The following is a 110,985-nucleotide window of genomic DNA, read 5'->3' on the forward strand; positions in this document are numbered from 1 at the left end:
AGCAACGCCTGATCGACCCTGACACCTAAATCCTCCCCGGAGCCCCTCGTCGCACGCGGCGGGGGGCTTTCTCATGTCGCGGTCGTCTGGGCGAGCGCAACTGCGGTTTTTCGCAAATAGGCTTGTAGCAACTCCGCTCTCCCGAAATACAAACGCCGGCACGAGTGCGGGCGTGCCCATGCGCATCTTGCACAGATTTGCAGTTTTGGCTTGGAATATAATTTGACGCCTGATCGAGCCCAATACTCCCGCGTCGTCTTCGAGGCCGCCGAGTCGCCCTCGATTTGAAGCCGGCTTTCGCTCATTTCTCGCTGGGCCAGCTCAACACGCGCAGCTTCGCCCCCGATCCCGAACAGGCCATCCTGCATTGCAATGAGGCGATCCGTCTCGATCCGAACTACCTCGACGCCTTCCCCTATCGCTTCCTGATTACGACCTACGGGCAGATGGCAATCTCGATGAGGCCGAGTGGATGGCGGTGGAATACGAGTCTCTAGGGCGTTCGACGACCGTCTCGGCCCTTCTCGAGAGCGCATCCGTTCAAGACGCGGCTTATCGTGCGCGGTTTGCCGAAGGGCTTCGCAAGGCGGGTCTGGCCGAAGAGTGAGCGTTGAAAACCCGCGCGATAAGGGGGGGCAGGCGCTTAGCCGCCGAACTCCTTGCGCGCCGTCGTCGCGGCTGCGTGCAGGTGGGTCCGCATCGCTGTCTCCGCCCAATCCGGGTCGCCCGAGCAGATCGCGTCGGCGATTTCCTGATGATGCGCGGCGGAGCGCTGGATCGCCGCCTCGTCATAGCTGTGGAATGTCCGCGCGACGAGGGCGAGGTTTACTACGAGAGACAGCATCGCCTCCAGCCGCGGCGAGCGCGAGGTCGCGAGGATCAGTTGGTGGAACTCCCGGTTCGCCTCGGTGATCTCCTGGAAATCCGCATCGCCGCGCGGCGGCACATGGTCGGCCATGCGCTTGGCCAGGCGCTGCAACTCGGCGCATTCGGCTGCGTCGGCAAAGCCTGCGGCGCGTTTCGCGGCATAGGATTCCAGCAGCAGGCGGATCTGGAAGATTTGCTCGATCTCGTCGGGGCCGAGGCCCACGACGCGCAGGCCGGGGCCTGCCTCGCGGGTCAGCAACCCTTCGAGCAAGAGCCGCTTTACCGCCTCGCGGATCGGCGTGCGAGACATCTTCAGGCTCTGCGCGATTTCGGCCTCGGTGACACGCTCGTTCTCGGCGTAATGGCCCGAAAATATTCGTTTCCGAATGGCAAGATAGGCCTGCTCGGCGGCGCCGATTTTTTCGCCGCTTTCCTCCTTGTGTCCCATTCCCCCCTCCTTCGCCGGATCAGGCCGTCTGAGGCTTCGGGAAGCCGCCTGCTTTCATGAGCATCCCCGGCACCGTGTGCCCCACGGCCTCTTCGAGGGCCTTCGCTGTCTCGATCGCCTTGTCCAGATCGTATCCGGTTGTAATACCGGAGCGTTCGAACATGTAAACAAGATCCTCACTCGGGACATTGCCGGTCGCGCGCGGTGCGAAAGGGCAGCCGCCGACACCGCCGAGCGCCGCATCGAAGGAGCGCACGCCCGCCTCAAAGCCCGCCCATGCATTCGCCAGCCCGGTATTGCGGGTGTTGTGGAGATGCAGGCGGATCGGCAGGTCGGGGTAGCGCTCGCGCAGAGCCGCTACGCGCTCTGTGACGTCGCGGGGCGAGGCTACGCCGATCGTGTCAGCTAAGGTCAATTCGTCGGGCGCGGTCTCCATAACCTTATCGAGCACCCAAGTGAGCCGCGATACCGGAACCTCGCCCTCGAAAGGACAGCCGAAGCCCGCGGCGAAGGTCACGTTGGTCTTCTGCCGTCCCTTCGCGCCAGCGGCGATGTCGCGCCATTGCGCGATGCCCTCCTCGGTCGTCATGCCCTGATTGCGCTGGCTGAACGTGTCGCTGAGAACGATCGCGTAGTTCATCTCGTCGACGCCAGCGACCTGCGCGCGCAGGAAGCCGCGATGATTTAGCACCAGCCCTATATAGCGCATCCCGTCTCGGGGAAGTCGTGCGCAGATTTCCTCGGCATCGGCCATCTGCGGCACCTTCTTGGGATTAACGAAGCTGGTGATCTCCACCCGGCGCGCGCCGGCGCCGATAATGCCCTTCAAAAGCTCCAATTTTGTATCCACGGAGAGGGTCCGCTTCTCGTTTTGGATACCGTCTCTCAAGGAAACATCCACGATTTCAACGCTATTACTCAAGATTTCGCCCTCCCGAAGAAAAATTGTTGCCACGCAACTCCAAAAATGTATGCATTATTTCTGAGGAGAGTCGAGTCCGCTTCGGTGGGCCGATGTGAGGAAGAGGAAGATATACCCTATGGCCACGAAGGCAGAAACCGCGCGCAGCGGGCCGCTCAATGATGTTCGCGTGCTCGAGATGGGGCAATTGCTTGCAGGGCCATTCTGCGGGCAGCTGCTTGCCGATTTCGGCGCCGAGGTCATCAAGTGCGAGCAACCCGGCTCCGGCGATCCGCTACGGGTCTGGGGGCAGGAAAAGCCCTATGGGAAATCGCTCTGGTGGCCGGTCGTCGCGCGCAACAAGAAGTCGCTGACGCTGAACCTGCGCACCGAGGAGGGGCAGGAGATCGTGCGCGAGCTGATCCGCTCAACCGACATCCTGATCGAGAACTTCCGCCCCGGCACGATGGAGCGCTGGAACCTCGGCTATGAAGATCTGAAGAAGATCAATCCGCGCCTGATCATGGTGCGCGTCACCGGCTTCGGCCAGAGCGGACCATATTCCAAGCGCGCAGGCTATGGCGCGATTGGCGAAGCGATGGGCGGGTTGCGCTACGTCGTCGGCGATCCCTCGACGCCGCCGAGCCGCATGGGCATCTCGATCGGCGACGAACTCGCGGCGGTCTATGCCTGCATGGGCGCACTGATGGCTCTGCACGCGCGTGAGCGGACCGGGCAGGGCCAGGTCGTCGATAGCGCGATCTACGAGGCGGTTCTGGCGATGATGGAAAGCACGGTCAGCGAATATGATGTCGCAGGCTACGTGCGTCAGCGCACGGGCGCGACCCTGCCGAATGTCTCGCCTTCGAACGTCTTCGAGACCCGCGACGACAAGTTGCTGCTGATCGCGGCCAACCAGGACACGGTGTTCCGCAGATTGGCGGCCGCGATGGGACAGCCCGAGCTCGCCGAGGACGAGCGCTACGCGACCCACTCGGCGCGCGGCAAGAACATGCGTGCGCTCGACGGCAAGATCAACGAATGGACCAAGACACTCGATCTCAAGCCGCTTGAGGAGTTGCTGCACGAACATGGTGTGCCCTGCGGTCTGATCTACAGCGCGGCCGAAATGATCGACGATCCGCATTTTCAGGCGCGCGAGGCGATCGTGGAGCTGCCGCATCGCGATTTCGGCTCGATCAAGATGCAAAACGTCGCGCCACGCCTGTCCGACACCCCCGGCGAGATCCGCCATGTCGGGCCGGAACTGGGCGAGCACACGGAGGAAATTCTGGGAGGTGAGCTTGGCATGAGCTCCGACCGTATCGCGGAGCTGCGCGAGGCGGGGATCGTCTGAGCTTTTAGTTCGGCGCGTGCCGTGGAGGAACAGCGCGCGTCGGGCATTGATGGCATTTCGCCAGACAAAAGGCCGGCAAAGAGGTCGGCACTCATTGGGAGGACTATCATGAAATCATACGCAATTGCTGCGATGCTCGTCGGCAGCGCGCTGATCGGCACCACTGGACAGGCGATGGCCGAAAAGACCCTGCGCGCGACCGTTCAGGTGTCGGTCGATCATCCGATCGGAGCGAACCTCGTGACCTTCAAGGACGAGGTTGAGAAGCTCTCTGGCGGCGATATCAAGGTCGAGATCTATGATAGCGCGCAGCTCTTCAAAGGGAGCGAGGTCCCGAAAGCAGTGGCGAGCGGCGCGATCGGCATGGGCGTCGTGCTGGCGGACGAGTATTCCGGCACCGTCCCCGCCGCCGGCATCTTCAGCGAGCCCTTCCTGTTCCCGAGCTATGATGTGCTCGCCAAGGCGGCCGAGCCCGACAGCCCGGTGCGCAAGACCTTCGACGAGCTGATCGGCAAGACCGGGACGAAGGTTCTCTGGTGGCAGGATTACGGCCCGGTCCAGATCCTCTCGAAGGACGAGCCGATCCGCACCCCCGCCGACATGAAGGGCAAACTGGTGCGCGCTCTGGGCAAGCCCTCGGGTGACTTCATCGAGGCTGTGGGTGGCACACCGGTTGTGATGGGCGGCTCCGAGCAGTTCATGGCCTATCAGCGCGGCACCGTCGATATCGGCATGAGCGGCACGACCGCCACAAAATCGCGCAAGCTCTATGAAGTGATGAACAACGTTACAATGACGAACCACGCGCTGGCCGAGTTCATCGTTGTCATCAATCCCGATGTCTACGCTTCGCTGAGCGACGAGGAGAAGGGCTGGGTCGATCAAGCCGCGCATGATGCCGAGATGTCGATGCGGGCCAATACCCGGCAGGAGAACGAGGATGCCGCGAAATGGCTGCAAGAAAGCGGCAACGCGACGGTGACCGACCTGACCGACGATGAGATGGAGCAGTGGCGCAAGGCTTCGGCCCCGGCGATCGATATCTATATCAAAGATGCGGGCGATGTCGGCCAGAAGTTGGTTGACGAAGTTCGCGCGCTCTACTGATCGCGGCTCCGCGCCATTATGGATGAGCATATTCCTCAGCGGTCGGAGGCCCCTTCGGGGGGCTCCGGTTCCCCGGGCGGTCCGCGCGCGCTGCGGGCCGTCGACTCTGTTTCCTCCATCGCGGCATGGGGGGCGGATATCGCCATCGTCGCGATCTGCTGCATGGTCAGCTACGAGGCGCTCGCGCGCTATGTTCTACACGCGCCGACGCGCTGGACGGCGGATGTCGCGACGACACTGATGCTGTGGCTGACCTTCATCGCGATGGCGCAAAGCCTGCGCCATCGGCGGATGATCCGGATCACCGCGCTGATCGCAAATCGCAGCCCCAATGTCGCTCGACTGGTGGAGCTGTTCTCGCTGGTCGTAATTGGCGGCTTCTCCGTCATGGCGGTCTGGCTCTGCTGGGGCGAGTTGATTGAAAGCTTCGAGATGGGGCGACGAACGGCGAGCATGCTGCAGATGCCGCAATGGATCGTGGAGGCGCCCGTCGTCGTGGGCTACGCATTGCTCGCGCTGCAGGCCTTCGCGGATGCAGCCCGGCTCTGGATGCGGCCGCCGCCCGAGTTCAGCCATGCTGAAGATCCGGAATTTCACGAAGACGAGGGGCAGGGCGCATGATCCCGGTTATGATTATCCTCGGCCTGATCGCGTTGCTGCTGACAGGGCTGCCGGTGGCTTTCGGCCTCGCCACCTTCGGCACGCTTCTGATCGTGCTCAAGGGGCTGCCGCTTGCGCTGATCCCCGCGAACCTTTTCGGCGGAGTAAATGACTTTGTCCTGCTCGCGGTGCCGCTGTTCCTGCTGATGTCCAACATCTTGCTGCGCGGCGGGGTCGGGCGCGATCTGTTCGTGGCGCTGCAAAGCTGGGTGGGCCATCTGCCCGGAGGGCTCGGCATCGCGGCGCTTCTATCCTGCGGTGTCTTCGCGGCGATCTCGGGCAGTTCGGTGACCACCGCCGCGACCGTCGGCACCGTCGCGATCCCGGAGATGACCAATCGCGGCTACGGCAAATCCTTCACGCTGGGGCTGCTTGCGGCGGGCGGCACACTGGGCATCCTGATCCCTCCCTCGATCCCGCTGATCGTCTACGGGGTGATCGCCGAGGAAAGCATCGGCAAACTTTTTCTCGCCGGGATCGGTCCGGGCCTCGCCCTGATCGTCGTCTTTGGTATCTACGCGGTGTTCGCCTCCACCATCGGTTCGCGCGCGAGCGCCACGCCGAAAGCTACCTGGCCCGAGCGCTTCCGGGCGAGCCGCCGGGCCATGCCGACCGCGATCCTTGCGGTGATCATGCTGGGCGGCATCTACTCCGGCGCTTTCACGCCCACCGAAGCCTCGGGCATCGGCGCCTCGGTCGCGCTGCTAATCACGGTGCTGCAACGCTCGCTTAGCTGGAAGGGCTTCCTTGCCGCGGTGCGGGATTCCGTCATGACGACCTCGGTGATCTTCCTTATCGTCATCGGCGCGAAGATCTTCGGTCGCGCGATCACCCTCTACCAGATCCCCGCGCAGGTCGCGCATATGTTCGAGATCGCCGGAGACAACCGTTGGGTCTTTCTGCTGATCGTGTCTATCATCCTGCTCTTTGTCGGGCTGTTCCTCGAGAGCATGTCGATGCTGCTGATCATGGTGCCGGTGTTCCTGCCGACCGTGATCGGGCTGGGGATCGATCCGGTCTGGTTCGGCGTCTATTTCGTCCTGCTGATCGAAATCGCGCTGATCACGCCGCCGGTCGGGCTCAATCTCTTCGTCATACAGGCGATCGCAAAAACCGGGATCGGCACGGTGATCAAGGGGGTGACGCCCTTCGTGCTGCTCATGCTGCTCGTCGCGGTGACGATGTGCCTGCTGCCCGGCCTCGCGCTTTTCATACCGTTTCGCTTGTGACCGGGTCGGGCGGTGCGACATATTGCGGGGCCGCGACCGAAGCGTGGCCCGGACGCCCCGCCCGCGCGGGCGTGGCGCGGGATTTGTCGGGGTCGGGGAGGGCTGCGACAGTCTCGCGAAGACAGATGGTCAGGGAGAGACCAGAGGGAGGAGAATATGCGTCTTGGATTTTCACAGGATAGGCCCGCCGGATGATTGAACCTGTCATCGTGGTGATCGCCTTGATCGGCCTGATCGGCATCGGCGCGCCGATCTTTCTCGCATTGGGCGCAAGCGGGCTGCTCGGGCTTTGGATGGCGCGTGGATCGCTCGCCTTCTTCTTCGCGCCGACCTCGTTTTTCGGCCAGCTCAATTCATTCGAACTGATCGCGCTGCCGTTGTTTATCCTCATGGGCAACTTGCTGGGTGCGACGCCTGTGGGCAAGAACCTGTTCAAGGCGGCGGCGCTGTGGCTGCAATGGCTACGCGGCGGGCTGGCGATCGCGACCGTGGGTGCGTCTGCGATCTTCGGCGCGGTGTCCGGGGTTTCCGTCGCGGGTGTCGCGGCAGTGGGCTCCATCGCAGTGCCGCAGATGCTGGAGCGCGGCTATTCTCGCGGTCTCGCGGCTGGTTCGGTCGCCTCGTCGGGTGCGCTCGCGATGCTGATCCCGCCCTCGGTGCCCTTCATCATCTACGGCGCGGTGTCGGGCGTCTCGGTCGGCTCGCTCTTCATCGGGGGTATCCTGCCCGGGATCGCGTTGGCGGCGGCATTATCGCTCTACATCTATATCCGCGTGCGCCTGAAGCCCGAACAAGCCCCGCGCGAGGAAGGTCCCGCGCCGTCGATGGGCGAGAAATTTCGCTCGCTCGCCGGTATCTGGCACGCATTGCTGCTCGTCGCGATCGTCCTGGGCTCGATCTATTCCGGCATCGCAACCCCATCCGAGGCCGCGGCCTTCGGGGCGTTGGGAGCGTTTCTCATCGCGGTTCTGGTGTTCCGAGCGCTGACATGGCGCAGCTTCGCGCTGATCCTGTCCTCCTCGGTCAAGGTTTCCTGCACGATCCTGCTGATCATCGGCTGCGCGAAGATTTTTGGCGATTACCTCAATCTCGTGCGGGTGCCCGAGATCGTGGCGAAGAGCCTGACCTCGACCAGCCTGCCGAACTGGGGGATCCTCGTGATCCTGATGCTGGCGCTGATCCTGTTGGGGATGTTGGTCGACGCGGTGTCGCTGATCGTGGTGACGACGCCGATCCTGCTGCCGCTGATCCAGACCTTGGGATACGACCCGCTCTGGTTCGGGATCATTCTGGTGATGAACCTCGAGATCGCGGTGGTCACGCCGCCGGTCGGACTGAACCTCTACGCGCTGCGCGGCGTCTGCCCGATGCTCAGTGTCGAAGAAATCGTCCGCTCCATCGTGCCCTTCGTCGCGGTGCAATTCGTGATGCTGATGATCTTCGTGCTGTTTCCCGGGATCAGCCTCTGGCTGCCAAGCCTGCTGTGACCGGATCGTTGCTGCAAATTCAAAGGGAGGAGAACCTAAAATGACGCAGACAAGACGCAATTTCCTGAAAAGCGGGGCCGCACTCATGGGAGGGAGCGCGGTTCTGGGGATGGCTGGCAGTCCGGCCTTCGCGAGCACTACGCTGACGGGCGTGAGCTACCTTCCGCCAAGCTACAAGGCGCTGGCCTACGGCTCGGCGGGTTTCGTCGAGCGGCTCAACAAGAGCGATGCCGTCACGGTCGATTACTACGACAGCGCGAAGCTGCTGAAGGCCGACGAGCAGCTGCCTGCCCTGCGCGCCGGCACGATCGACTTCATGTTCCATACCACGAGCTACATCACACGTTCGGTGCCGATCCTCGGTGTGACCGGTCTGCCTGGCGTGGTAGAAGAGCTTTATGAGAATCCCGACCGGCTGAAGAAAGGCAGTCCGCTGTTCGACCTGATCAACGAGCAGCTGGCGAAGGAAGACCTCTACATGGTCTCGATGATGGGCAACATCCTGCAGCCGGAATACATCTGGTCGAGCGCGGACGCCCCAGTCCGCGCGATCGCCGACGTGAAAGGCAAGAAAGTCCGCGTCGTCAGTTTCGAGGGCACCAAGGTCATCGAAAACTTCGGTGGCGCGGCGGTGCGCATTCCGTCCTCGGAACTCTATCTGGGTCTGCAGCGCGGCACGGTCGACGCGGCGGTGGCGAATATCTCGACGATCATCGGGCGCTCGCTGCAAGAGCAGCTGCACCAAGTCTACAAGCTGCCGATTACCGGCTTTGGGATCGGTCTCTTCGTCACGCCGAAGCGCTGGGAGGCGATGGATGCCGACGCCAAGGCCGCGTTCGAAGCCGCCGCAGACTGGTTCGACGAGAACGGCGCGAAGGAGGCCAATGACGTCATCTACAAGGATGAATACTGGCCGATGATCGAGAAGGCTGGGATTGAGGTGATCGAGCCGTCGGAGGAAGATCTGCAAGCTCTGAACAAGGCGGCCGAAGAGGTGCGCGCGGCTTGGATCGACGAGGTCGGCAAGGACCTTGGCGAGCGCGCCATCGCGCTTGCGACCGGTCGGGCGAGCTAAAGGGAGGGCGCCGTGAGGACGATTTTCAACCGTATCGTGCGGGGCACGCGGTTCCTCGGCCAGCTGGTTCTGGTCTTCATGGTTCTGACGATCTGCTACGATGCGATGATGCGATACATCTTCGCGGCGCCGACGTCCTGGTCTCTCGAGATCAACACGTTCCTGATCGTCTATGTCGCCGTGCTGGTGGCTGCGGACGTTCAGCGAACGGATAGCCATATCCGGATCACCTTCTTCGTCGAGACTGCGCGCCCCCTGGTGAAACGAGGGTCGCAGGCGATCATCGCGCTGGCGGGAATGGCGTTTGCGGGGATCATGACATGGCGGGGCTTCCTGATGGCCTTTCAGGCTTGGGATTACGGCGAGCGGGTCTCGTCGAGCTTCGGCACGCCGATGGTGATCCCCTACGCGCTGCTGCCGCTCGGTTTCGGGACGCTGACTTTGCAGTTCCTTTTCGACTTGCTCGACGCGACAATCTCGCCGGATAGGGATATCGGCACCGGTCAGCAAGACCTCCAATAGCGCGTGACCATCAAGCGCCAAGACGACCCTCGCTTCGGTATCTGAAAGACCCTTGGTTGACCTCTGGGTAAAGCCCCTCTTTTCGTGACGGTTGGTGAACCGACTTCGAACTCAACGCTCATCCTCGTTGATCGCGCGATCTGAAGGCAGTTCATACCATCAGCTCATCTTTCGCTGCGCTGTCGATCTGCGAGGCGATGAACGATCGTGGTTTGCTGTCTGAGGCCGAGGTCGTCGGCGTGCTCGAAGATGCGGCCACAAGTCGTGAACACGCGGCTGCCGCATCTCTCGCAGGGGAGGTGTATCTGGCCACGGCAGAGCTGATCCGCGCAATCGTCGGAGGCGGAAATCCCGTGCGCAGGCTTTGATCGGGATTTAGGGTTCTTTCGAGAGCCGGAGTTGGCGCAACATCGCGAATAGATCTGCCCTTTAGATATTCCTGATACCGGTTCTTCTCAGGAGGTGAGGCTCCGCAAATGTGGGGGGCGTTCGAGCGAGGATATCTAGGGCAAGCTTTGCCTAGTCGAAACCCGTGGTCTTTCGCCATTGACTGGGCCGCGAGAATGAATCGGATATCGGATCGAGAGGCGCGTCAGGAGTTCGGGGTCCGGACCGGAGATTGCACCAGGTCTCAGATTCCTCGGCGCCTGACCATCGTAAAGCAGATCCCTGGTCCCCATATAGATCACACCGGCGACAAGCATCCCGGTCCGACATGGACCAAGAATTGACGTCGGTCGATAAAAGGATCGATGACATGTCCTTCAAGGACCTGACTACTCGGGCCGCAGCGGCGCTGAAGCCTGCGCCCGAGAAGACTGCCAAGCCTTCTGCCGAGAAGAGCGAGCCTAAGGCCGCCAGCAAGGAAGCGCCGGCGAAATCCAAGACTTCTTAAGACCTGCGCAGACCCGCGCCCCGGCCCTGGCAAGGGCGCGGGTCATTCGCTCATGATGTGAGAGGATTAGGCCAGTGGAAGAACTTACACGCAAGACCGTCGCGGTTTTTTCCCGCCCGTTCAACATTCCGGGGTTTGCCGAGACACTCCCGGCGGGAGAGTATGAGATCGAGACGGAGCTAGTCTCGCCTCCGGATCGGAAGAACCCCGAAACCTGGAAAGCTTCCGTCATGGTGAAGCTTCATCCCAGAGCCACACATCCCGGATTGGTAAGGACGCTGACCGTTTCCCTGGCCGATCTCGATCACGCGCGTGCCAGAGACAAGCTTACGGGCCGTGCCCTGTCGGACTTTTTCGTGGAAGAGATGCTTTCGGATCCGATGGTGCGCCTCGTGATGGAAGCCGATGGTTTCTCGGAGGCGCATCTGCGCCATCTCTACTCGGTATTCCGGTCGCCTGATCCTGATCTATCCAGACTGGAGCCCCTGCCGGCTCCCGAAAGACGGCGCTACGAAGCCTCCATTCTGGCCGCCGAAAACGAAGGGATGCCGACGAGTCCGGAAACACGACCGAGAAATTAGCGGCTTAGCGAGGCGTCTGGCTGCCCCATTGCTAGCCGACATGGCTGTGGGCGTGGCTGCCACTCTTATCTGACCGTATTGGAGCGTCATTTGGCCTGCCTCGACATTCTTCACACAACGACCTACCGATACCGGGGAGACGTCTCTCTCGGTCCGCACAGGTTGATGCTGCGCCCGCGCGAGACGCGAGAATTGCGGCTGCTCTCGCACGCGCTCTCCATTACGCCGGCGGCGCACATAACATGGGCGCATGATGTGGCGGGCAACGCCATCGCCACTGCCGTGTTCGACGACCAGACTGATCATCTGGCAATCGAAAGTCGTGCGACCGTGGAATTGACGGCGTCGGCCTGGCCGGTCTTCGCCATCGCTGCATCGGCAGCCCAATATCCTTTTCTCTACGCTGCGGACGACTGGACGGATTTGGGGGCGCTGACCAAGCCGCAATATCAAGACATCCAAGGCCGCCTTTCTCGCTGGGTCGAGAACTTCGTCATGGGGCGCCCGACTGACACATTGTCTCTGCTGAAGGACATCAGCACCGGGGTGTTCACGCAGATTTCCTACCAGAGCCGGGAGGATGAGGGCACCCAATCGCCGGCCGAAACACTCGACCGGTGCTGGGGTTCGTGCCGCGACTTCGCAGTCCTGCTTGCCGAGGCCGTCCGCCATCTCGGTTTCGGAGCCCGCATCGTCTCGGGGTATCTCTTCAATCCCGAAATGAACCTTGTGGGATCGGCTGGCTCAGGGGCGACCCACGCATGGGCCGAGATATTCGTCCCCGGCGCCGGATGGATCGCATTCGACCCGACAAATCGCAGCGTCGGGTCGCAGAACCTGATACCGGTCGCGGTCGGTCGAGGCATCCATCAGGTCTCACCGATTTCGGGCAGCTTCTCAGGATTTGGCAACGCGCTCTATGATCTCTCTGTTGAGGTCTCCGTTCAAAACGGGCGCGCCGCCGTGTCCGTGGCGGAGGAGGCAAGTTTCGACAACCTGCCAAGGCGGTAATCAGGTGATGGGTGCTTTGCGCGTTCAGTCGCGATGAAAGTCGATATTTCCGAATTCCTTCCGGGTGCGCTTTTTGACCGCTTGAATACAATCCTCTGGCACGTCGCAGGTGAAGCCGCCTGATCCGCTAATAGTCACGAAGCCATCCCGTGCGCGTCCTTCAAACCGGAAGATCGTTTTTTCTGCGCCAGTCACAAAAACGCCTTGGCCGGGCTGAATTGCATCTTCCATTTTCAATCTCCCTCTCGTTTCCGCCCTCAGGCAGCTAATGAAACGAACCGCCATACTCCTGCAAAGAGCCTCAACCTTTGCGGTGCGGATTGACATGGCCGCACCGGGGAGGCTCGCGGGTCAAGAAAGCAGCAATAACTCAATAACCCCTGACATGCTCTCCTGAAACGTCCCCGTTTTGAAGCTAGCTTGTTTCCCAAACGAGGAGAGGCGAGTTGGGCTTACGGCTGCTTCATTGCCGCAATGACACGCGTATGCAATTCTGAGGGCAGGGTGTCTATCGCGCGTGCAATGGCAATGAGGTCCTGTCGTGCGGCATGCAGCTGGTCAAGGAGCGACATCACGATCGCCAACGCCGTTTCGTCGAGGTCAAGATCATGGGAAAGATCGCACAGTAACTCCAATCGCGCGATGTCGACGCGGCGAAAAATAAAACCAGTTTCGCCCTTTGCCGGCCGAACGAGTTCGCCTTCGATAAAGCTCAAAAGCTGGCTTCTTGTGAGCCGGGTGACGTTGGAAATCACGTCCTCTTCGGAAAACCTGTCCGTCATGCGCTGGCCCTCTTCATCAAATCAACACGCGGATCGAAGCGATGTGTCTTGCGCCACTCGGTGAGGAAATTGCGCAGATCCTCGTCAATGCTGGGTGGTGTCACGATCTTCAGCTCAACCCGCTGATCACCCTTGGTTTTGCGCTTCGCGTTGGCGATGCCACGTCCACGCAAACGTAAGACCTGGCCCGAATTCGCGCCTGCTGGGATCGTGAGCCCGACGGGGCCGTCAATGGTCGGCGTGGTGACTTTGCCGCCGAGAACGGCCTCTTCGATGGTGATGGGGAGCGTTACCAGGATATCATCGCCGTCTCGGTCGAAAACCGGATGAGCCCCCACCAGAACGGTGATCAACGCATCTCCCGCAGGAGCACCGCCATAGCCAGGCGCCCCCTTGCCGCGCAACCGAAGTGTCTGGCCGTCTTCAGTGCCCCGTGGGATCTTGACTGTCAGGCTTTGTCCATCGGGCAGCGTGATGTGGGTTTCCGCTCCGCGCGCAGCATCCAGAAACGGCACGTTGAGCGAATAGCGCGCGTCGGCGCCGCGCGCGGAAAAACCACGGTCGCCGAAGTCGCCAGCGCCAGACCGTCCGCGATTGCGCAATATGTCAGCGAAGATATCTGCCGGATCGACATCCGGTCCAAACCCGCGCTGTCGATGATAGCCGTTGTCGGATGAGCCCGAGAAATCACGGTAATACTGGCGCTGCGGACGTTCTGCACCGAGGCCATCGATTTCTCCGGCGTCATAGCGCGCACGGGTTTCGGGATCTTTCAGGATGTCGTAAGCGGCTGATATCGCCTTGAACCGCGCTTCGGCGCCTGCGTCATCCGGGTGCAAATCAGGATGGCTTGTCCGCACAAGTTTGCGATACGCCTTCTTGATTTCGTCAGCTGTGGCGGCCTTGGTCAGGCCAAGGACTTTGTATGGATCATCGGGCATCCAGGTTTCCTGTTCGGCGAGCGATGCATCGTAAGTACAGAGCGCGTGCGGAAATGGGTTCACTTGTCGTTGGATGCCACGAGAAGAGGTCTTAGGTCCGTGATCCACGTCAATGTGGAAATGCCGTGTGCTGAGCGATGTGGGGTCAAACGGCGGCGAGCCCACGGCAAACGCGGCGAGCGAGGAGGCTGCCACCCATGAGGGAGTATTGACCCAAAGCCGGGATCAAGACGTCTCAGTAAGCATTCAGGAAAGTGGATCGCGCTGAACGCCGACTGATCAGCCCCGTCTCTCGGGGAGCGGGGAAATCAGTTAACTCGGCGCAGCCGTTTATTTCGTCACAGCCTGTTTTGCGCCGGCTTTGACAGGGGTCGGATTTGTCGGCGCACGACGAAAACCGACGCCTTTCCGGAAGCCTTTCTTGGCGGGCTGGCTCAGGAAATCCTTGAGGTCGAGTTGTTTCTTTTGAGGGGAATAGCCCATGATCGTTCTCCGCGTAGACAGGTGAATTTTGAACCCGCCCGCACATCCTGATCCGCAATGCCGGATGGGTGGTTCTACAGATGTTTCGAACCTGGACTGCGCAAAGGTATTCGAGCAGAGAAGACTCTCGCCCCATGGGCGCGTTCGCGGACCGGAAGACACCGGTCCGCGAACGGTTTTATCAGGCGAGTTCGAGATCCTTGGCGGATTCCCGACCATCGCGGCCGGTTTCGATCTCGAAGGTCACTTTCTGACCGTCGTCGATCTGGGAAAGGCCCGCCCGTTCGAGCGCGCTGATGTGCAGGAACACGTCCTTGCGACCGTTCTCGGGTTGGATAAAGCCGAAGCCTTTGCCGGGGTTGAACCATTTCACGGTGCCATTGGCCATCGTATCGTCTCCTTGTTTGGAAATCTGCCCGCAGGATGCGGCAGGTCGGCCGGTCAGATCGAAAAGCAAACTGAGGCCGATGAAGGAGACAGGGTGCGGTCGGAATAACGAAGCTCCCTATAGATGGGGCGGGCGGGCGGCGATACAAGGTGCAACCGAGAAATGAGATGAGAAATGCGACTCTCAACCCAGATGCGCGTTCCGGGGTGAGGGCGGGCGGCCTTTCTCGGTATCGAGAAAGGCCTCGACCTGCGCGCTTACTTCGGCGGCCGGAGGCCCGGACGGTATCACCAGGGAGCAGGCGCCCGTGCCCTTGCGCCAGCCCCATTCTCCACGATCGGCAGGATCAGCTTGCGGTGAAGCGAAAGGGCCGTAAAAAAGCTTCGATCACATAGCCTGCAGCCTTGGCGCTTCGCGCGGCGGGCCCCGTTACGGACGGGGTGCCACAGGGGCGAACCGGTCAGGCCGCAAGGGCACGAGCCGCTGGTTCACATGGCACGAAACCGGCGGTGCCTGCGGCACCGAGGAAGGCGCTGCGGGCATCGCCCACGGAACCCAGGCAGTCCATCGCGGCCTCGATGCATTCGATCGCATGGTCTTGCGCGGTGTCGGCGACGGGCCACTTCTTGCGAAGCCAGTAATGCACCTGTTCGATGGTGCTGAAGTTCTTGACGTCGCCTTCGGGCGACACGACGAGAGAGATGGGTTTGCCCCAGTAAATTTCGATCATGTTTCGTATCTTTCCAAGAGTGCGTGAAGGGACCAGTCTGACTGGTCGCGCGATCACGGAGGCACGGTGCGGGCGAGGCCTGCGCCATGCGGTGAATTGGGTCGACGCGCGGTATTGCGCGCCAGATGTCTTTCCGTTCGGATCGTGACGCTTCAGCGTCAACGCGCGCGGATCACGATCCGGCACTTTCGATGTGCGAAGCTCGCGGCGAACCCGCAAGGGGTGGAATATGTGCTATCGACCAGAGCCCGCGAGGCATGGTTGCTGAGAGGCTGGTCTGCTCGAACGGCGTCACGGCGCTATGGGCCGGGTGAGGCTCCTTTTCCTTATGCCGCCTTCGAAAACGCGCGGCCCGACAAAGCTCAAGATCGTCGCTGAGCCGGAAGGAACAGGGTCCGAGAATTAAGATATGCAAGTTCACAGATAAGCGATCGGCGCCGCGATTGCGAGGAAATTGCAGTGCGCGCCCGCGTTTTCGCACAACAGATTGATTGTGCCCGATATTAATCGGCTTTCGTCAGGGCGAGGCCGGGTAGCGCGATGGAGTGCCGCGCATTTCCTTTGCTTAATGGGTCAAACTGGCGTAGACAGATCGAGCTACGTTATTCCCTTCTGCAACCTGTCTCCCTACTTGGCTTCAGTCTGCCTTTTTGAATTGACTGAGCCGGGCTGTCGCATTCCGCGGACCGCAATATTTGAGGAGACATCACGATGGCCAATGGCACCGTGAAGTGGTTCAACCAGACCAAAGGCTTCGGCTTTATCGAAGCGAAGACCGGTGGACGTGACATTTTCGTCCACGTTTCGGCCCTCGAGCGCGCGGGCCTCTCGCAGCTCGATGACGGACAGGCCGTCACCTACGAGATCGAAACCGGACGCGACGGGCGTGAGTCCGCCTGCGATCTGGCGCTCGGCTGAACGCAAAGGTTCCATATCCGGCCCGGTGGGCCGGATTTCGCAACCAAGGAGGGCATATGCCCCGCAATTACAATGTGGACGGCTTTTTCCGTGATCTGCCCAAGAAAGCCACGACGGCTCAGGACAAGACGGATGCTGCAGTGCGCCTCATCCGTGACGATGACGCCGAGAAAAGAGCGGAGCTGACCGCGACCTTGCGCGCGGCGCGCATGGAGCGGGATGCAGACGAAAGTGCCGCGGCAGAGGCTCCGCGCGGGAAGAAGCCACGACGCTGACCGGATATTTCGGTCATCCACAGGAATTTCCCGAGTATCTCTCGGGGATTAAAGGGAGGGCCGAAATATGGCTGTCGAAAAAATGCCTGCGGGCAAGAAGTCCCAGACGAAGGACCACGCGCATTCCAAGGGCCATGCAGCCCTTGCTTGGCACCACTTCTTCCGGAGTTTGTCCGAAGAAAAGATATCGGACGAGCGCAGCGCCCTGTCGGGCGGTGTTCAGGAATAGTCTTCCCTGAAAATAGGGACCGGAGTTCCTGGCAAGAGGGCTGAGCGATGTGAGGTTTCACAAGAACTTAACGATGCTCGCCACACGACTTGTCGGGAGGCAAAGCGGCGGGAGGAAACTCCTGCCGCTTCGCTTTCTTAGCGATAGGTTTTCTACCGTCAGAATTCTAATAAGAGAACCGGATAGAGCGATCCGACGAGCAGAGCGGCCATCGTGAAATTGAAGACCCGCAAGCGGAACGGGTTCGACAACCAACGCCGAACGACCGTTCCGCTCAAGAGCGATATCGACCTGCCAAATCCGATCGTCGCGGATCCGCAGTGCCTCGGGCAATTGCTGTCGAACCTGTTGGGCAATGCAGTGACGCATGGCGACCGAAGCCAGCCGATCCAGGTGCGGGGCTTTGAAAGAAGCGGCGAATTGTTCCTCTCGGTCAATAACCGAGGCGCGCCGATCCCAGATGCGGTTCGGGCTTCGCTGTTCCAGCCCTTTTCGCGACCCGGAAAGCAGAGCAGCCTGCAGGGATTGGGGCTCGGTCTTTACATCGCGGCCGAAATCGCGCGGGCCCACGATGGAGAGTTGACCGTCGAGTCCACCGCTTCAGCCGGCACGACCTTCACGCTGCGGATGCCGTCTCAGGCGCAATAGAGGATATTGAGAGTTTTTCGTCAGGTGACGGCCGCGGCGAGTTCGCCGGGGCTGATCGGTTTTGACACAAAAGCACTGCGCTTGGGCAGGTCTAATGTTTCGGGCGCTGAATGCCCCGACATGATGATGATCTGGCACGCGGAAAACCTGCGCCGCACCTCATGCGCGAGTCCCACTCCGTCCATTTTGCCTGGCATATCGATATCGGTAATTAGCAGGTCAATTTCATGCCGTGCTTCTAGCAGGTTGAGTGCAGCATCAGCGGAGTTCGCCTCGATCACATCGTAGCCCAGTTCTTCGAGCCCGAGAACGAGATCCATCCTTATGATGGCCTCGTCCTCGACGACGAGCACCTTGATTGCGTCATTGCGCATCGCTTCACCTTGGTGCCTGAGGAAGAGGTGCGCTTTGCCAAGACACAAGGACAACACGCCATAGCGGAAGAGCATCTGGCATACAGAATACGTTAGCCAACGCTGTCGCACATGAGAGGTTCCCTTGCGAATTTAATATTTATCTATTCTCGGTGCGTGTCGCGTCAGTCACGGTCAAAACGGCGGGGTCGGTATGGGACGTCACGGGGCGCTCGGCAACAAATGCGGCAGTCGTGTCGAGATCGGCGCTAATCCGCGAGATGATCCGCGATCAGAGCCCGGTCCGTGTGGCTTGGAACTTGGCTGCGGCCATTGGGGATGGCTTTGAAGACTTGCCGCGAAGTAGGGGCTCGCTTTCTAGTATCCAATAAACGGCAGCTGGTCAGCAGGTGCCCTCGCGAGCGTCTAAAGTGGCCAGACGATCAGTAGCAGCGGCAAGCTTACGGCCACGACGATCATCTCGAGCGGCAGTCCAAGCTTCCAGTAGTCGCCGAAGCGAAAGCCGCCCGACCCGAGGATGAGAGTGTTGTTCTGATGCCCGATCGGCGTGAGGAAAGCACAAGATGCCCCGATCGCCACCGCCATCAGGAAACTGTCGGGGTTCACGTCGAGCGAAGCGGCGATGCCCAGGGCAACTGGGCTCAGCACCGCTGCTGTGGCCGCATTGTTCATCAAATCCGATAGGAACATCGTGGTGACCAGAATTGCCGCCAGAGCCGCGATGGAGTTCCCGCGCGCGATCGTCTCGACCAGAAAACGCGCCAGAACATCTGCCGCGCCAGTGGTCTGCATCGCGCCGGCCACCGGGATAAGCGATCCCAGCAGGACGATGACTGGCCAGTCGATGGCTTTGTAGACCTGCCCGGGCGGCACGGTTCGCAGGAGCATCGAGCCCAGAACCCCCAACGTAAAGGCCACGGATGCCGGCAGCAGGCCGAAGGTGGCAATGCCGATAGAGCCAAGCAAGAGCGCGCTGGCGATGATCGCCATTCGCGCGTTGGGAAGATGCAATTCCCGCTCTCCCAGAGGCGCGCAGCCGGTCTCGTTCATGAAGTCGGCCATGATCTCGGCGGGCCCCTGCATCATCAGCAGGTCGCCGGGCTTCAGCTTAAGCGTCCGCAGCCGCGTCCGCGGGGGGCGTCCTTCCCGTGAGACGGCCAGAAGATTGAGGCCGTAGCGCGTCCGCAGCCGCAGGTCTGTCGCGGACTGCCCGACGATCGTAGAGCCCGGAAGCACCGCGAATTCGCGCAACACGATATCCTCGTCGCGGTCCGAAGGCTTCGTCGCTGCAGCGGTGTCCTCGGCGGACGTGTTGCTCTCGGCTTCATCGTTTTCGGTCTGTGACGTCGTCTCTCCGGCTTTCCTTTCCGCTCGCGCCGACCCGCTCTCCTCCTCTTCAAGCGTGATGCCGAAGGCCGACAATACTTCGCCCAGCTCTTGAGCTTCGGCCTCCAGGATCAGAACGTCGTCCGCCTGTATGCGCCGTCCGCCATGTGGCGCGGTCATCCGCACGTCGTTGCGGATTAGCCCGATGATCTGCGCGCCGCTTTTTTCAATCCCGCGTTCGAACTTGCGCAGGGTCAGTCCCACGGCCTTACTTTTTTCGGGCACCCGAACCTCGGTGAGATAGCTGCCGGTATCGAAACCTGCCGTGCTCATCGGTTTGCGGGCAGGCACGATGCGCCATCCCAGAAGCGCGATGAACGCCACGCCGACAACGGCGACCGCCACACCTACGGGGGCATAGTCGAACATACCGAACTGCCCCAATCCGGCTTCGGCGCGAAAACCCGAGACGATCAGGTTGGGCGGTGTGCCGACCAGCGTGGTCATGCCGCCGAGGATCGTGCCAAAGGCCAGGGGCATCAGCATCTGCCCAGGTGTCAGGTCCAGCCGCCCGGCGAGCCGGATCGCGACCGGCATGAGAAGCGCCAGCGCTCCGACGTTGTTCATGAAGCCAGAAAGAACAGCCGAAAGGGCTATGAGCGCCGTCATGCTGGTCAGACGCTTTGCCTCGGAAGGTAGAATTGCCCCCGCCAGCCAGTCTACCGCCCCGGTATTTTGTAACCCCTGACTTAGTATCAGAACGCAGGCCACCGTGATCACGGCAGGATGGCCAAATCCCGCAAACGCCGCATCGGCCGGAACCAACCCGGTCAAGATGCAGGCCATCAGCGAAGCCAAGGCAACCAGGTCGTGGCGAAGCCTCCCCCAAAGAAACAGCGAGAGGGTTCCGGCCAGAATCGCAAACAAGGTGATTTGTGGCGCTGTCATCCTGCGGTCCTTGGTCGTGAGGTCCGCTGCTATGATGGCAGGAACCACATGCCTTCGATACGCACCAGATGGAATTTCGCACGCATTTATCTTGCCTTGCCAGCGCGAAGGTCGGAATTCTTCGCTCTGTTTTTCGCTGATCGCCAGACGACCTGGTCCCGGTCCATCCGATCTGACCAAAAGACCTCACCACAAGCCCCTTCCAACCTGCGGGATTGGTGGGGGAGCCCTTCGGGGTGGTGAGGTCAGTCATCTCGCTCCTGCGAGCGGACATATCCCTTGATCGTTTCCAGCGGGGCGCTGCCACAGCTGCTCACGAAGTAGCTTGGAGACCAGAGAGCGCCGCCAAGGCGTTTCAGGCTCGGGAAGTCCCTCCGGAGACGCCGCGAGGTGGTGGTCTTCACCGCATTCGCAAAATCGGCAACCGCCTCGGCGGGCGGCAACGAGAACAGGATGTGGATGTAGTCGGCCTCCGCGCAAAACTCCTCCAGCGCGCCGCCGCGAACATCGCAGCGCTCCCGGATCGCGACCTCTGCCGCCTTCAGCATTTCGGATGTCAGCACTGCGCGGCGCTGCTGCGTCACCAGAACCATATGGTAGTGGAGACTGAAAACGCAATTGTTTGTGCGACTATAGGATTGATCCGACATGTCGGAACCAATATAATAAATGGGCCATGACCGCAACTCGATCCCTCTCCTTCAAGCTCTACCCCTCGCCCGCCCAGGCGGCGGCGCTGGCGCGCAAGCACCTGATGCTGAAAGACCTGTGGAACGCTGCGCTCGAGGAGCGGATCGGCGCCTGGCGGCATAGCCAGACCCGGGTCTCGCGCTCCGACCAGGAAAAGGCGCTGAAGGAGATCCGCTTCAGCCTCGAGGGCTGGCGCGGGCTCGTCCACACCCACGAGGCTCAGGTCGTTCTGAAGCGCCTGGATCTCGCCTTCCAGGCTTTCTTTCGCCGCTTGCGCGCGGGGGAAACACCGGGCTTCCCGCGCTTCAAGAGCGCCGAGCGTTTCCGTGGCTGGGGCTACAAGGAACACGGCAACGGCTTCAGGGTCGAGATGCGCGACGGCGGGCGGCATGGCCATGCCACGCTGTTTGGCATCGGGCGCATGCGGATGCGGGGCGTCGCGCGCACGCCGGGCCGTGTGATCAAGGCCGATGTGACCCGGACAGTCCATGGCTGGATGCTCAACGTGGTCGTCGAGACCGGCTGCGCCGAGCGCGCGCCGGCCGAGGGGCAGGCGGTGGGGCTCGACTGGGGTGTCTCGACTTTTGCCACGCTCGCGCATGAAGACGGCGCCTTCGAGGAACTGCCGAACCCGCGCCACTGGGATCTCGAGGCCGATGACCTCAAGGCTGAGCAGCGCCGGCTCTCGTCCGCGGCCCGGGCGCGAAAGATCTCCCGACGGGCGCTGCGGAAGCATCGCCGCGCTCTGGCGCGTCGTCATGCAAAAATCGCCGCGCGACGGAAGGACTTCCTGCACAAGACGAGCGCGCGGATCGTCGGGCGGCACCGCCTGATCGCGACCGAGGCGCTGGCTGTGCGCAACATGACCGGCTCGGCCCGCGGAACCGCGGAGGCGCCGGGGCGGAATGTGGCCCAGAAGGCGGGCCTGAACCGATCGATCCTGGACACGGCTCCGGCCGGTTTTTTGAACATGCTCCGATACAAAGCGGAAGAAGCTGGTGCGGAGTTCTTCGAGGCGAAGACGCGAGAGCTGAAGCCGTCACAGCGCTGCCCGGACTGCGGCGCGGTGCGCAAGAAGACGCTCGCGCAGCGCCACCATGATTGCAATTGTGGCTGTCGTCTCGGGCGAGACGAAGCCGCAGCCCTCGTTTTGCTGCGGTGGGGGCTCGCGGAGAGCCGACGTCGCCAGAACGCGGAAACGATCAACCCGGCCGGGACGGTCGGGGATCAGGCAGCTGCCTGATCCGAAACCCCTTCCAACCTACGAGATTGGTAGCGGCAGGTTCATAGAAGAGAAACTCAGCGTCGGCTTCATCGGACTCAGTATCATGGGCCAGCACATGGCGGGGCATATCTTCGCCGCCGGGCATCCGCTCAACATCTACAACCGCACCCGCGCCAAGGGCGATGCCCTCGTCGCGAAGGGGGCGACATGGTGTGACAGTCCCGGCGCCGTGGCCGAGGCCAGCGACATCAAGATCACCATCGTGGGCTACCCCGCCGATGTCGAACAGGCCTACCTCGGTGAGGGCGGGATCATCGCCAAGGCGCGCTCTCGCCCGCAGTTAGGCCTTCCGACTTTTCAAGAAGCGCCGGACGTAGAAGCCGAGGCCTACCAGGATCGCAACCAGCACCACACCGTTGAGGGCGTGCATCGTGTTGCGCAGGGCCGGGCTTTTGTCCCACTCTTCGCCGAGCTTGAGGCCGACATAGGCAAGGACGAGGCACCAGGGCCACGAGCCCATGAATGTGTAGATTTGGAACTTCCAGAACGGCATCCGTGCGATGCCGGCCGGGAGGGAGATGAAGGTTCGCACCAGCGGCAAGAGCCTCGAGATAAAGACGGCGGCGCTGCCGAAACGGGAGAACCATCGATCGGCCCGGTCCAGATCCGAGGGGCTGAGCAAGATGTAGCGCCCCCAGCGTTCCACGGCCTTGCGACCGCCATAGGCACCGGCGAGATAGGCGATCGTCGAGCCGATATTGCAGCCGAGCGCACCAACGGTGGCGACAAGGAGCAGCGAGAACTGACCGGTGGACGCGAGATAGCCCGAGAAGGGCATGATCACTTCAGAAGGGAGTGGGATGCAGGCAGATTCAATCGCCATCAAAGCAGCAATCCCGGCATAGCCCATGGAGCTGATTGCATGGGTTATGAAGCCCGCGATGGCTGCCATCAGTCCTGAAAACATGTCCTGTTCTTTCCACTGCTAAACGAGGTCGGATCGCCGAGCTGCGCGTTATCGAAGCGACTTTCCAAGGCGCTCGGCACGGAGCCTGTCCTGCGGCTAGGCGCGTTAGAGGAAGGTGTAGCGGCGACGAGGACGGGAAAGAAATCTCGCGAAAGCGTGTCCAAGCCGCGCCCCTTCGGCTTCCTTTTTTCCGATGAGCTGCGAGGGCGGGCTTTGTCGCAGGGCGCGGATGCTTAGTCCATTTAAGATGCTTGGTCCAATTAAACTGGCGAACAGCTCGTCGTGCCTCATTTCCGTTAGGTGACCTCAAACAGGTCGTTGATCTGACGGCAATTGTCTGCGCCAGTCACAAGTCAGTGCAAGGCGCGACCCGCGCCGCGATCGGGAGCCATTATCAAGAAGACGGACATGCCGCGGCCTCTCACAGTGCTCGGCGAGCGCACGGAAGACCGGAAGATACAGACAATCCCTATTGACGAACCCGGTCCACTTACAGGGTTCTCTGCGATTCAGGGTAATAGGTCCAGGCAACAAACCGGCTTATCTTCTGCCCCTGTCCCATTTCGACGACCTTGAATTCGGCAACCTTCGCATTCCTCAGCAGTCTGGAGAGTGGCCGCAGGTTATCTTTCTTGGAGACCAGGGAGGTAAACCATAGGCATTGATCGGCGAAATCGATGCTCTGCTCGATCATTCTGGCGATGAAGCCGATCTCGCCACCGGGGCACCAAAGTTCTGCGTTCTGGCCACCGAAATTGAGTTTTTTCGAGTGCCCTTTGCCAAGGTTCCGCCACTTCCGCCGGCTGCCCTTGTCTGCCTGTTCAAGTGACGCGTGAAACGGCGGATTGCACAGGGTGACGTGGAAGATGTCATCGGGCTCTATGACCCCTTTGAAGATATCTTCCGAATCGTTCTGGCGCCTGAGCCTTATGTTCAGGCCGTTTCGCTTGCAGATCTGGTGCGCCGATTTGATTGAGACAGGATCGATGTCGACCCCGGTGAAATCCCAGCCATATTCATGTTGACCAATCAGCGGATATACGATGCTGGCACCTGTCCCTATGTCCAGAGCCTTGATGTCAGGCCCGTGCGGGATCTTTCGGCCATTACTCTCAGCAAGAAGATCCGCCAGGTAATGGATGTAATCGACCCGCCCGGGGATCGGGGGGCAGAGGTAAGTGGCGGGGATCTCCCAGAACTCAATATCGTAATGCGTTAGCAAAAGCGCCTGGTTGAGCATGCGGACCGCGTCCACGTCCGAAAAATCGATCGTCATCCGGCCGCGGGGATTTCTTGTCGTGAAGGCCTCCAGTCCGGGTGACTGCGCGATCAGCCGTTCGAAGTCATACCCCTCCCGGTGTTGATTGCGTGGGTGCAACATCGGTTTGATGGCCATCGAAAAACCTTCATGCATATTGGTGGGGAAAACGCGTCCAACTGTATGCGATCATAGGTTTTCATGGCGGCGTGAGGAATGCCCGAACGGCCATACCAGAACTTTACAAAGGCACCAACCACTGCGGCGCAGCTCCTCGGGGCCTGCTACAGGACATCAACCGACCCGAAAGACGTCGTCCTTGGTAAAGTTCGGGTCGCAAACTGGACTGACAATTGGCCAAGATCTTCTAGAAATTTTTTGCCGAGGGAGACGGATGCCGAATTTCCCTTTCGACCCCCGAGAAGGAAAGTGACGACACGGTGAAGAAGCTGGGCCTCGACGCCACCGATATCCGTATCCTGAGTGCCGTTCAGCGCCATGGGCAGTTGAGCAAGACGCGCCTGTCCGAAATCGTGAACATCTCGGCGACGCCTTGCTGGGCACGGCTCGATCGGCTGAAGGCGGCGGGGTATATCAGGGGCTATCACGCCGATATCGCGCTTGAGCGGGTCGCCGACTTTACGCAAGTGGTCGTTACGGTCTCCCTGACCCATCATCGCAAGGCCGATTTCGAAAGGTTCGAAGCGTGGTTGTATCGCCACGACGAGATTACCGAATGCATCGCGACGGGCGGCGGAATGGACTACGTGATGAAAGCTGTTTGCAGGAGCCTCACGGCATTCCAGGTGCTGATGCAGGACATGATGGATGCCGAACTCGGAGTCGATCGTTACATGACCTACATCGCCACTCGCGTGGTCAAAGCGTCCCACCCGAACATAGCAAAAATGGCGGGGCCGGTTCCGGCCGACCGAACGGCCTGAAACGGGCTGCGATTTCAGTCCGAACGGTCCTGAAAACGCCCGTCATTTGGACCGCTGCGCGCCGATTTCGTCGCTTAAATCCGAGTCATCTACCACCGCATCCCGGATCGACAGATCGGGCTTCAGCAAAGGCGCAAAACGATGAAGGCAGACGAGTTCGGCTTCGGCACCCAGATCCGCAAATCCCCCTATTTCGATGCCACCGTCCGGTGGGGCGCGACGGGGTTTTCCGTCTACAATCATATGTATATCCCGCGCGACTTCGGCGACCCCGAGCAGAACTTCTGGAACCTGGTCAACGATGCCATCCTATGCGACGTGGCCGTCGAGCGTCAGGTCGAGATCACGGGTGCCGATGCGGCGCGCTTCGTTCAGATGCTCACGCCGCGCGACCTGTCCAAGATGGCTGTCGGCCAGTGCAAATACATCCTGATTACCAATGCACAGGGCGGTATCCTGAACGACCCGATCTTGTTGCGGCTGGCCGAAAACCACTTCTGGATCTCGCTTGCCGATAGCGACATCCTGCTCTGGGCGCAGGGCGTCGCCGTGCATTCCGGCCTCGACGTGCAGATCTGCGAACCCGACGTGTCGCCGCTGCAGCTTCAGGGACCGAAGTCCGGCCAGATCATGCAGGCGCTCTTCGGCGACGAAATCCTGAGCCTCAAATACTACTGGCTGCGTGAGCTGGAGCTCGATGGAATCCCGTTGGTGGTCTCCCGGACCGGATGGTCTAGCGAGCTGGGCTATGAGCTTTATCTCCGCGACGGTTCCAAGGGGGATGCTCTTTGGGAACGGATCATGGCGACGGGCGTGAAGTTCGGGCTGAAGCCGGGTCACACCTCGTCCATTCGGCGCATCGAGGGAGGCATGCTCTCCTACCATGCTGATGCTGACATCAACACCAATCCTTACGAGCTCGGTCTCGACCGACTTGTGAATCTCGATATGGAGGCCGAATTCATCGGCAAGGCAGCGTTGCGAGCCATCCGCGACGAGGGTGTGACGCGGATGCAAGTGGGCCTTGTCATCGACGCGGAGCCTCTGGCGGGGCCGAACACGACCTTCTGGCAGATCAACCAGAATGGCGAGGAGATCGGCAAGGTGACGTCCGCCATCTACTCGCCCCGGTTGGAGCGCAATATCGCGCTGGCGATGGTCGGTGTGAGCCACGCGCAGATCGGCACGAAGGTCGAAGTGGTTCTGCCATCCGGTCCGACCCTCGCCACCGTGGTTGAGCGACCCTTCTTCGACCCGAAAAAAGCGCTCGCGGCAGCATGACCCCAAAGCCATCGCCACAAGCCCCTTCCAACCTACGGGATTGGTGGGGGCGTTTCATAAATGTGCGCCGGGCCATCAGGCCCAGGTCGTGGGGTCAAGATGAAAGTATGTCGTCAGCTGGTCGTAGAGCGCGGGTTCGGCGTGTTTGAGCTCCACCGGTCGCTCGAAGAATGCCTCGACCAGAACGGCGAAAAACTCTTCCGGTCCCTCGGCGCCATAAGTGTCGATCACGGTCCGGCGCCCATGGCTCACTTGCTGAACATGGTGCTTGTATGCCTCTGCGAATACCGTCACCCAGCCAGAAAAGCTTTGGTCTTTTTCGAGCGCCGGAATTCCATCAGTGCGTCCCGAAAGATCGTCGAGCTGGTGGGCAAATTCATGAAACACGACGTTATGGCCATCGTGATCGTTGAAGGCCCCCCTCTGGGCGTGCGTCCAAGACAGAACGACCGGACCGCGCGCCCAGCTCTCCCCGGTTCGGATCGTCTCGCGTTCCGTCAAAACATAACCGTTGCGCTGAGCCTGCCGGGACTTGAAGGCTCCGGGATAGATCAGAATAGTGCGAAGGTGGTCATACCAGCTCGGTGAATTGACGATGAGCAGACAGGCCTGGGCGGCGATGGAAAGCCGCATTTCATCGGTCACGTCCAAGCCATCGCAGCCGATGAAGTCGACTTGGTCCAACAACAGACTGATCTTGCCTTCGAGGCGATCTCGCAGGTCGGGCGGTAGTTTCCGGATCAAAGGGACCTGCTGCTGCACGATGACACGCTGAGGCTCCGGAAGCGCGGTATTCAGTAGATGGGCGCGCTTCTGTCGCTTGAACCAGAGGAGATATCCAATGCAGCCTGTGGCAATGATCACGAGGATAAGCAAAGCTGTCATTACCGCGGTCCAATCTCGGCTGGTCTATTTGATGGCGTAGATATCTGCAGAGAATAATGCAAATGGCGCATCCAAACAGACGCGCCGGACCGGTTAGTCTAACAGCCCGAAAGCTCCGATATCCTGCCTCCCCAATGCGAATCCGAAAAACCGCGTAGGTTGCCAAGCTGGTCCCGATCCCCGAAGATTCCGGCCGAATGCGAAGCGGCTCGAAGCAGGGCCCACGCGGCAGCGAAAAGAGGATGCGATGAAACTGAATGTCTATCTGGCGGGCGAAATTCATACCGATTGGCGCGAAGCGGTGAAGTCGGCCTGCAAGGGGTTGGATATCGACTGGTCGGGGCCTGTCACCGATCACGGCGCTTCGGATGATTGCGGGGTCGAGATCTTCGGCGCCGAAGAGGACAAGTTCTGGCATGACCGCAAGGGCGCGTCGCTCAACGCGATCCGGATTCGCACCGGGATAGAGCGCTGCGACGTGCTCGTCGTCTGTTTCGGCGAGAAATACAAGCAGTGGAATGCGGCTTTCGACGCGGGCTATGCGGCGGCGCTCGGCAAACCGATCATCGTGCTTCAGCCACCCGAGCATGACCATGCGCTCAAGGAGGTCGATGCTGCGGCCAATGCGGTCGCGCGCACGCCCGAACAGGTGGCCCGCGCCCTGCGCTATGTGACGACGGCGGCGCTGTAAGGCGCAACGGTGCCCCGCCCGGATCAGCCGCGTGAGCGGCCCGGGCAGCGCGAGCGAATTTGTGATGAGGGCGGCGCCCGACCTCGGGTGGGCGCTAGCACTAGATGGGTGGTCTGCGCTTTATTGGGCCACATCCGACCAACTGTTGAGCGCGCGGTGCCGCTGCAGAAGCGCCCTCCCGAGGTCGGGCGCTGCCCGGGGCTGGTCGCCCCCGGCGTCGGTCTGAGCTGGGACCGGAGTCTCGCTGATCGTCCAAACAAAAACGCCCCCCGCAGGCAGTGCTGCGAGGGGCGCGACTTTTTCAAGCCAGACGATCAGGCGAGATCGAAGCGATCGGCGTTCATCACCTTCGTCCAGGCGGCTACGAAGTCTTCCACGAACTTTTCGCTCGCGTCGTCCTGAGCGTAGACCTCGGCATAGGCGCGCAGGATCGCGTTCGAGCCGAAGACCAGATCGACGCGGCTCGCGGTCCATTTCACCGCGCCGGTCTTGCGGTCGCGGATCTCGTAGGACCCGTCGCCCACCGGATGCCAGCTATAGCCCATATCGGTCAGGTTGACGAAGAAGTCGGTCGTCAGCTGGCCTTCGCGGTCGGTGAAGACACCGTGCTTGGTGCCGCCATGGTTGGCGCCGATCGCCCGCATGCCGCCGATCAGGACGGTCATTTCAGGCGCGGTCAGCCCCATCAGCTGGGCACGATCCAGAAGCATCTCCTCGGGCGAGACGACGTAGTCCTGCTTGAGCCAGTTGCGGAAGCCGTCGGCGAGCGGTTCGAGCACGTCGAAGCTGTCGGCATCGGTCATCTCGTCGGTCGCGTCGCCGCGACCCGGTGCGAAGGGCACCGCGATGTCGTGACCAGCCGCCTTGATCGCCTTCTCGACGCCGACATTGCCCGCGAGCACGATCACGTCCGCCACCGAGGCACCTGCTTCCGCCGCGATCGGTTCGAGCACCGAGAGCACCTTCTGCAGACGCGCAGGCTCGTTGCCTTCCCAGTCTTTCTGCGGAGCCAGACGGATGCGCGCGCCATTGGCGCCGCCCCTCATGTCCGAGCCGCGATAGGTGCGTGCGCTGTCCCATGCGGTCGAGACCAGTTCGGCCACAGACAGATCCGACGCCGCGATCTTCTCCTTCACAGCCTCGACGTCCCAATCGGTCGAACCGGCGGGGACCGGGTCCTGCCAGACCAGATCTTCCGACGGCACCCACGGACCCTTGTAGCGAACCTTCGGGCCCATGTCGCGGTGGGTCAGCTTGAACCAGGCGCGGGCGAAGGTGTCCTTGAAATACTCGGGGTCGGCCATGAATTTCTGGCAGATCTCGTTGTAGATCGGGTCGACCTTCATCGCCATGTCGGCGTCGGTCATCATCGGCATCCGGCGCTTGGTCGGGTCCGACGGATCCCGCGGCATGTCTTCTTCGGCGATGTCCACCGGCTTCCACTGTTTCGCACCAGCGGGGCTCTGGGTGACTTCCCATTCGTGACCGAAGAGCATCTCGAAATAGCCCATGTCGAATTCGAGCGGGTTCGTCGTCCACGCGCCTTCCGGCCCGCCGGTGATCGCGTTGCTCGCTTGCCCTTTGAGGTTCGGGTTGAACCAGCCGAGGCCCTGCTGATCGACATCGGCCGCCTCCGGCTCCGCGCCGAGGGCCGACGCGTCACCATTGCCGTGGCATTTGCCGACGGTGTGGCCGCCCGCCGTCAGCGCGGCGGTTTCCTCGTCATTCATCGCCATGCGCGCGAAGGTCTCACGGACTTGCGCCGCGGTCTTCATCGGGTCGGGCTGGCCGTTGACGCCCTCGGGATTCACGTAGATCAGGCCCATTTGCACGGCGGCGAGCGGGTTTTCCATCGTGTCGGGCTTGTCGACATTGGCGTAGCGTTCGTCCGACGGCGCGAGCCATTCCTTCTCGGCGCCCCAGTAGGTGTCCTTCTCGGGATGCCAGATGTCCTCGCGACCAAAGCCGAAGCCGAAAGTCTTGAGCCCCATGCTTTCATAAGCGACGGTGCCAGCGAGGATGATCAGGTCCGCCCAGCTGAGCCGGTTGCCGTATTTCTTCTTGAGCGGCCAGAGCAGGCGACGGGCCTTGTCGAGGCTCGCATTGTCGGGCCAGGAGTTGAGCGGTGCGAAGCGGATATTGCCGGTGCCCGCGCCGCCGCGGCCATCGGCGAGACGATAGGAGCCCGCCGAGTGCCAGGCGAGACGGATCATCAGCCCGCCGTAATGGCCCCAGTCAGCCGGCCACCACTCCTGGCTTTCGGTCAGCAGCGCATGCAGATCGGCTTTCAGCGCCTCATAGTCGAGCTTCTCGACCTCTTCGGCATAGTCGAAGCTGCGCCCAAGCGGGTCCGTCTTGGTGTCATGCTGGTGCAGGATGTCGAGGTTGAGCGCCTGCGGCCACCAATTCATCACGTTCGAGCCAAGCTCGGTATTTCCGCCATGCATCACCGGGCACTTGCCGCCGGTGTTCACTTCGTTTCCGTCCATCTGTGCTTCCTCCTGCTGAGCACGGGGTTGATCGAACAGACCGGTCGAGGTCTGACGTGCCGCAGCTTACTCGAATGGAGCCCGGGCACGTGAATTCACATCTTAGATGATGGTGATAGCAGGCGTTGTGATAAATAAAAATTTGTAAATTATAATTATAGGCATAAGCTAAAGTTATGGTTTCGTGGTGTAGTGGCGAAACCGAAGTTCTCAGGGCGTTTTTCGCTCGTCGCCGTAAGGCTCTCGGTCTTTCTTGGTTTGGAGAGGGTTGCCAAGGACGGCTGCCCTGCGGAACGCTTCTATGCGAGAGAACGGCCTCGGTGATCTCTCGCGACGAACCTGTGGACTAATTTTATTCGGGTGACGGCCCGGGCTAACGAGCAACTCGGACATGCTGATGAGAGTCCGCCCCCTGGACGGGCAGATGTTACGTGAAAAAAGCCGGGAAGCTTTCGTCGATTTTGTCTTGGCGGATCGCGGGTCGGCGTGGTTGGCGCGCCGGAAAAGGTTGACCGGGCGAGGCCCCGGCAATACCAACGATCGAAGGGCGAGATGGCGTCTCGCCCCGATCCCGTTTTTGTCCTGAACGCCCGGACCTGTCGCGCGCGCCTACCGATACCTCGGACGGCGCCGAGGAGGCATCATGGCATTATCCGCAACTCCCAGCACCGCCACCTTCGAGCAAAAGCGTATCGGAATGGCGTCTATGGCGCTCGCAATGGCGCTCCTGCCGGTGGGGGACGCGATCTCGAAATCGCTCACCACGGTCATTGCGCCTTTCGAGGTCACCTTGCTGCGCTCATTGGCACAGGCCGCGTTCTTCCTGCCGGTTGCGTGGGTCATGCGTCGTCACCTCGCGGGTCCGATCCTCTCGGGGGCGTCCCTCATCTCGGCCGGGCTGATCGTGACCGTGCTCTATTCGCTCATCACCGCTTTCGAGGTCATGCCCATCGCCACGGCGATCGCGATCTTCTTCGTCGAGCCGCTGCTTCTCACCTTGCTTGCCGGGCCGTTCCTTGGGGAGGTTCCGGGCCCGCGTCGCTTCGCTGCCGTCGGGGTCGGGCTCGTCGGCGCGCTGATCGTGATCCGGCCGAACTTTGCCGTGTTCGGTCCGGTCGCGTTGCTGCCGCTGCTGGCCGCCCTGTGCTATGCGCTCAACATGATCGTCCTGCGCAAGGCGCGTGGCGGGCAATCCCCCCTGAGCTTCCAATTGGGCGCCTCGCTCTGCGCCGCGGGCCTCCTGCTGTTTATCGAGATACTCCGCCATCTCAGCGGGCTCGCTCCGGACCTGCCTCTCTTGCCCGGTTGGACGGGCTATGCGGTGCTCGCCGCCGGGGCGCTGTCGACAGTGACGTTCCTGATGATCACTTTTGCGTTCTCTCGCGTCGAGGCGAGCCTACTGGCCCCGTTCCAGTATCTCGAGATCGTTGGTGCGACAGTCCTCGGGTTTCTGGTCTTCGGCGACATTCCCGACGGGCTCACGTTCCTCGGCACCGGGATCATCCTGGCATCCGGAATCTATGTCTTCCATCGCGAAAGGGTGCAGGACGGGCCTGACGAAAAGGAGTTTCGTGCGCGCTCCTGAGGCGGCGGCGTCGTTCTCCGTCGTAATGCCAATCTGTCGCGTTGCGGCGGATAGAGCGTGTCATACCAGCAAGTGCGCCAAGAATTGGGAGACGGCTATCTCCTCCTTGCTGGCGCATCACGTTCGTCAAGTGGCTCGCCATTATCTCACGGAAGTGGCTTCCATCAGGGGGAGATGGTCTTGCCCGAAGGCTTGCATTCGGGGGTGGTATGGCGTTTTGCTGCCGTTATCCGCAACAGCCGAAAGGCAGAACCGTTGAAAACCCGTAGCTTCGCCGTAATCGGCCTTGGGACGTTTGGAAGCACTGTGGCGAGCGAACTCGCCCGCTTCGGCAACCCTGTCCTGGGGATCGACATCGAAGGGCGAAATGTTACGAGGCTCGCAGAAACCCTGACAGAGGCCATAATCGCCGATGGCAAGGACGAGGCGGCGTTGCGTGAGGCGGGAGTCGGCAATTACGACGTCGCTGTCGTTGCGATTGGTGAAGACCTCGAGGCCAATGTGCTTTGCACGATGAACGTCAAAATGCTCGGTGTCGAGACGATCTGGGTCAAGGCACTCAATCGCACGCATCACCGCATTCTTACCAAGTTGGGTGCGGATCGTGTAATCCTGCCAGAGCAGGAAGTCGGTCAGCACATCGCGCAGATGCTCCACAATCCCTTGGTGCGGGACTATGTGAGCCTCGGGAACGGTTATCACGTGGTCGACCTGAACGTTCCGGCGAAGCTCGATGGCAAAGTCGTCGGCAGCGCCGCAATTCTCGAGAAATACAACCTCAGGGCCCTCGGTGCCATGCGCGAGAACCAGTATCTGTCTTGCGATAGTGACGAGCTCACGCTGCGTGAAGGTGACAAGCTTCTGCTGCTCGGCAAGCGGTCCGATCTGCGGCATTTCGGAGACGACTTGCGTGACGGTAAATGACCGATGGCGCGCATTTATTCCAAGCGTCAGGCTCCGCATCTCGCACCACCTCTTGTCCTGATCCTCATTTATGCTGGACTCATCGTGCTTGGCTGCGCTGCGCTGAAGCTGCCCTTTGCGACGACCACCCCGATCACGTGGTCTGATGCGGCCTTCACTGCCACGTCCGCGGTAACCGTGACCGGTCTGGCGGTTGTCGATACTGGAAGCGCCTTCACTCTGTTTGGTCAGGCCGTGGTGATGCTGCTGATCCAGCTCGGCGGTCTCGGGCTGATGACTTTTGCCGTGCTGATCCTGTCGATGTTCGGGCTGCCAGTGGGGTTCACCCATCGGCTCTATCTGAGAGAGGATCTGAATCAGACGTCCGCGACGGATTTGCTGGCACTGACCCGGATGATCCTCAAGGTCGTTTTCATTTGCGAATTCGTTGGCGCCGCGCTCCTCGCATCGGTTTTCGTGCCTGAGGCAGGGTGGGGCGAGGGTCTCTGGCAAGCGCTCTTCCACTCGGTCTCCGCTTTTAACAACGCTGGATTCGCGCTTTTCCCGGACAGTTTGAGCAAATGGGTTGGAGACCCGATCATCAATCTTACCATTCCAGCGCTCTACATACTTGGCGGCCTCGGCTTCACGGTCGCCTCCGATATCTGGCGGGTAAGACGTTGGCATCGCTTTTCGTTGCACACCAAGCTGATGCTTGTCGGCACGATAGCGTTGCTCATTTGGTCCGCACTGGCATTCGGGATTATGGAATGGACAAATCCGGGCACGCTGGGGAGCCTCTCGTGGTCCGATCGGCTCTGGGCCAGTTGGTTCCAGGGAGCCACAACGAGAACGGCGGGCTTCAACACTGTCGAGATCGGCAATCTCACAGACGGCACTTCGCTCATGTTCATGACGCTGATGGTCATCGGCGCGGGAAGCACGTCGACCGGCGGCGGCATAAAAGTCACGACCTTCATCGTCCTGCTGCTCGCCACGGTCGCCTTCTTCAGGCAGCGTTCCAGTATCCAGGTCTTCGGGCGCGAGCTCGGTCTCGATCAGGTCATGAAAGTTCTCGCCCTCGCGATCATCAGCGTTCTGCTGATCCTTTGCGCGCTCTTCGCACTGCTGCTCTGCCATGAAGGCGATTTTCTCGATCTTGCCTTCGAGACCACCTCTGCCTTCGGCACCGTCGGCTTGTCGCGCGGCATCACTGGCGATTTTGATGGCGCCGGACGCGCTATCATCATGGCGGTGATGTTCGTGGGCCGCGTAGGTCCTCTCACCCTCGGTTTCCTGCTTGCCACACGGCGGCCCCGACGGATCGGCTATCCGGCCGGAACGGTGTATCTCGGCTAGGACCAATCATGAATTTCGTATCTTTCATCAACGGTCTTACACTGGTTTTCTTCGCCGCCTTGATGGGCATCGATGCGCTTCTTTTTTCGGATACAGCCAAGGTTTTTGCGCTCTCCGGCGCACTGGTGGGCGCTTTGGGTGCGACGATCAGCGTCGCCTCCCGCTCGTCCTTTCTCGGTTTGGGGCGGCTTCACGCTTTCCTGCTCACGTCGTCGGTTTGGCTTACCGCCGCAATTGCCGGCGCCGTTCCGCTCGCAATGTGGTCGCTCACTCCCGTGGATGCTCTGTTCGAGGCGATGTCGGGGATTACGACGACGGGCTCTACGGTGATGAGCGGTCTCGATACCACACCGCGCGGCATCATCATGTGGCGAGCGCTGCTTCAGGCTGTCGGTGGCGTCGGGTTCATCGTCACCGGCATCGCCTTGTTGCCGATCCTGAAGGTCGGCGGCATGCAGCTCTTCCGCACCGAGAGCTCGGACAAAGGGGACAAAGAACTGAGCAACACTGCGAAGTTCGCCTCGGTGACGCTGCAGATTTATGTAGCCCTCATCGGGCTTTGTACGCTTGCCTACCTTGCTGGTGGCATGAACTTCTTCGACGCGGTGACCCACGCCATGACCACGTTGTCGACCGGTGGATATTCGGGCTATGACGCGTCCTTCGGCCATTTCGACAGCCCATTCCTGCAATGGACGGCGACGCTCTTCATGCTGCTTGGGGCCTTTCCGTTCGCATGGTATATCCGCGGCATCTATCGGCGGACGGTTCGAAGCGAGCAGGTCGAAGCCATGCTGCTCACCTTGGGGGTCGTCATCATCGGGCTGACGGTTTGGCTCGTCTGGACAAGTGGAACGCCGCCGCTGACCGCTCTTCGCATGGTCGCCTTCAACGTCGTCTCTGTCGTGACGACCACAGGCTACGCCACGACCGACTACACTGTCTGGGGGCCGTTCGCGGTTGTTGCCTTTTTCATTCTCTCTGCAGTAGGGGGCTGCACCGGGTCGACCGCGGGTGGCGCCAAGGCGATGCGTTGGATCGTATTTTCCAAGGCGGCGCGCGCACAGATGAAAGTGATTAGATTACCGCGTCGGGTTGTTTCCATAAAATACGAAGGGCGCGTGATCGAGAATGACGTCCTCGCGGGCGTTATCGCCTTTTTCGTTATCTATATGGCGACGTTCCTAGGGCTCACCACGCTTCTGGGCTTTTTCGGTCTCGACTTTGCGACGGCGACCAGCGGAGCTTTGACGGCTTTGGCAAATGTCGGACCAGGGGTCGGACCAATCATCGGTCCGGCTGGGAATTTCTCCTCCCTCAGCGATCCCGTGAAGATAATTTTGACCTTCGGGATGTATCTCGGACGTCTGGAAATTCTCACGGTATTGGTGCTCTTCAAGCCCGAATTTTGGCGTGAGATCGCGGTTTTGGGGGAACGGGCGTGATCTCCAAGGGGGGGCAGTCCGTCACTCTGAACAAAGCTGAGAAGCTCGATCCACGGGCCCTGGAAGTCTCGGGATCGGGTCACAGATCATCGCCGACGCAGCTTCGCGTCATCTTGTGCTGCGTCTCGATTTCCTCGTCCGTCACGTAGGCGCTGAAACCGGACACCGCCTCTCCCGAAGCATCAGCCCGTGGGGGGCGCCGGTCGCGCGGCGGCGAAGGCCGGAAGTGTCTCGAGATGCGCGGCGATCCGCGAGATATTCGGCATCGGCGCAAGGTCGATCCCCCAGCGCCGCGCATTGTAGATCTGTGGCACGAGGCACAGATCCGCGAGCGTCAGCTGGTCGCGCCAGCAGAATCGCTCGCCCGATATCATTTCCTCGACCGCGGCGAGGCCGGGGGCGATGAAAGTCTGCATCCAGCTTTCCATCGTGATCGCACCGTTCGAGGCCGCGACGGCGTGTTTCGCGACGCGCAGATTGCAGACAGGATGGATATCGACCGCGATAGCCTGGGCAAGGGCGCGGACATGGGCGCGGTCGGCCGGAGCTTCGGGCAGCAGGCCGAGCGCGCGGGTCTCGTTGAGATATTCGACGATCGCAAGGGATTGGGTAAACCGGTCGCCATCGATCTCAAGCGTCGGCACGAGCCCCTGCGGATTGACGGCGAGATAGTCGGGATCGCGCTGTGCGCCGGTCGTCAGATCGACCGGAGCGGCCTGCCATTCAATCCCGGCGAGTGCGAGGGCGATACGGACACGGTAGCTTGCCGAAGACCGCCAGTAATCATGAAGTCGTGTCATTCGATCGGCGTCCCCAGCAGTTTGTCCATTGCGCGCTGCAAGCCGGCGAGATCGGATCCGAGCACCGCCTCCAGCTGCCGCTGATAGGCGATCGCGCGCGGCAACAGCTCCGCCATGAGACGTCGCCCCTCGCGGGTCAGACTCAGCGCGACTAGCCGGGCGTCCACGTCGTCGGCCCGTTTCTCGACCAGACCTTTCGCCTCGAGGTGGCTCGCCGCGCGGCTGACCTTTGGGCGCTCCAGCGAGGTGCGTCGTTCTATATCGCGCACCGAGACCCGGCCCGCATGGGAAAGATGCACCATCACCCGCCATTGCGGCATCGTCAGCCCGGCGTCGCGATAGCCCGCCGCCAGTTCCTGGCTCAGCTTCACCGAGAGCTCCGCGACCAAATAGGGCAGGAAACGCTCGAGATCGAACCCCGGGAGGGGGATCTCTTCATCAGCGGTTTCACGAACTTTTTGTTCAACGGTCATGGGATTCGATGCGGCTTCAAGTTGTTGCGACTGCAACGAATGAGCACGAAATACGTTGCGATTGCAACGAAAATCGTGCGCCGTCCGGAAATCTGGATGTGTAACCATCAGTAAATAATTGATTTTTTACCAAGTCTCCCTCGCTCTTCGTTGCGAATGCAATAAAATCCTTGACTTCGTTGCGAATGAAACGAAACTTGGGCGGAGTTCGACGCCGGCATTTTTGCAAGAGGCCGGCGAACAGGGAGTGGAGGATCTCATGACCGAGCAAGCTCTGCCGAGCGGCATGGTGCGGGCAACCGGCACGTCGGGGCCGCATGAAGGCTACATGCCGGGTTTCGGCAATGATTTCGAAACCGAGGCGCTGCCGGGTGCGCTGCCGCAGGGCCAGAACAGCCCGCAGAAATGCGAATACGGCCTTTATGCCGAGCAGCTTTCCGGCACCGCCTTCACCGCGCCGCGCGGCCAGAACGAGCGGACCTGGTGCTATCGGATCCGGCCCTCGGTCAAGCATGTCGGTCGCTTCACCAAGATCGACGTGCCCTATTGGAAATCCGCGCCGAATGTCGATCCTGACGTGATCTCGCTCGGCCAGTATCGTTGGAACCCGGTGCCCCATTCCGATGAGCCGCTGACCTGGGTCACCGGCATGCGCACGATGACCACGGCGGGCGACGTGAACACGCAGGTCGGCATGGCGAGCCATATCTATCTCGTGACGCAGTCGATGGAGGACGAGTATTTCTTCTCGGCCGACAGCGAGTTGCTCGTCGTGCCGCAAGAGGGGCGTCTGCGCTTCTGCACGGAGCTCGGGATTATCGATCTCGAGCCCAAGGAGATCGCCATCCTGCCGCGCGGTCTGGTCTATCGGGTCGAAGTGCTCGAAGGGCCGGCGCGGGGCTTCGTCTGCGAAAATTACGGCCAGAAGTTCGATCTTCCGGGCCGTGGCCCGATCGGTGCGAACTGCCTCGCCAATCCGCGCGACTTCAAATGCCCCGTCGCGGCTTTCGAGGATCGCGACGCGAAAAGCCGGGTCGTCATCAAGTGGTGCGGCCAGTTCCACGAGACGTTCATCGACCACAGCCCGCTCGACGTGGTGGCATGGCACGGCAATTATTGCGCCTACAAATACGATCTGCGCACCTACAGCCCGGTCGGCGCGATCCTGTTCGATCACCCCGATCCGTCGATCTTCACCGTGCTCACCGCGCCTTCGGGTCAGGAAGGCACCGCGAATATCGATTTCGTGCTGTTCCGCGAGCGCTGGATGGTGGCCGAGCATACGTTCCGCCCGCCGTGGTATCACAAGAACATCATGTCCGAACTGATGGGCAACATCTACGGCATCTACGACGCCAAGCCGCAGGGCTTCATGCCGGGCGGGACCAGCCTGCACAACATGATGCTGCCGCACGGCCCTGACCGTAACGCCTTCGAACATGCCTCTAACGAACCGATGGAGCCCGCGTTCCAAGGCAACACGATGCAGTTCATGTTCGAGACGCGCTTCCCGCAGCACCTCACCGAATTCGCCGCCAAGGAGGCGCCGTTGCAGGACGATTACATCGATTGCTGGGACAGCATCGAGAAGAAATTCGACGGAAAACCGGGGACCAAATGACCGACCAGACCAGCTGGGTGGCGTCCGCTCAGGGCGACACCGACTTTCCGATCCAGAACCTGCCCTACGGCGTCTTCGACGACGGCAATGGGGCGCGGATGGGCGTCGCCATCGGGGATATGATCCTCGACGTCGCCAAGGTGGATCACGGGCTTCCGGCAGATCTGTTCGCCGAGCCCGCGTGGAACCGCATCATGGAGGCGGGCCCGGAGATCTGGGCCAAGCTGCGCGCGCGTCTGACCGAGCTTCTCTCCGACGAAGGGCACAAGTCCGCGGTCGAGCCGCATCTGGTGTCGCAAGCCGGGGCGAAAATGCTGATGCCGTTCCGCGTGACCGAATACACCGATTTCTACGCCGGCAAGAACCACGCGACCAATGTCGGCACGATCTTCCGTGGCCCCGAAAACGCGCTGCCCGCGAACTGGCTGTCGATCCCGATCGGCTATAACGGCCGCGCCTCGTCGGTGGTCGTTTCCGGCACGCCGGTCATCCGTCCCAACGGGCAGGTCAAAGGCCCGAACGAGGAGCTGCCGCGTTTCGCCCCTTCGGCGCGTTTCGACATCGAACTGGAATTCGGCGCCATCGTCGGCCAGCCCTCCGAGGGTATGATCTCGGTCAGTCAGGCCGATGAGATGATCTTCGGCTACGTGCTGCTCAATGACTGGTCGGCGCGCGACATCCAGGCTTGGGAATACGTGCCGCTCGGTCCGTTCCAGGCCAAGGCGACCGCGACCACGATCAGCCCGTGGATCGTGACGAAAGCGGCGCTGGAGCCGTTCCGCGTCAACACGCCCGAGCGTGAGCGCGAATTGCTGCCCTATCTGCGCGAGCCGGGGCCGATGAATTACGATATCAAGCTGGAAGTCGCGCTCCGCCCGGAGGGCGGCGAGGAGGCGGTGATTTCGCGCACCAATACCTCGATGCTCTACTACTCCGCCGCGCAGCAGCTGGCCCATCACACGACCTCGGGCTGTCCGATGCGCGCGGGCGATCTGTTGGGCTCGGGCACGATCTCGGGCACCGAAAAAGACAGCCGGGGCTCGCTGCTCGAACTGAGCTGGTCGGGCAAGGAGCCGCTGGAGCTTCCCGATGGCACGACCCGCAGCTTCATCGAGGATGGCGACACGCTGACCCTGCGCGGTGCTGCGCAGGGCAAAGGATACCGCATCGGGTTCGGAGATTGCACGGGGCAGGTGCTCCCTGCGCGCGCTCTGCCCGACTGGGCTAAGGAATAAGGAGGCATCTGATGGCCAAGGCATTCGCGTCGCAAGGCGACATGGAAGAGAAGAAGATCAGCTTCACGGAAGTGGGTGAGGGCCTCTACGCCTTCACCGCCGAGGGCGACCCGAACACCGGCGTCATCATCGGCGACGACAGCGTGATGATCGTCGAGGCGCAGGCCACCCCGCGTCTTGCGCGCAAGGTGATCGAATGCGTCCGCTCGGTGACCGACAAGCCGATCAGCCACCTCGTGCTGACGCACTACCACGCGGTTCGCGTGCTGGGCGCCAGCGCCTATGGCGCGCGCGAGGTCATCATGTCCGACACCACCCGCGCGCAGGTCGCAGAACGTGGGCAGGAGGACTGGGACAGCGAATTCGGCCGCTTCCCGCGCCTGTTCCAGGGCCATGAGGAAATCCCCGGTCTGACCTGGCCGACCACGACCTTCAGCGACCAGATGACGGTTTACCTCGGCAATCGCCGCGTCGACATCATGCATCTGGGCCGCGCCCATACCGCAGGCGATGCAGTGATCTGGGTGCCCGATCAGGAGGTGATGTTCACCGGCGATATCGTGGAATACCACTCGGCCTGCTATTGCGGTGATGGTCATTTCGGCGACTGGCCCGAGACGCTGGCCAATATCGCAGCCTTCGAGCCGCGCGCGATCGCGCCGGGTCGTGGCGATGCGCTGGTGGGCGAAAAGATGGTCACCGAAGCGCTGGAGAACACCGCCGATTTCGTCCGCTCCACCTTCAAGCCGGTGGAACGCGTCGTTGCCCGCGGCGGCACCCTGAAAGAGGCATGGGACGCGGTGCGCGAAGCCTGTGATCCGAAATTCGCCGATTACGCGATCTACGAACATTGCCTGCCGTTCAACGTGGCGCGCGCCTATGACGAGGCCCGCGGCATCGACACCCCGCGTGTCTGGACGGCAGAGCGCGACCGCGAGATGTGGGACGCGCTTCAGGGCTGAGGCGCGCCGGCAGGGGAGGAGGAACCGATGCCATATGATTACAAGCCGTTCGACTATGTTGCGCCGAAGGGGCTGAGCGCCCCGGAGCCGCGTCACAAGGTCATCGTCGTTGGGGCCGGGCCGATCGGTCTCGCCGCCGCGCTGGAGCTTGCGAATTACGGCGTGGCGTCGGTCGTGCTCGACGACAACAACGTTGTGTCGGTGGGCAGCCGCGCGATCTGCTGGTCGAAACGCTCGCTCGAGATACTCGATCGGCTGGGCGTGGGCGATGCCTGCGTGCAGAAGGGTGTGACCTGGAAGGTCGGGCGCACCCACCATGGCGCGCGCGAAGTGTTCAACTTCGATCTGCTGCCCGAGGACGGCCACAAGATGCCCGCCTTCGTGAACCTGCAGCAATATTACGTCGAGGAGTATCTCGTCGCCGCTGCGCAGGCGAACCCGCTTGTCGACCTGCGCTTCAAGAACAAGGTCACCTCGCTCGAGCAGGCGGCGGATCACGCGACGGTCTCGATCGAGACGCCGGATGGGGAATATACGCTCGAAGGTGAGTATGTACTGGCCTGCGACGGGGCGCGCTCGCCGATCCGGCAGATGATGGGGCTCGAATTCGAGGGCGTTCTGTTCGAGGAACGCTTCCTGATCGCCGATATCGAGATGCAGGCCGATTTCCCGTCGGAGCGCTGGTTCTGGTTCGAGCCGGATTTCCACGAGGGCCAGTCGGCACTGCTGCACAAACAGCCTGACAATATCTACCGCATCGATCTGCAACTGGGCTGGGACACCGATCCGGAGGAAGAGCGCAAACCCGAGCGCATCATCCCGCGGATCGAGAAGGCGGTGGGCCATTCGAATTTCAAGCTCGACTGGACCTCGATCTACACGTTCCAGTGCCGTCGGCTGAAGAACTTCGTCCATGACCGGGTGATCTTCGTGGGCGATAGCGCGCATGTGGTCTCGCCCTTCGGCGCGCGTGGCGGCAATGGCGGGCTGCAAGATGTGGACGCGTTGGGCTGGCGTCTGGCGCGGGTCGTGAAGGGAGAGAGCACGCCCGCGCTGCTCGCCCGCTACGACGCCGAGCGGACCTTCGGCTCTGACGAGAATATTGCCAATTCCAGCCGCACCACGCGGTTCATGTCGCCGCGCCCGGGGGCGGAGCGGTGGTTCCGCGATGCGGTTCTGGCGCTGTCTGAGCATGCGAATTTCGCGCGCCCGATGGTGAACTCGGGGCGCTTGAGCCTGCCGTGCCGCTACCCGCTGGACCAGGCGCCCGATGATGCGGCCTTGCCGAGTGGCACCCGTCCCGGCGCGGTCGCCCCCGATGCTCCGCTTGGCAACGAATGGCTGCTCGACCGGCTTGCGGGCGGCTTCACGCTTCTGGGCCTCGGTGCCGAGGCGCCCGAGGTCGCGGGGCTGCGCAGAATGACGCTCGATCCGACGCCGGAGCTGCGCGCCCGCTATCTCGGCGATGCGCCCTCGGCGCTCTACCTGATCCGGCCCGATCAAGTCGTCGCGGCGCGTTGGCAAAAAGCGGGGGCCGAGCAGATCGACGCGCAACTGGCTGCAATCGAGGAGGGCAGCGCATGAGCCTGATCACCGACCTGAACCTTGCCGATCACGACGCGCTCTACGAGCGGCTTATCGCCGCCCATGAGGGGCTGAACGAGGCGGAAAGCGCCGCGTTCAACGCGCGGCTGATCCTGATCCTGATGAACCATATCGGCGACCGCCGCGTGCTCGAGGAGGCGTTCGAGCTCGCCGCGCGTGCCGGGCGTCCCGATGCCAGCCCGAAAACCGGGCAGATGCGCGCCGATAGCTGATGCCTTTACCGAACGCGGGAGCTCCGCGTTCGTCGTCATTCTTGGGAGGAAACAATGACGCATAAACTGACGAAACGTGCTTTCCTGGGCTCCGCCGCCGCAGTGGGGGCGACCCTTGCGATGCCTGCGATCCCGGCACGGGCCGAGGGCGTGGACCTCGTCCTGTCGAGCTGGTTGCCGCCGCGCCACCCGATCGTGGTGGACGCGATCAAGCCCTGGGCGAAGGACATCGAGAAAGCGACCGAGGGCCGCGTGCGCATCCGCGTGCTCGCCAAGCCGCTGGGCTCGCCGCCAGCGCATTTCGACATGGCGCGCGATGGCGTGGCCGACATCACCTACGGTCTGCACAGCTTCACGCAGGATGACCGCTTCAAGAATTCGCGCGTTGGCCAGTTCAGCTTCCTCGGCAATGACGCCGTGTCGATGTCGGAAGCCTTCTGGACCGTCTATACCGAGAAGCTCGGCGCCGAGAAGGAACATGCCGGCACCCATCTGCTGGGCCTGTTCAACCATGGCCCCGGGATGGTCCACAACAACAAGCGTCCGATCAACAAGATCGAAGACCTGCAGGGTCTGAAGATGCGTGTGCCGGGCGGCTACATCGCCGATCTGATGAGCCATTTCGGCGTCGAGACGATCTTCACCCCGTCGGGCGAAGTCTATGAAAAGCTCTCGCGCGGCGTCGTCGATGGCGTGACCTTCCCCTATGACGCGATCGCCTCGTTCAACCTCGCGGATTACCTGAAATACACCACCACGATCCCGGGCGGCATCTACAACACCACCTGGTTCCTGGTGATGAATTCCGGCAAGTGGGACGCGATTTCCCCGGCCGATCAGGAGGCGATCAACAAGCTCTCCGGGCTCGCCTTCGCAACCCGCGTCGGCAAGGCGTGGAACGGCGCGGACGAGCGCGGCAAGAAGGCAGCGAAAGAGGGTGGCATGGTCGCCGAGACCGCGCCGCAAGGCGTGCTCGACGCGATCAAGCAAGAGGCCAGCGTGCTCGAAGGGCAGTGGGCCGACAGCCTGGGCGGCGACTATGACGGTCGCGCCGCGCTTGCCGAGTTCCGCAAGATGACGGGCGTGGACGTATGATCGCACGCGGCCGCTTCGTTCTCGAGGCAATCGCCGCGGGCCTGGTGACGGGGTTGATCCTCGTCACCTGTTTCGACGTGGTCGGCAGGTATCTGTTCAACAACCCGCTGACCGGCGCCTACGAGATCACCCAGGTGCTTCTCGGCGCGCTCGTCTTCGTCGCGATGCCTCTCACCACGGGCAAGGGAGGCCATGTCGAGGTCGACCTGCTGATGCCGATCCTGCCGCCGGCGCTGCGGCGTATGCTCGGGCGGATCGGGAGCGCGATCGCGGCGCTCGTCATGCTCTATTTCGCATGGCGGCTGGTGATCCTGACACAGGATCAGTTCCACACGCAGCTCGCGACCTCGGGTCTCGGGATCAAACTCTGGTATTTCGGTGTGATCGGCGTACTCAGCTTCGCCGTCTCCGCCCTTGTCGCGGTGCTTCGGAGGCCGGAATGACGATATCTCTCGTGGCATTCGCCATACTTCTGGCGCTGGTCTTCCTGCGCGTGCCGATCGCCTTCGCGATGGCGCTTGTCGGCGGGGCCGGGTTCGCATGGATGCGCGGCGCCGAGGCGGCCGGCTCGATGGTCGGCAGCGCCGTCTTCGAGACCGGGATGAACTATTCGCTTTCGGTCGTGCCGCTCTTCATCTTCATGGGCAATGTGCTGGCCGGATCGGGGATCGCCAGCGGTCTCTTCACGGGCGCCGACCGGGTCTTCGGGCGGATGCGTGGCGGGCTCGCGATGGCCACGATCCTCAGCTGCGGCGGCTTCTCCGCGGTCTGCGGTTCGTCGCTCGCGACCGCGGCCACGATGTCGAAGGTCGCGATGCCCTCGATGCGCCGCTTCGGCTATCACGACTCGCTCGCCACCGGCGCCATCGCCGCGGGCGGCACGCTGGGTATTCTGATCCCGCCCTCGGTCATCATGATCATCTTCGGTCTTCTGACCGAGAGCGACATCGGCAAGCTGTTCATCGCGGGGATCGTTCCCGGTGTTCTCGGCATAGGTCTGTATCTCGTGTCGGTCATGGTCGCAGTGCGGCTGAACCCGAAACTCGCCCCGGAAGTGCGCGAGCCCCTTGCCATGAAGCGGCAGGACATCGTCGGCGTGCTCGCGACGCTCGGGCTGTTTGTCTTCATCATGGTGGGCATCTATGGCGGGTTCTTCACCCCGATCGAGGCCGCCGGCATGGGCGCCGCTGCGGCCGTCTTGATCGCGGCTGCGGTCGGCGGTCTGAGGCTCGGCGCGCTCTGGCGGGCGCTCACCGATGCGGCAATCGCCTCCGCGATGATCTTCGCTATCGTCATCGGAGCCGAGATCTTCGGCAATTTCGTTACCTTCGCGGGCCTGCCCGACGCGCTGGCCGAACTGGTCTACAATCTCGGGCTGGGCGGCTACGAGGTGATTATCATCATCGTACTGATCTACATGCTGCTGGGCATGGTGCTCGAGAGCCTGTCGATGATCCTGCTGACGGTGCCGATCTTCTACCCGGTGATCTACCAGCTCGATTTCGGTTCAGGGCTCTTGGCCGATCCCGACAATGCGTTGATCTGGTTCGCCGTGATCGTCGTGGTCGCGACGGAGATCTCGCTGATCACGCCGCCTGTTGGCATGAATGTCTTCGTGCTGCGCTCGGTTCTGCCGGACGTGACGCTGGGCACGATGTTTCGTGGCATCCTGTGGTTCTGGGTGGCAGATGTCGTGCGGATCTCGCTGATCGTGGCCTTCCCGGTGATCTCTCTCTGGCTGGTCGGCTAGTCCCGCTCGGGCTCGGTACGGATATCGAGCTCGAGCGTGTCGATCAGCGCATTCACCCCGGCTTCGAGCCCGGCGCGCGCTTCCTCGGGCAGGGCGGAGAGCATCGTCTGGGCACGGGCGTTCACCTTGGGCCGGGCCTCGCCATAAAGCGCACGGCCCGCCTCGGTGCATTCATACTCACGCAGCCGCCGATCGCTGTCGGGCACGAAGCGCCGGATCAGCCCGCGCGCTTCGAGACGCGCCGCTGCCCGGCTTACCTGAACCTTGTCGAGCGTGGTGCGGCGCGCGATGTCGAGCGATGAAATCCGGCCGACCCCGTCGAGGATCGACATCAGCCTCCATTCCTCTCGCGTAAGCCCGTATTCGCGCGCATAGACATCCTGGAGATTGCGCGAGAAGGCCTCGGCGGCGATCGCGAGACGGTAGGGAAAGAATTCCTCGAGCTTCATGCGGTGCAAATCCTCCTCGGGGCAGGATGGCAGTGTTTCATGTGCAATGAAATGACTTTCGTTAGGCCGCTCCCGACGCGCTCTGCGCTCAGATCGGCAGCGGCGCGTCCTGCTTGAACTGGTGCATGACGATCTGGCTCTGCACCCGGGCGACGGTGGGATGGGCAAGCAGCACGTCGTGGATCAGCCGATGCAGCGCTGCCAGATCCGCGCAGTAGACGCGCAGCAGATAATCCGCCTCCCCCGTCAGGGTCCAAGCGGAGGTGATCTCGGGCTGCAAGGAGACGAGGCGCGAGAATTGCTGCGCCGGTTCCGCCCCGTGTCGCTGCATCTGCACCTGCACGAAGGCTTGCACGGCAAGCCCAAGCCGCGCCGCATCGAGCCGCGCGCCGTAGCCGCGGATCAGCCCCTCGGCCTCGAGCCGCTGCCGCCTGCGCCCCACTTGGCTTGGCGAAAGGTTCAGCCGCTCGCTCAAGTCCTGCGAGGTTAGCTGGGCATTCTGCTGCAGTTCCGCGAGCAGACGTTTGTCGATATGGTCGATCATGCGGAGATTTAGCGCCGAATTCCACCTGAATGCAATATTTCCGCAAAAATTGGCGCCCCTGTGCGCTACTTCGCGCGGAACGAGCATTCGTCCCAGGCTACCCTCTTCTTAGCGCAAACAGGAGGAGAAACCCATGGGACCGTTCCCCCACGACGCCCCGCAATCCACCATCACCGAGGAGAATCCCGCTGGCACGGACGGGTTCGAATTCGTCGAATTCGCACATCCCGATCCGCAGGAACTGCGCGACCTCTTCGCGAAGATGGGCTATGAGCATGTAGCGAACCACAAATCGAAGCCGGTCGAGCTTTGGCAGCAGGGCGACATCACCTATGTCATCAACGCTGACCCCGACAGCTTCGCGGCCCGTTTCGTGGAAGAGCACGGGCCCTGCGCCCCCTCGATGGCATGGCGCGTCGTCGATGCGCAGCACGCCTTCGATCACGCGGTGAAGAACGGCGCGGAGCCCTACGAGGGCACGGACAAGACCGTCGACTGGCCCGCGATCAAGGGAATCGGCGGCAGCCTGATCTATTTCACCGACCAATATTACGACACCTCGCCCTATAACGCGGAATTCGACTGGCTGAAGACGTCGAAGCCGAAGGGCGTGGGCTTCTATTATCTCGACCACCTGACCCACAATGTCTTCAAGGGCAACATGGACAAGTGGTTCAACTTCTACGGCGATCTCTTCAATTTCCGCGAGATCCGGTTCTTCGACATCGAGGGAAAATATACCGGCCTCTATTCCCGGGCGCTGACCTCGCCCTGCGGGCGCATCCGCATCCCGATCAACGAGGATCGCGGCGAAACCGGCCAGATCGTCTCCTATCTCAAGAAATACAAGGGCGAGGGCATCCAGCACATCGCCGTGGGCGCGCGCGACATCTACGAGGCGACCGACGCGATCGCCGATCGCGGGATCCGCTTCATGCCTGCCCCTCCCGAAACCTATTACGAGCTCAGCCATGACCGCGTGACCGGGCATGAGGAGCCGGTCGATCGGATGAAGAAGCACGGCATCCTGATCGACGGCGAGGGCGTCCTCGGCGGCGGCGAGACCAAGATTCTGTTGCAGATATTCTCGAAGACGGTAATCGGGCCGATTTTCTTCGAATTCATCCAGCGCAAGGGCGACGATGGGTTCGGCGAAGGCAACTTCAAGGCGCTCTTCGAGTCGATCGAGCGCGAGCAGATCGAAAGCGGCGAACTCGTCGCCGAATGATCGCGCCACAAATCCAAGTTGCGACGGGGCAGGCTGGAGCCTGCCCCGTATGCATTTCGGCGGCGCTGCGGACGGAACCTTGCCGCTCAGCGAAATCCAAAAGCACGCACCACGCCGAGCAGAGCCTGGCGAGCTCGACGATCGGTCGGAGCCGGTTGGGTTGTTTGGGCCCGGGAACCGGCGGCGCCATGCAGAAAGTTCGATCAACTCTCCGTTATCGAAGCTGAAGGTCCGGAATTCCTCAGGTGAATGCTGCCGTCTTCCTTTGATAGCAAATAGGTATTCGAGAGAATTTATTTTTCAAAAAGACTTTCCTGTGCGCCCGGGGCCGGATCGCAAGCCCTCCGGCCCCAATTACAAACAGGCGGAGATTTTCATGACGGAGCCTTCTATCGAAATCGAATACTTGGATGACGGGGCGATCCGACTGCGCAAAGGCGCGTGGTCGGACAAGGTGCCGCGATCGCAGATTGAGCGCTGGGCGGACCATTATGAGTTGATGCATCGAAATAACAGCAATGCCGGGTATCTCGAAATGGCCCGCGCGCTGCGGGAAGCCAGGGCGAAGTTTCTGCTTTGATTGGCTGAGCGGACAGAGAAAAATCCGCTGAGAAAAACCTGAAAGAGTGCGCCGAGGCAGATCAGTTGGGCCTTGTCGGCGTCCGCTCTTTCATTCCGAATCCACAAATCGTAAGCTTCGGCAAAACGGCTCAGAATACGCCATCGGGATCGGCGCAAAATAAACTGAACTTGTCAGGAGGCGAAGATTGGATCAGCTGCGTGTAATCGAAGACCGCTTGCAGCGCCTTAATCGGATCACCGATTGGAAATTCGCCTTGGGTTTGCACATTCGCTTTGCCAATCCGACCCTGAGCTATGTGACCTACCCGAAAGAATGGGTGGATTACTACACCGAAAAACAGCTCGTTTTCGTGGACCCGACCGTCCGATGGGCGATTTCCAATCAGGGTATTTGCGATTGGGCGGACCTCTCCGACGGCGATGAGAGTGACGTGTTCGGCGCCGCTTCGCGTTTTGGATTGCGTTACGGGAAGGTCATTGCACTTGGGGAATTGGACCGTTCCATTGGCTTCTTTGCCCATCCTTCTCGTCCGATCACGCAGGAGGAGATCGAGCAGGCTCAATCGCTAATGCAGGAGCTTCACGACGTCACCCGCGATGCGTTGGACATGTCCGAGAAGGAACTCGAGGAGCTTCGCCAGATCCCGGTGTTGCCCTAAGCCGGGGTTCTTGGGCCAGACCCCAGAGACCCCAACACCAATGCCAATCTAGCAGAGCCGCAGAGTCTAATGGGCTGCCCGCGCCCCAGCAGTTGCGGTGCGGGCAGCCCCCGATGTTGCGAGCGGCGTTTACCGTCAGGCGGCGCGGATCTGGGACGGTTGGTCCCGCTCCACCCACGAACCGTTTTCATAGCGCGCCGTGATCCGGCCCGCATCGTCCATCGCCTGCAGCGACAACCAGCCATTGTCGAACAGCGCCTTGAGTTGCGGATGCCGCTCCAGCACGTCGGTGATCGCCTCGGTCGGGGCCGCGACGACCACCGAGAGCCGCAGCGGATCATGCCGCAGCCGCTCGCCGTCATGCATCGATTGCATCGGCAACCCGACCCGCAGATCGCCGCCATTGCCCTCGAACACACCGATGCCGCCGACCACGTTGTGCAACAGCTTGTTGCCCGCCCCGAACACCTCGGGCGCGGTGGCGGAGCTGTTATATTGCAGCGCGATCCAGCTGGTGACGACGGCAGGGGCGGTCAGGATCAGCTCGAGCGTGGAAAAGCCCGCATCCTGCCGCCAGTCGTAATCGTGCAGGAAAGCTCGCCCACCCAGATCGCAGCCCCTGCTCCGCGCCCTGGGGGCCACGATGAAGGCGCGGCAACCGGCCAGCCCCCATTCGGGCCGCAACTCGGACCAGTCCTTGCCCCGCCGGGGCAGATCGGCCTCCGACCCGGCGCGGGGGAGGGTCTGCGCCCGCGCCGTCCGGGCGATCTGGCCCGCCTTCGCGAGCGCTGTTTGCAACTGCGCCAGATGCGCCCGTGGCACCGCAGCCGTCCCGTCCTCGAACAGCCGTAGCTCGTCGCTGACTGTATCATGCAGCCCGGCAAGGAACCGCGTCTCCGGCGGGATCGCGATGCCGTTCCGGGACAGTCCCTTGCGCACCACCGGATCGTTGAGCAGTTCCGCGAGCAACCGCGCGTTCACATCGCCCGCATGGCCGCCACAGGCCCCGCATTGCAGCGCGCTCGCATGCGGTGCGTTGGTGACATGCGCGCCGTGACCCGCGATCAGGACCAGCGGCGCGAAATCGGAGGTGAGCGACATCGCCTGCAGCACCCGGCCCGCCAGCGCGATCCGCTCATCGGAGGGCAGGTCAAGCGCGGGCACGGGCTCGGGGATCGGTGCCGTTTCCTGCGCCATCGCCGACCCGAAAAGCTTGCCCAGATACAGCGGCCCGGCCGCTTCCACGAAGGCGAAGGACGACACCGCGGCCAGCTTGAACCGGCCCCAAGCGCGGGTGGCGCGCCGGGCGATCCGCGCGGCCTGATCGGCCTTGTCGCTCACCGCGACTTGCGACTCGACCCCTGTTTCCAGCAGCACTGGCGCCCGCGCGTCGCGCTGGTCCGAGGCCAGCCCGCGATGGGCGATCGGCAGACCGAAGAAGCCCGCGAAGCCGCGCGTCTGAACGCCGGGATCGGCGGCTTCCAAGGCCCGCCGGAAGGGTTCGGACCGCACGTCGATGCAAAAGACCGCCTGGATGTCGGGTGCCTGTGCGCCGGGCCGTTCGTCCGCCGCTGCGAGCGTTTCCGCCAAGGCCCGTTCTTCGGCCCGGTCCGCGGCCTCTTGCAGTGCAAGATCGATGCGCAGATCGAGGCTTGGATCCAGCGGCGCGGCATGGTCTTTCAGCGCCCGCGTCCACGGGGCGGAGAGCCGGTCGCGGAAACACTCCAGCAGCGCCACCTCCCACGCGAGCCGGATCACCAGCATCTCGAACGCCAGCGCATTGCGCTCTCCCTTCAGCCCGTCCGCCCAGCCAAGCCCGCGCGCATATTGCGCCCAGCCGCCAAGGCTCATCGCGAGCCGATGCAGGTATAGTGGCGCGGCCTCGGTGCTCAGACCAAGCCGGCCCGTCAGTTCCGCGAAGGCGGCGCGCGCATCCGTGGGCAGGCTCGCCGCGAAGGCGCAGAAGCCGCGCAGCCCGTGCAGACCCGGCGTCAGGTCGCGCAGCGCGAACGCTCGCCACGCCTTGAAGGCCGCGCCTTCGGGCGCAGGCCAGAGCGCTTGCCCCTTGTCGAAATGCCCGCCGGCCCAGAGACCGACCCGGTCCGCGATCAGCGCAGGCCAGTCCTGTCCGGTCTCCTTCGCGGCCAGATCGGCCAGCGTCGGATCGGGTCGATACGCGGGCGAGGGGGCGTGAAGCGCCTTTCGCACCTGATCGGGGTCGAGCCCGGCCTCGATCGCGGCGGTCGAAATATCCTGCTGCGTGAGCCGCCCGGCCTCTAGCCACTGGGCTATTGCCTCGCGCGGGGCGGTCGTCCGGGCGCCCGCCACCCGCGCCAGCCGGGTCGCGGCCTGAAGACGGCTCTCTCCGGCCTGACCGAGATAGGGGTTCACCGCCACCGTCGCCTCCAGCCCGAAGGCGGGCGGGATCTGAGCCAGCGTCTTTTCGGCTGCGGCAAAGAGTTGCAAGGTCGCGCCGGGGAATTGATAGCTGTGGAAACTCATAGCCTTAACCTTTCTTGAGGGACGTCTGCCCGATCAGCCGATCGGTGAGCGCATTAAGATAGAGACCGTTCATGAGGTGGACCCGCAGCCCCGCCGCAGCCGGATGGCTGCCCCAGAGCGGGAAGGTCGCCTGCGCCCAGGCCGCGAGGCCGAAGCCTGCGATCGTCAGGAGCATCACCAGCCAGATCAGCGGGTCGGCCGGGGGCGGGGGCGGCAGGGTGCCCGCCGAGAGCGCATTTGCCCCCCAATGCAGCGCGAAATAACCAAGGGTCGCGCCCAGAGACATCAGCGTCGTGCGCCAGAACAGCGGCCACGGCGCGGCCTCCGCCAGCCCCTGAGCGATCAGGTAGGCGACGCCGAAGACGAGGATCGCCCCCAACGCGATCGCCTGTGGCGGCTCGTGCCAGAGCCCGGAGAGCGCGAGCGCCCCGCCGTAGATTGCGAGCGAAAGAAGGAAGGCGCGCAGCACCGCTCCGGCGCCCGGCACCGCGACCGGGCCGGGTCGGCGCTGCTGCGCCACCGCGGCGACCGCGCTGCCCGAGGACAGGAAGGCATGCGCCTTGTAAAGCGAATGCGCCACGATATGAAGCAGCGCCAGCGGAAACAGCGCCAGTCCGCATTGCAGCACCATGAAGCTCATCTGCGCGCAGGTGGACCACGCAAGCGAGGTCTTCACTGCCGATTGCGTCGTCGCCACTGCCGCCGCGATGAGTGCGCTGAGCCCGCCGACCAGCGCCAGCACCGCGAGGACGCCGGGCGCGGCGAGCATCACGTCGGCAAAGCGGATCAGCAGGAAGCCCCCTGCATTGACCACGCCCGCATGCATCAGTGCCGAGACCGGGGTTGGGGCCTCCATCACCTCGGTCAGCCAGCCATGGGTGGGGATCAGCGCCGATTTGAACACCGCAGCGACGCCCAGAAGCCCCGCCACGACCCAAAGCGTCTGCGGCCCTTGCCCGTCGCGCGCGGCCTCGAGGATGCGCGCGATGTCGGTGGTCCCGAAGCCATAGGCGAGAAGGCTCACCGCGACCAGCAGGGCACCGCTCGCGACCAACCCGCTGAGCGATTTCTTCCGCGCGGCGCGTTGCGCGCCGGGGCGCTCTGGATAGAACAGCAGCAACCGGTGCAGACCGGTGCCGACCGCGATCCATGCGATCACCAGCTGGAACAGGTTGCCCGCCACCACGAGCGCAAGCACACAGGCGAGTGTCAGGCTCATCCAGCCCATGAACCAGCTTTGCCGCGCTTCGCCATCGAGCGCGACCCGCGAAAAGCGCAGCACCACCCAGCCGACGAAGCCGACGGTCAGTGCCAGCGAGATGCTGACGATGTCGATGCGCGCAGAGAGACCGATGCCCGCCATGCCTATGAGCGGGCTCGTCGTCGGCCCCGACAGCGCAAGCATCACCGCCGCGCTCACCGTCGCGAGCAGCCCCAGAAGTGAGGCCAACTCCGGCCCACGCAGTCGCGCTCCGGCCCGCTCCGCAGGCCTCAGAAGCAAATCAGTGCCGACCGCGATCAAAAGCGCAGCGGGCAGCAGCAAGAGATAAGACATGGCAACCTCCAGTTCGTTCCCGGGAGAGGTAGCGGCGGCTTAGTGTGAATAAAAATTCATTGTTTGTGGGTTTTCGTTCTGTTTAATAGAACGATGTCAGAGTTGAACTACCATCATCTGCGCTATTTCCACGAAGTCGCGAAGGACGGGAACCTGACGCGCACGGCGGAGCGTCTGAACGTTTCGCAATCGGCACTCTCGACGCAGATCCGCACATTTGAGGCACGGATCGGTCACCAATTGTTCGAGCGGCGCGGGCGGCAGTTGGTGCTGACCGAGGTCGGGCATATCGCGCTCGACTATTCGGAGCGGATTTTCGAGGCGGGCGAAGAGCTTGCGGCCACGTTGCGACAGGCCTCGGCGGGACGTCAGGCGGTGAGGATCGGCGCGCTCTCCACGCTTTCGCGCAATTTCCAGATCGGATTTCTCGCGCCGCTCATCGGGCGCACGGATGTGGAGATCGTGCTGCGTTCGGGCAACGGGAGCGTCCTGTTCGAGGCGCTGCAGGCGATGGCGCTCGACGTGGTGCTGACGACAGAGCCGCCGGCGCGCGACGTGTTCTCGAGCTTCGTCGCGCATCGCGTCGCCGAACAGAAAGTCTTGCTGCACGGCACGCCGCACCGGCTGCGGCATGCCACGCTCGAGGAGATGCTGAGCGAGGAGCCCGTGATCCTGCCGACCGACAGTTCGATCCGGACCGGCTTCGACAGCCTGATCACCCGGCTCGGGCTGCGTCCGCAAGTGGCGGCGGAGGTTGATGACATGGCGATGATCCGCCTTCTGGCCCGCGAGGATGCGGGGCTTGCGATCACGCCCGCCGTCGTTCTGGCCGACGAGCTTCGCGACGGGTTGCTGGTGACCGCACCGTTCGATCTCGATATCGGCGAGGATTTCTACGCGGTGACGCTGCAGCGCCGCTTTCCGAACCCGGTGGTCACGGACCTGATCGAGAAGGCGCGGGAGGCAGAGGCGTCCGGTCGCGGTTGATCCAGGGAAACGCGGGACAATGGCGCGCGCGACCTTGCTGGACAAGAACGCGAAAAGGCGGCTCGAAAGCCGCCTTTTCTTTTGGTCTCGAGCCCAGTCGGTCTCAGTAGACGCCGTAGGTCGTCTCGTCGAGCTTGTCGTAGATCTCTGAGCGCGCAAGCGCGGCCAGCGCGTCCACATCGGTCGTGTCCACCTTGGCGAGCAGCCCGTCCCACTTGTCGACGAGCGCCTTGAACTCGGTGAGGATCGCTTCGGGATCCTTCACGCCGCGATCCTTGGCATTGGCGATCAGCGTGGCTTCATCGGCGACCACGAATTCGGCCAGCGCATCTTTCAGGGCCTGATCCGGCTCGGCCACGGCCATGCCGTTCTCTTTCGCCGAGTTCACGGCCTTCTCGACATCCTTGTCGAAGGCGATGCGGTGCTCTGCGAGGTAATAGGCCATCTCATTGAACAGCACGCGGCGGTTCTCGGGCGAGAGCGACTGCCAGAAGGCGACGTTGTAGCCCCATTCGAACCCGGCGTAGTAGTTGCCGATCGCGAGCGTGTTCATGTCGGTGACGACATCCTTCAGGCTGAAGCTGTCGAGCGCATCCGCCGCCGCGACCGCACAATCGAGCGAGCCGGCGTCAAGCCCGGTATACATCTCGCTCGACGGCATCGAGACCGGTACGGCGCCTACGAATTCCGCGAAGCGCGACCACGCGCCGCCCGCCATGCGCAGGCGCTTGCCCTTGATATCGGCCAGCGTGCGGACCGGGGTGTTGCACTGCATGAAGTACTGCGAGGTCGAATAGCCCCCGCCATAGACCACACCATTGGCTTTCCACTCCGCCAGCTGGGCGGGGTTCGTCAGGCCGAACTCGGTCGAGGCGAAAGCCATGACCAGCGGGTCGGTGTTGTAGAAAGCCATGTTGCCGATGAGATTGTCGATCGGCAGCTCGGAGGGGGTGTAGGTCCCGGCGTGATAGGTGACCTGCGCGATCCCGTCGCGCACGCCCTGCAGCGAGGAGGCCGGCGGCAGCAGCGAGCCTGCGGAGAACACGGTGAAATTGATCTCGCCATCGGTCTCTTCCGCGACCTTCTTGGCGAATTCCACGTAGGGGCCGCGCACCATCGAGTGGCGCTCGGCGAAGAAATGGTTGGCGTTGTAGTCTGCCGCGCTCGCCACGGTCGCGGTGGTCATCATCGCGAAGGCGATCGCCGCGGTCTTCATCGTCGACGTCATGTTCACAGGTTTCCTCCCTTTGGAACGGTAAATGAGTTGTCGTTTCACCCGGCCATCAGCGCGGGCAGGTAGAGGCTGAGCGCCGGAAACGCGATCAGCAGGATGAGCGTCAGCAGGTCCATCGCGATGAACCAGGTCGTGCCGGAGATGATGTTGCCGAGCTTCACCTTCCCCGACAGCGCGCTGTGCAGGACATAGAGGTTGAGCCCCACAGGCGGCGTCACGAGGCCGATCTCCAGGAGTTTGATCGTGATGATGCCGAACCAGATCAGGTTGATGTCGGCGGCTTCCAGCACCGGCAGCAGGATCGGCAGAGTCAGCAGCATCAGGCCGATCGAGTCGATCACCATGCCGAGGATCACGAACAGCCCCGCCACCATCAGGATGATCACCACCTTGTCGTCGGAGACGGCGAGCATCGCGTTGGTCAGCGAGCGCGGCACGCCGGACAGCCCCATGAAGCGGGTGAACATGATCGCCCCGATCGACAGGAAAAAGATCGAGGAGGTGGCGACGACCGTCTGGCGGATCGCGGCGCGCATCGCCTCCCATGTCAGGCTCCGGCGCAGCAGCGCGATCAGAACGGCGAGAGTCGCTCCCATTCCGCCCGCCTCGGTCGGTGTGAAGAAGCCCCCGAATATGCCGCCAAGGACGCCCATGATCAGGACCGGGAACGGCCAGACCGACCACAGCAGGCTCAGGAAGCGGCGCATGTCGAACGGCTCGGCGGTGCGCGGGGCGAGTTTCGGGTTTACCGCGCAGCGCACGGTGATCATTCCCATGTAGATCAGCGCGGATATCAGGCCCGGCACGACGCCCGCGATGAACAGCTGGCCGATCGACTGCTCGGTGAAGATCCCGTAGAGCACCATCAGGATCGACGGCGGGATCAGCGAGCCGAGCGTGCCCGAAGCGGCCACGACGCCGGTCGCGAGCGACGGGTGATACTTCGCGCGCAGCATTTCGGGCACGGCGATGCGCGACATCGCGGCGGTGGTCGCGATGCTCGAGCCCGACGCCGCCGCGAACAGTCCGCAGGCGCCGACGCTGGCCGAGGCGAGACCGCCCGGCACCCGCGCCAGCAGCATCTTAAGCAGGTCGAAGGCGCCACTCGTCAGCCCGGTATTGGCGGCGACGAAGCCCATCAGCAGGAACATCGGGATCGCGGTCAGCGACCAATCCCCGATGAAGCTGAAGGGCAGGGCGCTCACGATGCCGAAAGCGGCGGTCAGGTTCAGCATCGATGCGATGCCGATGAAGGAGACGATCATCAAGGCGATGCCGATCGACATCCGCAGCGCGAGAAGTCCGAACAGGCTTGCGACGCCGATCCACCCAATGGTCAACATGCTCATGCCGCGGACTCCGTATCATGCAGTTTGGTGACGGGTTTGCCTTGCACAAGCAGCACGGCGCGCAAGAGTGCCGCCACGGCCGCAAGCCCGAAACCCAACGGCAACATGCAACGGGCGGGCCAGACGATGATCTCGCGGCTGCCCATCACGACTTCGCCGACCTTGAAGGCGCGGACCGCGTCGAGACCCGTGCGCCACGTCATCACCGACAGGATCGCCGCGGTCGCGAAGAAGGTGATCAGCAGGCTGATCCGCTGGAGCCAGTCGGGAAAATGGTTGAACAGCAGATCGACGCTGATCTGCTCGTCGTCATATTCGACCAGCGCCATCGGCAGCATGACGATCGCGACCATGTAATAATAGGACGAGATCTCGACCGTTCCCTGGATCGGGGCGTTACAGAACACCTTCAGCACCACGTCGAGCGTGATGTTGCCCATCATCACGATGATGCCCAGCCCGCCTACGAGCATCAGCCCGTGAGTCAGTCGCCGAAACGCTCGATCAATGAATCCTCTCTGCACCGGTCACCTCCCCGCGATCTTGTGCGCCGGCCAGAGCATTCCTGACGGGGACTACCTATTCAAATAGCAAAGCTTGATCGGGTGATCGCGGTTCGTTATCGCTCCGGGGAGGACGACAGGGAGAGATACTCATGGGCCCAACGCGCATCGGCATTCGCCACTTGCGCTACACGATCGCGGTCGCGGATGCGGGTGGTTTCCGCGCCGCCGCCGAGGCGCTCAACATCGCGCAGCCGGCGATCAGCAAGACGATTCAGGACACCGAGACCGATCTTGGTTTTGCGATCTTCCGGCGCAGCGCGACCGTGTTCGAGATCACCGAGGCAGGACGGATCTTTCTGGAGGATGCGCGCCTGACCCTTGCGACGTTCGAGCGCACGATCCGCGCCTCGCGGCAGAACGTGCTCGGCGCGCGCGGGCATATCATCGTGGGCTATTCCGCACTGGCCTCGTCGTCGCAGATTTCCGCCGGGCTGGATCGGTTCCACCAGAGCTATCCGGGCTGTCAGGTGGAGATGCACGTGATGTCGACGGACACGATGATGCGGAACCTGAAATCGGGCGAGATCGATATCGGCTTCCTGCTGGCGCATGACAGCGTGCAAGACCCGGCCGTCGCGCAGGAGCCTATCTGGTCCACCCGGATCGGCGTCGTCGTGCCGCGCGATGTCGAGGCGCTGTCGCTCGAGGCGCTGCGCGAGCGGTCCTTCGTGATGGGCCTGCGGGAGAACTGGCGCTCGTTCCGGGCCCTGCTCGACACGGCCTTCGCACAGGGCGGTCTCGATCCGGTGGTCGTCGACGAAGCGTGGGACGTGCAGGTGATCTTCCAGCGCGTCGCGGAGGGGCGGGGCCTGACCTTCTACCCGATCAGCGCCGCCGACAGTCTGCCGGCCGCGCTGAAAATTCTCCCGGTGCCGGGCTGGAGCCCGGAGCTGACGATCGCGATGGCCTGGAGCAAGGTGGTCGACACGAAATTGCTGCAGGATTTCCGTACGATCTTCCTAGGCTGACACCGCGGCGGGGGTGATCCAATTTCGCGATCACCCGATCACACAAGCCTATTTGAACCTCGCGGAACACCTGACGTCTTATGGCGCCGCAAATGCCGACTGCCAGTGTGAGACCCGATGGATTACGATACCGACCCTGCGCCCTTTGACCTCAAGGGTTCCCGCACGGGTGTGCTGTTGCTGCACGGGTTCACGAGCACGCCCCAAAGCGTGGCCCATGTCGCGCATGGCCTGCATCGGCTCAGCGGGGCGAGCGTCCGCGTGCCGCTGCTGGCCGGTCACGGCACGACACCGGAGGAACTGGCGCAGACCGGATATCGGGACTGGCTGGCCTCGGCGGAGGCGGCGCTCGCGACGCTGCGGCAGGAGTGCGACCGGATCGTTGTGGCGGGGCTGTCTCTCGGCGGGACCATCGCCCTCAACCTCGCGATCCGCTTTCCTGATCGGGTCGATCGCGTCGTGACGATCAACGGCTCGACCGGGCTCTATCGCCCCGATCAGGTTGCGAGCCTCTTCGGCGATCGACCCGAGCCGTTCCAGCGCGGCATCGGTTCGGATATCCGCCATCCCGACCGGCGCGAAATCTGTTACGACCGGATTCCGTCCACCACGATGCGCGAACGCTTCGTGCTGACCTGTGCCACGGGCGCGATGCTGCCGGAGTTGCGCCAGCCGATCCTGGTCTTCCAGTCCCGCATCGATCATGTCGTCGCCCCCGAGAATGGGCTGCGGATCCTGCGCGATGTCGGATCTTCGGATGTCGGACTGGTCTGGCTGGAGAACTCGTTCCACGTCGCGACCCTCGACCACGACCGCGATTTGCTGGTCGAGAAGATCGGGGAATTCATCCTCGCGAACAGGCGATAAAGCGCGCGCAGCAGGGAAGTATCTGGCAGGAGTGTTTCTCCATCGACCTGAAGTCGCCCCAGCGTTGTGCAATGGGCAAGGGCTTCAGCTCGGCCCTGAGCCGCCACCGTTGGAATTTTAGGGATATTTCACGAACGCACGCAAATTCGTGAATACTTGCGAAAAAACAAAACCCGTGCAAACCTCGCCTATACAGGGGGAGGAGAGTGGGTTTCCGCTTTTGAGGAGAAGCTGGAAGCCTTGGCTATCACGCCGTCTCACGAAGTCGCGATGTTCTTGGAGGAGTGCCATCGCGTGTTTTCGACCTCCCTCTCATTCGGCCCCGCGTCCGTCGGGGTCGCAACCAAAACGGGGAGGAACCATGAAACATCTGACCACTCGCAGACATGCGTTGCGCACTCTTGCGGCGGCGGGCGCTGCCAGCCTTGCCGCGCCGCATATCGCCTCGGCCCAAGCCAACGGCACGACCTGGAAGATCCAGACCTCGTGGCCGGGTGGTGTCGGCCTTCAGACCTTCAAGGACTGGTGCGCCACCATTCAGGAAAAGACCGGCGGCGAACTGGCCTTCCAGCCTTTCGGCGCCAATGACGTCGTGGGCGACTTCCAGCTTTACGACGCGGTGAAGAACGGCGTGCTCGACGCGGTCAACCCGTTCACCATCTACGTGCAGGGCATCATCCCGGCGGGCGTGTTCCTGACGTCCTATCCGCTCGGCCTGCGCAATCCGCACGAATTCGACGTGTTCTATTACGGCCTCGGCGGGCTGGAAATGGCGCGCGAGCTTTATGCGGCGCAAGGCATGTATTTCGTGGGCCCCGTCCACCACGGCCCGAACATCATCCACTCGAAGGTGCCGATCCGGTCGATCGACGACTTCCGCGGTCGCAAGATGCGCCTTCCCGGCGGCATGGTCGCCGACGTCTTCGGCGAAATCGGGGCGGAGACCACCGTGCTTCCGGGCTCGGAAATCTTCCCCGCGCTGGAGAAGGGCACGATCGACGTGGCTGACTATGTGGGCCCTGCGGTGAACTACGCGCTCGGCTTCAGTCAGGTGACCAGCTATATCTCGATGGGCCCGCCCGGCATGATGTCGCTCTACCAGCCGGTCGACATCATGGACATCACCGTGGGCATGGATGCGTGGAACAAGCTCAGCCCGCAGATGAAGCAGTTCGTCGAAATGGAAACCCACGTCTATTCCGACATGCATCACGCGGCGATCCAGAAGGCCGACCAGGAAGCCTGGGCAAAGTTCGAGGCCGACGGGACCGAGGTCACGCGCCTCAGCCAGGACGATGTGGAGCTGATGACCGAAGTCGCCGTCCCGATCTGGTTCAAGTACGCGAACCGCGACAAGGACAGCGCGCGGATATTCAAGACGCAGCTCGATTACATGATGTCCGGCTCGCTCGGCTATGTGACGCCCGATCTGGTCGACGGGCTGGAACTGAAGCTCTGATTTGATCTCGAAGACAGTCTGACGGGCCCGCCCTCTGGCGCGGGCCCGGTTCAACTGATGGCCGGGCATGTCCCGACAACAGGGGGTGGGCAATGCCCAATATCGACTTCACTCTACCGCATTGGGCCTATTGGGCAGGGTTGATCCTGTTTCCGATCATTGCGGCGTCTCTGGCCAACAGGCCACGCAAGACGGAGCGGCGCTATTCGCTCTCCTTGGGCTATTTCATTCTCGTGACCGGGGGGATGCTGGGACTGCATCGGTTCTATGTGAAAAGCCTGCTGGGCTTTCTCTTCATTCCTGTCTTCATCGCCATTCTTTACGCGAATGCACAGGGCCATAACGCGCGCGGCACGGTTTCGGACATGTCGAACGTGGTGCGCATGGCCGAGCGTTCTCTGAGCCGCGAGCAGGAGCGGGTCGACACCGCGCACGCCGATCTTCCGAAGCTGCGCGAGGAGCTGGCCGCCGCCGAAGAGGGCAGCTTTGCGCAGAAGCGCGCGCAGCGAAATGTCGATCGCGCCGAGAAGCGGGTCGCGGATGGCGAGTCGCTGATCGAACAGGCTCAGGCCGATCTCACAGAGGCGCGCCCGAAGAGGGACGCCGCCGCCGCCGTGCTCGCAAAATGGCGCAGCATCTCGAAATACGCTTTCTGGGTGCTGCTTGCGGGGATCGTCATTGACGCGCTCCTGCTTCCGATGCTGGTGCGGCGCGCCAACGCCTCGCTGCCCGAGCATGACGAGGAAAGCGAGGTCGAGCGGCGTCTCGAAGCGCTCGAGGAAGAGGAGATGAAAGACGATTCCCGCCATGTCTCGAAAGGATGGACAGGCTGGATCGATCGGATTTCGCTCAAGGCGGGCGAGTTCGTCAGCTATTGGGCGATCATCGCGGTCTTCGTCTATTACTTCGAGGTCATCAGCCGCTACGTCTTCAACAGCCCGACGAACTGGGCGCATGAGGCGATGTATCTGATGTTCGGGATGCAGTACCTGATCTCGGGTGCCTACGCGATGCTGACCGAGAGCCATGTGCGCGTCGACATCTTCTACGCGCCGCTGTCGAAACCCCGCAAGGCGTGGGTCGATCTGCTGACCTCGGTCTTCTTCTTCATCTTCGCGGGCACGCTTCTGGTGACGTCGTGGATCTTTGCGATGGATGCGATCGCCGTGCCCACGGGCAACGGGCTCATCTCGCAATGGGCGCGCGGCGAAATTCCGACCGGCGAGATGCTGGCGAACTGGAATCTCGGACAATGGACCGATGCGAATGTCCGCTGGGGCGAGATCAGCTTCAACGAATGGGAGGTGCCTCTGTGGCCGATGAAATGGGTCATGGTGATCGGCGCTCTGCTGCTTGTTCTGCAGGGCATTTCAAAATTCGCGCAGGATCTGCGGGTCGTGATGGGCAGGGGCTGATACATGGGACTTGAGATTGGAATTGAGTGGCTGACACTCATCATGTTCGGCTCGCTGGTCGTCCTGCTGATGGCAGGGCTTCCACTGGCCTTCGTCACGGGCGGTCTGGCCTGTGTCTTCCTGTTCGTGCTGGGCGACGAACGCGCGCTCAACATCGTGCCGAGCCGCATCTTCCCGCTGATGACGAACTACCAGCTCTCGGCGATCCCCTTGTTCATCTTCATGGCGTCAATGCTGGAGAGGGCAGGGATCATCAACGAGATGTTCGACGTCATCTACAAGGTGCTGGGCGGTGTGCGCGGCGGTCTGGCCGCGGCCACCATCATTGCCTCGACGGTGCTTGCCGCGATGGTGGGCGTGATCGGGGCTGCGGTGGTGACGATGGGGATCATCGCGCTGCCGGCGATGCTCGATCGCGGATACAATGCCAAGATCGCGATGGGGTCTATCATGGCGGGCGGCACGCTCGGGATCCTGATCCCGCCGTCGATCCTTGCGATCATCTACGCGGTCGTGGCCGAGCAATCGGTGGGCGAACTGTTCATCGGTGCGGTAATCCCCGGCCTTCTCCTGTCGGGCATGTATGTGGCTTACGTGCTGATCCGCTGTGCGATCAACCCCGAGATGGGCCCGCCGATCCCGCCGGAAGAACGTATCACGGGCCGCGAGAAGATCCGCCTGATGAGCAACATGTCGGCGCCGATCTCGCTGATCGTGATCGTGCTGGGCGTGATCTTCACCGGCGTCGCGACCCCGGTGGAAGCTGCGGGCATCGGCACTTTCGGTGCGATCATCGTGGCCGCCATCCACCGCAAGCTCGACTGGCAGACGATCCGCGAGGCCGCGATCACGACGCTCAAGGCCTCGGCGATGGTCATCTGGATCATGTTCGGGGCGACGATCTTCGTCGGGCTCTATGTGCTCGAGGGAGGACAGCAATTCGTGCAGAACGCGCTGGAGGCGACCGGGCTCGGGCCGTGGGGCATCCTGATCATCATGCAGCTCGTGCTGATCATCCTCGGGATGTTCCTCGACTGGGTCGGCATCCTGCTGCTCTGCGTGCCGATCTTCGTGCCGATCGTGAAGGCGCTTGGGGCCGAGGCCTTCGGGCTGAGCGATCCCGACGATCTCGTGCTGTGGTTCGGGGTGCTCTACCTCGTGAACATGCAGATGAGCTTCCTCTCGCCGCCCTTCGGCTACGCGCTGTTCTATCTGCGCGGGGTGGCGCCGCCGGAAATTCCGATGGGCGACATCTTCCGCTCGGCGCTGCCGTTTCTCGCGCTTCAGGTGGTGGGGCTGCTGCTGTGCATGTTCTTCCCGGAGATCATCATCTGGCTGCCGAAACTGGTCTACGGTTGATCACTCGCATCTAGTCTGGGGCACACGAGAAGCCCCGCGCCGTGTCGCGGGGCTTTTCATTCTGGCTGATCTGCCGCGATTTCCGGATCGCATGAGCCCTCACGGCTCTGCCAGCTCGGCGCGACGGGCCTCGAGGGCTTCGATGAGCGTATCGGCCACCGCCCGAACCCTGCGCGATGCCGCGAGATCCGCGTGGATTGCCATGTAGATCGGACGCTCCATCGCAGACCCGTTGGGGAGCCGATCCGCCAGGAGCCTGAGCCCCGCCTCGCGGGCCAGAAGGTGCGGCAGCACGCCCACGCCCACGCCGCGCGCCACCGCCTCGACCTGTCCCGCCAAGGTGTTGACCGCCAGGCGCGGCGCTTGGTCCGCCCCGAAGGCGCGGGCCCACTCGACCTGCAGCTTCACCCCGCTCTCCTCGGGAAAGGGGAAGGTCACGAAGCGCTCGGGTCGGGCCCCGCTCGGCGGTCCGTAAAGGCCTACCCCCAGAACGCCCACTTGACGCACCAGAAGGTGACCATGTTCTGGGCGCAACAACCGCAGCGCCAGGTCGGCGTCGCGACGATGGAGATTGACGACTGCGGCACTGAAAAGGATTTCCACATCGAGCCCGGAATGTCTTGCCAGCAACGGCGCGAGCGCCGGCACGATAATGGGCGCGACGATGGTCTCGAAGCTTGCCAGACGCACGAGGCCCGCCACTTCGGCCTCCGCCCCCGCGCCTTGAGAAAAGCCCTGTATCGCCTGCTCCGCTTCTTCTGCACGCGGCAAGAGCGCCTCGCCCTGATCGGTCAGACGGTAGCCGCTCTGGTGGCGCAGAAAGAGAGGCACGCCGAGCGCTTGCTCTAGCCGATCGACGCGGCGCGATACCGTCGCGACCCCAAGGCCAAGGGTCTGGGCGACCCCGGAGAGGGTACCCGTCCGCGCCAGAGCGAGGAAAATCCGCGTGTCATCCCAATTCAGCCGCAAAGCTTTCTTCCAATTTTGGAAAACTGGTTGTCAAGATTATCTCTACGCCTCCCAAAATGAAAAGCGTAAACAGCCGGCGTCTTCCCATCGGATGAGGCCATCATGTCCGCAATCGACTTCCCTCCAGCGAAACGCTCCATCTCAGACGGCAGTGCGCTCTCCCTAAGCGCGCTGGCGGCAATCTTCTGGGGCACCAATTTCGAGGCGACCCGCGTCGCCCTCGAACATCTCTCTCCCTGGACCGCTGCCGCGAGCCGCTTCGCGATCGCAGCGGTTGCGATCGTGATCTGGCTCGGGGTTTCGCGCGGGGTTGATTTTCAAGTGCTCAAGCGTAACTGGCCCGCCTTCGCGGTTCTCGGCGTCGCCGGGGTCACGGGCTTCAACGCCGCCCTGTTTCTGGGGATGCAAAGTTCGAGCCCGGTCACCGCTGCACTGATCATGGGCACGACGCCGCTGACGACCAATCTGCTCGATGCGCTGGCTCAAAGACGCCTGCCGAAAGGGACCGCGATCGTCGGAATGATCGTGAGCTTGGTCGGCGTCGCTATGACGGTCGGAGCGTTCTCGGGAACGCGGTTCTCCGGCGGCGACATTCTCATCCTGATCGGAAGCATCGGCTGGTCGCTCTACTCCATCGGATGCCGCAGTTGGGTTCGCGAGGCATCTGCGGTGGAAACCGCGACCTGGACAATGGTCTTCGGAGCGTTCGGGCTCGTGGCGATCTCTCTGTTCGTCGGAAATCCTGTGCACGAACTGGTGCAGTCGGGGGCGGTCACCCAGCTGCTGGTTCTCTACATGGCACTGGGCGGCTCGGTCCTGGCCTATCTGTTCTGGCAGGTCGGCATTTCGGTGCGGGGGCCGGCCGCGACCTCGGTCCTCTTCAACCTCGTCCCTGTCGCCGCGCTTCTCGTCGCGATCGCCTTCGGGCGGATGCCCGGCTGGCAACAGATTCTGGGTGTGTTCGTCGCCATCCTCGGCGTGTTGCTCGCAAGCGGCCGGCTTCGTCTGCCCGGTCGCAACTGAGGATGCCCTCAGGCGAACTTGAAGCTTACGTGATGCCTTCGGCCGGAATATGGCTCTGGCTGAGGGGCGTCAGATCGCCCCGAAGAGAGCATCTGTCCCATGAAGAACCTGCTCTGGCGTCTCGCGTGTCGTCTCCGAAAACGACGCCGCTTCACTGACCCGCGAGACCTCCCGCCTGCACTCCTGCGCGACATCGGTCTCGAGGCGCATCTTTCTCGGTCGGATATTCGAATGAGCGGGCCGAGGCCCAACCGATCAATGCCGCCGGAAGCCGATCGCTGCAGATGAAGCTCGATTATCCCGGTTGATCGTCCCGATGAGCTGGCTCAGCCCGACCATATCCGGCCGGGCTGAGCCGTCGCTTCCGGGAGGTGCGTGGGCTCAGTCGAGCCCGTTCGCGCGTGCAACGAAATCCGCGAGATGCGGCACGTAATCTTCAGGGCCGTCGCCGCCGGTGGCCATTGCCATCGCGAAGGCGTTCTTGGCCGTGCTGGCGAGCGGGGTTGCGACAGTGGCGGCATTCGCCATCGACTCGACGTAGCGCAAATCCTTGTAGGCGTTGGCGAGGGTGAACTTGTGCGCCTCGCGGTTGCCCTCGAGCGCGTAGCCCATGAAGGTCTGGTAGAAGCCGCAATCCATCCGGCCGCCCCGGATCACCTTGTCGAACTGCTCGATCGGAATGCCCACCTTGCGCGACAGTGCGAGGGCTTCGGAATAAAGCGCGGCATAGCCCAGCGAGATGAAGTTGTTGAGCAGCTTCATGCGGTGGCCGTCGCCAAGGCTGCCGACGCGTACGATCTTGCCCGCCCAGGTGTCGATCACGGGCTCGATGCGCGCGAACAGCTCTTCATCCGCGCCGACCATGCAATCGAGCGTGCCTTCCCAGGCCTCTTTCGGGGTGCGGCTGAGCGGCGCATCCGCATAGGCGACGCCGATCTCTTCCATGTCCTTTGCGAGCTTCATCGTCACGGTCGGCTCGCCGGTCGAGCAGTCCACGATGACGCTGCCCTCTTTCAGGCCCGGAGTCAGCTTTGCGACTGCCTCGGCGGCTTCCGGCGCGCCGGTGAGGCACAGGAAGATGATCGAGGAGCGCGACGCGAGGTCTTCATAGGAGGTCGCCTCGGTCGCCCCGCGCGAGACCAGGTCCTCGATCGGCTTGCGGTTGCGGTGGGCGATCACGGTCAGCGGATAGCCTTTCTCGACGATGTTCTTGGCCATGCCGTGGCCCATCAGGCCGGTGCCGATGAAGCCGATGGTTTCCTGGGTCTTAGTCATTGGATACTCCGCTTGGGTCGATACGTCGTGAAATTCGGATCAGAGATTGAAGCGCTCCCGCAGGTCGGCGACCTGCGCCGGGGTCAGCGGGCGGATCGCGTGGCCCTGCAGGGCGAGGAACAGTTTGGAGGTCTCCTCCAGCTCTTCGGCGGCGTATTGCGCGTTCGACAGGCTGGTGCCCGCGACGACAGGGCCGTGATTGGCGAGCAGCACCGAATGATGCGCGCTGGCGAGCGAGCGTACGGCCTCGGCCAGTTCGGGATCGCCCGGCGCGTAGTAGGGCACGAGCGGCAGCTTGCCCACGCGCATCACGTGATAGGCCGTGAGCGGCGGCAGCACGTCCTCGGTATCAATGTCGCGCAGGATCGAGACGGCCGTCGAGTGGGTCGAGTGCAGATGGATCACCGCGCCCGCTTCCTGACGCTCGTCATACATCGCGAAATGCAGGAAGGACTCTTTGGTTGGCTTGTCGCCCGAGACGAAGTTGCCGTCCCGGTCGAAAAGGGAGATCCGGGCCGGATCGAGTGTGCCGAGCGAGGCATTGGTGGGCGTCATCAACCAACCGCCATCGGGCAGCCGCGCCGAGATATTGCCGGAAGACCCGGCGGTAAGGCCGCGATCGAAGAGCGAGCGCCCGATGGTGCAGATCTGGTCGCGCAGGCGCGTTTCGTCAGACATGTTCGGCCTCCGGCTCCAGCAGGTCCCACGCCTTGAGGAAGAAATCCTCGGCGCCGAAATTGCCTGATTTGAGCGCGAGCGCGAGGCGCGGGCCGGAGAGGCTCATCGTCCACGGCACGCCGGGGTCGATCTCGGGGCCGATGTCGAGCAGGCGCACACCGAGCGCCGTCGTCACCGCGCCCGACGTTTCGCCGCCCGCGATCAGCATGCGGGTAAACCCGGCATCGCGCAGACGTTCGGCGATTGCGGCCAGCGTGTCTTCGACCAGTGCGCCGGAGGCGTCTCGGCCCAGACGGGACTGGATCTTGCCGAGCTGCGCCGGATCTGCGCTGGAATAGATCAGGGGGGTGCTGTCGGCGGGTTGTGCGATGGCCCAGTCGGCGATCTCATCCGCGCTCTGTCGGCCTTCGGTCAGCGCCTCCACGTCGAGCGCGAGACTCGGCAGCCCTGCAGCCTGAGCGGCCGCGATCTGGCCGCGGGTCGCGACCGAGCAGGAGCCCGCGAGGATCGCGCTGCGGCCCTCCGGAGCTGGCATCCGATCCGGGGCGCTATGCGCGTCGCTCCGGTCGCGAAGCGCTGCGGCGAGGCCCAGACCGATGCCCGAGCCGCCGGTGACCAGCGGCATCTCCGCGCAGGCCGCGCCGAGCGTCATCAAGTCCGATTCGTCGATCGTGTCGGTGACGACGACGCGGGTGCCAGCCGCGCGGGCGGCCTCAAAGGCCTTGCGCAGCGCGGCCTCTCCCTGCCTGATCGTCGTGACGTCGATCAGGCCGACTTTCAGCGTCGTCTGCCGCCCCAGAACCCGCACCAGATCGGGGTCGCGCATCGGGGTGAGCGGGTGGTCCTTGAGCGGGCTTTCCGACAGCAGACGGTCGCCCACGAAAAGGTGGCCCTTGTAGACTGTGCGCCCGGTCGCCGGGAAGGCGGGGCAGGCGATGGTGAGGGTCGTGCCGGTGAACTCCATCAGGGCCTCGGTGACCGGCCCGATATTGCCGTGGTCGGTGGAGTCGAAGGTCGAGCAATATTTGAACATCAGGCGTTGCGCCCCGGCCGCGCGCAGGGCTTTCGCCGCTTTCAGCGACAGTTCTACCGCGTCGCCTGCCGGAATGGTGCGCGACTTCAGCGCGACCACCACCGCATCGGCGCCCGACAGGTCCATTTGCGGCCCCGGCAGGCCGATGACCTGCCGCGTCTTCAACCCGCTGCGTGACAGCATCAGGCACAGGTCAGTGGCGCCGGTAATATCGTCGGCGACCGCTCCGATCAGCATGGAAATTCCTCCCTCGGTCCACAGATCGCCGATCGCCCCGACGGCGCGGGGCGGCGATTTCACATAGCCCTTGCAAAGCCGTTGCGGCTCGGGCTAACGATGTAATGACAACGCTATCATTCCAGCAATGCAAGCGCAAGACGGACGCTGGAAGGGGGCAGGTTGAGACTAGAAATCGGCGATTGAGAGGTATTCCGCATGAAGTCACCCCAAGAGACGAAGGTCTGTGTCATCGGTCTGGGATCGATGGGCTTCGGCATGGCCGAGAGCTTGCTGCGAGACGGGTTCGCGGTGACGGGCGTCGATGTGAATGCCGATGCGATGGAGCGCTTTGCGGCGCTTGGCGGCGCGGTTGCAGCCGACCCTGCGACGGGGGCGCAAGATGCGGAACTGGTGATCGCCGTGGTCGTCAATGCCGACCAGACAGAGCAGGTGCTTTTCGGACCGGGCGGCGCCGTCGCGACCATGTCCGAGGGCGGCGTGGTGATGTCCTGCGCCACGATGGCCCCCGATTTGGCGCGTGTCTTCGCCAAGCGCTGCGCCGCGGCGGGCGTGACCTATCTCGATACACCGATCAGCGGTGGTGCTCAGCGTGCCGCCAGCGGTGAGTTGACGATCATGGGCTCGGGTCCGGCGGCGGCTTTTGCGCGCATTCGCCCGGCGCTCGATAGTGTCGCCGCCAAGGTCTACGAGCTTGGCGAGGAGGCAGGCACGGGCGCGGCCTTCAAGGTGGTCAATCAACTTCTCGCCGGTGTGCATATCGCGGCGGCCTGTGAGGCGATCACCTTCGCCAAGGCGATGGATCTGGACCTGGAGAAGGTCTACGAGGTGATCACCGCGTCAGCGGGCAATTCGTGGATGTTCGAGAACCGCGTGCCGCATGTCCTCGAGGGCGATTACAGCCCGCGCAGCGCGGTGGATATCTTCACCAAGGATCTCGGGATCGTGGCGGATATCGGGAGGGACCTGAAATTCCCGACGCCGATCGCCGGGACGGCTCTGCAGATGTTCGTGATGACGGCGGCGGCCGGGATGGGGCGCGACGACGATGCCTCTGTCGCGCGGATGCTGGCGAATATCGCGGGGCTCGAGCTGCCTGATGCAGCGCCCGCAAGCGAGGGCTGAGCGATGCCCAGATTTGCCGCCAACCTGACGATGATGTTCACCGAGCACGAGTTTCTCGACCGCTTCGCCGCGGCGAAAAAGGCCGGTTTCGATGCGGTCGAATATCTCTTTCCCTACGACCACCCGCCCGAGGCGATCGCGGAGCGACTGCGGGCGCACGGCCTGACGCAGGCGCTCTTCAATCTGCCGCCCGGCAACTGGGAGGCGGGTGATCGCGGGCTGGCCGCATTGCCGGATCGCGCCGAGGAATTCCGCGCCTCGATCGACACTGCTTTGCGCTATGCCGAGGCGACCGGGGTCGGGCGCGTGCATGTGATGAGTGGGCTCGCCTCGCGCCAAGATGTGACCGCGCTGACCGCCTATCGCGACTCGTTGCGGAGGGTCTGTGATGCGGCCGGGGCACAGGGGCTCGATGTAGTGATCGAGCCGATCAACACGCGCGACATGCCGGGCTATTTTCTGGATGATTTCAGCTTCGCTGCCGATCTGATCGCGGAGCTTGGGCTGCCCAATCTCAAGCTGCAATTCGACATCTATCACCGCCAGATTCTGCACGGGGACGTGCTGATGGGGCTGCGGGAGATGGCGCCGATCATCGGGCATGTTCAGATCGCCGCGGTGCCGGATCGGCACGAGCCAGGAACCGGCGAGCTCGACGACGCGCGCATTCTGCGCGAACTGGACGCACTGGGCTATGAAGGGTTCGTGGGCTGCGAATACCGCCCGGCAGGCCGGACAGAGGATGGTCTGGACTGGATGCGCGCCTTCGCCTGAGACGAAGGCGCACACCTTATCAGCTTTCGATATAATCGCGATGAAGGGCCCAGTCGCCCGGGCTGAACCGGTCCGAGGCGAATTGCTGCTGGTGCCAATAGGGATAGATCACAGGCAGCTTGCTGACCTCGTGCAGGCGCTTCAGCTCGTCTTCGCTCAACTCCAGATCCACTGCGCGGAAATTGTCGCGGAACTGCTGTTCATTGCGTCCGCCGATGACGAGCGAGCTGATCGCGGGACGCGTCAGCAGCCACGCCAGCGCGACCTGCGCCGCCGAGACCCCATGCGCGTCACCGATCTCGACCAGCGCATCGACGATGTTCCACAGCTTCTCCTCGTCGCGGATCGGCGGCTCGGTCCAGCCCGCGAATTGCCGCGAGCCTTCCGGCGTGTCCTTGCCTCGGCGATGCTTGCCCGACAGCAGACCGGCGGCGAGCGGGCTCCAGACCAGTACGCCCAGCCCCTGATCGACCGAGATCGGCAGCAATTCGTATTCCGCCTCGCGGGCCTCGAGCGTGTAGTGGATCTGCTGCGCCACGAAGCGCTCGCGCAGGCTCCGGTCGCTGACGCCGAGGGCCTTCATGATGTGCCAGCCCGAGAAGTTCGAGCAGGCGATGTAGCGGACCTTGCCCTGTTGCACGAGCGTGTCGAGCGCCGAGACCATCTCCTCCATCGGGGTCACGCCGTCCCATTCGTGCATGTGGTAGATGTCGATGTGGTCGGTCCGCAGACGCTTGAGCGAGCGTTCGCATTCGCGGATCAGGTGATAGCGCGAAAAGCCCTCGTCATTCGGTCCATCGGCGATCCGCATCCGCGCCTTGGAGGAGATCAGCACGTCATCGCGCCGACCGTCGAGCACTTCGCCAAGGATCTCTTCCGAGAGGCCGGTCGAGTACATGTTCGCGGTGTCATAGAGGTTGATGCCGGAGTCGATGCAGGTGTCGACCAGCTTGCGCGCTTCGCTGACGCCTTGGGCGCCGACGGCCTTGAAAGCGCCTGCGCCCCCGAACGTGAACGTGCCCATCGTGAGCACCGAAACCTTGAGTCCAGATCGTCCTAAGGTTCTGTATTTCATTTATATCTCCTCCTCTTGAGTATCGTTTGTCCAGGCGCGATCAGCGCGCCAGAAGTCTTGCGACATGCGCGATGCCCAAGGTCGGGCTGGTCAGAACCGGCGGATCATCCGCACTCGTTTCGAGCCGTTGGAGCGCGCGCGCCATCGAGGCCTGTGCCAGAACCACCACGTCGTTTTCGCGGGCGAGCCGGGCGATGCCTTCGGCAACCCGCGCATCGTGCCCCTCGCGGTCGCCCGATTGCAGCGTCTCGAAGGCGCCCTCGACGACCTGGCTCGTGATGGCGCTGTCCGCCCCGGCCTTGCGGCTGACGCGCTCGATCAGCTCGGCGGTGGGCGTCAATGTCGATTGCAGCGTCGCGAGCACGCCGATGCGGCGGCCTTTTGCGACCGCTTCCTGTGCCATCCCCTCGTCGATGCGCATCAGCGGCACGGGGCAGAGCGGTGCGATGCGTTCGACCGCGCCGCCGAGGCTGGAGCAGGTCACGAGAACCGCCTCGGCCCCTGCATCGACCGCCGACCAGATCATGCCCGTCAGGCGGCGCGCCGTCATCGGACTGACCGATCCGTCGCGGATCGTCAGGCGCAGAAGGCTCTCGTCGAGCATGTTGAAAACTTTCCAGCCGGGCAGGTGGGCCTGCGCCAGGCCTTCAAGCTCCGGGATCAACCCGGCAACGGTATGGATCATCGCAAGGGAACGAGGTGATTCGTGTCTTTCGTGATGCATTCGCGGGCTCCTATGTTGCGGTTGACGCGCTCTGGTCTCGCTAGTCATGACAGCGCTGTCATGTTCGTGAGTATCATCATGGACCTGCTTCGATGACAAGCCGGAATGTCCCAAGCGCCTTGTTTGAAACGCTTTGACCGGGTTCGGAACTACGTTCCGCGGGGGAGGGCGCGTCCTTCCGACACCTGTCCTGACACAAGTTTTTGTTATTTGCTGATTGACAAGACGGCTTTGCGGTTCGCAATATGACAGCGCTGTCACAGGAGGAATGGCAGCGCTAGCATTTCGGGCGACCCCCCGTCCGACCCGCCAGCCCCCGCCGAAGCGTTCGGCGCCGGATGTGCGTGCGGAAGGTCGGGGACGCGGAGAAGGGAGGGGCGTTTTGGCACTGTCGGAAAATTCGGTCACGCCATCGGAAAGGAAATCCATGCGAGTCCTGCATCAATTGCTTCAACTGCGTCACATGCGTGAATTCAACGTTCTGATCGCGTTGATCCTGATGGGGCTGCTGATCAGCTTGTTCACACCGTATTTCCTGACCGTGTCGAACCTGATGGGGGTGTCGCGGGCGTTCTCGCTGACCGCCATCATGAGCATCGGTATGGTGATGGTCATCATCACCGGCGGGATCGACCTGTCGGTGGGCTCCGCGATGGGGCTCGCCGGTCTGATTACGGCGCTCTGCTTCGATGCGGGCTACTCGCAATATGCGGCGGTGGCCGCGGGGCTCGGTGTCGGGCTTGCCTTCGGGTTGACCAACGGGCTGCTGATCACCGCGATCGGCCTGCCGCCCTTCATCGCCACGCTCGGCACGCTGAGCATCGGGCGCGGCTTGATGTATATGATTACCCACGGCGTCCCGTTGACCCCAGAGACACCCGAGAGCTTCAGCTTTCTGGGACAGGGCTATGTCGGCCCGGTGCCGGTGCCGGTTGTGATCCTGCTCGTGCTGACGCTCGTCTTTACGGTCATCATGACCCGGACCCGCTTCGGTCGGCACGTCTATGCCACGGGCGGCAACGAGAACGCGGCACGTCTGAGCGGGGTGAAGGTCCAGCGCGTCAAGCTCGCGGTCTACGTCCTGTCCTCGACAATCTCTGCGCTGGCCGGCGTTATCGCCTTTTCGCGCTACCTGTCGGCAGAACCGGCGTCCGGCTTCGGTTCGGAGCTTGAGGTGATCGCCGCCGCCGCAATCGGCGGAGCCAGCCTTGCGGGCGGTATCGGCTCGGTGCTGGGCGCGGTCATCGGGGCCGCCCTGATCGGCGAGATCGCCAACGGCGTCGTGCTGCTCAACATCAATACCTATGCCCAGCAGGCCATTACTGGCGGCGTGATCCTGATCGCGGTCAGTCTGGACGTGCTGCGCAATCGGATGGGCGGCCGCGGCTGAGCCGCGTCGTCCGGAAAGCAACAAGATCAAGAAGCCGGACCGCGTCTCGAAGAGGAGAGAGCGGCGTGAGATCCGGACGAAGAAGGCCCCGGTGCGGGTCGCAAAACCGAAACTGCATCAACAATAGAGGCCTGCCGCGCGTGGTCGGGTCTGGAGGAGGAGAGAAGATGCGTATTGCAATGAAAGCCGCCGCGGCGGTTCTGGTCCTGGCAACCGGTATGGGGGCGGCTGCGTCCTATGCTCAGGACATCACCGTGGCGCTCGTGCCGAAGGTGGCGGTTCCGTTCTTCGACGACTGCAACACCGGCGGGGCCGAGGCAGCGAAAGAGCTGGGCGTGAACTACCAGTGGGTGGTGCCGGCGAACACGCAGGGTTCGACGCAGGTCAAGATCATCGAGGATCTGATGGCGCGTCACGTCGACGGGATCGGGATCTCGGTCAACGAGCCGAAATCGGTCGAGGGCATCATCAAGCAGGCCACCGATGCGGGTATCAAGGTCGTCACCTTCGACAGCGACAGCGCCAATAGCGCGCGCAGCATGTATATCGGCACGATCAACAAGCAGGCGGGCGTCACCATGGGCAAGTCCATGGCCGAAGCGCTCGGCGGCAAGGGTGAGGTGGCGATCGTCACCGGTCAGCTTGGTGCGTCCAACCTGAACGAGCGGATCGACGGCGTGAAGGAAGCGCTGGCCGACTATCCCGACATCAAGCTGGTCGCGACCGAAGGCACCGAGGACGACCTCGCCCGCGCCGTTTCGGTGACCGAGGCGCTCCTGCGCGCAAACCCGAACCTCGCCGGTATCTTCGGCATCAGCCAGGTCGGCGGCCCGGCCGTCGCGAAGGTTCTCGCGCAGCAGGAATTCGCGGACAAGAAAGGCAAGCTGAAGGTCTTTGCGTTCGACGATCTGCCCGACACGATCAAGGGCGTGAAGGAAGGCTTCATCGACGGCATCATGGTCCAGCGCCCGATCACGATGGGCAAGCTGGCGGTCGAGCATCTCGTGGCCCAGATCAAGGGTGAAGAGACCGATCCGCAGAACATCGACACCGGTGTGACCGTCGTGACTGCCGACAACCTCGACAGCTACACCAAGTAATCTCCGACGACACCTGGGCGGGGCCAAGCGTGGCCCCGCCCGACATTCTTCAGCTTGAGGCCGCGATGAAACCGTTTCTCGAAATGATCAGCATTTCCAAGACCTTTCCCGGGGTGAAGGCGCTGGACCACGTCGACCTGCATCTCAACTCCGGCGAGGTGCATGTGCTGGCAGGGGAAAACGGCGCCGGCAAGAGCACCCTGATGAAGATCATGACAGGCGTGCTGCGCGCCGATCCGGGAGGGGAGATCCGCGTCGAGGGCGAACCCGTCGTGATCAAGAACCCGGTCCATGCGCGGTCGCTCGGCATCTCGATCATTTACCAGGAACTCGCAGTGGTGAATAACCTCACCGTCGCCGAGAACGTCTTTCTCGCGCGTGAGCCGCTATTGCCGACCGGCCTGATCGACCGCACCAAGATGAATGCGGACACCCGCGCAGTGCTGCACGAGCTTGGCGTGGAAATCGACCCGGAAGCTATGGTCGGCACGCTTTCGATCGGCCAGAGACAGCTGATCGAGATCGCCCGCGCCATCTCCTACAATTCCAAACTCATCATCATGGACGAGCCGACCGCGTCGCTCAGCCACCACGAGGCCTCGACGCTGTTGCGCATGTCGCGCAAACTGGCCGAGCAGGGTGTCGGTATCGTCTTCATCTCGCACAAGCTCGAGGAAATCTTCGAAATCGCGGACCGCGTCACCGTGCTGCGCGACGGTCGCACCGTCGATACACGGCCCGTCTCAGAGATGACGAGCGACCTGCTGGTGCGCCTGATGGTGGATCGCGAGCTCGACCAGCTTTTCGGCCATCACACCTCCCACGCGACCGACGAGGTTCTGATGTCGGTGCGCAATCTCACCGAAAAGCGCGTGAAGGACGAAGGTGTGTTCGTGCGCGATGTCGATTTCGACCTGCATCGCGGCGAAGTTCTGGGCTTCTTCGGTCTGGTCGGTGCCGGACGGACCGAAGTGATGGAGATGATTTTCGGCAGCCGCCCCCATAGCGGCGAGATTTCGATCAACGGCAAACCGGCGCGGATTTCCTCGCCCTCGGACGCGATAGAGCATGGGCTCGGATTTGTGACCGAAGATCGGCAATCGCGAGGGCTTGTCCTCGGCATGTCGGTGCGCGAGAACTTTTCCCTCACGCATCTGAGCGACTATTGCAGCTTCGACTTCGTGAACCGTCGCAAGGAAACGGCGGCCTGTGCGGATTATATCCGCGCGCTGGGCATCAAGACGCCGTCGCCCGAGCAGAAGGTGCTCAACCTGTCGGGCGGCAACCAGCAGAAGGTCGTCTTGGCGAAATGGGCCGCGCGCCGTCCGCAGATCCTGATCGTCGACGAGCCGACGCGCGGGATCGACATCGGCGCCAAGGCCGAGGTGCACACGTTGTTGGGCAAGATGGCCGAGGAGGGCATGTCGATCATCGTCGTCTCGTCGGACCTGCCGGAGATTCTGGCGATCAGCGACCGTGTGATCGTGCTGAAGGAGGGGAAGATCAGCGGCGAACTGACCCGAGAGAACGCCACGCAGGAAAGCGTGATGCTGGCGGCGACCGGCTGAGGCCGTCCCGCCGAACCAAAAAGCGAATGAACGAAACGGAGATTGAAATGACCAAGCGCGTAGTATTCACAGGCGGCACCGGCAAGGCAGGGCGTCATGCGGTGCCGCATCTGCTGAGCAAGGGCTACGATGTGCTCAACGTCGACCTCAAGCCGCTCGACGTCCCGGGCGTGAACACGCTGATCACCGACGTGACCGACAGCGGCGCCGTGTTCAACGCGCTGACCACCCACCACGACTTCGGCGGGTTCGAGAAGGGCGCGCCGCCGTCGCCGCCCGATGCGGTCGTGCATTTCGCCGCGATCCCGCGCGTGCTGATCGAGCCCGACAACGTGACCTATCAGGCCAACGTCATGAGCACCTACAACGTGATCGAGGCGGCGATGAAGCTCGGCGTGCGCAAGGTGATCATCGCCTCGTCCGAGACGACCTATGGCGTGTGCTTCGCCGAGGGCGACAAGGATTTTCACTCCTTCCCGCTCGAGGAAGATTACGACAGCGATCCGATGGACAGCTACGGGCTCTCCAAGGTCTGCAACGAGAAGACCGCCCGCGCCTTCGCCGCCCGCTACGGCGCCGATATTTACGCGCTGCGCATCGGCAACGTGATCGAGCCCCATGAATACGGCATGTTCAAGGGGTTCCTCGAGAACCCGATGAGCCGCAAACGCAACGCCTGGAGCTATATCGACGCGCGCGATCTGGGTGAGATCGTGCATCTGTGCATCGAGAAGGACGGTCTGGGCTATCAGGTGTTCAACGCGGTCAACGACACGATCACCGCCGACATGCCGACCACCGAGTTCTTGAAGAAATACTGCCCGAACACGCCGATCACCCGTGAGATGGGTGCCGACGAGGCACCGATCTCGAACCGCAAGGCGCGCGAGGTTCTGGGCTTCAAGGAAGCGCATCCGTGGCGCAAATACGTGGAGGTATGATCGCCACGGTCCTCGCGATGTTTTCGCGCCATGCATGTATGGCCTTTGAAAACGCTGCCGCTAGGTGCATTTCTGGGTAATTGACTCGGGCTTGCCCGAAAGGAATTGGAGGAAAGCGTCATGGGGACCAAGCAGCGATTGCCCGACCGCAAAAGCAAGATCACGGTGCGCGAGGTCGCGCGCCGTGCCAATGTCAGCGAGTCGACGGTCTCTCGCATCATGCGCAACAAGGGACTCGTCGCCGAAGCTACCCGCGAGAAGGTCATGGAGACGGTCCGCGCGATGGGCTACGTCCCCAACCGCATCGCTGGCTCGCTGGCCTCGCTCGACTCCTTCCTCGTCGGCGTCGTCATCCCGTCGCTCTCCAACATCGTCTTCCCGGAAGTCCTGCAGGGCGTCCATGCCGGGCTCGAGGGAAGTGACCTGCAGCCGGTGATCTCGACCACGGATTATAATGTGGACCGCGAAGAGGCCGTGGTGCGCGGCATCCTCAGCTGGAAGCCGGCCGCGATCCTGCTTGCCGGGTTCGACCACACCGACGCGACCCGCAAGATGCTAGAACAGAGTGATATCCGCGTCGTCGAGATGATGGATATCGACAGCACGCCGATCGACATCGCTGTGGGCACCTCGCATCGCCGTGCAGGCCACGCCATCGGTCGCCACCTGATTTCACGCGGCTACCGCCATTTCGGCTATGTCGGCCATGACTGGGAGGCCGACCGCCGCGCGCGGCTGCGCTATGACGGGCTGTGCGAGGCGCTGTCCGAAGCGGGGCTCTCCATCGAGGCGCATGCGATCGATGACGGGCCCAGCTCGGTCGGTACGGGTCGAGAACAGACAGCGCGCCTGCGTGCTTCGGCCCCGCAGGTCGACGTCGCGGTCTATTCCAACGACGACATGGCGGTGGGCGGCGTCTTCCACTGCCTTGCCGAAGGCATCAGCCTGCCCGACCAATTCGCCATATTCGGCTTCAACGGTCTCGATATCGGCAAGGAACTGCCCCAGCCGCTCTCGACCGTCCGCTCGAACCGTTTCCTGATCGGCAAGAAGGCGATCGAGGAAGTTCTGGCCTCGCCAGAACGCCCGTCTGCGCCGACCATCATCGACACTGATTTCGAGGTCTTCGCCGGTGCGACTGCCTGAAGCGCGCGCCGATCTCGGACACCGAACTGAAAGGAGAAATGCCATGCATCCCGCTCTCGCCAAAGGCAATGTCGCAGTCGTCACCGGAGGGGCCTCGGGTATCGGTCTCGCTGCCGCCCGCCACCTCGCCGGGCTTGGGATGCGCGTCTGCATCGCCGATCTGGCGGGGGCTGCGCTCGACGCCGCCTCCGACGCTCTGATCGCCGCGGGTGCCGCGGAGGCGGACGTGATGACGCTGGCGACCGATGTCTCGGACCGCGCGCAGCTCATGGCGCTCGCCGACGAGGTCTGGGCGCGCTTCGGTCCGGTCAACCTGCTGATGAACAACGCGGGGATGCAGCCCGGCAGTTCGATCTTCGATGAGGAAGGCAACTGGGACCGCATCCTCGAGGTGAACCTGGGCGGGATCATTCGTGGCAGCCAGATTTTCGCGCCGCGCATGATCGCGTCGGGCACGCCTGGCCTGATCGTCAATACCGGCTCCAAGCAGGGGATCACCACGCCCCCGGGCGATCCGGCCTATAACGTGTCGAAAGCCGGCGTGAAGGCCTTCACCGAGGCGCTGCAGCACGAGTTGCGCAACCGCGAGGACTGCAAGGTCGAGGCAGGGCTGTTCATTCCGGGCTTCGTCTACACGCCGCTGACCGCGGGCGGGCGCACCGAAAAACCCGCTGGCGCCTGGACGCCCGAACAGGTCGTGGAATTCCTCTTCGACTCGATCGAGCGCGGCGATTTCTACATCCTGTGCCCGGACAACGACGTGGACCGCGCGACCGATGTGAAGCGCATCCTCTGGGCGGCGGGCGACATCACCGAGAACCGCCCGCCGCTGTCGCGCTGGCATCCCGACTACGATGACGCCTTCAAGGCGTGGCTGAAGGCGTGATGCGGCCATGACGACCCGGGTGCATCGTATCGCGGCCATCCCCGGCGACGGGATCGGGCCGGAGGTGGTCGACGCCGCGCTAACGGCGCTCGATCACCTGAGCCGCCAGACCAACGCCTTCCGGCTGGAGATCGACCGCTTCGACTGGGGCTCGAAACGCTATCAGCGCGAAGGCACGTTCATGCCCGCGGACGGGGTCGACGCGCTGCGGGCCTATGACGCGATCCTCTTCGGCGCGGTCGGCGCGCCGGACGTGCCCGATCACCTGACGCTCTGGGGGCTGCGCCTCGCGATCTGTCAGGGGCTCGATCAATACGCGAACCTGCGGCCCACCCGGATCCTGCCCGGCCTGTCGAGCCCGCTTGCGGGTGTCGGCCCGGACGACCTGGACTGGCTCATCGTGCGCGAGAATTCCGAGGGCGAATATGCGGGGCAGGGCGGGCGCAGCCATCGCGGCCAGCCGCATGAGGTCGCCACCGAGACCGCCATCTTCACCCGCACGGGCGTCGAACGCATCATGCGCGTGGCTTTCTCGCAGGCCCAGGCACGTCCGCGCAAACGGCTGACGGTCGTCACGAAATCCAACGCGCAGCGCTACGGGCTCGTGCTCTGGGACGAAATCGCCGCCGAGATCGCGGCCGAGTTTCCCGACGTGACGTGGGACCGGATGCTGGTCGACGCGATGACCGTGCGCATGACGCTCGATCCGCATTCGCTCGACACGATCGTCGCCACGAACCTGCACGCCGACATCCTCTCGGATCTGGCTGCGGCGCTGGCCGGCTCTATCGGCATCGCGCCCACGGCCAACCTCAACCCCGAGCGCGCTGCGCCTTCGATGTTCGAGCCGATCCACGGCTCCGCCTTCGACATCACCGGCAAGGGCGTCGCAAATCCCATCGGCACCTTCTGGAGCGCGGCGATGATGTTGGAGCACCTCGGAGAGACCGAGGCAGGGGCGCAAATGATGCGCGCGATCGAACTCGTGACGGCGGATCCCGAAAGCCGCCCCCGCGACCTCGGCGGCACGTCCGGCACTGCACAGGTGACGGAACGGCTCTGCCGTGCGCTCGACGAGATAGTGGGGGGCAGCTGAAAGTTACGTCGCAGCTTCAGAAGCTCTCGCGTTTCAGCGCCGTGGTTTGAAATCCGCCACGCTATCGCGCACAACCAGTTCGCCCGTCATCAGGACCTTCACCGGAGATTGATCTCGCTCGTCCGTCGCGATGAGGTCATCGAGCAGGCGGATCGCCATCGCGCCGATGCGCGCTTTCGGAACGTCGACCGAAGTCAGGGGCGGATCGAAGACGCTCGAGGTCGGAAGGTTGTCGAAGCCCACGACCGAAACATCTTCCGGCACTCTGTGGCCCAATTCGCGCAAGGCCCTTACGAAGCCGAAGGCGATGATGTCATTCGCACAGAAATAAGCATCCGCGAGAGGCCGGTCGCCCAACTGGGTCAAGGCTTCTTCATAGGCGCCGTCCAGCGTCGACTTCACCGAAAGTTCCTGCGCGTCCTCGCTCTGCAATCCGAACGCTGCGGCCGCGTTCCGGAACGCCGTTTGACGCAGCCGGAAGTTCATCACCTCGCTGTAACTTCCGACATAGCCGATCTTGCGAAAGCCGCGCGAAACCAGATGCGAGAGCGCATCGTAGACGAGTTGATCGTTGTCCATATCGACGAAATTCGCCTTCAGGAACGGGTGATAGGTGTCGATGAGCACGGTCGGCAGCGGCGCGCGCTCGATGATCGTCTCGATATCTTCGCGTGAAAGTTCGGTGCCGAGCACGACGATGCCGCGCGGTTCCGAGCCGTCCAGGCTCGACAACAGTTGATGCAGCGATTGCTGTTCGTAGCTCACGACCTGCAGCGCGTAGTCGCGGCGAAGCGCCTCGAAAGACATCCCGTCGATATAGTCCGAGATGAAGTGGTTGTGGTCGCGATTCACCGTCTGGCCGTGGCGCGCGATCTTGAGAAAGCGGATCGTGTTGGTGACTTCGGTCCGCGCCCGATTCGAGCGCGGGGTGTAGTTCAACGCCTCCACCGCTTCCAAAACGCGGGCGCGGGTGGCCTCCGAGATGTCGCCCTTGTCGTTCAGGACCAGCGAAACGGTGGCAGCGGAAACCCCCGCGTGCCCGGCAACTTCGCGCAGGGTGACCGGCTTTTTTGGCTCAATTTCCATCGTGTCGCTCATGTGGCCTTCAATCTATGGGCGAACCTCCCGCACTGCACAACGGGCCTTCGGAAAGTTCGGTCTTTTTATTCGCTCGCGCTCGAAGCAGCTAGTGAACAAACGGGGTTGACTTTAGTAAACATAATAGTACGAATTTAGTAAATAAGATAATTCTTCAGTAAACGGCGCGGGGGGAGGAGATGTCGAAACTGGATGGGAACCTGTTTGTGTTGTCCGTGCTCATCGTGCTGCTTCTAGCAGTCGGCGGGGCGGCATCCGGCGGCAATTACCTTTCGATCTACAATCTGCAATCGATGGCGAACCAGGTGCCCGAGATCGGGCTGCTCGCGATCGGCGTGATGCTGGCGATGTGCTCCGGCAACGGTGGGATCGACCTGTCGGGGATCGCGCTTGCGAACCTCTCGGGCGTGGCCTCGGGGCTTGTTGCGCTGTCGATCTTCCCGGTCGACGAAGCGCCCGTGCTGTTCACTATCACCTTCGCCGGGGGATGTCTGATCATCGGCGTGCTGGGCGGTGCGCTGAACGGATTTCTGATCTCGCGTTTCGAGATCACGCCGATCCTGTGCACCTTGGGCACGCAGATGGCCTTCACCGGCGCGGCGGTCGTGTTCTCGGAAGGGCGCTCGGTAACGATCGGATCGCCGCCCGCGCTCTACGATCTGGGCAATGGCCTGATCTTCGGAGTGCCGGCGAGCTTCCTGATCTTCCTCGGCGCTGCTTTGATCCTGGGCGGGGTGCTGCGCTTCACGCCCTACGGGATGAAGCTGATGCTGACCGGTGCCAACCCGAAGGCGGCGCTGTTCAGCGGCTTCAATCGCGACCGCATCCTGATCACGACCTACGCGCTCTCGGGGCTGATGGCCGGTCTGGCCGGGGTCATCATCGCGGCGCGGAACATCAACGTGAAATGGGACTACGGCACCTCTTATCTGCTGATCGCGATCCTTGTCGCGGTGATGGCGGGGGTGCGGCCCGAGGGCGGCTATGGGCGCATCGTGAATGTCGTGCTTTCGGCGATCACGCTGCAGCTTCTGTCGAGCCTGCTGAACTTCGTCGGGTTCTCGAATTTCGTGCGGGATTTCGCCTGGGGCGCGCTGCTGCTGTGCTTCCTCGCGGTCAACCGCTTCGAGCTGGTCGACCAGGTCATCACACGCTTTTCGCTGGGGCGCGCGGCGCGCGCTCCGAAACACTGAGCCGAAGAATGTAATCCAGGGAGGAGATCATCATGGCATTCAAAGGACTGAAAATCGGCCTGTTGGCCGCGACCACGGCGGCAATGCTGGCTGGCGCACAAGGGGTCGCAGCGCAGGAAGGCAAGTCGATCACCACGGTCGTCAAGATCAGCGGTATCCCGTGGTTCGACCGGATGAAAACCGGTGTCGAGAAATACGCGCAGGAACATCCCGACATGAAGATCGAGCAGGTCGGCCCCGCCACGGCGGATTCCGCCCAGCAGCTGCAGATCGTGCAGGATCTCGTCGCGCGCGGCGTCGATGCGCTGGCCGTCGTGCCGATGGATCCGGCGATCCTCGAAGGCGTGCTCAAGCGCGCGATGGATCGCGGCATCGTCGTCGTGACCCACGAGGCCGACAACCAGAAGAACACCATGGCCGATGTCGAAGCCTTCGATAACGCGGAATATGGTGCGGCGCTGAACGAGCGTCTGGCCAAGTGCATGGGCGGCAAGGGCAAGTGGACGACCTTCGTCGGCTCGCTGGGCAGCCGCACCCACATGCAATGGGTCGGCGCGGGCGAGGAGAACGCGAAGAAATACCCGGATATGGAACTCGTCGATCCGAACAACGAAAGCTTCGACGACGCCCAGGGCACCTACGAGAAAGCCAAGGAAATCCTGCGCAAGCACCCGGATATCAAGGGCTTCCAGACTTCGGCGGGCAATGATGTGCTCGGCGTCGGTCGCGCGATCGAAGAAGCCGGTCTGGCCGGCAAGGTCTGCCTTGTGGGCACCGGTCTGCCGAACCCCTCGGCGGCCTATCTCGACAGCGGGGCGATCACCGCGATCGGTTTCTGGGATCCGCAGAAGGCCGGTATGGCGATGAACTCGCTGGCCACCAAGATCCTCGCGGGTGAAGAGATCACCGACGGCATGGATCTGGGTGTCGACGGCTACCACAGTGTCAGCGTGCGCCCCGGTGCCGGTGACGGCGTGCTCGTCGTGGGTAACGGCATGGTTCTCGTCGACAAGGATACCTACAAAGAGACCCTTTTCTAAGACGTGAAAAAATCGGTCGGCCGGGGGCAGCCCCGGCCGGCTTTCGAACCGCCCGTGCCTAGGCTGGAGGAGCTGCGGCGCATGGGACGGAAAAGACCGGTGTTCAGGGGGAGCAATCAGATGTCAGACGGACATTTTCTGGAGCTGCGCGGCATCCACAAACGCTTTGGCGGTGTTCACGCGCTGCGCGGCGTCGACGTAACGATCGACACTGGTGTCGCCTATCACCTGCTGGGCGAGAATGGCTGCGGCAAGAGCACCTTCATCAAGATTATTTCGGGCGCCCATGCGCCCAGCGAGGGAGAGATCGTGCTCGATGGGCAGGCGCATAGCGAGCTGTCGCCGATCCAGTCGCTCGAAGCGGGGATCGAGACGGTCTATCAGGACCTCTCCCTGCTGCCGAACCTCTCCGTCGTGGAAAATGTCGCGCTTGGCGACCAACTGGTGAGCGGCAACGGGCGCCTGATGCGGCTCCTGAACCGCCGCCGTCTGCGCGAAACGGCCCGCGAGGCAATCCGCAATGTCGGGCTGGAGCCGACGGCGAAACTCCTTAACACAATGGTCGGGGATCTGCCGCTTGCGATCCGGCAGCGCGTCGCCATCGCGCGGGCCATCGCCGCTGACGCGCGGCTGGTGATCATGGACGAGCCGACCACATCGCTCACCCGGCACGAGGTCGACGCGCTGATCGAACTGGTCGGCAAATTGCTCGAACGCGACGTGGCGGTGCTGTTCGTGACCCACAAACTGGAGGAGTGCTACCGCATCGGCGGGCAAGCGATCATCTTCCGCGATGGCGAGTGTATCTCGCAGGGCCCGATCGCGGACTATTCCCGCGCCGAGCTTTCGCATCTGATGACCGGGCGCGAACTGGACACGATGCGCTACCGCAATGGCACGCCGCGGGCCGAAGAGGTGCTGCGCGTCGAGGGGGCGAGCTCCGGCGCGGACTTCGAGGATGTCGCCTTCTCGCTGAAGGCGGGCGAGGTGCTTGGCATCACCGGTCTCTCGGATTCCGGTCGCAACGAGGTCGCGCTCGCGCTGGCCGGCCATCAATCGCTGAGCTCCGGTCATATCGAGATTTCCGGCGCGCAGGTGCATCTCGACTCCCCCGCGGACGCGATTGCACGCGGCATCGGCTATGTCCCCGAGGACCGCCTCTCCGAAGGGCTGTTCCTGCAGAAGTCGATCTACCAGAACGAGGTGACGCTGATCCTCGACCGGCTCCGTGGGCGCGGGGGCGTCGTCGACAAGCGCAAGGGGCGCGAGGCGGCGAGCAAGATTTCCGAGGCGATGAACCTCAATACCGGCAATATCGACCTGCCGGTCTCGGCGCTCTCGGGCGGCAACCAGCAGCGCGTGCTGATCGGCCGGTGGCTCAGCATCGAGCCGAAATTGCTGGTGCTTCATGGCCCGACCGTCGGCGTCGATGTCGGGTCGAAGGACACGATCTACCGCGCGATCCAGGCGATGGCGGAGCGCGGGATCGGGCTGATCATCGTCTCCGACGACCTGCCGGAACTGCTGCAGAACTGCGACCGGATCCTCGTGATGAATCGCGGTCGCCTCGTCGATGAACTCGACGCCGCGACCACCAACGAGAACCGTATTTACCAATCGATGCTTGGCTCGGCGAACGAGGCTGCCTGATGACCATGGTGCAAGAGATGAATGACCGATCAACGCCCAAACGTCCCGAGGACAAACTGACGATTTGGGAGACCCTGCGACGTCGCCCCGAGATGGTGACGCTGACCATCCTCGTCGTGATCTGCGTGGCGGTGTCGATCATCAACCCCAACTTTCTGCAGCCGGGCTCGCTCATCGATATGGGCCGCGCGAGCGTGGTGACCGGGCTCTTCGCGCTCGGTGTCTTCGCCATTCTCGCGGCAGGGGGCATCGACGTCTCCTTCACCGCGATCGCGGCGCTGACAATGTATTCGCTTACGAAATTCGTGATCACCGTGGCGCCCGATCTGCCGATGGCGGCGATCATCGCGATTGCAGTTGTGGCCGGTGCGCTTCTGGGCGCGGTGAACGGCCTTCTGGTTCACGGGCTGCGCGTGCCCTCGCTGATCGTCACGATCGGCACGCAATACCTGTTCCGCGGCATCCTGCTGGCCTTCGTGGGCACGGTTTGGCTGATGGAGCTTCCGCCGCAGATGACCGCCTTCGGCAAGGCCGCGCTCTACCAGTTTCAGGGCGCCAATGGCGTGACCGTCGATCTGCCCGCCTATTTCCTGATCTTCCCGGTCGTCGTCGGGCTGGCCTGGTTCCTGTTCGACCGCACGCTGATGGGGCGGGCGATCTTTGCCACCGGCGGCAACCCGGAGGTCGCGGCGCGGCTCGGCTATGGCCAGCGCGTGGTGCATGTCTTCGTCTTCGCCTTCGCGGGGGCGCTCGCAGGTCTCGCAGGCATCATCCATGTCAGCGCGACCCGCATGGCCAACCCGTTCGATCTGGTCGGCACCGAGATCGAGGTGATCGCCGCCGTCGTTCTCGGCGGGGCGCGGATCACTGGCGGCACGGGCTCGGTGCTGGGCACCGTGGCCGGTGTTCTCCTGATCACCGTGGTCAGCAACACGCTGGTTCTGGTGGGCATCCCCAGCACCTGGCAGCGCCTTGTCGTGGGCGCGTTCATCCTTCTCGCAGCGGCCTTCTTCGTGCGCCGCAAGCAAAAACCCAAGCAACGCAAAGCAGAGTGATCCGATGAAGAAGTTTCTCAACAAACCCGAAGATTTCGTCGAAGAGATGCTGGAGGGGATTTACGCCGCCCATCCGGAAGTGACCCATGTCGCGGACGATCTGCATTGCTTCGTGACGGCGAACCCGGTCCCCGGCAAGGTTGGGATCGTGACGGGGGGCGGCTCCGGCCACCTGCCGCTGTTCCTCGGCTATGTCGGCGACGGGATGCTCGACGGTGCGGGTGTCGGCGGCGTGTTCCAGTCGCCCAGCTCGGACCAGATCCTCGAAGTGACAAAGCATGTCGATCAGGGGGCAGGGGTTCTCTATCTCTACGGCAATTACAGCGGCGACATCATGAACTTCGACCTCGCCGGGGAACTGGCCGAGGTCGATGATATCGAAACCGCCACCGTGGTCGGCAATGACGATGTGGCCTCCTCCAAGCCGGGCGAGGAACACAAGCGCCGCGGCGTCGCCGGGATCGTCTTCCTCTACAAGGTCGCGGGAGCCGCCGCCGCCGAGATGAAGCCGCTCTCCGAGGTCGTCCGTCTGACCGAGAAGGCGAAGGCGCGCACCCGCACAATGGGCGTGGCGCTGACGCCCTGTATCGTGCCTGAAGTCGGCAAGCCCAGCTTCACGCTCGGCGAAGACGAGATGGAAATCGGCATGGGCATCCATGGCGAGCCGGGGATCACCCGCAAGACGCTCGAGCCCGCAGATGCCGTCGTGGACGAAATGATGGAGCGCATCTTCGCCGAGCAGGACTACGCGGCAGGCGATGAGGTTGCGATCATCGTCAACGGGCTGGGCGCGACGCCGATGGAAGAGCTCTACATCTTCTACCGCCGCATCTCGCAGCTGTTCGCACAGCGCAACGTGACCATCTCGCAGGTCTGGATCGGTGAATTCGCGACCTCGATGGAGATGGCGGGCGCCTCGATCTCGGTCCTGCATCTCGATGACGAGCTGAAGCCGCTCATCGAACGCAGCGCGACGACGCCGTTCTTCAAACATATCGCGAAGTGAGGGCTGCCATGACGATGAATGCAAGTGCGCTGCCCGGTCTGTTCAACCGCTATCGGGATCGGTTCGCCGCCGAGAAACAGGCCCTGATCGAGCTCGACGGCAAGGTCGGCGACAGCGATCTGGGTCTGACCATGGCGAAGGGTTTCGCCGCCGCAGCGGCCGCCCTTGAGGAAAAGGCGCCCGAGACGCTGGCAGACGGGATGAAGACCGCGGGCGCCGCGATCGCGAAAGCCGCGCCCTCGACCATGGGCACGCTGATGGCAACGGGTTTCCTGCGCGGAGCGAAGGCACTCGACGGTGCGGAAGTGATGGACACCGCCGCGCTGGCCGATTTCTGGGCTGCCTTCCGCGACGGGATCGCGCAGCGCGGCAAGGCGCAGCTGGGTGACAAGACCGTACTCGACGTGCTGCACCCGGTCGCCGAGACCATCGCCGCGCAGGCGCAGGCGGGCGCATCTCCCGCCGAGGCATCACACGCAGCAGCCCAAGCTGCGAAAGAGGCGCTGGAGGCGACCAAGGAGATGGAAGCCCAGCACGGCAAGGCTGCCGCGTTCGGCGAGAAATCCAAGGGAATTCAGGACGCGGGCGGCACCGTCGCGTGCATCCTCATCGAAGAGACAAGCGCTGCCTTGGGCGCGTAGGAGAGGGACATGCACTATAATACGCTGGGACGGAGCGGGCTGAAGGTTTCGGCCCTCGCGATGGGCACTTTCACCTTCGGCGGCGAAGGTCCCTTCGCGATGGTCGGCAGTCAGGGCGTGGCCGAGGCCCGCGACCTGTTCGATTGCGTGATCGACCACGGTGTGAACCTGATCGACACGGCGAACATGTATTCCACCGGCGCCGCCGAAGAGATCGTGGGCGAGGCGCTGGAAGGCCGCCGTGACAAGGTGCTGATCTCGTCGAAAGCTCGGATGCCGATCGATGACGGCCCCAATGGCGAGGGCGCGAGCCGCTGGCACCTGATCCGCGAATGCGAGCGTAGCCTGAAACGTCTGCGCACCGATCACATCGACATCTATCATATCCACGAATGGGACGGCCAAACCCCCGTCGAGGAAACGCTCGAAGCCCTGCAAACGCTGATCGACCAGGGTAAGATCCGCTATGCGGGCTGCTCGAACTATACCGGCTGGCAGGTCATGAAATCGCTGATGGCCTCGGAGAAGCCGGGTCGGGCGCGGTTCGTTACGCAACAGATCCACTACACGCTCGAGGCGCGCGAGGCGGAATACGAGCTGCTGCCGATCGCGGTCGATCAGGGCGTCGGCGCGACCGTCTGGAGCCCGCTTGCCGCAGGGCTGCTGTCGGGCAAACACACCCGCGACAATCCGGTGGCGGAGGGGAGCCGTCAGGCCAAGGGCTGGACCGAGCCGCCGATCCGGGATCAGGAACGGCTGTGGAAGATCGTCGATGTGCTGAACGCGCTCGGCGAGGCGCATGGCGTCGAAGCGGCGCAGATCGCGCTGGCATGGCTGCTCACCCGTCCCGGCGTTGCCTCGCTGGTGGTCGGCGGTAGCACGGTGGCGCAGTTCGAGCGCAACTTCCGCGCGCTCGACGTCAAGCTCTCCACCGAAGATCTCGCCCGCCTCGACGAGGTCAGCCGCCCGCCCCTGATCTACCCGCTGTGGCATCAGGAACAATTCGCCAAGCCGCGCTTCGGCCCGGCGGACGGGATCGTGACGGGCTAATCGAGCCCGGCGGGATCAACTTAAGCTATCGCGCGGCACGGGCGAACTCGTTTCGTGCCGCGCGAAGACCTCAGGGGTGCAGTTCGGCCCGGAGGCGCTTCAACTCTTCCGCAGGCATAAGTTCAACGCCCTTCGTCATGTCGTGCAATTCCTTGAGGAGTGCGTGCGCTTCCTCGACTTCGGCCTGTTCGATCCTTCGCGAAGGATGGGCGAAGAAACCGGCGGACCGGGTCTCGTCGCCGACAGCGACGGCCTTCCCATAGCGCAGTCCGAACTCGGTCGCCTGACCGAACACGTTGCTCTCGTCCTGCTCCGCGAGTTCGGACCAATCGCAAATGCCTGTATGCGTCATGGCCCATCTGACCGTCGGATCCCGGAACACGAGACCGTTCGCAGTATAGAAATCGATCCATTCCTGTGGATATGTCTGGTATAGGAGTGTAGGGTTTGCAAAGCGCACATGCAGCCCTAAGGCGAATTTCCAGTCTGATATTGCACTCATAAGTTGCAATTTCCGGCGCAATGTACGCACATCGATCATGCAGCTACCCTTGTATTATGTTCAGTGAATCCCTCGACCAACGCATTGCGGAACTATCTTGGTCCAACCGAGCCGCACTTCCGTAGTGACTATTGAGCACTCGGACAGAATGGAAGTTCGAAACGGCATGATTCTTCGTGATCACCACAGCCTTTTCGCCGATCTCGCTCCGGCAGGCTGCTACGTCGCCTTGCGGGCTGGCTTTTTCGCGCCTGAAGCCGAGTTGAACCTGTTTCCACCTGAATGGATCAATCATTACACGTTTTCCGGGTTGGCGCTGGCCGACCCGCTGCTGCGCTGGTGCCAGGAAAATTCGGGCTATGCGCGGTGGGGTGAAATAGACAGCTTCGTCGGCACGAGCTTCATGCGCGACTATCGGTCTTTCGGATTCGAATTCGGAGGTGTCGTGTCGATCCACGGGACGCAGGAGATGCCGAAGCGGAGCCTTGGCATCTTTGCGCGCTCAGACCGGGAGCTTCGGGTTTCCGAAATGAAAGAGATCGAGAGGGTTCTCTCGCGCATCCATGCGGACGAGCCCGAGATGCCGACCGAGGCGCAAATGGAAGCGCTCCAACTCTATTCCAAGGGCTATCTCCACAAGCAGGTCGCCCACGAATTGCAGCTCTCCGTCGGGGGCGTCAAGGCGCGACTCAGGGGCGCTGCGGACCGGCTCGGGGCGAAGACCTTGCGAGAGGCTGCGAGCATCGCCGCGAGCCGAGGCCTCCTGTAAGCGTCCCGACCGCCTCGTTGATGCAAACGGACTCGGCGGGCAGGGCCTCGGAAATAATTCACCCCGTCCCGAACTCAGCTCTGTGGTGCGACCTCGAAAAGCTCGGTGTGATCGTCCTGGATGCGGTCGATCTGATCGAGAATCCGCGACAGGTGATCGCGCATCGCCTGCGTCGCGCGGTCAATCTTCATCGATAGTCTGCGATGGAGAGGGCGCGAGCGATACGCTCCTGCGCCCTTGCCAATCACAGCGCCGCAATTTCCACCGACTCGATTTTGTCACGAAGCCGCGCGGTCACCCTGATCTTGCCGCGCTCACCCGTCAGGCGGAGCCAGCAGCCGGTCGCGCCATCCGCGAGCGCCACGCAATCGGGGCCGATCAGCTTCGCCGGACCTTCGACGTCTAGGAACACCGGCTCGTTTAGGAAATGCAGCTTGTTGCCTGCCTGATCGCGAGCGCGGATCATCACCCGGATCTCGTCGCTCGGATCGGCCTTGGCCTCGGTGACATCGGGCGCAACTTCCAGCCGGCCGAACATCGCGTCGGCGGGGAAGTCGCGCTCGATCACCAACTCCCCGTTCAGGTAGCCGCGCAGGCGGCCCGCATGCCAGCTCTCCCCCCAGGCGGTCACCTCGTCGGGGGTGAAATGGTCGTAATCGATGACGACTGGCGCATGGGGCAGATGCGGGAAGCGGCTGCGGTCGGGCCCAACGCGCTTGACCACGTCGGCGTAGGACAACTCCACCTCGTCGCAATTGGTCAGCACGATCAGCGGGATCACCCCGCCGATATTTCGCTCGCCGCGCGACCAGACGGTGACCGGCTCCATCACGATCGCCTCGTCGGGATCGCGCTGGCTGGCATAGGCGTAGGCTGCGAATTTCGGCTCGCGGAAGATCGACATCACACCGTGATGGCAGATCCGGTCCCCCGCGCCGAAATCCTTGTGGGTGTTGTAGTCGAACATGCACCAGCCGATGCAGCCCGCAAGCCCGGCATCGGGGTCGTGGGCGGCGTTGAGCACGTCGAGATGGCGCAGCACATGCTCGTGCTGGCGATGCTCGGGGTCGCCCGCCTTGGTGGGATACATGTGCCCGTTATACTCGGTCACCAGATAGGGCACGCGCGTGGGAAGCCCAGTCACCTCCTGCTGGTCGCGCAAGCTCGTACGCAGGCGGTTCGAGAAGGGCAGTTCGAAATCGCCCAAGATGAAATCGTTCATCGTGTAGACGTCTTCGAGCAGTTGGCTGTCGGTGATGCAGCGCACGCCGCCGGTGGGGCGCGTCGCATCCAGCTCATGCGCCAAGGCATTGGTGCGTTTGTAGAACGCCTCCGCATCGGGGCTCTCGTTGATCCGAACGCCCCAGATGATGATCGAGGGGTGGTTCCAGTCGCGCCGGATCATCCGCTCGACATTGCGCACCGATTCATCTTGCCAGATGTCGCCGCCGATATGCTGCCAGCCGGGGATTTCCTCGAAGACCATGAGGCCGATTTCGTCGCAGCGGTCGAGGAAATAGGGGCTTTGCGGGTAATGCGAGGTGCGCGCGACGTTGCAGCCCAGATCGTAGCGCAGGATTTCCGCGTCGCGCTCCTGACTGCGTTTGCCTTGGGCATAGCCCGAATAGGGGAAGCTCTGATGCCGGTTGAGGCCGCGCAGAACCACGCGCTCCCCGTTGAGGAAAAAGCCCTCGGGCGTGAATTCCGCGTGACGGAAGCCGAAGCGCTGGGTGAGGCGGTCGCCGCTCTCGATCAAGGTCAGCGTCAGCGTGTAGAGCGCGGGCGTCTCGACCGACCAGAGCGTGATGCCGCTGAGACCCTCCAAGGTGATCTCGCCCGTGCCTTGGCCGCGCGCGATCTCGTGGCCCTCGGCGTCCGACAGAACCGCCTCCACCGGGCCCGGCGCGTCGAGCTTGATCAGAACGCGCTTGGTCTCGGCCAGCACGTCGGGCGTCTCGATCTTCACGCTTGCGATATGGGCCTCGGGCAGCACCTCGAGCCATGCGTCGCGATAGATCCCGGCATAGGTGAGGTAGTCGATGCGGCCACCGAAGGGCGGAATCTCGGGGTTTTCCGAACCGTCGATATGCACCGTCACCAACGCCTTGCCGTCTACAAAGCGGTCCGTCAGATCTACGGTGAAGGGCGTATAGCCGTCGCGGTGACGCAGCACTTCGGCGCCGTTCACATAGACCACCGCATCGGCCATCGCCGCATCGAACCGCAGCCGCACCAGCTTTCCCGCCCAGGCATCGTTCCATGCGATCTCACGCTGATAAGTGAAGGGGCGCTGGAAGCCGCGCTCGTCGAAATAGCTCATCGGCAGGTCGGTGGCGTTATGGGGCAGGGTGACCGTCTCGCCCTGTAGGGGCTCTGCGACCTTGGCCGTGTCGAAGCCTTCCGCGAAGGTCCAGCCTCCGTTCAGTTTGCTGATCTCTCTCATCATTACCACTCCGCGAAGCTGCCATCGGCATGGCGCCAGATCGGGTTGCGCCAGCGGTGACCTTCCGCAGCCGCCTGACGGACTTTCTCCTCGTTGACCTCGACGCCTAGGCCGGGCCCCTGCGGGATCGCGACGAAGCCGTCGTCATATTCGAAGACCGACGGGTTGCTCAGGTAGTCGAGCAGGTCGGAACCCTTGTTGTAATGGATGCCCAGCGACTGCTCCTGAATGAAGGCGTTGTAGCAGACCGCATCGAGCTGCAGGTTCGCCGCCAGTGCGATCGGTCCCAGCGGGCAGTGCAGCGCCAAGGCCACGTCATGGGCCTCGGCCATCGCCGCGATGCGGTAAGTCTCGGTGATGCCGCCGGAATGACTGGGATCCGGCTGGACGATATCGACGTAACCGCCCTGCAGGATCGATTTGAAATCCCAGCGGGTATAGAGCCGCTCACCCAGTGCGATCGGGGTCGAGCAATGGTTCGCGATCTCGCGCAGCGCCTCGGCGTTTTCGCTCAGCACCGGTTCCTCGATGAACATCAGGTTGAAGGGCTCGAGTTCTTTCGCGAGCTGCTTGGCCATCGGGCGATGGACGCGACCGTGGAAGTCGACGCCGATGCCGAAATCGGGGCCCATTTCCTCGCGGATCGCCTGCACGCGTTCCAGCACGGCGTCGATCTTGTCGTGGGAGTCGATGAATTGCAGTTCCTCGGTGCCGTTCATCTTCACCGCAGTGAAGCCCCGGTCGCCGCATTCGCGCGCCATCCGCGCCGTGTCGCCCGGACGGTCGCCGCCGATCCAGCTATAGACCCGGATGCGGTCGCGCTGCTGGCCGCCCAGAAGCGAATGGACGGGCACGCCTAGCGCCTTGCCCTTGATGTCCCACAGCGCCTGATCGAGCCCGGCGATGGCCGACATGTGGATGCCGCCGCCGCGATAGAAGCCGCCGCGATACATGACGGTCCAGTGGTCCTGAATATGGCCGGGGTCTTTCCCGATCAGGTAGTCCGAGAGTTCCTCGACGCAGGCAGCGACAGAGGCCGCGCGGCCCTCCAGCACCGGCTCGCCCCAGCCGGAGATGCCCTCGTCGGTGGAAATTTTCACGAAACACCAGCGCGGCGGAACGATGAAGGTTTCGATGGCGGTAATTTTCATATCGGTCCTCGGGGTTGGTCGGCGCGATCAGGCGTCGAAAGGTTCGGTGATCGCGAAACGTGCGTTGATGAAGGCGTCCGCGACAAGGCGCATCGGCGCGAGGTCGAGGTCGCTCTGCCCGGCGCGCACCAGATCGCGCATCCGGGCGTATAGGTTGGCGTATTCGCGGTTCTCGCCCGTGGCGATTACCTCGCCATCGGTGCTGAACTCCGCGCCGCCCTTGTCGAGCGTTGCTGCGCCTCGGTCGGTCTGAAGGGTGATGCGCCACAGCTCGTCACCCGTTTCCCGCCAGTCGAACGCGGCGCTGATCGGGGTCTCTCCCGCGCACATTTCCAGATCGGCGGCGATCGGGGTCTGGCGGCCTTGCGGGATGCTCAGCGAGGCTGTTGTCAGCCGCACGGGGCGGGGCAGAATGCGGGTCAGGATCGAGAGTGCGTTGATGCCGGGATCGAAGACGCCGAGCCCGCCGGGTTGCCAGATCCACTCCTGCCCGGGATGCCATTTGCGCACGTCTTCGCGCCAGTCGATATGGATTGCGGAAATCTCCCGCCCCGCGAGCCATTGGCGTGCCGCCTCCACTGCTGCCGCCTCGCGCGAATGCCATGTGGCGAAGATCGTCAGCCCCGCCTTGGCGGCGGTCTCGCGCAGCGCCTCGACTTCGCTCAGCGTCATGCCGGGCGGCTTTTCGAGCATCAGGTGACGGCCCGCGCGCAGCACCGCCATCGCCTGATCGAACCGCCCCTGCGGCGGGGTGCAGAGCGAGACGGCGCCGATCTCGGGCTCGGCGTCGAGCATCGCGCGCAGGTCGGGATAGCTCGGCAGGTCGGGCAGGGTGGCATTGCGGCTCGCGATGGCGGCGAGATGCACGCCGTCCGTCTCCGCAATCGCGGGAAGGTGCTGGGCGCGGGCGATCGCTCCCAGCCCCACGAGGCCGACGGCAAGGCTCATCCGCGCACCCGTGCGCCCGTGCTGGTGTCGAACACATAGACCGAGGCCGGATCGAAGCTGATCCCGGTCTTGCCACCGACCGCGCCGTGGAGACGCTGATCGGTCTCGACCACGACGCGTTCGCCTGTCACGCCGTCCAAGTGCGCGTAGCTCACGCCGCCAAGGTTCTCGGCCATCTCGATGGTGAAATTGCCATCCGTGCCGCTCAGGCGGAGCGCGTTGGGGCGGATGCCGATCTCCAGCTTCGTGCCATCTGCGGGCAAGGCGACGGGACTGTCGATGCGCTGCCCCAGAGCGGGCACGTCGAGCTGACCGTCTACCACGGTCGCGGCGAGGAAGTTCATCGAAGGCGAACCCATGAAGCCCGCGACGAAGCGATTGTCGGGGTCGTCGTAAAGCTCCATCGGGCTTCCGACCTGTTCGATATTGCCGGCCCGCAGCACGACGATCTTGTCGGCCATCGTCATCGCCTCGACCTGATCGTGGGTGACGTAGATCATCGTCGCCCCGATCTCGCGGTGCAGACGCGCGATCTCAGCGCGCATCTCGACGCGCAACTCGGCGTCGAGGTTCGACAGCGGCTCGTCGAAGAGGAAAACGTCCGGGCCGCGGGTGATCGCGCGGCCGATGGCCACGCGCTGGCGCTGACCGCCAGAAAGCGCAGCGGGCTTGCGGTCCAGAAGCGGCTCCAGTTTCAGGATACGCGCGGCTTCCTGCACTTTCTCGGAAATTTCAGACTTGGGATGGCCGTTCATCTTCAGCCCGAAGCCCATGTTCTCGCCCACCGTCATATGCGGGTAGAGCGCGTAGGTCTGAAACACCATAGCGATGCCGCGTTCGGCGGGTTCGGCTTTCGTGACTTCGCGGCCGCCAATGCGGATCGCACCGTCCGAGGTCTCCTCCAACCCCGCGATCATCCGCAAAAGCGTTGACTTACCACAACCGGACGGCCCGACGAAGACACAGAATTCCCCCGGTTCGACCGTCAGGTCGACGCCGTGGATCACTTCCGCATCGCCAAACCGTTTGACGATCTTCTCCAATGCGACTCCGCTCACGGGGTCTCCTCCCTGTTTTTGCGCACCGGGGTTCAGTCGGCGCGTTTCTGTTCCGGAAAGCGCCAGTGGCTGGCCGCTTTCGCGATCTTCTCCGCCGTCTCGAGGATCAGCGGGGCGTAGGTTTCGAGTTGTCTTTGACCGTCAGGCTGGGCCGAGGTGATCGAGAGCGCGCCCAGGACGCGGCCCTGAGGCGACAGGATCGGGGCGGCGATGCAGCGGATGCCGGGTTCATGCTCCTCGTCATCCCAGGCAAAACCGCGTTTGCGGATGTTCTCCAGTTCCGCGCGCAGGCTGGTCACGTCGGTCAGGGTATGTTCCGTGAAGCGATGGAAGCTCTGCCGCGTCAGCGCATTCTGCAGCGCGTCCTCGGGGAGATAGGCGAGCATCGCCTTGCCCACTCCGGTGCAATAGGCGGGGCCGACCTTGCCCGATTGCGAGAACATCTCGACCGGGCGCGAGGCGTTTCGCTTGTCGACATAGAGTACCATGCCCTGATCGAGCTGAGCGAGGTGCAGCGTCTGGCCGGTCTCCTTCGACAGTTGGTCGAGATAGGGTGCCGCGATCGGCGCGAGCGAGCTTTGCGCCCAGGCGGCATGGGCGAGGCGCACGAGACGCAAGCCCGGCGTATAGGTCTGACGGTCCTCGTCGAGCGACAGCATCCCCTGGTTCGTGAGCGTTTGCAGGAAGCGATACAGCGTCGCCTTGGGCAGATCGCAGACCGGTAGCAGCTCGGCGAAGCGCACGGGTCGGCCGAATTCCGCGACGCGGTCGAGCACGGCCAACGTGCGTCCGACCGTGCCGTCCGATTTCTCCGGCTTTGGCGTGGCGTCGTTCATGGGCTCCTCCTCAGGACTGTTGACAGGATGAGAGATTCGCGGCAGCATTTCAATATGTAAAACACGGTTCCATTATTTGAAACTAAAATCGTTGGGCCGTGGGCTACTGAAACGGGAGGAGAACCGAATGAATATCCTGAAAACCACTGCGCTCGTGGCGCTGATGGGGTCGATCGCCATTCCGGCAATGGCCGAACAGCGCGTGCTCAAGCTTTTCACCGATGCGTCCGATCCGGCGCCGAAGGCCGCCTTCGAGCAGCTCGTGAAAGGCTTCGAGGCCGAAAACCCTGATGTGAAGGTCGAGGTGAACACCTTCGATCACGAAGGCTACAAGACCGCGATCCGCAACTTCCTGACCGCCGACAGTCCCGATCTGGCGAACTGGTATGCGGGCAATCGCATGGCGCCCTTTGTCAATGCCGGCCAATTCACCGATGTGTCCGATGTCTGGGAGGAGAACGGGCTCAAGGACAGCCTCGGCTCGGCGCTCAAGTCGATGACCATTGACGGCAAGCAATGGGGCGTGCCCTACACCTACTACCAGTGGGGCATCTACTATAACAAAGACCTGTACAAGAAGGCCGGGGTGGACGTGCCCAAGACCTGGGACGAGTTCATCTCGAACTGCAAGAAGTTCAAGGAGATGGGCGTCGACTGCCTGACCACGGGCACCAAGGCACTGTGGCCAGCGGCAGGGATCTTCGACTATCTCGACCTGCGCACCAATGGCTACGACTTCCACATGAAGCTCACCAGCGGCGAAATCCCGTGGACCGACGACCGCGTGAGAGCTGTCTTCGCAGAGTGGAAGAAGGTTCTGCCCTACACCACCAAGAACGTCGCCGCGATCGATTGGCAGGATGCTGTGTCGAACATCGTTCAGGGCAAGGCTGCGAATTACGTCATGGGCAACTTCGCCGTCGCCACCTTCAAGGATGGCGGGATGACCAATGACACGCTTGGCTTCATGGACTTCCCGACGATCAACCCGGATATTCCGCGTGCCGAAGAAGCGCCGACCGATACGATCCATATCCCGGCAGGCGCGAAGAACAAGGAAGACGCCAAGAAGTTCCTCGCCTATGTCGCGAAGGCCGACGTGCAGACCAAGATGAACGAGACCCTCGGTCAGTTGCCGATCAACAAGAACTCCTCGGTTGGCGACGATCCCTTCCTGCAAGCGGGCTTCAAGATCCTGTCCACGGCCGACGGCGGTATCGCGCAATTCTTCGATCGTGACGCACCGGCGCAGATGGCGAAGGCGGGCATGGAAGGCTTCCAGGAATTCATGGCCTATCCCGATCATCTCGACGCGATCCTCGACCGGCTCGAGAAGGTGCGTCAGCGCGTCTACAAGAACTGATCCTCCCCGAGGGCGGCGTCTGTAACAGGGCGCCGCCCCTTCCTGTTTTTCCAGATCCGAGGAGTGCGACGATGACCGTCTCACCCGCAATGTCCGAGCCGCACGCGGAGACGGGTACGCCCGCACCGCGCCGCCGCCGGTTGAACCGCAAGCTCGCGCCCTGGCTGTTTCTCGCCCCCGGCGCGCTGATGTTCCTGATCTACGTGTTGATCCCGATCGTGGAATCGATGTGGATTTCTTTCTTTCAATGGGACGGGCTGAGCGCGAAGACGTGGGTCGGTCTGTCGAACTATCTCGAACTGCTCGATGACGACGCGTTCTATACCAGCCTCAAGAACAACGTGATCTGGCTGGTGCTCTATATGCTGGCGATCCCGTTCGGGCTGTTCATCGCGCTTTTCCTGAACCAGACCGTGCGCGGTATCCGGATCTACAAATCGCTGTTCTTCTTTCCCTTCGTGATCTCTCAGGTTGTGGTCGGCCTGATCTTCTCGTGGTTCTACGCACCGGGCTTCGGACTGTTCTTCGAACTGACGAAATGGCTCGACGGGACCGGGATCGCGATCCTCGCCAATCCCAACACGGTGACCTACGGGATCATCGCCGCCGGTCTGTGGCCACAGATCGCCTACTGCATGATCCTCTACTTGACCGGTTTGAACGCGGTCGCGCCCGACCAGATCGAAGCGGCGCGTCTCGACGGGGCTAAGGGCATCAAGATGCTCTGGTATGTCGTGCTGCCGCAACTGCGCCCGGCTACCTTCATCGCGGTCGTCGTCACTGTGATCGGTGCGCTGCGCAGCTTCGATCTCGTGTCGATCATGACCGATGGCGGGCCCTTCGGATCCTCGCGGGTGCTGTCTTACTACATGTACGAGCAGGCGCTGTCGGAATACGGCTATCGCATGGGCTATGGCGCGGCGATCGCGGTGGTGCTGTTCGCGATCATGATGATCTTCATTTCGGGCTTCATCTGGAAGATGTGGCGCGACGAAAGGGGGCTGTGAGATGTTTCCCAAACCCATTCAATCCATGAGCCCCGCCGCCCGACTGACCTATCAGGTCTTGCTGCCGGTGATGCTGGTGCTCTGGCTGCTGCCGCTTCTGGGCGTCGCCGTCACCTCGATCCGTCCGTCGAGCGATCTCGCACAGGGCAACTACTTCGGGGTGCCGTCCTATCTGGCCTTCTCGAACTATCTCGACGTGTTCAAGAATTCGCCCTTCGCCAGCTACATGCTGAACTCTTTCAAGGTGACGATCCCGACGGTGATCGGGGCGGTGGCGCTGTCCTGCCTGACGGGCTTTGCGCTCGCCGTCTACAAGTTCAAGGGCAACCTGCTGATCTTCTTCATCTTCGTGGCAGGGAACTTCGTGCCCTTTCAGATCCTGATGGTGCCGGTGCGCGACCTGACGGTGAAGATGGGGCTCTATGACACGATCACCGGGCTCGCACTGTTCCATGTCGCCTTCCAGACCGGGTTCTGCACGCTCTTCATGCGCAACTTCATCAAGGCGCTCCCGAAAGAGCTGATCGAAGCCGCCCGGGTAGAGGGCGTGGGCGAATGGCAGATCTTCTGGCATATCGTGCTGCCACTGGTGCGACCCGCGATCGCGGCGCTGTCGGTGCTGATCTTCACCTTCATCTGGAACGACTATTTCTGGGCGACGGTGCTTACCACGGGGGCGGATACCCAGCCGATCACCGCGGGGCTGCAATCGCTCAACGGCCAATGGGTCGCGGCGTGGCAACTGGTGTCGGCAGGCTCGATCCTCGCCGCTCTGCCCCCCGTGGCGATGTTCTTCCTGATGCAGAAACACTTCATCGCAGGGCTGACGCTCGGGGCGGTGAAATGATCCGCACATGGCATTTGCAGGACACCCGCCAAAGCCTCGTTCTGGCGGGTCACAACGAGAGGCTTCCCGAGATCGTCTATTGGGGCGCGGTGCTGCCCGAGGGGGAAGACCTCGCGGGCTTGGCCGTCGCGAGCGTGCCGGATGTCACCGGCGGGATGCTCGATCGCGCACCAGAGGTCTCGATCTGCCCCGAGGCCAGCGAGAGCTTCCCCGGAGAGCCCGGCCTGATCGCGCGCGACGGGGCGGGGCAGCCGTTGCGCCCCGCCTTCCGGTTCGAGAGCGAGACACAGACTGGCCGCGAACTGAGGCTTACCTATCGCGATGCGGCGCTTGGGCTGCGCTATAGCGCGCAATTCACGCTCGACCCCGACACCGGTCTGATCGCGGCGCGCGCAGAGCTGGAGAGCGATGAGCCGATTACGCTTCATTGGCTCGCCGCCCCGGTGTTTCCCGGCCCGCAGCTGGCCGACGAGATGCTTGAAGTCTCGGGGCGCTGGATCGGTGAATTCCAGATCGAGCCGACCCCGTGGCGCCCCGGCCAGCGCGTGCGCGACAACCATACGGGCCGTACCGGGCACGAGCATTTCCCCGGGTTGATCCTGCCTGCGCGCGGCGCCACCAAGACGCAAGGCGAAACCCGCGGCTTCCATTACGGCTGGTCGGGCGGGCATCGGATGGTGGCCGAAGAGCTTCCTGACGGACGCAGGCAAATCCAGTTCGGTCATGCGAGCGGCTCCGAGCCGGAACCGGCGACGCGGTTCGAGACCGCGACGCTTTATGCCGCTTTCTCGGAGGCGGGCTCGAATGGCTGCGCGGTGGCCTTCCAGCGCCATCTGCGCAAACACGCCCCTTGGGCCAAGGCGCGCCCGGTGCATTACAACTGCTGGGAAGCGGTCTATTTCAAGCACGATCTGGCCGAGCTGAAATCTATCGCAGCGCGCGCCGCCGCACTTGGTGCGGAACGCTTCGTGCTGGATGACGGCTGGTTCGGCAAGCGCGACGACGACACCAGTTCACTGGGCGACTGGGCGGTCGATCCGCGCAAATATCCCGACGGGCTGACGCCGCTGGTCGATCATGTCCAAAGCCTCGGGATGGAATTCGGCCTCTGGTTCGAGCCCGAGATGGTCAATCGCGACAGCGATCTGGCGCGGGCCCATCCCGACTGGCTGCTGGGCCCGGACGATCAGATCGAGGGTCGTCAGCAGCGCGTACTCGACATGGCGAACCCGGCGGTGCGCGACCACCTCTTTGCCGCGATCGACGCGGTGCTCTCGGCCTATGAAATCGCTTACGTCAAATGGGACCATAACCGCGTGCTGCCGTATCCCGACGCAGCGCAGGCGCGGGGCCTCTACAATCTGCTCGACCGGCTGCGCGCGGCCCATCCAGATGTGGAGTTCGAAAGCTGCGCCTCGGGCGGCGGGCGGATCGATTTCGGCATTCTCGAACGCACTGGCCGCGTGTGGCTCTCGGACAGCAACGATGCGCTGGAGCGGCTGCGGATCCAGCATGATGCCGCGCTGTTCCTGCCTGCTTGCGTCACCGGCTCTCACGTCGGCCCGCGCCATTGCCACACCTCGGGCCGGGTGATCGATATTCGCACCCGCGCCTGGGTCGCGGCGCAACGTCATATGGGCTTCGAGATGGACCCGCGCGAGTTGACCGCGGAGGAGGCCGAGGTGCTGACCTCCGTCACGCGCTGGTGGAAGGACAACCGCGACTGGCGGATGCGGGCGGATATCCTGCGGCTCGACAGCGCCGACCAGGCCGTGATCGCCGAGTTGCAGCTGGCCGAGGATGGTAGCCGTTTCGTGGCCTTCGCAGGTCAGGCGGCGACCTCCTCGCAGATCCTGCCGCGCCCCTTGCGACTGACGGGGCTGGACCCCGCAGCGCGCTATCGGTTGCGGCTGATTACGGCAGAAGACCTGCCCCGGTTGTCGCGTGGGATCCCCGCGCTTAAGACCGGACCGGTTACGCTCAGTGGGCAAGCGCTGATGGGGCAGGGGCTCACACTGCCCTGGACCTTCCCCGAGCGCATCCATGTGATTGAAGGAGAAAGACTATGAGTGACGCGGCTCCCGACTGGATCGCCGCCGATTGGGGCACGACGCACCTGCGTGTCTGGGCGATGCGCGGGCGCGAAGTGCTCGACCGACGGAGCTCAGAGCAGGGGATGGGCAAGCTCGCCCCCGCCGAGTTCGGACCGGTGCTGGAAGAGGCCGTTGCAGGCTGGGGCGCGGCCCCGGTCGTGACCTGTGGCATGGTCGGCTCGCGTCAGGGCTGGGCCGAGGCGCCCTATGCGCCGGTGCCCTGCGCCGCCCAGCCGCGTCTCGTGCGGGTGCCCGATCACGCCGCGCGCCCGGTCTATATCGCCTGCGGCCTGCGTCAGGACAGCCCGCCCGACGTGATGCGCGGCGAGGAGACCCAGATCGCTGGCTTCCTGCTGCGCAATCCCGGCTTCGAGGGCACTATCTGCCTGCCGGGCACCCATACGAAATGGGTGGCCCTGCGCGCGGGTCGGATCGAGCGGTTCCGCAGCTGTATGACCGGCGAGATCTACGACCTGCTCGCCCATCGCTCAGTGCTGCGCCACACGATCGGTAAGGGGTGTCAGGACATGGCAGCGTTCGACGCGGCGGTGGCCGAGGCGCAGGCCGATCCTGCGGGCGCCTACGGGGCGCTGTTCGCGCTGCGGGCCGGGGCGCTTCTGGGCGCGCAATCGCCCGAAACCGCCGCCTGCCGCCTCTCGGGGCTGTTGATCGGCTGGGAACTGGCCGCCGCGCGCGATCTCTGGCAGGGTCAGCCCGTCGCATTGATCGGAAGCCCCGTTCTAAGCCCGCTCTATACCCGGGCGCTGGCAGGTCGCGGCATTGATGCGACCAGCCAAGACGCCGAAGACGTGACCCTCGCGGGGCTCTATGCCGCGCACCAGACCATCGGAGCCGAAACATGAGCCGACCCATCATCGCCATCCTGCGCGGGATCACTCCCGCCGAAGCCATCCCCGTCTGCGAGGCGTTGATCGCCGAGGGCGTCACCCGGATCGAGGTGCCGTTGAACTCCCCCGACCCGCTCGACAGCATCGCCGCGATGGTGGAGCGCTTCGGCTCGGACGCGCTGATCGGGGCGGGGACGGTGCTGACCACGGATCAGGTCGGAGCTGTCGCCGCGACCGGCGCGAAGCTGATCGTCTCGCCCAATTGCAACACCGACGTGATTGCCGCTTCCAAAGCCGCCGGTCTGCAGAGCTTTCCCGGCGTGATGACCCCGACCGAGGCCTTCGCGGCGCTCGCCGCAGGAGCGGACGGGCTCAAGCTGTTCCCGGGCGAGCTGATCGGCCCCGTGGGCTTGCGCGCAATGCGCGCGGTGCTGCCGCCCGAAGTGCCGCTCTTCGCGGTGGGCGGCGTCTCCGCCGAGAACATGGGCGAGTGGCATAAGGCCGGCGCTGCGGGCTACGGCATCGGCTCGTCGCTCTACAAACCCGGCGACAGCGTGGATACCGTAGCCGGAAAGGCCCGCGCGCTGGTCGCCCGCTATGACGAGGTCTGCACGGCATGAGCTACGAGATTTACGACGACCGCAACTGCTTTCTCGGCGAGGGCGCGCTCTGGCATCCCGAACGCGGCCAGCTGTTCTGGTTCGACATCCTCGCAGGGCGGCTGCTCAGCCGCGACGCGAGCGGGGCCCGCGAATGGAACATTGGGCAGATGGCCTCTGCAGCGGGTTGGGTCGATGCCGACACGCTGGTGATCTCCACCGAAACCGGCCTGCGCCGTTTCGACATTGCCTCGGGTGCGCATGAGCCGCTCGTCGCGATCGAGGCCGACCGCGACGACACCCGCTGCAACGATGGCCGCGCGGATCCGATGGGGGGGTTCTGGGCCTCCACCATGGGCAGAAACGCGGAGACCGGCGCAGGTGCGATCTATCGCTATTTCGAGGGCACGGTGGAGCGGCTTTTCCCCGAAATCTCGATCCCCAATTCGATCTGTTTCGCCCCCGATGGAAGGCGCGCCTATTTCTCCGACACGCCGAAAGGCAAAATCATGACGGTCGCGCTGGATGCGCAAGGCTGGCCAGAGGGCGCGCCGGAGATTTTCGTCGATCTGAGCGCGGATGGGCTGAACCCCGACGGCGGGCTGACGGATGCCGAGGGCGCGCTCTGGAGTGCGCAATGGGGTTCGGGGCGGGTCGCGCGCTACCTGCCCGACGGGCGGTTCGACCGGAAGATCGAAGTCGGCGGGCGGCACAGTTCCTGTCCGGCTTTCGGCGGGCCGGAGTTCAAGACGCTTTTTGTCACCACGGCGAAGGAAGGGATCGAGGAACCCGATGCCGCGCAGGGCCGGGTCTATTGCGCCCCCGCCGGAGTCGCTGGGCGGCCCGAGCCCGCGGTGCGCCTGCCCGGGTGATCGCGACGCTCCTGCCGCGCGACTCTCGTCGGCCGCGGGAGACGAGATAGCCGTTCAGGCGCCGGAAACTTTCTCTGCATAAAGGGCCGCGACGGATGCGTCGCGGCCCTGAATTTGAGGTTGAACGTGTTTTCGTGGCGGATCAGTCGAGCTTGAAGATCGCCACGACATCGCCGCGCGGGAAGCCGAGCTGGAAGTTGCCGCCGGCTGCGACCGCGACATATTGCTCGCCGTCGACTTGATAGGTGATCGGCGGTGCGTTGACGCCGGCACCAAGATTGAAGCTCCAGAGCTTCTCACCCGATTTCGCATTGAAGGCGTCGAACATGCCGTTGCCCTCGCCGGTGAAGACCAAGTTCCCGGCCGTCGCTAGCACGCCGCCGATCATCGGCTGCGGCGCGTCGTAGCTCCACTCGACCTTGCCGGTGTTGACGTTCACCGCGTCGAGCACGCCGGTCTGCATCGCCTCGTCGCCCTTGACGTTCTTGAACGTACTGCCCAGCCGAAGCGTACCCGGCAGCGTCGTCGTTTCGCCATCGGTCGTGAAGTTCATCAACTGGTTCATTTCCATGACGTAGAACAGGTTGGTCTCCGGCGAGTAGGCCGGCGGCGACCATTCCGCGCCGCCATTGGCGCCCGGCAGAATCTTAACCCCGTCCTTGGTCGGCGGCGTGAACATGTTGTCCGACATCTTCACGAGCGGGTCCGACTTGCGGATCAGATCGCCGGTTTCGCGGTTCACCACATAGAGCCAGCCGACCTTGCCGGCCTCGCCCGCAGCGGGAACGACCTTGCCGTTGGAGTCCTTGGCGTCGAAGAGCACGACATTGCTGACGGCGTCATAATCCCAGACGTCGTGCTTGACCTCCTGATAGTGCCATTTGCGCTTGCCGGTATCGGCATCGAGCGCGACGATCGAGTCGGTATAGAGGTTGTCGCCTTTGCGGCTAGAGCCGTCGAGGTCGGGGTTCGGATTGCCGGTGCTGAAGATCACCATGTTTCGCTCCGGATCGATTGCGGGGGTCGTCCAGACCATGCCGCCACCGGACTTCCACGAGTCGCCCTCGAACGTGTCGGGATCCGTCGCGTGCCAGCGCCACACTTCCTCGCCCGACTTCGCATCGATCGCGGCGACGAAGCCGCGGATCGGCCATTCGCCGCCGGAACTGCCGACGATCACCTTGCCGTCATAGATTTGCGGCGCCATCGTTTCCGAGAATCCCGCTTGCGGGTCTGCGAGATTGGTCTTCCACACCTTTTCGCCTGTCTTGGCGTCGAGCGCGAGAAGATTGGCGTCGAGCGTCGCAATGTAGACCTTCCCGTAACCCACGGCCACGCCCCGGTTTACCGGGCCGCAGCAGGTCTTGACCTGCGAGATGTCATAGGTCGTGCTCCAATACGTCTCGCCGGTTGCGGCATCGACGGCCATGACCGTCATCTCGTTATCGACCATCGGTGTCGAGATATACATCACGCCATCGACGACGATCGGCGTGGTCTCGAAGCTGGCGACCTTTCCGGTCTGCACCAAGGCAACCGGGTGCAGCTTGTCGATATTGTCCGTCGTGATCTGGTCGAGTGGCGAATAGCGCTGATTGCTGTAGCTCCGGCCATGCAGCAACCAATCGGACTTGTTGTCCTTGGCGGATCGCATCGCGTTGTCGTCGACAGCGACCTTCGCCGAAGCGGGAAGCTCCTTCATCTGTGCGCGGTTCGTGTCGCTCGTGCCCTGGATCTCGTCACTCTGCTTCGCGTGCGCAAGTGCCGGCAGGGCCGCCACGCATACGGACAGGATCAGAGGTCGGACGGCGCCTCGCGAGGTCGCGGTGAATGGTGGCAAATGTGCCATGTTCGGTCCTCCTCTCTTGAAATGATCAGCCGCGGCGGTCGGGTCAGTCGCAGGATGGCTGCGACGAGTCCGGCAACGGCTGCAGGTCCATCGCATCGATCGCTTTCTGGTCGATCGCGCTGTCCCCGGGTTTGAAACCGTTCTTGCAAAGCAGATAGGCGAATGTCTGGAGATACTGCTTGTCGGTCAGCTCGCCCGGGTCATCCTTGGGCATGTGCTTCGCGATGAAGTCGTATAGTTGCTTGCCGGTCATGCCGCTGTAATCGAGGCTGTCGGCGAATTTCTTGCCCGCCAGTGCCGGGCCTGCATCCCCCATCAGATCGCTGCCATGACAATCGGCGCAGTGCTTCTTGTACACGTCGTGGCCTGACGATGCCTGCTTGGATGTGAAAAGGGCCTGCTGGTCCGAAGAGCCCGGGTAGGCTGCGCTCGCGCAGAGGACAAGGGCGGTAACGAGGCCGGTCAGGGCCGTTCCGGAATGCGTGTCTAGACGTCTCATGCTAAAAAACCTCGCTCAATAATGCTGGGACGGAGCGGTGGGGGATATGGTTCCCCAACGGATGCAAGGGGCATTTGTTCCATTCTGCTTTGCGGGCATCAGGCAGACGGGTCTGCACCGAGCATGTTTCGGATGGGAAAGCGGATCCGAAAACGACGCCGGTATCTTCGCTCTTTCCGGCCTGCCATATGACCGCGACCAGAATGGTTCCGCCGTTCAAGGATATGCGCTGGATGCTGATCGCGGCGAAGCTGTGGGCGCCTCGTCTGACCCGGCTTGACAGGCGGCGCGAAGGCTGTCACCTCTCGGAGCGAAGCGACAGGGGCGCTCGGGCAACCGGGCTGAGACGAACCCTTAGAACCTGAACCGGATAATGCCGGCGGAGGGAGGCGCGTGAGACGGTCAGGCGCGTTCCCGCCTTTGCCCCCTCGCACTTCTCCTGATGCCCGCAGCCAAGGAGAGAGCGATGGAAGATCCCGGACAATATCTCGCGGCGATGCGGCAGACCGCGCCGCTCGTTCACAACATCACCAATTACGTCGCGATGAACGTGATGGCGAATGTTCTGCTCGCCTCCGGCGCCTCGCCCGCGATGGTGCATGCGCGCGAGGAGGCGGCCGAGTTCGCCGGACTCGCGCAGGCGCTCAGCATCAATATCGGCACGGTGTCGCCGCCCTGGGCGGAGGCGATGGCGGCGGCGGCCAAGGTCGCGAGCGCGCAGGGAACCCCGTGGGTGCTAGACCCTGTCGCGGTCGGCGCGACGGATTATCGGCGAGCGCTCGGTGCGCGGCTCGTGGAACTGCGCCCGAAGGCAATCCGCGGCAACGCGTCGGAGATCCTTGCGCTTGCGGGCGAGGCTGGCGCGGGGAAAGGGGCGGATTCCACTGAGAGTGTCGAGACCGCGGAAGGCGCCGCACGGGCCTTGGCCCGGATGAGCGGGGCCGTGGTTGCGGTGACTGGCGCGGTCGATTTTGTGACGGATGGGGAGCGCGCTGCGCGGGTCGCCAATGGCCATGCGATGATGCCGCGCGTGACCGCTTTGGGCTGTTCGCTGACCGGTCTGGTGGCTGCGTTTCTCGCGGGACAGCCTCGCTTCGAGGCGGTCGTCGCGGCGCTGGCTTATTTCGGGCTCGCCGGGGAGAGCGCCGGGGCGAGTGCCTCAGGCCCGGGAAGTTTTCAGGTCGCGTTCCTCGATGCGCTCTATGCGATCGACGCCGAGGCGCTGAGCGCCGGAGCTCGGATCGAATCCGCATGATGATCCCGTCCATCTGTTTCGTCACCGACCCGGCCGCCCCGCAGCCGGTGCTCGCGCAAGCCGTGGCCGCGGCACGGGGCGGTGCAGGCTGGGTGCAGCTGCGCGACAAGGTGCTCCCCGATGCGGAATTCGCCGCGCTGGCCCGGACGCTGGTCGAAGCGCTTGCCCCCTATGACGTGCCGCTGATCGTGAACGATAGGGTCGCGGTGGCCATCGAGATTGGGGCCGCCGGGCTGCATATCGGCCAGAGCGATGGCGACCCCGCCGCGATCCGCCGCCGGATCGGGCCCGACATGCTCCTAGGCCTCTCGATCGAGACCGAGGCGCAGATCGCCGCCGTTCCTCCCGGCATCGATTATCTCGGCGTCGGTCCGATCCATGCGACCGGCTCGAAGCCCGACCATGCCGCCCCGATCGGCCATTCAGGCTTTGCCCGGATCGTTTCGCGCACCGATCTTCCCTGCCTCGCGATCGGCGGGATCACTGCCACTGACGCGCCCGCAATCCGCGCGGCGGGCGGTGCCGGTCTCGCGGTGATTTCCGCCATCTCGCGTGCCCCTGACATGGCGCGCGCCACCCGAACCCTGCGCAACGCATGGAGCGACACATGATCCCCAATATTCTCACCATCGCGGGTTCCGACCCATCGGGCGGGGCGGGCATTCAGGCCGATATCAAGGCCATCTCCGCCAATGGTGGCTACGCGATGAGCGTGATTACCGCGCTGACCGCCCAGAACACGCGCGGCGTGCAGGCGGTGAGCCTGTGCGACACGGCGCTGATCGCAACTCAGTTGGCATCGCTGCGCGAAGACGTTCGTATCGACGCGATTAAGATCGGAATGCTGGGCGATGCCGCGATCATCGAGACTGTGGCCGAGAGGCTGCCCGGGCTCGACTGTCCGGTAGTGCTCGATCCGGTGATGGTCGCGAAAGGCGGCGATCGGCTGCTGGCAGAGGCGGCGGTGACCGCGCTGCACAGCCTGCTGCCCCGGGCCGATCTGGTCACGCCGAACCTGCCCGAGGCCGCCGATCTGCTGGGCTGCGCCGAGGCGACGCGCTTCGACGAGATGCGCGATCAGGCCCATGCGCTGCGCGAGATCGGGCCGCGTGCGGTGCTGCTGAAGGGCGGTCATCTGCAAGGCGACCAAAGCCCGGATCTGCTGGTCACGGCGCAGGAAGAGCTCCGGCTTGACGCACCGCGCATCGCGACGCGCAACACGCACGGGACGGGCTGTACCCTGTCCTCGGCGCTGGCGACATGGCTCGGGGCAGGGGTGCCGCTCGCGGAGGCCACCCAGCGGGCGAAGGCGTATCTGAGCGCGGCGATTGCGGCAGCTGATCGGCTGACTGTCGGGTCGGGGCACGGGCCGGTGAACCATTTCCACGGATTTCAGGAGAAGAAGAAATGAGCTTCGCCCAAGACCTCGCGCAGGCGACCGCGCCGCTGCGCCGCCAGATCCATGACATGCCTTTCAATCGCGAACTGGCAGAGGGAAGCCTCGATCGGGAAACCTTCCAAGGCTACATCATTCAGGACGCACATTACCTCGAAGGCTTCGCCCGCGCGCTCGCGCTGGCCGCCGCCAAAGCCCCGGATGCGCCGACCGTGGCCCAGCTTGCGGGATCGGCGGCTGGAGCGATCGCCGTCGAGCGCGAATTGCACGCGCATTACATGGGGCTGTTCGGCGTCTCGGCGGAAGATTTCGCGCGGATCGAGCCTTCGGCGGCCTGCGATCATTATGTCTCTTTTCTGCTGCGCAGCGCTGCGATCGGCGATCTTCCCGAAGCGGTGGCGGCCTTGCTGCCATGTTTCTGGATCTATCGCGATATCGGTCTGGAGATCGCGCAGGTCAGCGGCGCTGAAAATCCCTATGCGGCCTGGATCGCGACCTATTCCGGAGAGGCGTTCGATCAGAGCGTGACGCGGATGCTCGAGTTGACGGACAGGCTGGGCGCGATTGCAGACGCGCCCGTGCGAGCCCTGATGCACCGCGCCTTCGCGCGGAGTTGCTGGCATGAATGGCGGTTCTGGGACAGCGCCTATCGCGGCGAAAGCTGGCAGCAGCCTGCCGCTTGAGGCGCGAACCGAAAGGGGGCGCCTTTGTCGGCTTCCGGACCTTGCCGCTTGCCGGTTTCGCGCGCCTCGATCACCTGTCGGGCGTCGATGGCGGGGCCGGATTTCCGAGGCTTAGGATTTGTGCTCGTCGTTTTCCTCGCTGGTTTCCTCGACGGCCGCGGTCTCGTTGTAGTCATTGGGATCGAAATCTTCGGGGTCGAAGGCCTCCTCCTCCTCGGAGATGCCGGTCACGTAGGAGGTTCCGGTCTCCTCATCGAAGATCAGGCCGTAATTCGCACGTCCCTTCGATTTGTAACGCAGGAACTCGTGCACGCCTGCGTAAATGGCGATGAACACGAACGGCAGAAGGATCAGGGCAGCAAGTAACTGGGCGTTGATAGCGGACCTCGTTCAGGCTGTTTGGCAAAGGCGGATTGTCTGCGGCGCCTTGGGTCAATCTAGCAGCATGTTGGCCTAATCCGGATGTGGATCCGACAATTTGGCCACTCGATGCGAACGTCATTTCGAAAATAATCTGGTCTATCGCGGGACGACGTCAAGAGTTGGCGCGGGTTGGGCGCCGGCACGAAGTCTCTTACCCGGGGCGTTCGACCGGCTGCGACCTGCCCATGCTCGACATGGTATCTGGCATGCGTTCGGCCTGTCGCCCCGGAGTTTTCAGCAGCGCGCGCCCGGATGTTCCGGCTGGACTGCAATGCGCAGGCCGCCTCCCGGCAGCGGGGGGAACTGGTTGTCGGAAAGTGTCAGATCCTGCTCGGGGACCGTCCAATCGAGCTTGCGCAGCTGCATGACGGCTTCGGTCAGCAGCTCCATC

At 63.1% G+C, this 110,985-nt stretch carries 111 protein-coding genes, 1 pseudogene and 1 riboswitch (1 of these 113 only partly in view); of the genes and pseudogenes, 70 read left to right on the top strand and 42 right to left on the bottom strand.

All coding sequences use genetic code 11. From position 1 onward, the window contains the following. Positions 1–284: 284 nt before the first annotated feature. Complete coding sequence (locus B6V73_RS03330; protein ID WP_088724515.1) at positions 285–497, top strand: tetratricopeptide repeat protein; 213 nt, start codon at positions 285–287, stop codon at positions 495–497. 146 nt (positions 498–643) lie between these two features. On the opposite strand, the gene B6V73_RS03335 is transcribed toward B6V73_RS03330, so the two are convergent. Together B6V73_RS03335 and B6V73_RS03340 are read right to left on the bottom strand one after the other, a co-directional pair. After that, positions 644–1,315 carry a GntR family transcriptional regulator gene (locus B6V73_RS03335; RefSeq protein WP_088724516.1) on the bottom strand — a complete coding sequence of 224 codons (672 nt, stop codon included), beginning with the start codon at positions 1,313–1,315 and terminating at the stop codon, positions 644–646. Positions 1,316–1,334: 19 nt separating this feature from the next. Then, positions 1,335–2,270 carry a hydroxymethylglutaryl-CoA lyase gene (locus B6V73_RS03340; protein ID WP_240504088.1) on the bottom strand — a complete coding sequence of 312 codons (936 nt, stop codon included), beginning with the start codon at positions 2,268–2,270 and terminating at the stop codon, positions 1,335–1,337. An 85-nt stretch (positions 2,271–2,355) separates the two neighbouring features. Here B6V73_RS03340 and B6V73_RS03345 point away from each other — a divergent pair, with 85 nt between their 5' ends. From B6V73_RS03345 to B6V73_RS03395, 11 genes are all read left to right on the top strand, one after another. Beyond that, positions 2,356–3,573, top strand: coding sequence for a CoA transferase (locus B6V73_RS03345; RefSeq protein WP_088724518.1), 1,218 nt, complete (start codon positions 2,356–2,358; stop codon positions 3,571–3,573). Between the two features lie 108 nt (positions 3,574–3,681). Next, on the top strand, positions 3,682–4,680 hold the full coding sequence (dctP, locus tag B6V73_RS03350) for a TRAP transporter substrate-binding protein DctP (protein WP_088724519.1): 999 nt from the start codon (positions 3,682–3,684) through the stop codon (positions 4,678–4,680). Positions 4,681–4,698: 18 nt separating this feature from the next. Further along, complete coding sequence (locus tag B6V73_RS03355; protein WP_088724520.1) at positions 4,699–5,301, top strand: TRAP transporter small permease; 603 nt, start codon at positions 4,699–4,701, stop codon at positions 5,299–5,301. Then, complete coding sequence (locus tag B6V73_RS03360; protein ID WP_199224708.1) at positions 5,298–6,569, top strand: TRAP transporter large permease; 1,272 nt, start codon at positions 5,298–5,300, stop codon at positions 6,567–6,569. Before B6V73_RS03355 ends, B6V73_RS03360 begins: the two co-directional genes overlap by 4 nt. Before the next feature lie 191 nt (positions 6,570–6,760). Beyond that, entirely contained in the window at positions 6,761–8,056 is a 1,296-nt protein-coding gene (locus B6V73_RS03365) for a TRAP transporter large permease subunit (RefSeq protein ID WP_088724521.1), read from the top strand. A 40-nt stretch (positions 8,057–8,096) separates the two neighbouring features. Beyond that, entirely contained in the window at positions 8,097–9,131 is a 1,035-nt protein-coding gene (dctP, locus tag B6V73_RS03370) for a TRAP transporter substrate-binding protein DctP (protein ID WP_088724522.1), read from the top strand. A 12-nt stretch (positions 9,132–9,143) separates the two neighbouring features. Then, positions 9,144–9,653 (top strand): TRAP transporter small permease, encoded by a 510-nt coding sequence (locus B6V73_RS03375; RefSeq protein WP_206185556.1) that lies wholly within the window; start codon positions 9,144–9,146, stop codon positions 9,651–9,653. A gap of 197 nt (positions 9,654–9,850) precedes the next feature. Beyond that, a complete protein-coding gene (locus tag B6V73_RS20675) occupies positions 9,851–10,021 on the top strand; it encodes a hypothetical protein (protein WP_088724523.1) in 171 nt (56 codons plus the stop codon). 389 nt (positions 10,022–10,410) lie between these two features. After that, complete coding sequence (locus B6V73_RS20680) at positions 10,411–10,548, top strand: hypothetical protein (protein ID WP_168174860.1); 138 nt, start codon at positions 10,411–10,413, stop codon at positions 10,546–10,548. A gap of 74 nt (positions 10,549–10,622) precedes the next feature. Further along, positions 10,623–11,129: a hypothetical protein gene (locus tag B6V73_RS03390; protein WP_088724525.1), complete on the top strand. Its 507-nt coding sequence runs from the start codon at positions 10,623–10,625 to the stop codon at positions 11,127–11,129. 90 nt (positions 11,130–11,219) lie between these two features. Beyond that, complete coding sequence (locus B6V73_RS03395; protein ID WP_088724526.1) at positions 11,220–12,140, top strand: transglutaminase family protein; 921 nt, start codon at positions 11,220–11,222, stop codon at positions 12,138–12,140. 24 nt (positions 12,141–12,164) lie between these two features. On the opposite strand, the gene B6V73_RS03400 is transcribed toward B6V73_RS03395, so the two are convergent. The 6 genes from B6V73_RS03400 to B6V73_RS03420 form a co-directional block, all read right to left on the bottom strand. Continuing rightward, positions 12,165–12,371 carry a hypothetical protein gene (locus tag B6V73_RS03400; RefSeq protein ID WP_078572562.1) on the bottom strand — a complete coding sequence of 69 codons (207 nt, stop codon included), beginning with the start codon at positions 12,369–12,371 and terminating at the stop codon, positions 12,165–12,167. A 221-nt stretch (positions 12,372–12,592) separates the two neighbouring features. Next, positions 12,593–12,922, bottom strand: a complete 330-nt coding sequence (locus B6V73_RS03405; protein WP_088724527.1) for a chaperone modulator CbpM — start codon at positions 12,920–12,922, stop codon at positions 12,593–12,595. After that, positions 12,919–13,863 (bottom strand): J domain-containing protein, encoded by a 945-nt coding sequence (locus B6V73_RS03410; protein WP_088724528.1) that lies wholly within the window; start codon positions 13,861–13,863, stop codon positions 12,919–12,921. The genes B6V73_RS03405 and B6V73_RS03410 overlap by 4 nt, the downstream gene beginning before the upstream one ends. 330 nt (positions 13,864–14,193) lie before the next feature. Beyond that, positions 14,194–14,346 carry a hypothetical protein gene (locus B6V73_RS20685; RefSeq protein ID WP_157771556.1) on the bottom strand — a complete coding sequence of 51 codons (153 nt, stop codon included), beginning with the start codon at positions 14,344–14,346 and terminating at the stop codon, positions 14,194–14,196. A gap of 181 nt (positions 14,347–14,527) precedes the next feature. After that, entirely contained in the window at positions 14,528–14,734 is a 207-nt protein-coding gene (locus tag B6V73_RS03415) for a cold-shock protein (protein WP_075777126.1), read from the bottom strand. Between the two features lie 460 nt (positions 14,735–15,194). Beyond that, on the bottom strand, positions 15,195–15,464 hold the full coding sequence (locus tag B6V73_RS03420; protein WP_088724529.1) for a DUF982 domain-containing protein: 270 nt from the start codon (positions 15,462–15,464) through the stop codon (positions 15,195–15,197). Positions 15,465–16,175: 711 nt separating this feature from the next. On the opposite strand from B6V73_RS03420, the gene B6V73_RS03425 reads away from it, so the two are divergent. The 3 genes from B6V73_RS03425 to B6V73_RS20690 all read left to right on the top strand — a co-directional run bounded on the left by B6V73_RS03425 (position 16,176) and on the right by B6V73_RS20690 (position 16,886). Continuing rightward, the gene (locus B6V73_RS03425) at positions 16,176–16,382 is read left to right on the top strand and encodes a cold-shock protein (RefSeq protein WP_088724530.1); all 207 of its coding nucleotides are present in this window, start codon (positions 16,176–16,178) and stop codon (positions 16,380–16,382) included. A gap of 56 nt (positions 16,383–16,438) precedes the next feature. After that, positions 16,439–16,657: a hypothetical protein gene (locus B6V73_RS03430; RefSeq protein ID WP_075777128.1), complete on the top strand. Its 219-nt coding sequence runs from the start codon at positions 16,439–16,441 to the stop codon at positions 16,655–16,657. A 67-nt stretch (positions 16,658–16,724) separates the two neighbouring features. Next, positions 16,725–16,886 (top strand): hypothetical protein, encoded by a 162-nt coding sequence (locus B6V73_RS20690; RefSeq protein ID WP_157771557.1) that lies wholly within the window; start codon positions 16,725–16,727, stop codon positions 16,884–16,886. Between the two features lie 158 nt (positions 16,887–17,044). Here the strand turns inward: B6V73_RS20690 and B6V73_RS21065 are convergent. Beyond that, a pseudogene (locus B6V73_RS21065) lies at positions 17,045–17,158 on the bottom strand (LysE family translocator); the annotation flags it as partial. Between B6V73_RS21065 and B6V73_RS03435 the strand changes: the two are divergent. Then, entirely contained in the window at positions 17,106–17,534 is a 429-nt protein-coding gene (locus tag B6V73_RS03435; RefSeq protein ID WP_206185557.1) for an ATP-binding protein, read from the top strand. The pseudogene B6V73_RS21065 and the gene B6V73_RS03435 overlap by 53 nt on opposite strands. 20 nt (positions 17,535–17,554) lie before the next feature. Here the strand turns inward: B6V73_RS03435 and B6V73_RS03440 are convergent, their stop codons facing one another. The 3 genes from B6V73_RS03440 to tnpA form a co-directional block, all read right to left on the bottom strand. Further along, positions 17,555–17,983, bottom strand: coding sequence for a response regulator (locus B6V73_RS03440; RefSeq protein ID WP_206185558.1), 429 nt, complete (start codon positions 17,981–17,983; stop codon positions 17,555–17,557). Positions 17,984–18,313: 330 nt separating this feature from the next. Next, positions 18,314–20,230 (bottom strand): SLC13 family permease, encoded by a 1,917-nt coding sequence (locus tag B6V73_RS03445; RefSeq protein ID WP_240504089.1) that lies wholly within the window; start codon positions 20,228–20,230, stop codon positions 18,314–18,316. Between the two features lie 197 nt (positions 20,231–20,427). Then, entirely contained in the window at positions 20,428–20,832 is a 405-nt protein-coding gene (gene tnpA / locus B6V73_RS03450; RefSeq protein ID WP_088724533.1) for an IS200/IS605 family transposase, read from the bottom strand. A gap of 26 nt (positions 20,833–20,858) precedes the next feature. On the opposite strand from tnpA, the gene B6V73_RS03455 reads away from it, so the two are divergent. After that, entirely contained in the window at positions 20,859–22,115 is a 1,257-nt protein-coding gene (locus tag B6V73_RS03455) for an RNA-guided endonuclease TnpB family protein (RefSeq protein ID WP_088724534.1), read from the top strand. Between the two features lie 322 nt (positions 22,116–22,437). On the opposite strand, the gene B6V73_RS03465 is transcribed toward B6V73_RS03455, so the two are convergent. Next, a complete protein-coding gene (locus B6V73_RS03465; RefSeq protein WP_088722085.1) occupies positions 22,438–23,064 on the bottom strand; it encodes a DedA family protein in 627 nt (208 codons plus the stop codon). Between the two features lie 490 nt (positions 23,065–23,554). Then, positions 23,555–24,460, bottom strand: coding sequence for a 23S rRNA (adenine(1618)-N(6))-methyltransferase RlmF (gene rlmF, locus B6V73_RS03470; RefSeq protein ID WP_088724535.1), 906 nt, complete (start codon positions 24,458–24,460; stop codon positions 23,555–23,557). A gap of 302 nt (positions 24,461–24,762) precedes the next feature. On the opposite strand from rlmF, the gene B6V73_RS03475 reads away from it, so the two are divergent. Next, on the top strand, positions 24,763–25,266 hold the full coding sequence (locus B6V73_RS03475; protein WP_088724536.1) for an Lrp/AsnC family transcriptional regulator: 504 nt from the start codon (positions 24,763–24,765) through the stop codon (positions 25,264–25,266). Positions 25,267–25,407: 141 nt separating this feature from the next. Further along, a complete protein-coding gene (locus tag B6V73_RS03480) occupies positions 25,408–26,547 on the top strand; it encodes a glycine cleavage T C-terminal barrel domain-containing protein (RefSeq protein WP_088724537.1) in 1,140 nt (379 codons plus the stop codon). Positions 26,548–26,622: 75 nt separating this feature from the next. On the opposite strand, the gene B6V73_RS03485 is transcribed toward B6V73_RS03480, so the two are convergent. Continuing rightward, positions 26,623–27,432, bottom strand: a complete 810-nt coding sequence (locus tag B6V73_RS03485; RefSeq protein ID WP_088724538.1) for a M90 family metallopeptidase — start codon at positions 27,430–27,432, stop codon at positions 26,623–26,625. A 247-nt stretch (positions 27,433–27,679) separates the two neighbouring features. On the opposite strand from B6V73_RS03485, the gene B6V73_RS03490 reads away from it, so the two are divergent. Beyond that, positions 27,680–28,123: a YtoQ family protein gene (locus B6V73_RS03490; RefSeq protein ID WP_088724539.1), complete on the top strand. Its 444-nt coding sequence runs from the start codon at positions 27,680–27,682 to the stop codon at positions 28,121–28,123. A 314-nt stretch (positions 28,124–28,437) separates the two neighbouring features. On the opposite strand, the gene katG is transcribed toward B6V73_RS03490, so the two are convergent. Beyond that, positions 28,438–30,612, bottom strand: a complete 2,175-nt coding sequence (katG, locus tag B6V73_RS03495; protein WP_088724540.1) for a catalase/peroxidase HPI — start codon at positions 30,610–30,612, stop codon at positions 28,438–28,440. Between the two features lie 643 nt (positions 30,613–31,255). Here katG and B6V73_RS03500 point away from each other — a divergent pair. The 4 genes from B6V73_RS03500 to B6V73_RS03515 all read left to right on the top strand — a co-directional run bounded on the left by B6V73_RS03500 (position 31,256) and on the right by B6V73_RS03515 (position 35,904). After that, entirely contained in the window at positions 31,256–32,197 is a 942-nt protein-coding gene (locus B6V73_RS03500; protein WP_240504090.1) for a DMT family transporter, read from the top strand. A gap of 228 nt (positions 32,198–32,425) precedes the next feature. Next, on the top strand, positions 32,426–33,121 hold the full coding sequence (locus B6V73_RS03505; protein ID WP_240496939.1) for a TrkA family potassium uptake protein: 696 nt from the start codon (positions 32,426–32,428) through the stop codon (positions 33,119–33,121). A gap of 3 nt (positions 33,122–33,124) precedes the next feature. Further along, the gene (locus B6V73_RS03510) at positions 33,125–34,459 is read left to right on the top strand and encodes a TrkH family potassium uptake protein (protein ID WP_088724541.1); all 1,335 of its coding nucleotides are present in this window, start codon (positions 33,125–33,127) and stop codon (positions 34,457–34,459) included. 8 nt (positions 34,460–34,467) lie between these two features. Further along, positions 34,468–35,904, top strand: a complete 1,437-nt coding sequence (locus B6V73_RS03515; protein WP_088722078.1) for a TrkH family potassium uptake protein — start codon at positions 34,468–34,470, stop codon at positions 35,902–35,904. A 182-nt stretch (positions 35,905–36,086) separates the two neighbouring features. Here the strand turns inward: B6V73_RS03515 and maiA are convergent, their stop codons facing one another. Then, complete coding sequence (gene maiA / locus B6V73_RS03520) at positions 36,087–36,704, bottom strand: maleylacetoacetate isomerase (RefSeq protein ID WP_088724542.1); 618 nt, start codon at positions 36,702–36,704, stop codon at positions 36,087–36,089. After that, positions 36,701–37,285, bottom strand: coding sequence for a MarR family winged helix-turn-helix transcriptional regulator (locus B6V73_RS03525; protein ID WP_240504091.1), 585 nt, complete (start codon positions 37,283–37,285; stop codon positions 36,701–36,703). Before B6V73_RS03525 ends, maiA begins: the two co-directional genes overlap by 4 nt. 151 nt (positions 37,286–37,436) lie before the next feature. Here B6V73_RS03525 and hmgA point away from each other — a divergent pair, with 151 nt between their 5' ends. The 8 genes from hmgA to B6V73_RS03565 are packed head-to-tail and all read left to right on the top strand — an operon-like array spanning position 37,437 to position 45,657. Further along, the gene (hmgA, locus tag B6V73_RS03530) at positions 37,437–38,798 is read left to right on the top strand and encodes a homogentisate 1,2-dioxygenase (protein ID WP_088719250.1); all 1,362 of its coding nucleotides are present in this window, start codon (positions 37,437–37,439) and stop codon (positions 38,796–38,798) included. Further along, on the top strand, positions 38,795–40,033 hold the full coding sequence (fahA, locus tag B6V73_RS03535) for a fumarylacetoacetase (protein ID WP_088724543.1): 1,239 nt from the start codon (positions 38,795–38,797) through the stop codon (positions 40,031–40,033). The genes hmgA and fahA overlap by 4 nt, the downstream gene beginning before the upstream one ends. Before the next feature lie 11 nt (positions 40,034–40,044). Next, positions 40,045–40,995 carry an MBL fold metallo-hydrolase gene (locus B6V73_RS03540; protein WP_088724544.1) on the top strand — a complete coding sequence of 317 codons (951 nt, stop codon included), beginning with the start codon at positions 40,045–40,047 and terminating at the stop codon, positions 40,993–40,995. Positions 40,996–41,022: 27 nt separating this feature from the next. Continuing rightward, on the top strand, positions 41,023–42,579 hold the full coding sequence (locus B6V73_RS03545) for an FAD-dependent oxidoreductase (RefSeq protein WP_088724545.1): 1,557 nt from the start codon (positions 41,023–41,025) through the stop codon (positions 42,577–42,579). Further along, positions 42,576–42,812, top strand: a complete 237-nt coding sequence (locus tag B6V73_RS03550; protein WP_075777559.1) for a DUF2783 domain-containing protein — start codon at positions 42,576–42,578, stop codon at positions 42,810–42,812. Before B6V73_RS03545 ends, B6V73_RS03550 begins: the two co-directional genes overlap by 4 nt. Before the next feature lie 54 nt (positions 42,813–42,866). Continuing rightward, positions 42,867–43,907 carry a TRAP transporter substrate-binding protein gene (locus B6V73_RS03555; protein WP_075777560.1) on the top strand — a complete coding sequence of 347 codons (1,041 nt, stop codon included), beginning with the start codon at positions 42,867–42,869 and terminating at the stop codon, positions 43,905–43,907. Then, positions 43,904–44,350: a TRAP transporter small permease gene (locus B6V73_RS03560; RefSeq protein WP_088724546.1), complete on the top strand. Its 447-nt coding sequence runs from the start codon at positions 43,904–43,906 to the stop codon at positions 44,348–44,350. The genes B6V73_RS03555 and B6V73_RS03560 overlap by 4 nt, the downstream gene beginning before the upstream one ends. Next, the gene (locus tag B6V73_RS03565; RefSeq protein WP_088724547.1) at positions 44,347–45,657 is read left to right on the top strand and encodes a TRAP transporter large permease; all 1,311 of its coding nucleotides are present in this window, start codon (positions 44,347–44,349) and stop codon (positions 45,655–45,657) included. The genes B6V73_RS03560 and B6V73_RS03565 overlap by 4 nt, the downstream gene beginning before the upstream one ends. On the opposite strand, the gene B6V73_RS03570 is transcribed toward B6V73_RS03565, so the two are convergent. Then, on the bottom strand, positions 45,654–46,106 hold the full coding sequence (locus tag B6V73_RS03570) for a MarR family transcriptional regulator (protein WP_075777563.1): 453 nt from the start codon (positions 46,104–46,106) through the stop codon (positions 45,654–45,656). The two genes, B6V73_RS03565 and B6V73_RS03570, sit on opposite strands and share 4 nt — an antisense overlap. A gap of 88 nt (positions 46,107–46,194) precedes the next feature. Beyond that, positions 46,195–46,650, bottom strand: a complete 456-nt coding sequence (locus B6V73_RS03575; protein ID WP_075777564.1) for an Lrp/AsnC family transcriptional regulator — start codon at positions 46,648–46,650, stop codon at positions 46,195–46,197. A gap of 133 nt (positions 46,651–46,783) precedes the next feature. Between B6V73_RS03575 and hppD the strand changes: the two genes are divergently transcribed. The 3 genes from hppD (at position 46,784) to B6V73_RS03590 (ending at position 49,119) form a co-directional block, all read left to right on the top strand. Beyond that, positions 46,784–47,878, top strand: coding sequence for a 4-hydroxyphenylpyruvate dioxygenase (gene hppD / locus B6V73_RS03580; protein ID WP_088724548.1), 1,095 nt, complete (start codon positions 46,784–46,786; stop codon positions 47,876–47,878). A 49-nt stretch (positions 47,879–47,927) separates the two neighbouring features. Further along, complete coding sequence (locus tag B6V73_RS20400) at positions 47,928–48,458, top strand: hypothetical protein (protein WP_143597861.1); 531 nt, start codon at positions 47,928–47,930, stop codon at positions 48,456–48,458. A gap of 187 nt (positions 48,459–48,645) precedes the next feature. Then, positions 48,646–49,119 (top strand): autoinducer binding domain-containing protein, encoded by a 474-nt coding sequence (locus B6V73_RS03590; protein ID WP_088719244.1) that lies wholly within the window; start codon positions 48,646–48,648, stop codon positions 49,117–49,119. Positions 49,120–49,254: 135 nt separating this feature from the next. Here the strand turns inward: B6V73_RS03590 and B6V73_RS03595 are convergent, their stop codons facing one another. Both B6V73_RS03595 and B6V73_RS03600 read right to left on the bottom strand, forming a co-directional pair. Then, entirely contained in the window at positions 49,255–51,621 is a 2,367-nt protein-coding gene (locus tag B6V73_RS03595) for a DUF2309 domain-containing protein (RefSeq protein ID WP_088724549.1), read from the bottom strand. Positions 51,622–51,625: 4 nt separating this feature from the next. Then, entirely contained in the window at positions 51,626–53,176 is a 1,551-nt protein-coding gene (locus tag B6V73_RS03600) for a proton-conducting transporter membrane subunit (RefSeq protein ID WP_075776431.1), read from the bottom strand. Positions 53,177–53,269: 93 nt separating this feature from the next. On the opposite strand from B6V73_RS03600, the gene B6V73_RS03605 reads away from it, so the two are divergent. Beyond that, positions 53,270–54,163 carry a LysR family transcriptional regulator gene (locus B6V73_RS03605; RefSeq protein ID WP_088724550.1) on the top strand — a complete coding sequence of 298 codons (894 nt, stop codon included), beginning with the start codon at positions 53,270–53,272 and terminating at the stop codon, positions 54,161–54,163. A gap of 103 nt (positions 54,164–54,266) precedes the next feature. On the opposite strand, the gene B6V73_RS03610 is transcribed toward B6V73_RS03605, so the two are convergent. Genes B6V73_RS03610 through B6V73_RS03620 form a run of 3 tightly spaced genes read right to left on the bottom strand, consistent with a single transcriptional unit; the run spans position 54,267 to position 57,270 of the window. Next, a complete protein-coding gene (locus tag B6V73_RS03610; protein WP_088724551.1) occupies positions 54,267–55,391 on the bottom strand; it encodes a C4-dicarboxylate TRAP transporter substrate-binding protein in 1,125 nt (374 codons plus the stop codon). Positions 55,392–55,435: 44 nt separating this feature from the next. Continuing rightward, on the bottom strand, positions 55,436–56,746 hold the full coding sequence (locus B6V73_RS03615; protein WP_088724552.1) for a TRAP transporter large permease: 1,311 nt from the start codon (positions 56,744–56,746) through the stop codon (positions 55,436–55,438). Next, positions 56,743–57,270: a TRAP transporter small permease subunit gene (locus tag B6V73_RS03620; RefSeq protein WP_143597862.1), complete on the bottom strand. Its 528-nt coding sequence runs from the start codon at positions 57,268–57,270 to the stop codon at positions 56,743–56,745. Before B6V73_RS03620 ends, B6V73_RS03615 begins: the two co-directional genes overlap by 4 nt. Positions 57,271–57,401: 131 nt before the next feature. Between B6V73_RS03620 and B6V73_RS03625 the strand changes: the two genes are divergently transcribed. From B6V73_RS03625 to B6V73_RS03645, 5 genes are all read left to right on the top strand, one after another. After that, on the top strand, positions 57,402–58,280 hold the full coding sequence (locus B6V73_RS03625; RefSeq protein ID WP_088724554.1) for a LysR substrate-binding domain-containing protein: 879 nt from the start codon (positions 57,402–57,404) through the stop codon (positions 58,278–58,280). A 117-nt stretch (positions 58,281–58,397) separates the two neighbouring features. Beyond that, positions 58,398–59,147 (top strand): alpha/beta fold hydrolase, encoded by a 750-nt coding sequence (locus tag B6V73_RS03630; protein WP_088724555.1) that lies wholly within the window; start codon positions 58,398–58,400, stop codon positions 59,145–59,147. A gap of 361 nt (positions 59,148–59,508) precedes the next feature. Beyond that, a complete protein-coding gene (dctP, locus tag B6V73_RS03635; RefSeq protein WP_088722061.1) occupies positions 59,509–60,606 on the top strand; it encodes a TRAP transporter substrate-binding protein DctP in 1,098 nt (365 codons plus the stop codon). A gap of 92 nt (positions 60,607–60,698) precedes the next feature. Then, the gene (locus B6V73_RS03640) at positions 60,699–62,021 is read left to right on the top strand and encodes a TRAP transporter small permease subunit (protein ID WP_088724556.1); all 1,323 of its coding nucleotides are present in this window, start codon (positions 60,699–60,701) and stop codon (positions 62,019–62,021) included. A 3-nt stretch (positions 62,022–62,024) separates the two neighbouring features. Next, positions 62,025–63,380 (top strand): TRAP transporter large permease subunit, encoded by a 1,356-nt coding sequence (locus B6V73_RS03645; RefSeq protein ID WP_075776423.1) that lies wholly within the window; start codon positions 62,025–62,027, stop codon positions 63,378–63,380. 99 nt (positions 63,381–63,479) lie between these two features. Here B6V73_RS03645 and B6V73_RS03650 read toward each other — a convergent pair whose 3' ends face one another. Further along, positions 63,480–64,349 carry a LysR family transcriptional regulator gene (locus B6V73_RS03650; RefSeq protein ID WP_206185559.1) on the bottom strand — a complete coding sequence of 290 codons (870 nt, stop codon included), beginning with the start codon at positions 64,347–64,349 and terminating at the stop codon, positions 63,480–63,482. 102 nt (positions 64,350–64,451) lie between these two features. Between B6V73_RS03650 and B6V73_RS03655 the strand changes: the two genes are divergently transcribed. Continuing rightward, positions 64,452–65,372: a DMT family transporter gene (locus B6V73_RS03655; RefSeq protein ID WP_088724557.1), complete on the top strand. Its 921-nt coding sequence runs from the start codon at positions 64,452–64,454 to the stop codon at positions 65,370–65,372. A 381-nt stretch (positions 65,373–65,753) separates the two neighbouring features. On the opposite strand, the gene B6V73_RS03660 is transcribed toward B6V73_RS03655, so the two are convergent. From B6V73_RS03660 to otnK, 3 genes are read right to left on the bottom strand one after another with little or no spacing between them, the layout of a single operon-like run. Continuing rightward, positions 65,754–66,647 (bottom strand): NAD(P)-dependent oxidoreductase, encoded by an 894-nt coding sequence (locus B6V73_RS03660; RefSeq protein ID WP_088724558.1) that lies wholly within the window; start codon positions 66,645–66,647, stop codon positions 65,754–65,756. A 39-nt stretch (positions 66,648–66,686) separates the two neighbouring features. Further along, positions 66,687–67,325, bottom strand: a complete 639-nt coding sequence (otnC, locus tag B6V73_RS03665; RefSeq protein WP_088724559.1) for a 3-oxo-tetronate 4-phosphate decarboxylase — start codon at positions 67,323–67,325, stop codon at positions 66,687–66,689. Next, positions 67,318–68,595: a 3-oxo-tetronate kinase gene (otnK, locus tag B6V73_RS03670; RefSeq protein WP_088724560.1), complete on the bottom strand. Its 1,278-nt coding sequence runs from the start codon at positions 68,593–68,595 to the stop codon at positions 67,318–67,320. Before otnK ends, otnC begins: the two co-directional genes overlap by 8 nt. 198 nt (positions 68,596–68,793) lie before the next feature. Here otnK and ltnD point away from each other — a divergent pair, with 198 nt between their 5' ends. After that, a complete protein-coding gene (ltnD, locus tag B6V73_RS03675; protein WP_088724561.1) occupies positions 68,794–69,720 on the top strand; it encodes an L-threonate dehydrogenase in 927 nt (308 codons plus the stop codon). Positions 69,721–69,723: 3 nt separating this feature from the next. Then, positions 69,724–70,494 carry a 2-oxo-tetronate isomerase gene (gene otnI / locus B6V73_RS03680; protein ID WP_088724562.1) on the top strand — a complete coding sequence of 257 codons (771 nt, stop codon included), beginning with the start codon at positions 69,724–69,726 and terminating at the stop codon, positions 70,492–70,494. A gap of 19 nt (positions 70,495–70,513) precedes the next feature. Here the strand turns inward: otnI and B6V73_RS03685 are convergent, their stop codons facing one another. After that, a complete protein-coding gene (locus B6V73_RS03685) occupies positions 70,514–71,569 on the bottom strand; it encodes an aldo/keto reductase (RefSeq protein WP_088724563.1) in 1,056 nt (351 codons plus the stop codon). 40 nt (positions 71,570–71,609) lie between these two features. Continuing rightward, on the bottom strand, positions 71,610–72,254 hold the full coding sequence (locus B6V73_RS03690) for an aspartate/glutamate racemase family protein (RefSeq protein WP_240504092.1): 645 nt from the start codon (positions 72,252–72,254) through the stop codon (positions 71,610–71,612). A 466-nt stretch (positions 72,255–72,720) separates the two neighbouring features. Here B6V73_RS03690 and B6V73_RS03695 point away from each other — a divergent pair, with 466 nt between their 5' ends. The 7 genes from B6V73_RS03695 to B6V73_RS03725 all read left to right on the top strand — a co-directional run bounded on the left by B6V73_RS03695 (position 72,721) and on the right by B6V73_RS03725 (position 80,420). Continuing rightward, positions 72,721–73,683 carry an ABC transporter permease gene (locus B6V73_RS03695; RefSeq protein WP_088724565.1) on the top strand — a complete coding sequence of 321 codons (963 nt, stop codon included), beginning with the start codon at positions 72,721–72,723 and terminating at the stop codon, positions 73,681–73,683. A gap of 167 nt (positions 73,684–73,850) precedes the next feature. Beyond that, positions 73,851–74,783 carry a sugar-binding protein gene (locus B6V73_RS03700; RefSeq protein WP_088724566.1) on the top strand — a complete coding sequence of 311 codons (933 nt, stop codon included), beginning with the start codon at positions 73,851–73,853 and terminating at the stop codon, positions 74,781–74,783. A 65-nt stretch (positions 74,784–74,848) separates the two neighbouring features. Next, positions 74,849–76,351: a sugar ABC transporter ATP-binding protein gene (locus B6V73_RS03705; RefSeq protein ID WP_088719228.1), complete on the top strand. Its 1,503-nt coding sequence runs from the start codon at positions 74,849–74,851 to the stop codon at positions 76,349–76,351. Between the two features lie 47 nt (positions 76,352–76,398). After that, the gene (locus B6V73_RS03710; protein WP_075776453.1) at positions 76,399–77,292 is read left to right on the top strand and encodes an NAD(P)-dependent oxidoreductase; all 894 of its coding nucleotides are present in this window, start codon (positions 76,399–76,401) and stop codon (positions 77,290–77,292) included. 120 nt (positions 77,293–77,412) lie between these two features. Beyond that, positions 77,413–78,438 carry a LacI family DNA-binding transcriptional regulator gene (locus B6V73_RS03715; protein ID WP_088724567.1) on the top strand — a complete coding sequence of 342 codons (1,026 nt, stop codon included), beginning with the start codon at positions 77,413–77,415 and terminating at the stop codon, positions 78,436–78,438. Between the two features lie 43 nt (positions 78,439–78,481). Beyond that, positions 78,482–79,324, top strand: a complete 843-nt coding sequence (locus B6V73_RS03720) for an SDR family NAD(P)-dependent oxidoreductase (protein WP_088724568.1) — start codon at positions 78,482–78,484, stop codon at positions 79,322–79,324. Positions 79,325–79,331: 7 nt separating this feature from the next. After that, positions 79,332–80,420 carry a tartrate dehydrogenase gene (locus tag B6V73_RS03725; protein WP_088724569.1) on the top strand — a complete coding sequence of 363 codons (1,089 nt, stop codon included), beginning with the start codon at positions 79,332–79,334 and terminating at the stop codon, positions 80,418–80,420. 33 nt (positions 80,421–80,453) lie between these two features. Here the strand turns inward: B6V73_RS03725 and B6V73_RS03730 are convergent, their stop codons facing one another. Further along, positions 80,454–81,506: a LacI family DNA-binding transcriptional regulator gene (locus tag B6V73_RS03730; protein ID WP_206185560.1), complete on the bottom strand. Its 1,053-nt coding sequence runs from the start codon at positions 81,504–81,506 to the stop codon at positions 80,454–80,456. 191 nt (positions 81,507–81,697) lie between these two features. Between B6V73_RS03730 and B6V73_RS03735 the strand changes: the two genes are divergently transcribed. The 7 genes from B6V73_RS03735 (at position 81,698) to B6V73_RS03765 (ending at position 89,153) form a co-directional block, all read left to right on the top strand. Further along, positions 81,698–82,711, top strand: coding sequence for an ABC transporter permease (locus B6V73_RS03735; protein WP_075776409.1), 1,014 nt, complete (start codon positions 81,698–81,700; stop codon positions 82,709–82,711). 32 nt (positions 82,712–82,743) lie between these two features. Next, complete coding sequence (locus tag B6V73_RS03740; protein ID WP_075776408.1) at positions 82,744–83,751, top strand: substrate-binding domain-containing protein; 1,008 nt, start codon at positions 82,744–82,746, stop codon at positions 83,749–83,751. A gap of 120 nt (positions 83,752–83,871) precedes the next feature. Next, on the top strand, positions 83,872–85,401 hold the full coding sequence (locus B6V73_RS03745) for a sugar ABC transporter ATP-binding protein (RefSeq protein ID WP_088724570.1): 1,530 nt from the start codon (positions 83,872–83,874) through the stop codon (positions 85,399–85,401). Beyond that, a complete protein-coding gene (locus B6V73_RS03750; RefSeq protein ID WP_166504566.1) occupies positions 85,401–86,456 on the top strand; it encodes an ABC transporter permease in 1,056 nt (351 codons plus the stop codon). Before B6V73_RS03745 ends, B6V73_RS03750 begins: the two co-directional genes overlap by 1 nt. A gap of 4 nt (positions 86,457–86,460) precedes the next feature. Next, on the top strand, positions 86,461–87,462 hold the full coding sequence (locus tag B6V73_RS03755; protein ID WP_088724571.1) for a dihydroxyacetone kinase subunit DhaK: 1,002 nt from the start codon (positions 86,461–86,463) through the stop codon (positions 87,460–87,462). 8 nt (positions 87,463–87,470) lie between these two features. Beyond that, on the top strand, positions 87,471–88,103 hold the full coding sequence (locus B6V73_RS03760; protein WP_199224625.1) for a dihydroxyacetone kinase subunit L: 633 nt from the start codon (positions 87,471–87,473) through the stop codon (positions 88,101–88,103). 9 nt (positions 88,104–88,112) lie between these two features. Further along, on the top strand, positions 88,113–89,153 hold the full coding sequence (locus B6V73_RS03765; RefSeq protein WP_088724572.1) for an aldo/keto reductase: 1,041 nt from the start codon (positions 88,113–88,115) through the stop codon (positions 89,151–89,153). Positions 89,154–89,223: 70 nt separating this feature from the next. On the opposite strand, the gene B6V73_RS03770 is transcribed toward B6V73_RS03765, so the two are convergent. Continuing rightward, the gene (locus B6V73_RS03770; protein ID WP_088724573.1) at positions 89,224–89,694 is read right to left on the bottom strand and encodes an autoinducer binding domain-containing protein; all 471 of its coding nucleotides are present in this window, start codon (positions 89,692–89,694) and stop codon (positions 89,224–89,226) included. A gap of 127 nt (positions 89,695–89,821) precedes the next feature. Here B6V73_RS03770 and B6V73_RS03775 point away from each other — a divergent pair, with 127 nt between their 5' ends. Next, on the top strand, positions 89,822–90,424 hold the full coding sequence (locus B6V73_RS03775) for an autoinducer binding domain-containing protein (protein ID WP_168174861.1): 603 nt from the start codon (positions 89,822–89,824) through the stop codon (positions 90,422–90,424). A 244-nt stretch (positions 90,425–90,668) separates the two neighbouring features. Here the strand turns inward: B6V73_RS03775 and B6V73_RS03780 are convergent, their stop codons facing one another. The 5 genes from B6V73_RS03780 to B6V73_RS03800 are packed head-to-tail and all read right to left on the bottom strand — an operon-like array spanning position 90,669 to position 96,860. Further along, positions 90,669–92,867, bottom strand: coding sequence for a glycoside hydrolase family 2 TIM barrel-domain containing protein (locus B6V73_RS03780; RefSeq protein ID WP_088724764.1), 2,199 nt, complete (start codon positions 92,865–92,867; stop codon positions 90,669–90,671). Positions 92,868–92,869: 2 nt separating this feature from the next. Further along, the gene (gene dgoD, locus B6V73_RS03785) at positions 92,870–94,018 is read right to left on the bottom strand and encodes a galactonate dehydratase (protein WP_075776402.1); all 1,149 of its coding nucleotides are present in this window, start codon (positions 94,016–94,018) and stop codon (positions 92,870–92,872) included. 27 nt (positions 94,019–94,045) lie between these two features. Next, entirely contained in the window at positions 94,046–94,966 is a 921-nt protein-coding gene (locus B6V73_RS03790) for a Gfo/Idh/MocA family oxidoreductase (protein WP_088719219.1), read from the bottom strand. Then, on the bottom strand, positions 94,963–96,024 hold the full coding sequence (gene ugpC, locus B6V73_RS03795) for a sn-glycerol-3-phosphate ABC transporter ATP-binding protein UgpC (RefSeq protein ID WP_088722044.1): 1,062 nt from the start codon (positions 96,022–96,024) through the stop codon (positions 94,963–94,965). Before ugpC ends, B6V73_RS03790 begins: the two co-directional genes overlap by 4 nt. 32 nt (positions 96,025–96,056) lie before the next feature. Continuing rightward, the gene (locus B6V73_RS03800; protein ID WP_088724575.1) at positions 96,057–96,860 is read right to left on the bottom strand and encodes an IclR family transcriptional regulator; all 804 of its coding nucleotides are present in this window, start codon (positions 96,858–96,860) and stop codon (positions 96,057–96,059) included. A 127-nt stretch (positions 96,861–96,987) separates the two neighbouring features. On the opposite strand from B6V73_RS03800, the gene B6V73_RS03805 reads away from it, so the two are divergent. From B6V73_RS03805 to B6V73_RS03835, 7 genes are all read left to right on the top strand, one after another. Continuing rightward, a complete protein-coding gene (locus tag B6V73_RS03805; RefSeq protein ID WP_088719216.1) occupies positions 96,988–98,223 on the top strand; it encodes an extracellular solute-binding protein in 1,236 nt (411 codons plus the stop codon). An 89-nt stretch (positions 98,224–98,312) separates the two neighbouring features. Further along, positions 98,313–99,230 (top strand): sugar ABC transporter permease, encoded by a 918-nt coding sequence (locus B6V73_RS03810; RefSeq protein WP_075776448.1) that lies wholly within the window; start codon positions 98,313–98,315, stop codon positions 99,228–99,230. 1 nt (position 99,231) lies between these two features. Beyond that, positions 99,232–100,077 carry a carbohydrate ABC transporter permease gene (locus B6V73_RS03815; RefSeq protein WP_075776397.1) on the top strand — a complete coding sequence of 282 codons (846 nt, stop codon included), beginning with the start codon at positions 99,232–99,234 and terminating at the stop codon, positions 100,075–100,077. Further along, positions 100,074–102,146 carry an alpha-galactosidase gene (locus B6V73_RS03820; RefSeq protein WP_088724576.1) on the top strand — a complete coding sequence of 691 codons (2,073 nt, stop codon included), beginning with the start codon at positions 100,074–100,076 and terminating at the stop codon, positions 102,144–102,146. Before B6V73_RS03815 ends, B6V73_RS03820 begins: the two co-directional genes overlap by 4 nt. Next, positions 102,143–103,033: a 2-dehydro-3-deoxygalactonokinase gene (locus B6V73_RS03825; RefSeq protein WP_088719214.1), complete on the top strand. Its 891-nt coding sequence runs from the start codon at positions 102,143–102,145 to the stop codon at positions 103,031–103,033. Before B6V73_RS03820 ends, B6V73_RS03825 begins: the two co-directional genes overlap by 4 nt. Continuing rightward, positions 103,030–103,638, top strand: a complete 609-nt coding sequence (locus B6V73_RS03830; RefSeq protein ID WP_088724577.1) for a 2-dehydro-3-deoxy-6-phosphogalactonate aldolase — start codon at positions 103,030–103,032, stop codon at positions 103,636–103,638. The genes B6V73_RS03825 and B6V73_RS03830 overlap by 4 nt, the downstream gene beginning before the upstream one ends. Continuing rightward, positions 103,635–104,489, top strand: a complete 855-nt coding sequence (locus B6V73_RS03835; RefSeq protein ID WP_088719212.1) for an SMP-30/gluconolactonase/LRE family protein — start codon at positions 103,635–103,637, stop codon at positions 104,487–104,489. The genes B6V73_RS03830 and B6V73_RS03835 overlap by 4 nt, the downstream gene beginning before the upstream one ends. A 142-nt stretch (positions 104,490–104,631) precedes the next feature. Here B6V73_RS03835 and B6V73_RS03840 read toward each other — a convergent pair whose 3' ends face one another. After that, positions 104,632–106,338: a PQQ-binding-like beta-propeller repeat protein gene (locus tag B6V73_RS03840; protein WP_088724578.1), complete on the bottom strand. Its 1,707-nt coding sequence runs from the start codon at positions 106,336–106,338 to the stop codon at positions 104,632–104,634. 43 nt (positions 106,339–106,381) lie between these two features. Then, positions 106,382–106,837 (bottom strand): cytochrome c, encoded by a 456-nt coding sequence (locus tag B6V73_RS03845; protein ID WP_088724579.1) that lies wholly within the window; start codon positions 106,835–106,837, stop codon positions 106,382–106,384. Positions 106,838–107,147: 310 nt separating this feature from the next. Next, positions 107,148–107,242, top strand: a riboswitch (TPP riboswitch). Positions 107,243–107,303: 61 nt separating this feature from the next. On the opposite strand from B6V73_RS03845, the gene thiM reads away from it, so the two are divergent. From thiM to tenA, 4 genes are read left to right on the top strand one after another with little or no spacing between them, the layout of a single operon-like run. Further along, a complete protein-coding gene (gene thiM / locus B6V73_RS03850; protein WP_088724580.1) occupies positions 107,304–108,092 on the top strand; it encodes a hydroxyethylthiazole kinase in 789 nt (262 codons plus the stop codon). Beyond that, positions 108,089–108,703 carry a thiamine phosphate synthase gene (thiE, locus tag B6V73_RS03855; protein ID WP_240497824.1) on the top strand — a complete coding sequence of 205 codons (615 nt, stop codon included), beginning with the start codon at positions 108,089–108,091 and terminating at the stop codon, positions 108,701–108,703. Before thiM ends, thiE begins: the two co-directional genes overlap by 4 nt. Next, complete coding sequence (thiD, locus tag B6V73_RS03860; RefSeq protein WP_088724581.1) at positions 108,700–109,503, top strand: bifunctional hydroxymethylpyrimidine kinase/phosphomethylpyrimidine kinase; 804 nt, start codon at positions 108,700–108,702, stop codon at positions 109,501–109,503. Before thiE ends, thiD begins: the two co-directional genes overlap by 4 nt. Then, entirely contained in the window at positions 109,500–110,171 is a 672-nt protein-coding gene (tenA, locus tag B6V73_RS03865) for a thiaminase II (RefSeq protein ID WP_088724582.1), read from the top strand. Before thiD ends, tenA begins: the two co-directional genes overlap by 4 nt. A 111-nt stretch (positions 110,172–110,282) precedes the next feature. On the opposite strand, the gene B6V73_RS03870 is transcribed toward tenA, so the two are convergent. Both B6V73_RS03870 and B6V73_RS03875 read right to left on the bottom strand, forming a co-directional pair. Further along, positions 110,283–110,507 carry a hypothetical protein gene (locus B6V73_RS03870; RefSeq protein ID WP_346426023.1) on the bottom strand — a complete coding sequence of 75 codons (225 nt, stop codon included), beginning with the start codon at positions 110,505–110,507 and terminating at the stop codon, positions 110,283–110,285. Between the two features lie 321 nt (positions 110,508–110,828). Further along, positions 110,829–110,985, bottom strand: partial view of a cytochrome P450 gene (locus tag B6V73_RS03875; RefSeq protein WP_143597864.1) — the end only. 1,238 nt of this gene lie beyond the right edge of the window; only the last 157 of its 1,395 coding nucleotides appear in the window; its start codon lies off the right edge, out of view — the gene reads right to left on this strand; it ends in the stop codon at positions 110,829–110,831.

This window comes from Thioclava sp. JM3, from assembly GCF_002213185.1.
GTDB lineage: Bacteria > Pseudomonadota > Alphaproteobacteria > Rhodobacterales > Rhodobacteraceae > Thioclava > Thioclava nitratireducens.

What these genes read in the sequence shown, in the direction of transcription:
- B6V73_RS20690 (WP_157771557.1), top strand. Translation starts at nt 16,725, where the DNA reads ATGGCTGTCGAAAAAATGCCTGCGGGCAAGAAGTCCCAGACGAAGGAC.
- B6V73_RS03600 (WP_075776431.1), bottom strand. Translation starts at nt 53,176, where the DNA reads ATGTCTTATCTCTTGCTGCTGCCCGCTGCGCTTTTGATCGCGGTCGGC.
- B6V73_RS03485 (WP_088724538.1), bottom strand. Translation starts at nt 27,432, where the DNA reads ATGACAGCTTTGCTTATCCTCGTGATCATTGCCACAGGCTGCATTGGA.
- tnpA (WP_088724533.1), bottom strand. Translation starts at nt 20,832, where the DNA reads ATGTCGGATCAATCCTATAGTCGCACAAACAATTGCGTTTTCAGTCTC.
- B6V73_RS03560 (WP_088724546.1), top strand. Translation starts at nt 43,904, where the DNA reads ATGATCGCACGCGGCCGCTTCGTTCTCGAGGCAATCGCCGCGGGCCTG.
- B6V73_RS03765 (WP_088724572.1), top strand. Translation starts at nt 88,113, where the DNA reads ATGCACTATAATACGCTGGGACGGAGCGGGCTGAAGGTTTCGGCCCTC.
- B6V73_RS03800 (WP_088724575.1), bottom strand. Translation starts at nt 96,860, where the DNA reads ATGAACGACGCCACGCCAAAGCCGGAGAAATCGGACGGCACGGTCGGA.
- dgoD (WP_075776402.1), bottom strand. Translation starts at nt 94,018, where the DNA reads ATGAAAATTACCGCCATCGAAACCTTCATCGTTCCGCCGCGCTGGTGT.
- B6V73_RS03730 (WP_206185560.1), bottom strand. Translation starts at nt 81,506, where the DNA reads ATGGAAATTGAGCCAAAAAAGCCGGTCACCCTGCGCGAAGTTGCCGGG.
- B6V73_RS03685 (WP_088724563.1), bottom strand. Translation starts at nt 71,569, where the DNA reads ATGAAATACAGAACCTTAGGACGATCTGGACTCAAGGTTTCGGTGCTC.
- B6V73_RS03745 (WP_088724570.1), top strand. Translation starts at nt 83,872, where the DNA reads ATGTCAGACGGACATTTTCTGGAGCTGCGCGGCATCCACAAACGCTTT.
- B6V73_RS03595 (WP_088724549.1), bottom strand. Translation starts at nt 51,621, where the DNA reads ATGAGTTTCCACAGCTATCAATTCCCCGGCGCGACCTTGCAACTCTTT.
- thiD (WP_088724581.1), top strand. Translation starts at nt 108,700, where the DNA reads ATGATCCCCAATATTCTCACCATCGCGGGTTCCGACCCATCGGGCGGG.
- otnC (WP_088724559.1), bottom strand. Translation starts at nt 67,325, where the DNA reads ATGTCTGACGAAACGCGCCTGCGCGACCAGATCTGCACCATCGGGCGC.
- thiM (WP_088724580.1), top strand. Translation starts at nt 107,304, where the DNA reads ATGGAAGATCCCGGACAATATCTCGCGGCGATGCGGCAGACCGCGCCG.
- B6V73_RS03700 (WP_088724566.1), top strand. Translation starts at nt 73,851, where the DNA reads ATGCGTATTGCAATGAAAGCCGCCGCGGCGGTTCTGGTCCTGGCAACC.
- B6V73_RS03720 (WP_088724568.1), top strand. Translation starts at nt 78,482, where the DNA reads ATGCATCCCGCTCTCGCCAAAGGCAATGTCGCAGTCGTCACCGGAGGG.
- B6V73_RS03690 (WP_240504092.1), bottom strand. Translation starts at nt 72,254, where the DNA reads ATGATCCATACCGTTGCCGGGTTGATCCCGGAGCTTGAAGGCCTGGCG.
- B6V73_RS03425 (WP_088724530.1), top strand. Translation starts at nt 16,176, where the DNA reads ATGGCCAATGGCACCGTGAAGTGGTTCAACCAGACCAAAGGCTTCGGC.
- B6V73_RS03480 (WP_088724537.1), top strand. Translation starts at nt 25,408, where the DNA reads ATGAAGGCAGACGAGTTCGGCTTCGGCACCCAGATCCGCAAATCCCCC.
- B6V73_RS03725 (WP_088724569.1), top strand. Translation starts at nt 79,332, where the DNA reads ATGACGACCCGGGTGCATCGTATCGCGGCCATCCCCGGCGACGGGATC.
- maiA (WP_088724542.1), bottom strand. Translation starts at nt 36,704, where the DNA reads ATGACACGACTTCATGATTACTGGCGGTCTTCGGCAAGCTACCGTGTC.
- B6V73_RS03440 (WP_206185558.1), bottom strand. Translation starts at nt 17,983, where the DNA reads ATGCTCTTCCGCTATGGCGTGTTGTCCTTGTGTCTTGGCAAAGCGCAC.
- B6V73_RS03555 (WP_075777560.1), top strand. Translation starts at nt 42,867, where the DNA reads ATGACGCATAAACTGACGAAACGTGCTTTCCTGGGCTCCGCCGCCGCA.
- B6V73_RS03655 (WP_088724557.1), top strand. Translation starts at nt 64,452, where the DNA reads ATGTCCGCAATCGACTTCCCTCCAGCGAAACGCTCCATCTCAGACGGC.
- B6V73_RS03335 (WP_088724516.1), bottom strand. Translation starts at nt 1,315, where the DNA reads ATGGGACACAAGGAGGAAAGCGGCGAAAAAATCGGCGCCGCCGAGCAG.
- B6V73_RS20685 (WP_157771556.1), bottom strand. Translation starts at nt 14,346, where the DNA reads ATGGGCTATTCCCCTCAAAAGAAACAACTCGACCTCAAGGATTTCCTG.
- B6V73_RS03835 (WP_088719212.1), top strand. Translation starts at nt 103,635, where the DNA reads ATGAGCTACGAGATTTACGACGACCGCAACTGCTTTCTCGGCGAGGGC.
- B6V73_RS03750 (WP_166504566.1), top strand. Translation starts at nt 85,401, where the DNA reads ATGACCATGGTGCAAGAGATGAATGACCGATCAACGCCCAAACGTCCC.
- B6V73_RS03815 (WP_075776397.1), top strand. Translation starts at nt 99,232, where the DNA reads ATGTTTCCCAAACCCATTCAATCCATGAGCCCCGCCGCCCGACTGACC.
- tenA (WP_088724582.1), top strand. Translation starts at nt 109,500, where the DNA reads ATGAGCTTCGCCCAAGACCTCGCGCAGGCGACCGCGCCGCTGCGCCGC.
- katG (WP_088724540.1), bottom strand. Translation starts at nt 30,612, where the DNA reads ATGGACGGAAACGAAGTGAACACCGGCGGCAAGTGCCCGGTGATGCAT.
- B6V73_RS03540 (WP_088724544.1), top strand. Translation starts at nt 40,045, where the DNA reads ATGGCCAAGGCATTCGCGTCGCAAGGCGACATGGAAGAGAAGAAGATC.
- otnK (WP_088724560.1), bottom strand. Translation starts at nt 68,595, where the DNA reads ATGCTGATCGGAGCGGTCGCCGACGATATTACCGGCGCCACTGACCTG.
- B6V73_RS03430 (WP_075777128.1), top strand. Translation starts at nt 16,439, where the DNA reads ATGCCCCGCAATTACAATGTGGACGGCTTTTTCCGTGATCTGCCCAAG.
- B6V73_RS03420 (WP_088724529.1), bottom strand. Translation starts at nt 15,464, where the DNA reads ATGATCGAAATTTACTGGGGCAAACCCATCTCTCTCGTCGTGTCGCCC.
- B6V73_RS03605 (WP_088724550.1), top strand. Translation starts at nt 53,270, where the DNA reads ATGTCAGAGTTGAACTACCATCATCTGCGCTATTTCCACGAAGTCGCG.
- otnI (WP_088724562.1), top strand. Translation starts at nt 69,724, where the DNA reads ATGCCCAGATTTGCCGCCAACCTGACGATGATGTTCACCGAGCACGAG.
- B6V73_RS03545 (WP_088724545.1), top strand. Translation starts at nt 41,023, where the DNA reads ATGCCATATGATTACAAGCCGTTCGACTATGTTGCGCCGAAGGGGCTG.
- B6V73_RS03740 (WP_075776408.1), top strand. Translation starts at nt 82,744, where the DNA reads ATGGCATTCAAAGGACTGAAAATCGGCCTGTTGGCCGCGACCACGGCG.
- thiE (WP_240497824.1), top strand. Translation starts at nt 108,089, where the DNA reads ATGATGATCCCGTCCATCTGTTTCGTCACCGACCCGGCCGCCCCGCAG.
- B6V73_RS03640 (WP_088724556.1), top strand. Translation starts at nt 60,699, where the DNA reads ATGCCCAATATCGACTTCACTCTACCGCATTGGGCCTATTGGGCAGGG.
- B6V73_RS03760 (WP_199224625.1), top strand. Translation starts at nt 87,471, where the DNA reads ATGACGATGAATGCAAGTGCGCTGCCCGGTCTGTTCAACCGCTATCGG.
- B6V73_RS03405 (WP_088724527.1), bottom strand. Translation starts at nt 12,922, where the DNA reads ATGACGGACAGGTTTTCCGAAGAGGACGTGATTTCCAACGTCACCCGG.
- dctP (WP_088724519.1), top strand. Translation starts at nt 3,682, where the DNA reads ATGAAATCATACGCAATTGCTGCGATGCTCGTCGGCAGCGCGCTGATC.
- B6V73_RS03365 (WP_088724521.1), top strand. Translation starts at nt 6,761, where the DNA reads ATGATTGAACCTGTCATCGTGGTGATCGCCTTGATCGGCCTGATCGGC.
- B6V73_RS03845 (WP_088724579.1), bottom strand. Translation starts at nt 106,837, where the DNA reads ATGAGACGTCTAGACACGCATTCCGGAACGGCCCTGACCGGCCTCGTT.
- B6V73_RS03510 (WP_088724541.1), top strand. Translation starts at nt 33,125, where the DNA reads ATGGCGCGCATTTATTCCAAGCGTCAGGCTCCGCATCTCGCACCACCT.
- B6V73_RS03570 (WP_075777563.1), bottom strand. Translation starts at nt 46,106, where the DNA reads ATGAAGCTCGAGGAATTCTTTCCCTACCGTCTCGCGATCGCCGCCGAG.
- B6V73_RS03360 (WP_199224708.1), top strand. Translation starts at nt 5,298, where the DNA reads ATGATCCCGGTTATGATTATCCTCGGCCTGATCGCGTTGCTGCTGACA.
- B6V73_RS03525 (WP_240504091.1), bottom strand. Translation starts at nt 37,285, where the DNA reads ATGGTTACACATCCAGATTTCCGGACGGCGCACGATTTTCGTTGCAAT.
- B6V73_RS03840 (WP_088724578.1), bottom strand. Translation starts at nt 106,338, where the DNA reads ATGGCACATTTGCCACCATTCACCGCGACCTCGCGAGGCGCCGTCCGA.
- B6V73_RS03565 (WP_088724547.1), top strand. Translation starts at nt 44,347, where the DNA reads ATGACGATATCTCTCGTGGCATTCGCCATACTTCTGGCGCTGGTCTTC.
- B6V73_RS03410 (WP_088724528.1), bottom strand. Translation starts at nt 13,863, where the DNA reads ATGCCCGATGATCCATACAAAGTCCTTGGCCTGACCAAGGCCGCCACA.
- B6V73_RS03715 (WP_088724567.1), top strand. Translation starts at nt 77,413, where the DNA reads ATGGGGACCAAGCAGCGATTGCCCGACCGCAAAAGCAAGATCACGGTG.
- B6V73_RS03660 (WP_088724558.1), bottom strand. Translation starts at nt 66,647, where the DNA reads ATGACTAAGACCCAGGAAACCATCGGCTTCATCGGCACCGGCCTGATG.
- B6V73_RS03465 (WP_088722085.1), bottom strand. Translation starts at nt 23,064, where the DNA reads ATGTTTTCAGGACTGATGGCAGCCATCGCGGGCTTCATAACCCATGCA.
- B6V73_RS03705 (WP_088719228.1), top strand. Translation starts at nt 74,849, where the DNA reads ATGAAACCGTTTCTCGAAATGATCAGCATTTCCAAGACCTTTCCCGGG.
- B6V73_RS03695 (WP_088724565.1), top strand. Translation starts at nt 72,721, where the DNA reads ATGCGAGTCCTGCATCAATTGCTTCAACTGCGTCACATGCGTGAATTC.
- B6V73_RS03630 (WP_088724555.1), top strand. Translation starts at nt 58,398, where the DNA reads ATGGATTACGATACCGACCCTGCGCCCTTTGACCTCAAGGGTTCCCGC.
- B6V73_RS03770 (WP_088724573.1), bottom strand. Translation starts at nt 89,694, where the DNA reads ATGATCGATGTGCGTACATTGCGCCGGAAATTGCAACTTATGAGTGCA.
- B6V73_RS03400 (WP_078572562.1), bottom strand. Translation starts at nt 12,371, where the DNA reads ATGGAAGATGCAATTCAGCCCGGCCAAGGCGTTTTTGTGACTGGCGCA.
- B6V73_RS03775 (WP_168174861.1), top strand. Translation starts at nt 89,822, where the DNA reads ATGATTCTTCGTGATCACCACAGCCTTTTCGCCGATCTCGCTCCGGCA.
- B6V73_RS03645 (WP_075776423.1), top strand. Translation starts at nt 62,025, where the DNA reads ATGGGACTTGAGATTGGAATTGAGTGGCTGACACTCATCATGTTCGGC.
- B6V73_RS03735 (WP_075776409.1), top strand. Translation starts at nt 81,698, where the DNA reads ATGTCGAAACTGGATGGGAACCTGTTTGTGTTGTCCGTGCTCATCGTG.
- B6V73_RS03500 (WP_240504090.1), top strand. Translation starts at nt 31,256, where the DNA reads ATGGCATTATCCGCAACTCCCAGCACCGCCACCTTCGAGCAAAAGCGT.
- B6V73_RS03805 (WP_088719216.1), top strand. Translation starts at nt 96,988, where the DNA reads ATGAATATCCTGAAAACCACTGCGCTCGTGGCGCTGATGGGGTCGATC.
- hmgA (WP_088719250.1), top strand. Translation starts at nt 37,437, where the DNA reads ATGACCGAGCAAGCTCTGCCGAGCGGCATGGTGCGGGCAACCGGCACG.
- B6V73_RS03575 (WP_075777564.1), bottom strand. Translation starts at nt 46,650, where the DNA reads ATGATCGACCATATCGACAAACGTCTGCTCGCGGAACTGCAGCAGAAT.
- B6V73_RS03825 (WP_088719214.1), top strand. Translation starts at nt 102,143, where the DNA reads ATGAGTGACGCGGCTCCCGACTGGATCGCCGCCGATTGGGGCACGACG.
- B6V73_RS03790 (WP_088719219.1), bottom strand. Translation starts at nt 94,966, where the DNA reads ATGAGCCTTGCCGTCGGCCTCGTGGGGCTGGGAGCGATCGCCCGCGCC.
- B6V73_RS03490 (WP_088724539.1), top strand. Translation starts at nt 27,680, where the DNA reads ATGAAACTGAATGTCTATCTGGCGGGCGAAATTCATACCGATTGGCGC.
- B6V73_RS20680 (WP_168174860.1), top strand. Translation starts at nt 10,411, where the DNA reads ATGTCCTTCAAGGACCTGACTACTCGGGCCGCAGCGGCGCTGAAGCCT.
- dctP (WP_088724522.1), top strand. Translation starts at nt 8,097, where the DNA reads ATGACGCAGACAAGACGCAATTTCCTGAAAAGCGGGGCCGCACTCATG.
- B6V73_RS20675 (WP_088724523.1), top strand. Translation starts at nt 9,851, where the DNA reads ATGAACGATCGTGGTTTGCTGTCTGAGGCCGAGGTCGTCGGCGTGCTC.
- B6V73_RS03625 (WP_088724554.1), top strand. Translation starts at nt 57,402, where the DNA reads ATGGGCCCAACGCGCATCGGCATTCGCCACTTGCGCTACACGATCGCG.
- B6V73_RS03455 (WP_088724534.1), top strand. Translation starts at nt 20,859, where the DNA reads ATGACCGCAACTCGATCCCTCTCCTTCAAGCTCTACCCCTCGCCCGCC.
- dctP (WP_088722061.1), top strand. Translation starts at nt 59,509, where the DNA reads ATGAAACATCTGACCACTCGCAGACATGCGTTGCGCACTCTTGCGGCG.
- B6V73_RS03820 (WP_088724576.1), top strand. Translation starts at nt 100,074, where the DNA reads ATGATCCGCACATGGCATTTGCAGGACACCCGCCAAAGCCTCGTTCTG.
- B6V73_RS03710 (WP_075776453.1), top strand. Translation starts at nt 76,399, where the DNA reads ATGACCAAGCGCGTAGTATTCACAGGCGGCACCGGCAAGGCAGGGCGT.
- ltnD (WP_088724561.1), top strand. Translation starts at nt 68,794, where the DNA reads ATGAAGTCACCCCAAGAGACGAAGGTCTGTGTCATCGGTCTGGGATCG.
- B6V73_RS03755 (WP_088724571.1), top strand. Translation starts at nt 86,461, where the DNA reads ATGAAGAAGTTTCTCAACAAACCCGAAGATTTCGTCGAAGAGATGCTG.
- rlmF (WP_088724535.1), bottom strand. Translation starts at nt 24,460, where the DNA reads ATGGCCATCAAACCGATGTTGCACCCACGCAATCAACACCGGGAGGGG.
- B6V73_RS20400 (WP_143597861.1), top strand. Translation starts at nt 47,928, where the DNA reads ATGCATTTCGGCGGCGCTGCGGACGGAACCTTGCCGCTCAGCGAAATC.
- B6V73_RS03345 (WP_088724518.1), top strand. Translation starts at nt 2,356, where the DNA reads ATGGCCACGAAGGCAGAAACCGCGCGCAGCGGGCCGCTCAATGATGTT.
- B6V73_RS03515 (WP_088722078.1), top strand. Translation starts at nt 34,468, where the DNA reads ATGAATTTCGTATCTTTCATCAACGGTCTTACACTGGTTTTCTTCGCC.
- B6V73_RS03810 (WP_075776448.1), top strand. Translation starts at nt 98,313, where the DNA reads ATGTCCGAGCCGCACGCGGAGACGGGTACGCCCGCACCGCGCCGCCGC.
- fahA (WP_088724543.1), top strand. Translation starts at nt 38,795, where the DNA reads ATGACCGACCAGACCAGCTGGGTGGCGTCCGCTCAGGGCGACACCGAC.
- hppD (WP_088724548.1), top strand. Translation starts at nt 46,784, where the DNA reads ATGGGACCGTTCCCCCACGACGCCCCGCAATCCACCATCACCGAGGAG.
- B6V73_RS03830 (WP_088724577.1), top strand. Translation starts at nt 103,030, where the DNA reads ATGAGCCGACCCATCATCGCCATCCTGCGCGGGATCACTCCCGCCGAA.
- B6V73_RS03610 (WP_088724551.1), bottom strand. Translation starts at nt 55,391, where the DNA reads ATGACGTCGACGATGAAGACCGCGGCGATCGCCTTCGCGATGATGACC.
- B6V73_RS03355 (WP_088724520.1), top strand. Translation starts at nt 4,699, where the DNA reads ATGGATGAGCATATTCCTCAGCGGTCGGAGGCCCCTTCGGGGGGCTCC.
- B6V73_RS03780 (WP_088724764.1), bottom strand. Translation starts at nt 92,867, where the DNA reads ATGAGAGAGATCAGCAAACTGAACGGAGGCTGGACCTTCGCGGAAGGC.
- B6V73_RS03415 (WP_075777126.1), bottom strand. Translation starts at nt 14,734, where the DNA reads ATGGCCAATGGCACCGTGAAATGGTTCAACCCCGGCAAAGGCTTCGGC.
- B6V73_RS03550 (WP_075777559.1), top strand. Translation starts at nt 42,576, where the DNA reads ATGAGCCTGATCACCGACCTGAACCTTGCCGATCACGACGCGCTCTAC.
- B6V73_RS03615 (WP_088724552.1), bottom strand. Translation starts at nt 56,746, where the DNA reads ATGAGCATGTTGACCATTGGGTGGATCGGCGTCGCAAGCCTGTTCGGA.